The organism is Nonomuraea sp. NPDC005692 (genome assembly GCF_040631115.1).
Taxonomy (GTDB): domain Bacteria; phylum Actinomycetota; class Actinomycetes; order Streptosporangiales; family Streptosporangiaceae; genus Nonomuraea.
Genome location: NZ_JBEXYU010000006.1, coordinates 336,508 through 443,447 on the forward strand (window position 1 = coordinate 336,508; position 106,940 = coordinate 443,447).

The 106,940-nt window shown below is 71.0% G+C and carries 100 protein-coding genes, 1 tRNA gene and 2 riboswitches (1 of these 103 running past the window's edge); of the genes, 56 read left to right on the top strand and 45 right to left on the bottom strand.

Annotated features, from left to right (window positions below):
* Together ABZ459_RS16735 and ABZ459_RS16740 are read left to right on the top strand one after the other, a co-directional pair.
* Positions 1-284 carry the 3' portion of a toxin glutamine deamidase domain-containing protein gene (locus ABZ459_RS16735; RefSeq protein ID WP_357971120.1) on the top strand. It extends 1,384 nt beyond the left edge of the window, so 284 of the gene's 1,668 nt are visible here — the last part of the coding sequence; the start codon falls outside the window, past its left edge; the stop codon is at positions 282-284.
* Complete coding sequence (locus tag ABZ459_RS16740; RefSeq protein ID WP_357971121.1) at positions 281-550, top strand: hypothetical protein; 270 nt, start codon at positions 281-283, stop codon at positions 548-550. The genes ABZ459_RS16735 and ABZ459_RS16740 overlap by 4 nt, the downstream gene beginning before the upstream one ends.
* A gap of 213 nt (positions 551-763) precedes the next feature.
* Here ABZ459_RS16740 and ABZ459_RS16745 read toward each other — a convergent pair whose 3' ends face one another.
* The 6 genes from ABZ459_RS16745 to bcp all read right to left on the bottom strand — a co-directional run bounded on the left by ABZ459_RS16745 (position 764) and on the right by bcp (position 6,837).
* Positions 764-3,253, bottom strand: a complete 2,490-nt coding sequence (locus ABZ459_RS16745; RefSeq protein WP_357971122.1) for an FtsX-like permease family protein — start codon at positions 3,251-3,253, stop codon at positions 764-766.
* 1 nt (position 3,254) lies between these two features.
* Positions 3,255-4,007 (bottom strand): ABC transporter ATP-binding protein, encoded by a 753-nt coding sequence (locus ABZ459_RS16750; RefSeq protein WP_352350142.1) that lies wholly within the window; start codon positions 4,005-4,007, stop codon positions 3,255-3,257.
* Positions 4,008-4,114: 107 nt separating this feature from the next.
* Complete coding sequence (locus ABZ459_RS16755) at positions 4,115-4,765, bottom strand: response regulator transcription factor (RefSeq protein WP_357971214.1); 651 nt, start codon at positions 4,763-4,765, stop codon at positions 4,115-4,117.
* A complete protein-coding gene (locus ABZ459_RS16760; RefSeq protein ID WP_357971123.1) occupies positions 4,765-5,934 on the bottom strand; it encodes a histidine kinase in 1,170 nt (389 codons plus the stop codon). Before ABZ459_RS16760 ends, ABZ459_RS16755 begins: the two co-directional genes overlap by 1 nt.
* A gap of 243 nt (positions 5,935-6,177) precedes the next feature.
* Positions 6,178-6,260 (bottom strand) — tRNA-Leu (locus ABZ459_RS16765).
* 103 nt (positions 6,261-6,363) lie between these two features.
* Positions 6,364-6,837 (bottom strand): thioredoxin-dependent thiol peroxidase, encoded by a 474-nt coding sequence (gene bcp, locus ABZ459_RS16770; RefSeq protein WP_357971124.1) that lies wholly within the window; start codon positions 6,835-6,837, stop codon positions 6,364-6,366.
* A 151-nt stretch (positions 6,838-6,988) separates the two neighbouring features.
* On the opposite strand from bcp, the gene ABZ459_RS16775 reads away from it, so the two are divergent.
* Positions 6,989-7,321 (top strand): DUF3618 domain-containing protein, encoded by a 333-nt coding sequence (locus ABZ459_RS16775; protein WP_357971125.1) that lies wholly within the window; start codon positions 6,989-6,991, stop codon positions 7,319-7,321.
* A 19-nt stretch (positions 7,322-7,340) separates the two neighbouring features.
* Here ABZ459_RS16775 and ABZ459_RS16780 read toward each other — a convergent pair whose 3' ends face one another.
* The gene (locus ABZ459_RS16780; protein ID WP_357971126.1) at positions 7,341-8,534 is read right to left on the bottom strand and encodes an amino acid deaminase/aldolase; all 1,194 of its coding nucleotides are present in this window, start codon (positions 8,532-8,534) and stop codon (positions 7,341-7,343) included.
* Between the two features lie 184 nt (positions 8,535-8,718).
* On the opposite strand from ABZ459_RS16780, the gene ABZ459_RS16785 reads away from it, so the two are divergent.
* Together ABZ459_RS16785 and ABZ459_RS16790 are read left to right on the top strand one after the other, a co-directional pair.
* The gene (locus ABZ459_RS16785) at positions 8,719-9,300 is read left to right on the top strand and encodes a DUF6286 domain-containing protein (protein ID WP_357971127.1); all 582 of its coding nucleotides are present in this window, start codon (positions 8,719-8,721) and stop codon (positions 9,298-9,300) included.
* Complete coding sequence (locus ABZ459_RS16790) at positions 9,300-9,812, top strand: hypothetical protein (RefSeq protein WP_357971128.1); 513 nt, start codon at positions 9,300-9,302, stop codon at positions 9,810-9,812. The genes ABZ459_RS16785 and ABZ459_RS16790 overlap by 1 nt, the downstream gene beginning before the upstream one ends.
* Before the next feature lie 378 nt (positions 9,813-10,190).
* Here the strand turns inward: ABZ459_RS16790 and ABZ459_RS16795 are convergent, their stop codons facing one another.
* The 11 genes from ABZ459_RS16795 to ABZ459_RS16845 form a co-directional block, all read right to left on the bottom strand.
* The gene (locus tag ABZ459_RS16795; RefSeq protein WP_357971129.1) at positions 10,191-10,448 is read right to left on the bottom strand and encodes a Txe/YoeB family addiction module toxin; all 258 of its coding nucleotides are present in this window, start codon (positions 10,446-10,448) and stop codon (positions 10,191-10,193) included.
* Positions 10,445-10,705, bottom strand: coding sequence for a type II toxin-antitoxin system prevent-host-death family antitoxin (locus tag ABZ459_RS16800; protein ID WP_357971130.1), 261 nt, complete (start codon positions 10,703-10,705; stop codon positions 10,445-10,447). Before ABZ459_RS16800 ends, ABZ459_RS16795 begins: the two co-directional genes overlap by 4 nt.
* Positions 10,706-10,754: 49 nt before the next feature.
* Positions 10,755-12,131, bottom strand: a complete 1,377-nt coding sequence (locus tag ABZ459_RS16805) for an L-serine ammonia-lyase (RefSeq protein WP_357971131.1) — start codon at positions 12,129-12,131, stop codon at positions 10,755-10,757.
* Between the two features lie 59 nt (positions 12,132-12,190).
* On the bottom strand, positions 12,191-12,580 hold the full coding sequence (gene gcvH, locus ABZ459_RS16810; protein WP_357971132.1) for a glycine cleavage system protein GcvH: 390 nt from the start codon (positions 12,578-12,580) through the stop codon (positions 12,191-12,193).
* Complete coding sequence (gene gcvT / locus ABZ459_RS16815) at positions 12,577-13,662, bottom strand: glycine cleavage system aminomethyltransferase GcvT (protein WP_357971133.1); 1,086 nt, start codon at positions 13,660-13,662, stop codon at positions 12,577-12,579. Before gcvT ends, gcvH begins: the two co-directional genes overlap by 4 nt.
* A 34-nt stretch (positions 13,663-13,696) precedes the next feature.
* Positions 13,697-13,796, bottom strand: a riboswitch (glycine riboswitch).
* Positions 13,797-13,816: 20 nt separating this feature from the next.
* Positions 13,817-13,914: riboswitch (glycine riboswitch) on the bottom strand.
* Positions 13,915-14,176: 262 nt separating this feature from the next.
* Positions 14,177-15,550, bottom strand: coding sequence for a M28 family peptidase (locus ABZ459_RS16820; protein WP_357971215.1), 1,374 nt, complete (start codon positions 15,548-15,550; stop codon positions 14,177-14,179).
* Between the two features lie 71 nt (positions 15,551-15,621).
* On the bottom strand, positions 15,622-17,916 hold the full coding sequence (locus ABZ459_RS16825) for a M4 family metallopeptidase (RefSeq protein ID WP_357971134.1): 2,295 nt from the start codon (positions 17,914-17,916) through the stop codon (positions 15,622-15,624).
* 222 nt (positions 17,917-18,138) lie between these two features.
* Positions 18,139-18,828: a gamma-glutamyl-gamma-aminobutyrate hydrolase family protein gene (locus tag ABZ459_RS16830; RefSeq protein WP_357971135.1), complete on the bottom strand. Its 690-nt coding sequence runs from the start codon at positions 18,826-18,828 to the stop codon at positions 18,139-18,141.
* Entirely contained in the window at positions 18,825-19,589 is a 765-nt protein-coding gene (locus tag ABZ459_RS16835; protein WP_357971136.1) for a 3-oxoacyl-ACP reductase, read from the bottom strand. The genes ABZ459_RS16830 and ABZ459_RS16835 overlap by 4 nt, the downstream gene beginning before the upstream one ends.
* Before the next feature lie 5 nt (positions 19,590-19,594).
* Positions 19,595-20,938 carry an aldehyde dehydrogenase family protein gene (locus ABZ459_RS16840; protein ID WP_357971137.1) on the bottom strand — a complete coding sequence of 448 codons (1,344 nt, stop codon included), beginning with the start codon at positions 20,936-20,938 and terminating at the stop codon, positions 19,595-19,597.
* An 8-nt stretch (positions 20,939-20,946) separates the two neighbouring features.
* Positions 20,947-22,317 carry a glutamine synthetase family protein gene (locus tag ABZ459_RS16845; protein ID WP_357971138.1) on the bottom strand — a complete coding sequence of 457 codons (1,371 nt, stop codon included), beginning with the start codon at positions 22,315-22,317 and terminating at the stop codon, positions 20,947-20,949.
* Between the two features lie 124 nt (positions 22,318-22,441).
* On the opposite strand from ABZ459_RS16845, the gene ABZ459_RS16850 reads away from it, so the two are divergent.
* A complete protein-coding gene (locus ABZ459_RS16850) occupies positions 22,442-23,146 on the top strand; it encodes an FCD domain-containing protein (RefSeq protein ID WP_357971139.1) in 705 nt (234 codons plus the stop codon).
* Between the two features lie 14 nt (positions 23,147-23,160).
* Here the strand turns inward: ABZ459_RS16850 and ABZ459_RS16855 are convergent, their stop codons facing one another.
* The gene (locus tag ABZ459_RS16855) at positions 23,161-24,984 is read right to left on the bottom strand and encodes a DUF2264 domain-containing protein (RefSeq protein ID WP_357971140.1); all 1,824 of its coding nucleotides are present in this window, start codon (positions 24,982-24,984) and stop codon (positions 23,161-23,163) included.
* A gap of 124 nt (positions 24,985-25,108) precedes the next feature.
* Between ABZ459_RS16855 and ABZ459_RS16860 the strand changes: the two genes are divergently transcribed.
* The 9 genes from ABZ459_RS16860 to ABZ459_RS16900 all read left to right on the top strand — a co-directional run bounded on the left by ABZ459_RS16860 (position 25,109) and on the right by ABZ459_RS16900 (position 34,802).
* Positions 25,109-26,146: a substrate-binding domain-containing protein gene (locus tag ABZ459_RS16860; protein ID WP_357971141.1), complete on the top strand. Its 1,038-nt coding sequence runs from the start codon at positions 25,109-25,111 to the stop codon at positions 26,144-26,146.
* 107 nt (positions 26,147-26,253) lie between these two features.
* Positions 26,254-27,561, top strand: a complete 1,308-nt coding sequence (locus tag ABZ459_RS16865) for an extracellular solute-binding protein (RefSeq protein ID WP_357971142.1) — start codon at positions 26,254-26,256, stop codon at positions 27,559-27,561.
* Between the two features lie 54 nt (positions 27,562-27,615).
* Positions 27,616-28,512 (top strand): sugar ABC transporter permease, encoded by an 897-nt coding sequence (locus ABZ459_RS16870; RefSeq protein ID WP_352324984.1) that lies wholly within the window; start codon positions 27,616-27,618, stop codon positions 28,510-28,512.
* 5 nt (positions 28,513-28,517) lie between these two features.
* Complete coding sequence (locus tag ABZ459_RS16875) at positions 28,518-29,342, top strand: carbohydrate ABC transporter permease (RefSeq protein WP_357971216.1); 825 nt, start codon at positions 28,518-28,520, stop codon at positions 29,340-29,342.
* Positions 29,339-30,340 carry a hydroxyacid dehydrogenase gene (locus tag ABZ459_RS16880; RefSeq protein ID WP_357971143.1) on the top strand — a complete coding sequence of 334 codons (1,002 nt, stop codon included), beginning with the start codon at positions 29,339-29,341 and terminating at the stop codon, positions 30,338-30,340. The genes ABZ459_RS16875 and ABZ459_RS16880 overlap by 4 nt, the downstream gene beginning before the upstream one ends.
* Positions 30,341-30,400: 60 nt before the next feature.
* A complete protein-coding gene (locus ABZ459_RS16885) occupies positions 30,401-32,482 on the top strand; it encodes a right-handed parallel beta-helix repeat-containing protein (protein WP_357971144.1) in 2,082 nt (693 codons plus the stop codon).
* A gap of 4 nt (positions 32,483-32,486) precedes the next feature.
* The gene (locus ABZ459_RS16890) at positions 32,487-33,257 is read left to right on the top strand and encodes a hypothetical protein (protein ID WP_357971145.1); all 771 of its coding nucleotides are present in this window, start codon (positions 32,487-32,489) and stop codon (positions 33,255-33,257) included.
* Between the two features lie 58 nt (positions 33,258-33,315).
* Positions 33,316-34,074: a hypothetical protein gene (locus ABZ459_RS16895; protein WP_357971146.1), complete on the top strand. Its 759-nt coding sequence runs from the start codon at positions 33,316-33,318 to the stop codon at positions 34,072-34,074.
* 35 nt (positions 34,075-34,109) lie between these two features.
* Positions 34,110-34,802: a hypothetical protein gene (locus tag ABZ459_RS16900; protein WP_357971147.1), complete on the top strand. Its 693-nt coding sequence runs from the start codon at positions 34,110-34,112 to the stop codon at positions 34,800-34,802.
* Here the strand turns inward: ABZ459_RS16900 and ABZ459_RS16905 are convergent.
* Together ABZ459_RS16905 and ABZ459_RS16910 are read right to left on the bottom strand one after the other, a co-directional pair.
* Positions 34,769-35,566: an SGNH/GDSL hydrolase family protein gene (locus tag ABZ459_RS16905; protein WP_357971148.1), complete on the bottom strand. Its 798-nt coding sequence runs from the start codon at positions 35,564-35,566 to the stop codon at positions 34,769-34,771. The two genes, ABZ459_RS16900 and ABZ459_RS16905, sit on opposite strands and share 34 nt — an antisense overlap.
* Positions 35,563-36,138: a PadR family transcriptional regulator gene (locus ABZ459_RS16910; protein WP_357971149.1), complete on the bottom strand. Its 576-nt coding sequence runs from the start codon at positions 36,136-36,138 to the stop codon at positions 35,563-35,565. Before ABZ459_RS16910 ends, ABZ459_RS16905 begins: the two co-directional genes overlap by 4 nt.
* Before the next feature lie 225 nt (positions 36,139-36,363).
* On the opposite strand from ABZ459_RS16910, the gene ABZ459_RS16915 reads away from it, so the two are divergent.
* The 3 genes from ABZ459_RS16915 to ABZ459_RS16925 all read left to right on the top strand — a co-directional run bounded on the left by ABZ459_RS16915 (position 36,364) and on the right by ABZ459_RS16925 (position 40,866).
* Positions 36,364-38,070 carry an ABC transporter ATP-binding protein gene (locus tag ABZ459_RS16915; RefSeq protein WP_357971150.1) on the top strand — a complete coding sequence of 569 codons (1,707 nt, stop codon included), beginning with the start codon at positions 36,364-36,366 and terminating at the stop codon, positions 38,068-38,070.
* A gap of 244 nt (positions 38,071-38,314) precedes the next feature.
* Positions 38,315-39,964: a urocanate hydratase gene (gene hutU, locus ABZ459_RS16920; protein WP_357971151.1), complete on the top strand. Its 1,650-nt coding sequence runs from the start codon at positions 38,315-38,317 to the stop codon at positions 39,962-39,964.
* Between the two features lie 68 nt (positions 39,965-40,032).
* Positions 40,033-40,866: a MurR/RpiR family transcriptional regulator gene (locus ABZ459_RS16925; RefSeq protein WP_357971152.1), complete on the top strand. Its 834-nt coding sequence runs from the start codon at positions 40,033-40,035 to the stop codon at positions 40,864-40,866.
* On the opposite strand, the gene ABZ459_RS16930 is transcribed toward ABZ459_RS16925, so the two are convergent.
* Genes ABZ459_RS16930 through ABZ459_RS16940 form a run of 3 tightly spaced genes read right to left on the bottom strand, consistent with a single transcriptional unit; the run spans position 40,846 to position 43,087 of the window.
* Positions 40,846-41,595, bottom strand: coding sequence for an ABC transporter permease (locus ABZ459_RS16930; RefSeq protein ID WP_357971153.1), 750 nt, complete (start codon positions 41,593-41,595; stop codon positions 40,846-40,848). The two genes, ABZ459_RS16925 and ABZ459_RS16930, sit on opposite strands and share 21 nt — an antisense overlap.
* Positions 41,592-42,545: an ATP-binding cassette domain-containing protein gene (locus tag ABZ459_RS16935; protein WP_357971154.1), complete on the bottom strand. Its 954-nt coding sequence runs from the start codon at positions 42,543-42,545 to the stop codon at positions 41,592-41,594. The genes ABZ459_RS16930 and ABZ459_RS16935 overlap by 4 nt, the downstream gene beginning before the upstream one ends.
* Before the next feature lie 8 nt (positions 42,546-42,553).
* On the bottom strand, positions 42,554-43,087 hold the full coding sequence (locus ABZ459_RS16940; protein WP_357971155.1) for a PadR family transcriptional regulator: 534 nt from the start codon (positions 43,085-43,087) through the stop codon (positions 42,554-42,556).
* Positions 43,088-43,142: 55 nt separating this feature from the next.
* On the opposite strand from ABZ459_RS16940, the gene ABZ459_RS16945 reads away from it, so the two are divergent.
* The 5 genes from ABZ459_RS16945 to ABZ459_RS16965 all read left to right on the top strand — a co-directional run bounded on the left by ABZ459_RS16945 (position 43,143) and on the right by ABZ459_RS16965 (position 48,535).
* Entirely contained in the window at positions 43,143-43,829 is a 687-nt protein-coding gene (locus ABZ459_RS16945; protein WP_357971156.1) for an SDR family oxidoreductase, read from the top strand.
* Between the two features lie 33 nt (positions 43,830-43,862).
* Complete coding sequence (locus tag ABZ459_RS16950) at positions 43,863-45,032, top strand: allantoate amidohydrolase (protein WP_357971157.1); 1,170 nt, start codon at positions 43,863-43,865, stop codon at positions 45,030-45,032.
* Positions 45,023-46,345: a formimidoylglutamate deiminase gene (locus ABZ459_RS16955; RefSeq protein WP_357971158.1), complete on the top strand. Its 1,323-nt coding sequence runs from the start codon at positions 45,023-45,025 to the stop codon at positions 46,343-46,345. The genes ABZ459_RS16950 and ABZ459_RS16955 overlap by 10 nt, the downstream gene beginning before the upstream one ends.
* The gene (gene hutI / locus ABZ459_RS16960; RefSeq protein ID WP_357971159.1) at positions 46,342-47,487 is read left to right on the top strand and encodes an imidazolonepropionase; all 1,146 of its coding nucleotides are present in this window, start codon (positions 46,342-46,344) and stop codon (positions 47,485-47,487) included. The genes ABZ459_RS16955 and hutI overlap by 4 nt, the downstream gene beginning before the upstream one ends.
* A gap of 106 nt (positions 47,488-47,593) precedes the next feature.
* Complete coding sequence (locus tag ABZ459_RS16965; protein ID WP_357971160.1) at positions 47,594-48,535, top strand: sigma-70 family RNA polymerase sigma factor; 942 nt, start codon at positions 47,594-47,596, stop codon at positions 48,533-48,535.
* A gap of 73 nt (positions 48,536-48,608) precedes the next feature.
* Here ABZ459_RS16965 and ABZ459_RS16970 read toward each other — a convergent pair whose 3' ends face one another.
* Positions 48,609-49,175: a TetR/AcrR family transcriptional regulator gene (locus ABZ459_RS16970; RefSeq protein ID WP_357971161.1), complete on the bottom strand. Its 567-nt coding sequence runs from the start codon at positions 49,173-49,175 to the stop codon at positions 48,609-48,611.
* A 79-nt stretch (positions 49,176-49,254) separates the two neighbouring features.
* Between ABZ459_RS16970 and ABZ459_RS16975 the strand changes: the two genes are divergently transcribed.
* Both ABZ459_RS16975 and ABZ459_RS16980 read left to right on the top strand, forming a co-directional pair.
* Positions 49,255-50,058: an alpha/beta hydrolase gene (locus ABZ459_RS16975; RefSeq protein ID WP_357971162.1), complete on the top strand. Its 804-nt coding sequence runs from the start codon at positions 49,255-49,257 to the stop codon at positions 50,056-50,058.
* Positions 50,059-50,068: 10 nt separating this feature from the next.
* Positions 50,069-50,833, top strand: coding sequence for an MOSC domain-containing protein (locus ABZ459_RS16980; protein WP_357971163.1), 765 nt, complete (start codon positions 50,069-50,071; stop codon positions 50,831-50,833).
* On the opposite strand, the gene ABZ459_RS16985 is transcribed toward ABZ459_RS16980, so the two are convergent.
* On the bottom strand, positions 50,817-51,737 hold the full coding sequence (locus ABZ459_RS16985; RefSeq protein ID WP_357971164.1) for an iron-siderophore ABC transporter substrate-binding protein: 921 nt from the start codon (positions 51,735-51,737) through the stop codon (positions 50,817-50,819). The genes ABZ459_RS16980 and ABZ459_RS16985 overlap by 17 nt on opposite strands.
* A 192-nt stretch (positions 51,738-51,929) precedes the next feature.
* Here ABZ459_RS16985 and ABZ459_RS16990 point away from each other — a divergent pair, with 192 nt between their 5' ends.
* The 7 genes from ABZ459_RS16990 to ABZ459_RS17020 all read left to right on the top strand — a co-directional run bounded on the left by ABZ459_RS16990 (position 51,930) and on the right by ABZ459_RS17020 (position 60,257).
* On the top strand, positions 51,930-53,246 hold the full coding sequence (locus ABZ459_RS16990; protein WP_357971165.1) for an ammonium transporter: 1,317 nt from the start codon (positions 51,930-51,932) through the stop codon (positions 53,244-53,246).
* Positions 53,243-53,581 carry a P-II family nitrogen regulator gene (locus ABZ459_RS16995; RefSeq protein ID WP_352321406.1) on the top strand — a complete coding sequence of 113 codons (339 nt, stop codon included), beginning with the start codon at positions 53,243-53,245 and terminating at the stop codon, positions 53,579-53,581. Before ABZ459_RS16990 ends, ABZ459_RS16995 begins: the two co-directional genes overlap by 4 nt.
* Positions 53,578-55,803 (top strand): [protein-PII] uridylyltransferase, encoded by a 2,226-nt coding sequence (locus ABZ459_RS17000; RefSeq protein ID WP_357971166.1) that lies wholly within the window; start codon positions 53,578-53,580, stop codon positions 55,801-55,803. Before ABZ459_RS16995 ends, ABZ459_RS17000 begins: the two co-directional genes overlap by 4 nt.
* 224 nt (positions 55,804-56,027) lie before the next feature.
* Positions 56,028-58,865 carry a nitrate- and nitrite sensing domain-containing protein gene (locus tag ABZ459_RS17005; protein ID WP_357971167.1) on the top strand — a complete coding sequence of 946 codons (2,838 nt, stop codon included), beginning with the start codon at positions 56,028-56,030 and terminating at the stop codon, positions 58,863-58,865.
* 21 nt (positions 58,866-58,886) lie between these two features.
* Complete coding sequence (locus ABZ459_RS17010; RefSeq protein WP_357971168.1) at positions 58,887-59,309, top strand: roadblock/LC7 domain-containing protein; 423 nt, start codon at positions 58,887-58,889, stop codon at positions 59,307-59,309.
* A 26-nt stretch (positions 59,310-59,335) separates the two neighbouring features.
* A complete protein-coding gene (locus ABZ459_RS17015) occupies positions 59,336-59,698 on the top strand; it encodes a DUF742 domain-containing protein (RefSeq protein ID WP_125631446.1) in 363 nt (120 codons plus the stop codon).
* Complete coding sequence (locus tag ABZ459_RS17020; protein ID WP_352321413.1) at positions 59,679-60,257, top strand: ATP/GTP-binding protein; 579 nt, start codon at positions 59,679-59,681, stop codon at positions 60,255-60,257. Before ABZ459_RS17015 ends, ABZ459_RS17020 begins: the two co-directional genes overlap by 20 nt.
* On the opposite strand, the gene ABZ459_RS17025 is transcribed toward ABZ459_RS17020, so the two are convergent.
* Complete coding sequence (locus ABZ459_RS17025; RefSeq protein WP_357971169.1) at positions 60,254-60,655, bottom strand: hemerythrin domain-containing protein; 402 nt, start codon at positions 60,653-60,655, stop codon at positions 60,254-60,256. The genes ABZ459_RS17020 and ABZ459_RS17025 overlap by 4 nt on opposite strands.
* A 74-nt stretch (positions 60,656-60,729) precedes the next feature.
* Here ABZ459_RS17025 and ABZ459_RS17030 point away from each other — a divergent pair, with 74 nt between their 5' ends.
* Complete coding sequence (locus ABZ459_RS17030; protein WP_357971170.1) at positions 60,730-61,182, top strand: MarR family winged helix-turn-helix transcriptional regulator; 453 nt, start codon at positions 60,730-60,732, stop codon at positions 61,180-61,182.
* Here the strand turns inward: ABZ459_RS17030 and ABZ459_RS17035 are convergent.
* Complete coding sequence (locus ABZ459_RS17035) at positions 61,171-61,938, bottom strand: TetR/AcrR family transcriptional regulator C-terminal domain-containing protein (RefSeq protein WP_357971171.1); 768 nt, start codon at positions 61,936-61,938, stop codon at positions 61,171-61,173. The two genes, ABZ459_RS17030 and ABZ459_RS17035, sit on opposite strands and share 12 nt — an antisense overlap.
* 80 nt (positions 61,939-62,018) lie before the next feature.
* Between ABZ459_RS17035 and ABZ459_RS17040 the strand changes: the two genes are divergently transcribed.
* Together ABZ459_RS17040 and ABZ459_RS17045 are read left to right on the top strand one after the other, a co-directional pair.
* Positions 62,019-62,957, top strand: coding sequence for an ATP-binding cassette domain-containing protein (locus ABZ459_RS17040; RefSeq protein WP_357971172.1), 939 nt, complete (start codon positions 62,019-62,021; stop codon positions 62,955-62,957).
* On the top strand, positions 62,954-63,742 hold the full coding sequence (locus tag ABZ459_RS17045; RefSeq protein WP_357971173.1) for an ABC transporter permease: 789 nt from the start codon (positions 62,954-62,956) through the stop codon (positions 63,740-63,742). The genes ABZ459_RS17040 and ABZ459_RS17045 overlap by 4 nt, the downstream gene beginning before the upstream one ends.
* Before the next feature lie 7 nt (positions 63,743-63,749).
* Here ABZ459_RS17045 and betA read toward each other — a convergent pair whose 3' ends face one another.
* The 5 genes from betA to ABZ459_RS17070 all read right to left on the bottom strand — a co-directional run bounded on the left by betA (position 63,750) and on the right by ABZ459_RS17070 (position 70,243).
* Positions 63,750-65,396, bottom strand: coding sequence for a choline dehydrogenase (gene betA, locus ABZ459_RS17050; protein ID WP_357971174.1), 1,647 nt, complete (start codon positions 65,394-65,396; stop codon positions 63,750-63,752).
* The gene (locus tag ABZ459_RS17055; RefSeq protein ID WP_357971175.1) at positions 65,372-66,307 is read right to left on the bottom strand and encodes an ABC transporter substrate-binding protein; all 936 of its coding nucleotides are present in this window, start codon (positions 66,305-66,307) and stop codon (positions 65,372-65,374) included. Before ABZ459_RS17055 ends, betA begins: the two co-directional genes overlap by 25 nt.
* Positions 66,308-66,378: 71 nt before the next feature.
* A complete protein-coding gene (locus ABZ459_RS17060; RefSeq protein WP_357971176.1) occupies positions 66,379-67,356 on the bottom strand; it encodes an ABC transporter substrate-binding protein in 978 nt (325 codons plus the stop codon).
* Entirely contained in the window at positions 67,353-69,266 is a 1,914-nt protein-coding gene (locus tag ABZ459_RS17065; protein ID WP_357971177.1) for an ABC transporter permease subunit, read from the bottom strand. Before ABZ459_RS17065 ends, ABZ459_RS17060 begins: the two co-directional genes overlap by 4 nt.
* Positions 69,263-70,243, bottom strand: a complete 981-nt coding sequence (locus ABZ459_RS17070) for a glycine betaine/L-proline ABC transporter ATP-binding protein (RefSeq protein ID WP_357971178.1) — start codon at positions 70,241-70,243, stop codon at positions 69,263-69,265. The genes ABZ459_RS17065 and ABZ459_RS17070 overlap by 4 nt, the downstream gene beginning before the upstream one ends.
* 415 nt (positions 70,244-70,658) lie before the next feature.
* On the opposite strand from ABZ459_RS17070, the gene ABZ459_RS17075 reads away from it, so the two are divergent.
* From ABZ459_RS17075 to ABZ459_RS17090, 4 genes are all read left to right on the top strand, one after another.
* Positions 70,659-73,373, top strand: a complete 2,715-nt coding sequence (locus ABZ459_RS17075; protein WP_357971179.1) for a nitrate- and nitrite sensing domain-containing protein — start codon at positions 70,659-70,661, stop codon at positions 73,371-73,373.
* Positions 73,373-73,795: a roadblock/LC7 domain-containing protein gene (locus ABZ459_RS17080; RefSeq protein WP_357971180.1), complete on the top strand. Its 423-nt coding sequence runs from the start codon at positions 73,373-73,375 to the stop codon at positions 73,793-73,795. The genes ABZ459_RS17075 and ABZ459_RS17080 overlap by 1 nt, the downstream gene beginning before the upstream one ends.
* Before the next feature lie 66 nt (positions 73,796-73,861).
* Entirely contained in the window at positions 73,862-74,176 is a 315-nt protein-coding gene (locus ABZ459_RS17085; protein ID WP_357971217.1) for a DUF742 domain-containing protein, read from the top strand.
* The gene (locus ABZ459_RS17090) at positions 74,157-74,726 is read left to right on the top strand and encodes an ATP/GTP-binding protein (protein ID WP_357971181.1); all 570 of its coding nucleotides are present in this window, start codon (positions 74,157-74,159) and stop codon (positions 74,724-74,726) included. Before ABZ459_RS17085 ends, ABZ459_RS17090 begins: the two co-directional genes overlap by 20 nt.
* Here the strand turns inward: ABZ459_RS17090 and ABZ459_RS17095 are convergent.
* Both ABZ459_RS17095 and ABZ459_RS17100 read right to left on the bottom strand, forming a co-directional pair.
* A complete protein-coding gene (locus tag ABZ459_RS17095; RefSeq protein ID WP_357971182.1) occupies positions 74,720-75,679 on the bottom strand; it encodes an SIS domain-containing protein in 960 nt (319 codons plus the stop codon). The genes ABZ459_RS17090 and ABZ459_RS17095 overlap by 7 nt on opposite strands.
* Positions 75,676-76,785 carry a hypothetical protein gene (locus tag ABZ459_RS17100; RefSeq protein ID WP_357971183.1) on the bottom strand — a complete coding sequence of 370 codons (1,110 nt, stop codon included), beginning with the start codon at positions 76,783-76,785 and terminating at the stop codon, positions 75,676-75,678. The genes ABZ459_RS17095 and ABZ459_RS17100 overlap by 4 nt, the downstream gene beginning before the upstream one ends.
* 545 nt (positions 76,786-77,330) lie before the next feature.
* On the opposite strand from ABZ459_RS17100, the gene ABZ459_RS17105 reads away from it, so the two are divergent.
* From ABZ459_RS17105 to ABZ459_RS17120, 4 genes are read left to right on the top strand one after another with little or no spacing between them, the layout of a single operon-like run.
* Complete coding sequence (locus ABZ459_RS17105) at positions 77,331-78,452, top strand: spermidine/putrescine ABC transporter substrate-binding protein (protein WP_357971184.1); 1,122 nt, start codon at positions 77,331-77,333, stop codon at positions 78,450-78,452.
* 11 nt (positions 78,453-78,463) lie between these two features.
* On the top strand, positions 78,464-79,318 hold the full coding sequence (locus ABZ459_RS17110; RefSeq protein WP_357971185.1) for an ABC transporter permease: 855 nt from the start codon (positions 78,464-78,466) through the stop codon (positions 79,316-79,318).
* Positions 79,311-80,117 carry an ABC transporter permease gene (locus tag ABZ459_RS17115; RefSeq protein WP_357971186.1) on the top strand — a complete coding sequence of 269 codons (807 nt, stop codon included), beginning with the start codon at positions 79,311-79,313 and terminating at the stop codon, positions 80,115-80,117. Before ABZ459_RS17110 ends, ABZ459_RS17115 begins: the two co-directional genes overlap by 8 nt.
* Positions 80,104-81,153, top strand: a complete 1,050-nt coding sequence (locus tag ABZ459_RS17120; protein WP_357971187.1) for an ABC transporter ATP-binding protein — start codon at positions 80,104-80,106, stop codon at positions 81,151-81,153. The genes ABZ459_RS17115 and ABZ459_RS17120 overlap by 14 nt, the downstream gene beginning before the upstream one ends.
* Here the strand turns inward: ABZ459_RS17120 and ABZ459_RS17125 are convergent.
* A complete protein-coding gene (locus ABZ459_RS17125) occupies positions 81,147-81,752 on the bottom strand; it encodes a TetR family transcriptional regulator (protein ID WP_352321451.1) in 606 nt (201 codons plus the stop codon). The two genes, ABZ459_RS17120 and ABZ459_RS17125, sit on opposite strands and share 7 nt — an antisense overlap.
* Positions 81,753-81,901: 149 nt before the next feature.
* On the opposite strand from ABZ459_RS17125, the gene ABZ459_RS17130 reads away from it, so the two are divergent.
* The 6 genes from ABZ459_RS17130 to ABZ459_RS17155 all read left to right on the top strand — a co-directional run bounded on the left by ABZ459_RS17130 (position 81,902) and on the right by ABZ459_RS17155 (position 89,485).
* A complete protein-coding gene (locus tag ABZ459_RS17130) occupies positions 81,902-83,152 on the top strand; it encodes a glycosyltransferase (protein ID WP_357971188.1) in 1,251 nt (416 codons plus the stop codon).
* Positions 83,153-83,170: 18 nt separating this feature from the next.
* Entirely contained in the window at positions 83,171-84,568 is a 1,398-nt protein-coding gene (locus ABZ459_RS17135) for an aminobutyraldehyde dehydrogenase (protein WP_357971189.1), read from the top strand.
* 251 nt (positions 84,569-84,819) lie between these two features.
* A complete protein-coding gene (locus ABZ459_RS17140; RefSeq protein WP_357971190.1) occupies positions 84,820-88,083 on the top strand; it encodes a nitrate- and nitrite sensing domain-containing protein in 3,264 nt (1,087 codons plus the stop codon).
* Positions 88,084-88,088: 5 nt separating this feature from the next.
* On the top strand, positions 88,089-88,502 hold the full coding sequence (locus ABZ459_RS17145) for a roadblock/LC7 domain-containing protein (protein WP_201760494.1): 414 nt from the start codon (positions 88,089-88,091) through the stop codon (positions 88,500-88,502).
* A gap of 19 nt (positions 88,503-88,521) precedes the next feature.
* Positions 88,522-88,926: a DUF742 domain-containing protein gene (locus tag ABZ459_RS17150; RefSeq protein WP_055507219.1), complete on the top strand. Its 405-nt coding sequence runs from the start codon at positions 88,522-88,524 to the stop codon at positions 88,924-88,926.
* A gap of 7 nt (positions 88,927-88,933) precedes the next feature.
* The gene (locus ABZ459_RS17155; protein ID WP_357971218.1) at positions 88,934-89,485 is read left to right on the top strand and encodes an ATP/GTP-binding protein; all 552 of its coding nucleotides are present in this window, start codon (positions 88,934-88,936) and stop codon (positions 89,483-89,485) included.
* 117 nt (positions 89,486-89,602) lie between these two features.
* On the opposite strand, the gene ABZ459_RS17160 is transcribed toward ABZ459_RS17155, so the two are convergent.
* Entirely contained in the window at positions 89,603-90,376 is a 774-nt protein-coding gene (locus tag ABZ459_RS17160; RefSeq protein ID WP_357971191.1) for an ABC transporter ATP-binding protein, read from the bottom strand.
* A gap of 105 nt (positions 90,377-90,481) precedes the next feature.
* Positions 90,482-91,774 (bottom strand): flavin-dependent oxidoreductase, encoded by a 1,293-nt coding sequence (locus tag ABZ459_RS17165; RefSeq protein ID WP_357971192.1) that lies wholly within the window; start codon positions 91,772-91,774, stop codon positions 90,482-90,484.
* A gap of 82 nt (positions 91,775-91,856) precedes the next feature.
* Here ABZ459_RS17165 and ABZ459_RS17170 point away from each other — a divergent pair, with 82 nt between their 5' ends.
* Positions 91,857-92,291 carry a pyridoxamine 5'-phosphate oxidase family protein gene (locus ABZ459_RS17170; RefSeq protein WP_357971193.1) on the top strand — a complete coding sequence of 145 codons (435 nt, stop codon included), beginning with the start codon at positions 91,857-91,859 and terminating at the stop codon, positions 92,289-92,291.
* Here ABZ459_RS17170 and ABZ459_RS17175 read toward each other — a convergent pair.
* The 3 genes from ABZ459_RS17175 to ABZ459_RS17185 are packed head-to-tail and all read right to left on the bottom strand — an operon-like array spanning position 92,278 to position 94,795.
* A complete protein-coding gene (locus ABZ459_RS17175; RefSeq protein WP_357971194.1) occupies positions 92,278-93,108 on the bottom strand; it encodes an ABC transporter permease subunit in 831 nt (276 codons plus the stop codon). The genes ABZ459_RS17170 and ABZ459_RS17175 overlap by 14 nt on opposite strands.
* The gene (locus ABZ459_RS17180; protein WP_357971195.1) at positions 93,105-93,923 is read right to left on the bottom strand and encodes an ABC transporter permease subunit; all 819 of its coding nucleotides are present in this window, start codon (positions 93,921-93,923) and stop codon (positions 93,105-93,107) included. The genes ABZ459_RS17175 and ABZ459_RS17180 overlap by 4 nt, the downstream gene beginning before the upstream one ends.
* Positions 93,920-94,795, bottom strand: a complete 876-nt coding sequence (locus ABZ459_RS17185) for an ABC transporter substrate-binding protein (RefSeq protein ID WP_357971196.1) — start codon at positions 94,793-94,795, stop codon at positions 93,920-93,922. The genes ABZ459_RS17180 and ABZ459_RS17185 overlap by 4 nt, the downstream gene beginning before the upstream one ends.
* 780 nt (positions 94,796-95,575) lie before the next feature.
* Here ABZ459_RS17185 and ABZ459_RS17190 point away from each other — a divergent pair.
* From ABZ459_RS17190 to ABZ459_RS17205, 4 genes are all read left to right on the top strand, one after another.
* On the top strand, positions 95,576-98,377 hold the full coding sequence (locus tag ABZ459_RS17190; RefSeq protein ID WP_357971197.1) for a nitrate- and nitrite sensing domain-containing protein: 2,802 nt from the start codon (positions 95,576-95,578) through the stop codon (positions 98,375-98,377).
* Complete coding sequence (locus tag ABZ459_RS17195) at positions 98,374-98,796, top strand: roadblock/LC7 domain-containing protein (protein ID WP_020546542.1); 423 nt, start codon at positions 98,374-98,376, stop codon at positions 98,794-98,796. The genes ABZ459_RS17190 and ABZ459_RS17195 overlap by 4 nt, the downstream gene beginning before the upstream one ends.
* A 71-nt stretch (positions 98,797-98,867) precedes the next feature.
* Entirely contained in the window at positions 98,868-99,215 is a 348-nt protein-coding gene (locus tag ABZ459_RS17200; protein ID WP_125632598.1) for a DUF742 domain-containing protein, read from the top strand.
* Between the two features lie 7 nt (positions 99,216-99,222).
* Entirely contained in the window at positions 99,223-99,789 is a 567-nt protein-coding gene (locus tag ABZ459_RS17205) for an ATP/GTP-binding protein (protein ID WP_357971198.1), read from the top strand.
* A 25-nt stretch (positions 99,790-99,814) separates the two neighbouring features.
* On the opposite strand, the gene ABZ459_RS17210 is transcribed toward ABZ459_RS17205, so the two are convergent.
* From ABZ459_RS17210 to ABZ459_RS17225, 4 genes are read right to left on the bottom strand one after another with little or no spacing between them, the layout of a single operon-like run.
* Positions 99,815-100,819 carry a methyltransferase gene (locus tag ABZ459_RS17210; RefSeq protein ID WP_357971199.1) on the bottom strand — a complete coding sequence of 335 codons (1,005 nt, stop codon included), beginning with the start codon at positions 100,817-100,819 and terminating at the stop codon, positions 99,815-99,817.
* Positions 100,820-100,835: 16 nt separating this feature from the next.
* Positions 100,836-101,627: an ABC transporter permease subunit gene (locus tag ABZ459_RS17215; RefSeq protein ID WP_357971200.1), complete on the bottom strand. Its 792-nt coding sequence runs from the start codon at positions 101,625-101,627 to the stop codon at positions 100,836-100,838.
* Positions 101,624-102,400, bottom strand: a complete 777-nt coding sequence (locus ABZ459_RS17220; protein WP_357971201.1) for an ABC transporter permease — start codon at positions 102,398-102,400, stop codon at positions 101,624-101,626. The genes ABZ459_RS17215 and ABZ459_RS17220 overlap by 4 nt, the downstream gene beginning before the upstream one ends.
* Positions 102,400-103,386, bottom strand: coding sequence for an ABC transporter substrate-binding protein (locus ABZ459_RS17225; protein WP_357971202.1), 987 nt, complete (start codon positions 103,384-103,386; stop codon positions 102,400-102,402). Before ABZ459_RS17225 ends, ABZ459_RS17220 begins: the two co-directional genes overlap by 1 nt.
* A gap of 391 nt (positions 103,387-103,777) precedes the next feature.
* Here ABZ459_RS17225 and ABZ459_RS17230 point away from each other — a divergent pair, with 391 nt between their 5' ends.
* Together ABZ459_RS17230 and ABZ459_RS17235 are read left to right on the top strand one after the other, a co-directional pair.
* Positions 103,778-106,663 (top strand): nitrate- and nitrite sensing domain-containing protein, encoded by a 2,886-nt coding sequence (locus ABZ459_RS17230; protein WP_357971203.1) that lies wholly within the window; start codon positions 103,778-103,780, stop codon positions 106,661-106,663.
* Positions 106,660-106,940, top strand: a 281-nt coding sequence (locus ABZ459_RS17235; RefSeq protein ID WP_357971204.1) for a roadblock/LC7 domain-containing protein, incomplete at its 3' end; no start/stop codon positions are given. The genes ABZ459_RS17230 and ABZ459_RS17235, both read left to right, overlap by 4 nt.

Consider the following 106,940-nt stretch of genomic DNA (forward strand, 5'->3'; position numbering starts at 1 on the left):
CCCGGATCGAGCGGTGGACCGGCCGGCGGTTCCAGTACGCGGGCCAGGGGCGGCACGCCTACCCCATGATCGCCCGGCGGCTGCTGGAGGCCGGGCACGGCGCGAGCGCGGTCATCGTGGTGCGCTGGCCGGGCGGCGGGTCGCACGTCTGGAACGCGGTCAACTCCGGCAGCGAGGTGATCTGGATCGACGCCCAGCGCGGGCACATGTCGGTCGAGCCGCCGTACGCGACGGTGACGGGGGTGTTCTGCATGATCCTCGACCGGCAGGGGCGGCCGCGATGAACATGGACCAGGCCAGGGCGCTGGCGGAGGAGTACGTCAACGGGACGCGCCCGCCGGACGAGCCGCTGTCGGTGGGCCTGTACGGCTTCCACGACGGGTACGTCGCCTGGATCCGGGAGCTCGACCCCGACGACCCCACCACCCTGCCGGACACGGTAGGCGGGGCGTGCATCGTGATCGACAAGGCGTCCGGGGAGGTCGTCGTCCGGCCTCTGCTGGATCCGGAGACCGTCGCCGAGCTGTGGCCCGGCCGCACCCCGCGCTGACCGCGTGACGCACGGGAGGCCGGGCGCCGCCCCCATAGGGCGCCCGACCTGTCGTCACGTGCGTGGCCGCGCCCCCATAGGGCGTCCGACCTGGTGGCACGTGCGTGGCCGCGCGGCCTCGGCGTCCCCCACGACACCCGTCCCATGAGACCGCGCACCCCCTGCGCGTACCCTCTATCCTGATTTTTCGCTTTTATTCGCTTTTGCCATGGATCACCCCGTAGCCAACGAACCGACGATCGACGCCCTGGCCGCCCGCCGGGCCGGCACCACGGCGGCCAGCACGCCCGCCAGCCCCGAGAGCACCACGAACAGCGCGATCTGCCCGAGCGGCGCGGAGAAGACCGCCCCGGGCAACATCGCCCGTACCGCGGCCCAGCCGAACACGCCGCCGAGCACCACGCCGACCAGCGCCCCGACCAGGCCGAGCAGCAGCGCCTCGACCGAGAGCATCCGCCGCAGCTGCGGACGGGTCAGCCCGAGCGCCCGCAGCAGCGCCGACTCCCTGGTGCGTTCGTGCACCGACAACGACAGGGTGTTGGCGATGCCGAGCAGCGAGATCAGGATCGCCAGCCCGAGCAGCCCGGTCACGATCATGAGCAGCATGTCCAGGGTCTCGTCGAACTGCCCGCGTACCTCGGTCGAACTGGCCATCTGGACGGTGGGATGGGCCGCGATCGCGGCCCTGACCACCTGACGGGCCTGGTCGGTCGCGACGCCGTCGCGGATGTTGATCATCACGCGGGAGTCGGGCACCCGGTCGTAGTAGGTGTCGAACGGCCGCTCGGCGACGGTGAGCGGGGGCAGGGTGGAGTTCGTCCCGGCGAGGACGGCGACGACCTTCAGCGGCACGGACCCGGCCAGCTCGGTCTTGACCGTGACAGTGTCGCCGACCTTGACGCCCAGGGCGGAGGCCGCGTAGTCGAGCAGCGCGACCTGCCCGGCCGACAGGCCCGCCATCGAGCCGGACAGCACCTCGGGGGCGACGGTCCCGTGGTAGGTGCCGATGTCGAAGCGCCGGTCGCCCACCTTGCCCGGGGTCTCGCGGATCTGCAGCACCGAGGCCAGCTCGGGACGGCCGCGCAGCTTCTCGGCCACCGACCTGGGCACCCCGCTGTCCTGCACCTGGCCGGCCAGCATGTAGTCGACGGGGAACTGCTCGTCGAGCTTGTTCCACACGGTCAGCCGGGTGGAGGCGCTGAGCACCGAGATCAGCGTCATCAGCGTGACGCCGATGGTGAGCGCGACCGTGGTGGTCGCGGCGCGCCGGGGGTTGCGGGCCGAGTTGTCCAGCGCCAGGCGTCCTGGCACGCCGAACAGCTTGGCCGGGATCCAGCCCACCACCGCGCTCAGGGGCCTGACCAGCACCGGCCCGAGGATCAGCACGGCCAGGAAGACCAGCGCGCCGCCGGCCATCACGACGAACAGCGTGCTCGTCTCGCCCGCCGGCAGCCCCGCCACGCCGAACGCGGTCATGCCCGCCCCGGCCAGCAGGAACAGCCCCGCGAACACCGAGCGCAGCAGGCCGGTGCGGAAGTCCTGCTCCTCCGGCTGGGCGCGCAGCGCCGCGACCGGCGGCACGCGGGTGGCCGCCCGCGCGGGCAGCAGGGCCGCGAACAGGGTGACCACCAGGCCGACGGCCAGGCCGATCCCGATGGTGGCCGGCGTCAGCGCGACCGCCGCGTCCGTGGGCATGGGGGCGTCGAACGCGGCCAGCAGCGTCAGCGCGAGCACGGCCAGCCCGTACCCGGTGAGCAGGCCGAGCGCGGAGGCGAGCAGCCCGACCGCGAACGACTCCAGCACGATCGAGCCGAACACCTGCCCGCGGGTCGCGCCGATGCAGCGCAGCAGCGCCATCTCCCGGGTGCGCTGCGCGACCAGGATGGTGAAGGTGTTGTAGATGACCAGCGCGGCCACCATCATCGCCACCGCCCCGAACAGCAGCAGGCCGATGGTCAGCGTGCGCATCGACAGCCCGGCCGAGGCCGCCAGGTCGTCGGCCAGCTCCGTGCCGGACTTGACCTCGTAGGCGTCGCCGAGCGCCGCGGCCACGGCCTGCTTCAGCCCGGGGGCCGAGCCGGCGACGTCGATCTCGCGGTAACCCTTGGCGCCGGTCATGCGCTGCGCGGTGGCCGCGGTGAAGCCGACCGCGCCGGTGAAGGACAGCTCCTGGTCCACCCCGGGATCGAGCAGGCCGACCAGCCGGAACTGGTGGCGGGCCTGCTTGCGGTCGAGCACGGTGATCGTGTCGCCGAGCCGCAGGCCCTGCGACTTCGCGGTGTTCTTGTCCAGCACGGCCGCCTGGTCGTCGGTGCCCGGGCCGGTGCCCGCGACGATCGAGGTGCGGTCCAGCGGGCCGGGGACGATGGACAGGGCCGTGGTCGGGCTGCTGCCGACCGCCCTGCCGTCCTTGCCGAGCAGCGGCGCGGGGTCGCGGATCAGGCCCTGCGCCTCGGTCACGCCGGTGAGGGCGCGCACCCGTTCCAGGGCCTTCTCCGGCAGCACGCCGTCGCGCTCCTTGGGCAGGACGGCCACGTCCACCTTGTCGGCGTCGGCGGTGACGCGCTGGGAGAAGCCCGCCTGGATGGTGTCGTTCAGCACGAACGTGCCCGCGATGAAGCCCACCCCCAGCGTGATCGCCAGCGAGGTGAGCAGCAGCCTGAGCTTGTGCGCGCGCAGTCCGGCCAGCGCCGTCTTCAGCACCTCAGCCCTCCAGCTTCACGAGCGTGTCCAGGACGGCCTGCGGCGACGGCGAGGTGATCTCGGTGACCAGCTCGCCGTCGCGCAGGAACACCACCCGGTCGGCGTAGGCCGCCGCGACCGGGTCGTGGGTGACCATGACGATGGTCTGGCCGAGCTCGCGGACCGAGGTGCGCAGGAAGGACAGGATCTCCGAGCCGCTGCGCGAGTCCAGGTTGCCCGTGGGCTCGTCGGCGAAGATCACCTGCGGCTTGCTGATCAGGGCCCTGGCCACGGCCACGCGCTGCTGCTGGCCGCCGGACAGCTCGGTCGGCCGGTGCCCGAGCCGGTTCCGCAGCCCGACGGTGTCGATGACCCGGGCGAACAGCTCCTCGTCCGCCTGCCGGGCGGCGATGTCCAGGGGCAGCCTGATGTTCTGCTCGGCGGTGAGCGTGGGCAGCAGGTTGAACGCCTGGAAGATGAAGCCGATCCGCTCCCGGCGCAGCAGCGTGAGCTGCCGGTCGGCCAGACCGGTCAGCTCGACGTCGCCGATGTGCACCGTGCCCGAGGTGGCGGTGTCCAGGCCGGCCAGGCAGTGCATGAGCGTCGACTTCCCGGAGCCGGACGGGCCCATGATCGCCGTGAAGGCGCCGGTGGCGAAGGCCACGTCCACGCCGCGAAGGGCGTGGACCTGGGCGTCGCCCTGGCCGTACACCTTGGTCAGTGCCTTGGCCACCACCGCGGGCGGTGCCGCGCGCCAGGACTCGGTGAGGGTCACTTTCACTCCTTGTCGCAATTTCTCGTCGCGACCAACGTTAGGAGTGGAAATTTCAGGAATTGTGGGCCCTGAGGAGGGACTTCGTGTAGGACCTCAGACGACCCCCGTCAGCCTTTCGGCCGATGCGAGGGCACGACGAGCCCCGCCTCGTACGCGTACACGACCACCTGGGCCCGGTCCCGCAGCCCCAGCTTGGCCAGCACCCGGCCGAGATGCGTCTTCACCGTGGCCTCGGCGACCTCCAGGCGGCCCGCGATCTCCATGTTCGACAGGCCGCGGGCCACCATGAGCAGCACCTCCCGCTCGCGCGGGGTCAGCTCGGTCGCCGCCGGCAGCTCCTCCACCGGCAACTGGGCGGCGAAGCGGTCCAGCATGCGGCGCAGCGTGCGCGGCGCGACCACGGCGTCGCCCGCGTGCACCTGCCTGATGGCGTTGACCAGGTCGGCGGGCGGCACGTCCTTCAGCAGGAACCCGGCCGCGCCCGCCTTGATCGCGGCCAGGGCGTACTCGTCGAGGTCGAACGTGGTCAGGATCAGCACCTTCGGCCCGTCGATGTGCCTGGTCGCCTCGACGCCGTCCATGCGCGGCATGCGGACGTCCATGAGCACGACGTCCACCTCGACGCGGTCCAGCAGCTCCAGGGCCGTGACGCCGTCGGCGGCCTCGGCCACCACGTCGATGTCGGGCTGGGCGCCGAGCACCATCTTGAACCCGGCCCGCAGCAGCTCCTGGTCGTCGACCAGCATCACCCTGATCATCATGCCGCCCTGGCCGCCGGGAGGCGGGCCAGCACCTCGAAGCCGCCGCCGGTCAGGGGACCGGCCGAGACCGCGCCGCCGTACATGCCGACGCGTTCGCGCATGCCGATCAGGCCGTGCCCGTCCGGGCTGCGCGGCGCGGCGGCGCCCCGGCCGTCGTCGGTCACCCGGACGACCAGCTCGGGCCCGCCGTAGTCGATCTCGACCCGCGCCTGGACGTGCGGGCCGCCGTGCTTGAGCGCGTTCGTCAGCGCCTCCTGGACGATGCGGTAGACGGCGAGCTGCTGCCCTTCGGGAAGGTCGCCCGGCACGCCGCCGATGCGCAGGCTGGCGGGCACGCCGGCGCCGCGTACCAGCTCTTCGAGCTGGCCCAGGCCGGGCTGCGGGGTGTAGTCGGTGCCGTCGTCCTCGTTCTCGCGCAGCACGCCGACCATCCGGCGCATCTCGGCCAGGGCCGCCCGCCCGGTCTTGGAGATGTTCCGTACGGCCAGCCGGGCCTGCTCTGGGTCGCTGTCGAGGGCGAAGCCCGCGCCGTCGGCCTGCACCACCATCACACTGACATTGTGCGCCACCACGTCGTGCAGCTCCCTGGCGATCCTGGCGCGCTCGGCCGCCGCGGCCATCCTGGCCTGCTGGTCGCGTTCGCGCTCGGCCCGCTCGGCGCGTTCCTCCAGCCCTTCGAGGTAGCGCCGGCGGGTGTTGGCGTACAGGCCGGCGAGCCAGATGGTGACGACGAAGATCGAGCCGCTGAAGAACATGCCGAAGGTGGCGACGGACCAGTTCACCAGTGCCAGGAACATCCCCAGCTCGGCCACCAGCCCGGCGGCCAGCGCCCACCGGAACGCGCACTCGGAGGCGACCGTCCACAGCGCCACCATGACCGCGAGGTTGGCGGGCAGCGGGTCGACGTGGGCCAGCCACTGCCCGAAGGAGGCCAGCGAGATCACCGCGTACGCCGCCAGCGGCCTGCGCCGCCACAGCAGCGGCGCTATCAGCAGCACCGAGAGCGCGATGTAGCCCGCCACGCCCAGGTACCGGCTGCCCCCCGCCGGGGTGAGCGAGGCGTAGGGGATCGCCAGAAGCAAGCTGAAGACGGCGAGGGGGGCGACCCGCAGGACGCTCACCAGCCCGCCGTGGCGCCTCGACCACGCCCGTACCCTGCCGAACACATCATCACGATATGTAAGCCACGCCGGGGATTTGTCCGCCTAGAGGGGGAAGTCCGCGTACGACCCAGGTCTTACATGGGTCTTACAAGGGACCAGGCATGGTGGTACATGGGAGCGCCCCTCGCGGGCGAGTAAAGGGAGATCGTGATGGCGGATCATGATCGAGACGCGGGTCGCGCGGTGAAGAGGAAGCACCGCGCGACCCGGCCTCCCGGACGGCGCGACCCTCGCAGCCGCTGCGTGTGCGGGCGGGGGGACTCGAACCCCCACAGTGTCTCCACCAACAGGACCTAAACCTGCCGCGTATGCCATTTCGCCACGCCCGCGATCCCGCCGAGGCGGGCTGGGAACAGCTTAGCGCTCCGGCCGTGGCCGGGCAGCCTTCCGCGACGACCGCGGGCCCCCTGTCGGCGGGCCCGCGAGCCGGGGTCAGGCCAGGCCGAGCTTCTTCTTGAGCGAGGCCACGTGGCCGGTGGCCTTCACGTTGTAGAGCGCCTGCTCGATCTTGCCGTCGGCGTCGATGACGAACGTCGAGCGGATCACGCCGATCATCTCCTTGCCGTAGAGCTTCTTCGGGCCGTACGCGCCGTACGCCTGGTGGACGGCGAGCTCCGGGTCCGACAACAAGGGGAAGGTCAGGGCGTCGCGGGCGACGAACTTGGCCAGCTTCTCCGGCTTGTCCTTCGACACGCCGAGGACGACGAAACCCTCATCGGTCAGCTGGCCGAGGTTGTCGCGGAAGTCGCAGGCCTGTTTGGTGCAGCCGGGCGTCATGGCGGCGGGGTAGAAATAGAGGATCACCCTCTTGCCGCGAAGGCTGTCGAGGGCGACGGTGCCGCCGTCGGCGGTGGGTAGCGTGAACTCGGGCGCGGCGTCGCCGGGCGCGAGCTTGGTCTCTGTCATGGGCCCTCCTGAGTTCCTCCGGCAAACCTACCGGCCCGGCCGCTGTGCCGTACGGCACGCCGACCTGACAGACTGATCACGACCAGAACGGACGGAGCTCGCGACGGACTACGTAGCGGGCGCGACCACGCGTACGGTCGAAAGGAGAGCCATGGCTGACACCGATCCCGACGAGTTGGAGCGGCGGATCGCACGCACGCGCGCGGAGTTGGCGCAGACGGTCGACGCCATCGCCGACCGGGTGAGCCCCAAGCGGGTCGCCGAGCGTACGGTCGCCGATGTCAGGAGCCGGGCGGGCCACTTCGTGGCGTCCGTGGGGGACGCCCTCGGGGTGACCGCCCGCCCGGTCGACTACGGCGACAAGCCCGAAGGGGTGTGGGAGGACGAGCAGCCCAACCTGGCGCCGGTGCTCATCGGCGTCGGCGCGGTGCTGGTCGTCGGCGCCGCGATCGTGCTGTTCCGGCGCAGGCGCCGCCGGCGCTGAGCGCGTGCCGGGGCCGGGGTCAGAGGAACGTCCTGCCCTCGCCCCGGTACGTCGGCACCGACTCGGCCAGGGTGTCGCCGTCCACGAGGTGCAGGGTGTCGAAGCGCTCGCACATCTCGCCCGCCTTGGCGTGCCTGAACCACACCCGGTCACCGACCCTCAGCTCCTGGGCCGCCTGGCCCAGCAGCGGGGTCTGCACCTCGCCCGCGCCCTCGTCCTGCGCGTACCGCAGGCCGGCGGGCAGGTACGGCTGCGGCAGCCGGCTCGGCCCGGGAGGGCCGGAGGCCAGGTAGCCGCCGCCCAGCACCGTCACCGTGTCCGGCCCGGGACGGCGGACGACCGGCAGCGCGAACAGGGCCGCCGGACGCCCGGTGAAACGCCGGTAGAAGTCGAACAGCCGCGGGTGGAAGAAGCCCGATCCGGCGGCGACCTCCGTGATCGCCTTCTCCCTGACGGTCGTCTCGATCGAGCCGGTGCCGCCGCCGTTGACGAACTCCAGGTCGGCGACCTGGCGCACGGCGTTCACGACGCGGCCGCGGCGGACGACCAGCTCGCGGGCCGAGCGGGCCTGCATGACCCGGACGACCCGGGCGAAGGCGGCGTTGCCCGGCGGATCGTCGCCGACCCCGGCGATCTGCGCCTCGTAGGCCATGAGCCCCACCAGGCGCAGCCCCGGACGCTTGGCGATGGCCGTGGCCAGGTCGGCGGCCTCATGGGGCTCGCGCACGGGGGAGCGGAGTGCGCCGGCCCGGAACTTGCCGCCGAGGGTGACGTAGCCGGCGTCCAGGTCGAGGGAGAGCCGCAGCTCGGCCCTGGGATGCACGCCTGACACGGCCTTCTCGACGAAGTCCAGCTGCTCGCGGGAGTCGACGGTGATCGCGATCTCGGCGGCGGCCCGCGGGTCGGCGGCCAGGGCGGCGAGCGCGTGCCGGTCGGCCGTGGGGTAGGCGACCAGGATGTCGGTGAAGCCCTGACCGGCCAGCCACAGGGCCTCGGGGAGGGTGAAGGCCATGACGCCGCGGAAGCCGTCCATGGCCAGGATGCGTTCGAGCACCGCGCGGCTGCGCACGGACTTGCTCGCCACCCGGATCGGCTTGCCGGCGGCGCGGCGTACCAGGTCGGCCGCGTTGGCCCGCATGGCCGCCAGGTCGAGGATCGCGAAGGGCGGTTCGAGCGCGGCGGTGGCGCGGTCGTAGCGCCGGCGGTCATCCATGTCAGCAGGGTAACGGCATATCGGGTGAATGAATATGAGTGGGGTTCATATTCATTCCTGGAGCCGGGAGAGGTTCACTTTCCTTGGTGCGGCCGTAATGATCGGGCAAATGGGCGGCGAGGGCGCGGTCGCGGCCCCTCCGGATCCATGTACGTCTGTCGTTGTGATGACCACGCTTCAGCAGATGGTGCCCGCAGCCATCACCGCCCAGCACCACACCGGGCTGCGCAGGGCGAGAAGGGCGCTCAGACCGGCGCGTGCGCTGCCCGGCGCCCTCGTCGCGCTCGTCCTGGCCGCCGTGCTCGGCGCGACGACCGCCGAGGTGGTGACGTCGCTGCTCGGCAAGCCGCTGGGCTGGGTCCCGGTGAACGAGGCGATCGAGCTGGCCGGCGCGCGGACGTGGCCGCAGGTCTCCTCGGCCGCGCTGCTCACCGCCGGGGCCGGGCTGCTGATGCTGCTGCTCGCGCTCGTGCCGGGACGGTCCAGGACGGTCCCGGTCGAGACGTCCGACCCGCTGATCGTCATCGGCATCACCCGCGCCGGGCTGCGCCGCACCCTGCGCGCGGCCGCCCAGAAGGTGAACGGCGTGGACCGCGCCCGGGTACGGCTGCGCCGGCGCACCATCGAGGTCACCGTCGTGACCGGGCCGGAGAGCTCGGGCGCGATGCTCCGGCAGGTCGGCACGGCGGTCGGCGACCGGCTGGCCGGCGTCGGCACGCTCGGCACCGGCGAGGTCGTCGTCCGGCTGCGCAGGAAGGGCGTGTGATGCGGCAGTACACGGGCAACCGCGTCGGCCTGGCCCTGGTCGGCCTCGCCCTGCTCGGCGCGGGCGGCTACGGCTGGCTGCGCGGCCAGGGCCTGCTCTTCGACCTGCCGCGCAACGCCAAGGTGCTGCCCGCCGAGATCGCCCGCACGATGGCCGCGGACCCCTGGACGTTGTGGCTGCTGGCCTTCGCCATGCTGATCCTGGCCATGCTCGCCGTGCGCTGGCTGCTGCTGAGCCTGGGCTGGGGCCGCCGGGGCGCGGCCAGCGGCACCGGCACGGCCATGCTGTGCGTGGGCCTCAAGGGCGTGGACGGCCTGGGCCGGGCGGGCGTACGGGTCGCCGACAACGGCCTGCGCGTCGCCCTGACCTGCCCCTCCGACGCGGACGTCGGCGCGGTGGTGACCAAGCTCGACCAGGACATCGTCGGCCGCATCCGCCGTGAGGTGCGCGACGACGAGACGCCTGCGGTCGTCCGCGTCCACGTCCGCCGCCAACCGGCCGAGCGCCGCTGACCAGTCAACCGGCTGCTCGTAGCTGAAGGAAGAAGGCGCGACTCGGCGCCTTCGCCGTCGAATCCGATCGGGAGGTCGTCATTCACCGCATCATCGGCGCGTTCGCCGCCGCAACCCTCGCTCTCGCCCTGACCGCACCCGCCGCCCACGCGGAGACGGGCGACGGCTTTCCGCTGATCCCCTGCAGGATCGGGGAAGACGGCCAGATGCAATGCGTCGGGGATCACCTGCCCGGCCTGCTGGCCCACGCGCTCAGCCCCGCGGTCGGCCTGATCTGCGTGAACAGCCACACCACCACGGTCATCTGCCGCTCGTCCGCCTGACACCCGGCCCGCCCTGCCCCTCCTGCGCGGAGGGGCCGGGCGGGCCGCCGCGTCTCTACTCGTAGTGGTAGCGAGCCTGCAGGACGACGATCTCGTCGTGTACGACCAGGTACACCAGGCGATGCTCGTCGGTGATGCGCCGGGACCAGGCGCCTGCCAACGCGTACTTGAGGGGCTCGGGCTTGCCGATGCCCTCGTAAGGATCGCGCAGGACATCCTCGACAAGCCGGTTGATGCGCTTGAGTACCTGCCGGTCGGCCGTCTGCCAGTGGACGTAGTCCTCCCAGCCCTGGCTGGTGAACGCCACCTTCACTGAGCAGCCTCGTCGCCCAGCAGTTCGTGCCGCTCATGACGCCCTTGGATCGCTTCCTGATAGGACTCGATCAGTCGGCGGGCGTTGGCCGGGGCACGTAGCAGATAGGCCGTCTCCTGCAGTGCTTCGTACTCCTCTGCGGCCACCAGGTAGGCGCTGCCGCTCTTGGACACGATCTCCACAGCGGTGCGGTCGTCGTTGACTTCTTCGATGAGCGGGAACAGGCGACGGCGAGCTTCGCTGGCGGTGATGGACATGAGCGCCTCCTCCGAGTGGTACAACTCTACGGTACCACTCGGAGGCGGGTCAGCACTCGATGACGTTGACGGCCAGGCCGCCGCGGGAGGTCTCCTTGTACTTGTCGAGCATGTCGCGGCCGGTGTCGCGCATGGTCTTGATGGCCTTGTCCAGCGCCACGTAGTGGCGGCCGTCGCCGCGCAGGGCGATCCTGGCGGCCGTGATGGCCTTGTTGGAGGCCACCGCGTTGCGCTCGATGCACGGGATCTGCACCAGGCCGCCGATCGGGTCGCAGGTCAGCCCCAGGTTGTGCTCGATGCCGATCTCGGCGGCGTTCTCCACCTGCTCGGGGGTGCCGCCCATGACCTCGGTCAGCCCGGCCGAGGCCATCGAGCAGGCCGAGCCCACCTCGCCCTGGCAGCCGACCTCGGCGCCGGAGATCGAGGCGTTCTCCTTGAACAGCACGCCGATCGCGGCCGCCGTGAGCAGGAAGCGCACCACGCCGTCGTCGTCGGCGCGCGGGACGAACCTGGTGTAGTACGTCAGCACGGCCGGGATGATGCCCGCGGCGCCGTTGGTGGGGGCGGTGACGATGCGGCCGCCGGCGGCGTTCTCCTCGTTGACGGCCAGGGCGAACAGCGCCACCCAGTCCATCGCCTGCAGCGGGTCCTTCTCGGCCGACTCGGCCTGCAGCCGCCGGTGGAGCTGGTTGGCCCGGCGCTTGACCTTCAGCCCGCCGGGCAGCACGCCCTCCTTGGAGATGCCCCGCTGCACGCACTCCGACATCACGCGCCACAGGTTGAGGATGCCCGCGCGGATCTCCTCCTCGGTGCGCCCGAACGCCTTCTCGTTCTCCAGCATCAGGGCGGAGATCGACAGGCCGGTGTTCGAGCAGTGCTTGAGCAGCTCGTCGCCCGAGGCGAACGGGTAGGGCAGGACGGTGTCGTCGGGCTTGATGCGGTCGGCGCCGGTGGCCTTCTCGTCCACGACGAAGCCGCCGCCGACGGAGAAGTAGACCTTCTCGCGCACGGTCTCGCCCTGCTCGTCACGGGCGGTGAAGCGCATGCCGTTGGGGTGCTCGGGCAGGGAGATCTTGCGCTCGAAGACGAGGTCCTGGCCCACGACGAAGGGGATCTCGTGCTCGCCGTAGAGGTTGACCGTGCCCGAGGCGCGCATCTCGGCCAGGCGGGCGTCGACGGAGTCGACGTCGACCAGCTCCGGCTTCTCACCGGACAGGCCGAGCAGCACCGCCTTGTCGCTGCCGTGGCCCTTGCCGGTCAGGCCGAGCGAGCCGTACAGGATGACCTCGACGCGGGCCACGCGGGGGAGCAGGCCGTCGTCGTGCAGCCCGCGGGCGAACTTGTGCGCGGCGGCCATCGGGCCGCCCGTGTGGGAGCTGGACGGTCCGATGCCGATCTTGAAGAGGTCGAAGACGCTGATCGCCATTGATGGGCGCCCTTCAGTTCAGGAAGTGCCGGGGCCCGTCGCGGGCCCCGGCGTTGGTGTCAGGACTCGCCTGAGGTGAGCGCCGTGTACTCCTCGGCGGACAGCAGGTCCTCCGCGTCGCCCTCCATGCGGACGCGGAACATCCAGCCGTCGCCGTACGGGTCGCTGTTGGCCAGCGACGGGTCGTCGGCCACGGCCGCGTTCACCTCGACGATCTCGCCGCCGACGGGGGCGTAGATCTCGCTCACCGACTTGGTGGACTCCACCTCGCCGACCGAGTCACCCGCCTCGACGGTCGAACCGACCTCGGGGAGCTGCACGAAGACGACGTCACCAAGAGCCTCGGCGGCGAAGGCCGTGATGCCGACGGTCACGGTGATGCCGTCGTCCACGCCCGACACCCACTCGTGCTCCTTGGTGTAGTTCAGGTCGTCAGGGATGTTGCTCACTTGTTCCTCCTGTAGAAGGGCAGCTCGACCAGGTCCATAGGTTCATGGCTGCCCCGGATGTCCACGGCCAGACCTGTGTCGGCCCCGGCGTCCACGTAGGCCATCGCGATGGGCTTGCCCAGGGTCTGGGAGGGCGCACCGCTGGTGACCTCGCCGACGACGGCGCCGTCGCGGGTGACCGGGTAGCCGTGACGTGGCACCCGGCGGCCCTGGGCGACCAGGCCGACGAGGCGGCGGCGGGGCTGGTCGTCCTTGACCGCCTCCAGTGCCGCCCTGCCGACGAAGTCACCGGGCTTGTCGAATTTCACCACTCTGCCCAGCCCCGCGTCGAACGGGGTCAGGTCGGAGCTCAGCTCGTTGCCGTAGAGCGGCATGCCAGCCTCCAGCCTGAGGGTGTCGCGGCTGGACAGACCGGCGGCCCTGAGCCCGTGCGACTCGCCCGCCGCCTCCAGGGCGCGCCAGAGCGGCACGGCGTCCTGGTTGGCGACGAACAGCTCGAAGCCGTCCTCGCCGGTGTAGCCGGTGCGGGCGATGAGCGCCTGGCGGCCGTCGACCACGCCGGGCAGGCCCGCGTAGTACTTGAGACCGTCGAGGTCGGCGTCGGTGAGCGTGGCCAGGATCTCCTGGGCCTTCGGGCCCTGGATCGCGATGAGGGCGTACTGCTGGGAGCGGTCGTCGACCGCCGTGTCATACGACTTAGTACGATTTTTCAGCTCATCAGCGACTTTGTCGGAGTTCGAGGCGTTGGCCACCACCATGAACTCCTCGTCCGCCAGCCGGTAGACGATCAGGTCGTCGAGCACCCCGCCGCGCTCGTCCACGATCATCGTGTACCTGGCCCGGCCGGGCGCGAGCGCCGACAGGTGGCCGACCAGGGCGTAGTCGAGGGCCTCTCCGGCCTGCGGACCGGTCAGGAAGATCTCGCCCATGTGCGAGAGGTCGAACAGCCCGGCCGCCTCGCGGACGGCTTTGTGCTCCGCCGACTCGCTGCCGTACCGGAGCGGCATCAGCCATCCGGCGAAGTCGGTCAGCGTGGCGCCTAGGGCCTCGTGGACGTCTCGTAGCGGCGTAGGTCGGGACATTTGTCGCACCTCAGGACAGGATTGGATGCCAGCATCCTCCCCCTCTGTCATGGATGCCTGAGAGCTTCGCCCGAGTTTTACCGGACTTTCACCTTCGGCGAGGCCCCGAGGGCCTGCTTTCCAGAGGTCACCTCCCCGTAAGAACGCCTTACAGGGCTGCCGCGCGGTCCTTTGCCTTGAGAGGTTCGCGGGGAGGGCTTGCTCCTTCAGGGACCCTGACCGGCTGTCAGGGTGCTCTCCCGCACGGTTTCGCCGGTGATGTCCGTCAGCCTAGTGCCGTCATGGGGGTGTTGTCGCGCTTCGCCCCCTGCCTTCCGCAGCATCCGCGACATCCCGCACGCAGCGAAAAGCGGCCGCGGCCCCGGAGAGGCGGGGTCGCGGCCGCGTTGGTGGCCGCGCGCGAGCCGGTCATGGCAGGTCAGCTCGCACGCGGCAGCTCGGGGCGGGCCGGTGGCGACCGGCCCGCGCGTAGATCAGGCCCTGTGGATCAGGCTCTAAAGGTCAGGCCCGAGGATCAGGCCCGCGCCCAGAGGGCGGGCACGTTCGGCGGCTCCCAGCCCGGCAGGCTGGTGTGCGCCTGGAGGCAGCGGTAGCTGACCCCCTGGTAGGTGACGACGTCTCCGGCCGTGTACGACTTGTAGGCCGTCCAGGTGGTGCCCTGGCCGTCCCCTCCGACGGTCAGGGTGAAGGACGCGGAGTGGTCCGCCGTCGCCCCGTCGCCGTTGATCCCTATGGTGTACGTCCCCGCCGCGGCGCCGCTGGTGGTGGCGATCGTGACGGTGGACGACTGACCGGCCTGCACCGTGGACGGGCTGAAGGAGACGGTGACCCCGCTCGGCACGTTCCCGGCGGAGAGCGCGACGCTCTGCGCCTGGCCGGACGTGACCTGGGTACTGACCGCCGCGGTAGCCGACTGACCGGCCTGGACCGATGCCGACGACGGGGTCACCGAGATCGAGTAGTCGTTCTCCGTGGGCGTGCTGGTGCCCACGGCGAGCTTCCATATGGCGTACGCGATGGCGTCGGAGTTGCGGTCGAGCGCCGTGGTGTTGATGGCGCTCGGGTAGCTGTCGCAGGCGCTGTGGTAGCAGCGGTCGAACGGCTGCCCGGCCGAGCCGCCCCACTTGGCGGCCTGGGCCGAGCTCTTGACCGCCCCGGCCCCCGTGGCCAGGCCGCCGACCCGGACGCCCGCGCTCTTGAACGAGGCGTGGTCGCTGCGGCCGTCGCCCTCCCTGTCGCCCTCGGTCTGCAGGCCGATGGTGGCGAAGTAGTCGTTGAAGGTCCGCTGGATCGCCGCGTCGTCGTCGTAGACGAAGTAGCCGGCGTTGGTCGAGGCGATCATGTCGAAGTTCAGGTACACCTCGACGCCGCTCGCGCCGCCGTTCTGCACGTAGTACCTGGACCCGACCATGCCCGCCTCTTCGGCGCCCCACCAGCCGAACCGCACGTGCTTGGTGAGGGTGGGCCTGCGGGCGGCGAGGGTGAGGGCGTTCTCCAGGAGCGCGGCCGAGCCGGAACCGTTGTCGTTGATCCCGGGGCCGGCCGCGACGCTGTCGAGGTGGGCGCCGAGCATCACGGTCTGGTTGGCCGGGCCGCCCGGCCAGTCGGCGATCAGGTTGCTGCCGCCGCTGAAGCTCTGCACGCGGGTGGTGAAGCCGGCCGCGTCGAGCTTGCCCTTGATGTAGTTCATCGAGGCGGTGAAGCCCGGCCTGCCCGAGGCGCGGTTGCCGCCGTTGCTCGTGGCGATGGACTGCAACTGGCTCAGATGCGCCGTCACGTTCGCGACGGGGATGTCGGGCGCGGGGTCGGCGGCGGCGCCGGCCGGTCCGGCCGGCGTGGTGAGGGTCAGGGCCAACGCGGCGGTGGCCGCGGCGCCCAGCCTGAGCATGGCGTTCACGATCTGTGGCTCCTCAAGGGGGTTGGGCGGCCACCCCGGCGTGGCCGCCCAGGTATTGCGACTTAGACCGGCTGCCAGAGGGCAGGGGTGTTGGGCGGCTCCCAGCCCGGCAGGCTCGTGTGAGACTGCAGGCAGCGGTAGCTGGTGCCCTGGTAGGTGACGGTCTGTCCGGCTGTGTAGGCCGTGTACGTCTGCCACGTGGTGCCCTGGCCGCCGCCCACCGTCAGGCTGAAGGAGGCCGAGTGGTCGGCGCTCGCGCCGTCGGCGTTCAGGCTGATCGTGTACGTGCTGGGCGTCACGCCGCTCGTGGTCGCGAACGTCACCGTGGACGACTGCCCGGCGGTGATCGTGGACGGGCTGAAGCTGACCGTCACGCCCGCGGGCACGTTGCTCGCCGACAGGGCGATGCTCTGCGCCTGACCGGCGGTGACCTGCGTGCTGACCGTGGCGGTGGCCGACTGACCGGCCTGCACCGAGGCCGACGACGGGGTCACGCCGAAGGAGTAGTCGTTCGGCGAGCTCTGCCCGATCTGCAGGTTGTAGGTGGCCTGCCGGTCGACGTCGGCGCCGTCGGCCGTGATCGCGATCGAGTGGTTGCCCTGCGGGCTGCCCGCCGAGGTGGTGATCGTCAGCGTGGAGCTCTGCCCCGCGGTGATGGTGGCCGGGCTGAACGAGGCGGTCACGCCGGTCGGCAGGGTGCCGGTCCGCAGGGTGATCGACTGCGCCGAACCGCCGGTCACGGTGGTGCTGACCGTGGTCGTGGTGCTCTGGCCCGGAGTGACGCTGCCGGAGGCGGGGTTCAGGTTGACCGAGAAGTCGTTGCTGCCCTGGGTGCAGCTCGGCTCGCCGGACTGGGCCCGTACGCTGACGCCGTCCCAGGCGTTCTTGACCACGTTGAACTCGGTGCAGCTGCCCGGGTACAGGGTCTTGGCGGCCTGGAGGGTGGCGACCCTGGCCTTGGCGTGCGTCCACGGCTGGGTCTTCGTGTTCAGCGCGGACATGAACACCTCACCGGCCTTGCGGATGCCGATGCCGGTGATCGCGGCGCCGTTGTCGCAGCGCGTGCTCGCGGGCTTGCCCGAGGGGTTGGTGCCCTCGGCCACGAGGTAGAACCAGTGGTTCTGCGGGCCGGCCGCCGCGTGCACCTCGGTGTTCGGGATGGAGGCGCTGTAGCAGTTCGGGTGGCTGAGGGCCGACGGGTTGTACATGTTGCGGATCGGCCCGGACCCGGAGAGGTTGACCTCTTCGCCGACCAGGTAGTCCGGCGGGTCGTTCGGGTTGTTGGCGTACGCCTCGGTGAGCGCGCCGAAGATGTCGCCGGTGGACTCGTTCATGCCGCCGGCCTCGTTGCCGCTGCCCGAGCCGCCGCTGGTGAACTGGAAGATGCCGTGGCCGAACTCGTGGCCGACCACGTCCATCGACGTGAGCTGCTGGGAGTTGGCGGAGTTGTGGCCGAAGGAGCCGTACTGGCCGTTCCAGTAGGCGTTGACGTCGGCCAGGCCGACGCGGGCCGGGTAGCCGCCGCCCTGGCCGTTGATGCCGCTGCGGCCGAGCCAGGCGCTCAGCATGTCCCATTCCCGCTGCGCGGCGTAGAGCGCGTCGACGCAGGCGGTCTCCAGGTTCGTGCCCGAGCCGTTGCCCCAGGTGTCGGTGGTCTTCGTGTACGGCGAGCCGTTCTGGCCGCCGCACTGGACACCGCTCCTGCGGGGGTCGCGCATCGTGTACGAGGGGCTGGTGTCGATGGTGACGGTGCCGACGTAGTAGCTGTTGCCGGTGCCGTCGCGCACCTCGTCCCACTCGTCGATGACCTTGCCGGTGAGGGCGTCCACGTACACGTGGAGCTTGGTCTCGTGACCGGTGGCGTTGGCGCCGGTGACCAGGACCTCGTAGGCCAGCCGCGGGGTCTTCGTGGCGGCGTGCACGGACAGCACGGGCGTGGCGACGGTCTCGACCCTGGCCACCTTGGCCCTGGCCGTCACGGCGGCCTGGGCCGCGGTCACCTTCGCCTTCGTGCCGATCCCGATCTTCGTGCGCTGCCCGGTGGCGACCGTGTCGACCACCGCGCCGGAGGCGTCCGTGGCGACGACCACGTCGCCGCCGTAGACGGGCAGGCCCGCGTGGTTACGGGCGTAGGTCAGGTACTGCAGGCCGCGGACGCCTTCGACAGTCGACGTCAGCGTGAACGTGTCCTGCTCGGATGCCAGCAATGCCGCCGAGTCGGCCAGGATCGCGTTGTGTGCGGTGGCGATCGCGTTCCTGCGCTCGTCGGGGCTGGGAGGATCGGCCACCTGCGACGCTTGGGCTGTGGCGCTCGTGGCGCCCACCAGCGAGCTGGTGGTCAGGGCTAGCGCGAGCATTGCGGCAGCCCCCAACCTGAGTTTGGGGTTCACTCTCTGGCTCCTCAGGGGGGTGTGGAGTGGAAGAGCCCCGGCCGGCTGGGGATGAACACAGGGTGACACCGGGATGGCGCGACCCGGTACCCAACAAGTTTCCTATAACGTGGTGGTATGGCCCTCTGAACTGGGATTTCACGCGATTTCAGCGCGCAGAAAAGGTAAAGAAGCTTTCCAGTAACGGTCTCAGCAGGCCGCCGTGAACGCCTCGAAGAGCGCCGGCCCGTCGCCCGCCTCCGGGTGCCACTGGACCGCCACCGCGAACCCGCCGGAGTCGAGCTCCACCGCCTCGATCGTCCCGTCGTCGGCCGTGGCGGTGACCGTGAGGCCGGGGGCGAGCCGGTCGACGGCCTGGTGGTGGTAGTGCGGGACCGCCACCGGTTGCGTGCCGAGCGCCTCGGCCAGGCGGCTGCCGGGGACGGGCGTGACCGGCAGGTGGCCGAACTCGCCGGGCGCGGGGGAGTGGCCGGTGTGCCCGGTCACGTCCGGCAGGTGCTGGTGCAGGGTGCCGCCGAGCAGCACGTTGAGCACCTGCAGCCCCCGGCAGATGCCCAGGAACGGCAGCCCGGCCGCCAGGGCCGCCGCCAGCAGGGCGAACTCGGCCTCGTCCCGGAACTCCCGGACGTAGCCGGTGCGCTCGTGCGCCGTCCGGCCGTACCTGGCCGGGTCGACGTCGCCGCCGCCGGCCAGGACGAGACCGTCGAGCCGCCCCACGACCTGGGCGGGATCGCCGGCCGGCGGCAGCAGCACGGGCTGCCCGCCGGCCTGGACGATCTTCTCGACGTACATGTACGGCAGCAGCGCGACGGGCAGGTCCCAGACGGTGAACCGGGCGGGCTCGACGTACGTCGTGACACCGATGACCGGACGGGTCACAGCGGCGTCACGTACGCGCCGGAGATGCCGCCGTCCACCAGGAACTCGGCCCCCGTGATGAAGGAGGCGTCGTCACTGGCCAGGAACGCCACGGCGGCGGCGATCTCCGACGCCTCGGCGAAGCGGCCCACCGGAATGTGCACCAGACGCCGCTGGGCCCGCTCGGGGTCCTTGGCGAACAGCTCCTGCAGCAGCGGCGTGTTCACCGGCCCCGGGCACAGCGCGTTGACCCGGATGCCCTCGCGGGCGAACTGCACGCCCAGCTCGCGCGACATCGCCAGCACGCCGCCCTTGGAGGCCGTGTACGAGATCTGCGACGTGGCCGACCCCATCACCGCCACGAACGACGCCGTGTTGATGATCGACCCCTTGCCCTGCCGCCGCATGTACGGGATGGCGTGCTTGCAGCACAGGTACACGCTGGTCAGGTTCACCTCCTGGACGCGGCGCCAGGCGTCGAGGCCGGTCTCCAGGATCGAGTCGTCGTCGGGCGGCGAGATGCCGGCGTTGTTGAAGGCGATGTCCACGCTGCCGTAGGTCTCGTGGGCCGTGGCGAACATCCGGACGACGTCGTCCTCGCTGGTCACGTCGGCCTTGACGAAGAGGCCGCCGACCTCGGCCGCGGCCTTGGCCCCGGCGTCCTCGTCGATGTCGACGCAGACGACCTTCGCGCCCTCCTGCGCGAACCTGCGCGCCGTGGCCAGCCCGATGCCGCTGCCCGCGCCGGTGATGACGGCCACGCGGTCCTGCAATCGCTGCACTGTACTTACTCCCAGGATATGAAGACGTTCTTGGTCTCGGTGAAGGCCGTCAGGGCGTCCGGGCCCAGCTCCCGGCCGAGGCCGGACTGCTTGAAGCCGCCGAACGGGGTCCAGTAGCGCACCGAGGAGTGCGAGTTCACCGACAGGGCGCCCGACTCCACCGCGCGGGCCACCCGCAGCGCCCGCCCGACGTCGCGCGTCCAGATGGACCCGCTCAGCCCGTACGGGGTGTCGTTGGCGATGCGCACGGCCTCGGCCTCGTCGGTGAACGGCACCACCGACACGACCGGGCCGAAGATCTCCTCGGTGAAGGCGCGGTCGGTGACCTTCGAGGTGAGCACGGTCGGCGGGAACCAGTAGCCCTTGCCCTGGGGGCAGTCGCCCTGGAGGTAGGGCGTGCCCTCGACGAAGCCGCGGACGCGGTCCAGGTGCTCGGCGCTGATCAGCGGGCCCATCTCGGTGGACTCGTCGAGGGGGTCGCCGACCTTGACGCCGCGCACCGCCGCCGACAGGCGCTCCAGGAACTCGTCGTACACCTCGGCCTGGACGAGGATGCGGGAGCGGGCGCAGCAGTCCTGGCCGGAGTTGTCGAACACCGCATAAGGGGCGGTTTTTGCCGCTTTTTCGAGGTCCGAGTCGGCGAAGACGATGTTCGCGGACTTGCCGCCCAGCTCCAGCGTCACCCGCTTGACCTGCGCCGCCGCCTTCGCGGCGATCTCCTTGCCCACCTCGGTCGAGCCGGTGAACACGATCTTGGCCACGCCGGGATGCTCGACCAGCCGGGCCCCCGCGACCTCCCCTGCCCCGGGCAGCACCTGGAGCACCCCCTCGGGGAGGCCCGCCGCCAGGGCCAGCTCGGCCAGCCTCAGCGCCGTGAGCGGAGTCCATTCCGCCGGCTTGACGATCACCGTGTTGCCCGCCGCCAGCGCCGGGGCGACGCCCCACGACATGATCAGCATCGGGAAGTTCCACGGCACGATGACGCCCACCACGCCCAGCGGCTCCTGGAACGTGATGTCCACGCCGCCGGGCACCGGGATCTGCTTGCCGTGGTTGCGCTCGGGGGCGGCGGCGTAGAAGTGCAGCACGTCGCGGACGGCCCCGGCCGCCCAGCGCGCGTTGCCGATCGGATGCCCGGCGTTGTCCAGCTCCAGCCGGGCCAGCTCCTCGCCGTGGGCGTCCACCAGGTCGGCGAAGCGGCGCAGCAGTCGGGCCCGGTCGCCCGGCGCCACCTCCCGCCAGCTCCGGTACGCCTTCGCGGCCCGCTCCACCGCCCGGTCGACCTCGGCCGCGTCGGCCATCTCGACCTCGGCGACGACCTCTTCCGTCGCCGGATTAACGATCCTCATGCCTACCGTCACATTCGCTCGAAACCACGGAACAGCTCCCAGTCCGTCACCGCCGCGTCGAAGGCGGCCAGCTCCACGCGCGCGTTGTTCGCGTAGTGCTCGACCACGTCGTCGCCGAACGACTCCCTGGCCAGCTTCGACCCCTCGAACAGAGCGAGCGCGTCCCGGAGCGTGTGGGGCACGGTCTCGGCGCCGGAGTCGTAGGCGTTGCCTCCGAAGGCGTCCTCCAGCGGCAGCTCCCGGTCGATGCCGTCCAGCCCGGCCGCGATCAGCGCCGACACCGCCAGGTACGGGTTGACGTCCCCGCCCGGCACCCGGTTCTCCACCCGCAGCGAGGGCCCGTGGCCCACCAGCCGCAGGGAGCAGGTGCGGTTGTCGACGCCCCACTTGACGGCGGTGGGCGCGAAGCTGCCGGGCACGTAACGCTTGTAGGAGTTGACGTTGGGCGCGTACAGCAAAGTGAGCTCGCGCATGCGGGCGAGCTGCCCGGCGATGAACCGCGCGCCGAGCGGCGAGAGCCCGTACGGCCCCTCGCCCGCCATCACCAGGCCGCCGTCGAGGCCGCGCAGCGAGATGTGGATGTGGCAGGAGTTGCCCTCGCGCTGGTTCGGCTTGGCCATGAAGGTGATCGAGCGGCCCTCCTGGGCGGCGATCTCCTTGGCGCCGTTCTTGTAGATCGAGTGGTTGTCGCAGGTGCGCAGGGCCTCGTCGTAGCGGAAGGCGATCTCGTGCTGGCCGAGGTTGCACTCGCCCTTGGCGGACTCGACGTACATGCCGGCGCCCTCCATGTCGCGCCTGATGCGCCGGAGCAGCGGCTCGACGCGGGCGGTGCCGAGGAGGGAGTAGTCGACGTTGTAGAGGTTGGCGGGGGTCAGGTCGCGGTAGGCGCGCCGCCAGGCGTCCTCGTAGCTGTCGTCGTAGACGACGAACTCCAGCTCGGTGCCCACGTACGCGGCCAGGCCCCGGTCGGCCAGGCGGGCGAGCTGGCGGCGCAGGATCTGCCGCGGCGAGGCGGTGACCTCGCCGCCCTCCTCCCAGGCCAGGTCGGCCATGACCAGGGCGGTGCCGTCCTGCCAGGGGACCCGGCGCAGGGTGGACAGGTCGGGCTTCATCGCGAAGTCGCCGTAGCCCCGGTCCCAGGAGGACATGTCGTAGCCGGCGACGGTGTTCATGTCCACGTCGACCGCGAGCAGGTAGTTGCACCCCTCGGAGCCGTGGTGCAGCACCTCGTCCAGGAAGTAGCGGGCGGAGAGCCGTTTGCCCTGCAACCTGCCCTGCATGTCGGCGACGGCGAGCAGCACCGTGTCGATCCGGCCGGACGCGACCTCGCCCCGCAGTTCCTCGACGGACAGGAATCCGTTGCCCGCTGGTTCGCTCACCCTAGGTCGCTCCGATCTGCTCTGAAGCGCTTTCCCGTTGATTGGGCTAGTCTCAGACCATTGATGTGCATGCCGGGATCGCTTGTCAAGACCTGAGGACACCTTGGACGATTCGGCGCGTTTGATGACAGTGCTGCGGCCGGTGAAGGCGGGAAACGCCTTCGAGGAGACCGTGGAACGGCTGCTCCAGGCGATCAAACTGGGCGTGGTGGCGTACGGCGACAAGCTGCCGCCCGAGCGCGAGCTCGCCGTGCGGCTGGGCATCAGCAGGGTCACCCTGCGCGAGGCGATCCGCGCCCTTCAGGACGCGGGCTACCTCGACGTGCGGCGCGGCCGGTACGGCGGCGCGTTCGTCACCTATGTCCCGCCGCGGCCCGACGCGGGCGACCTGCGGCAGGCGGTGGCCGACATGGGCATGGCCGAGCTGTCGGACGCGCTGACGTTCCGGCTGGCGGTCGAGTGCGGGGCGGCGCAGGTGCTGGCCGCGGCCGACCTGGCCCCCGGTCAGCGGGAGGTGCTGCTGCGCCGGCTGGCCGAGCTGGACGCGGCGCCCCTGGAGGACTACCGGCGCCTCGACACGGCCTTCCACTTGTCGATCGCCGAGCTGACCGGCTCGACGCTGCTCGCGGCGACGTGCGCAGACGCCCGCTCCCGGGTGAGCGACCTGCTGAACGCGATCCCGATGCTCCAGGTGAACATCGAGCACGCGGCCGCCCAGCACCGGGCCATCGTGGACGCCATCCTGGCCGGCGACCCGGACGCGGCGCGCCGGGCGATGGCCGAGCACCTGGAGGGCACGGCGGCCCTCCTGCGCGCCTTCCTGGCCTGAGCCTGGGCGGGCCTTCAGGCCGCGGCGCCGCCCGGGGCGCGGACCTGGAAGGTGTGGCGGGTGCCGTCGGGCCAGGTCAGCGTGATGTCGTCAGCCGTCACCGCCGCCGTCGGCACCGTCAGCGTGATGTCGTCAGCCGTCACCGCCGCCGTCGGCACCGTCAGCGTGATGTCATCGGCCGCCACCGCCGCCGTCGGCACCTCGGCGGGGTCGCCGCCCAGGACGGCCGCGCTGACCGCCCAGCCGTCCGCCGCCACCCCCTCCAGCACGGGCACGGCCGCCGGAGCTCCGAAGGCGCTGCCCTCGGGGTCGCCGGCGATGTACGCCCGGCTGTAGCCGCGCACCGCGACCAGCTCGGAGACCAGCCCGTCGCCGTCCCGGACCCGAGCGCCGGGCCCGCCGGCCGGGTCCGCGGCCGCGACGAGCGCCCAGCCGCTCTGCCGGACCGCCGAGCCGGGCGCGACCCGATGGACGCGCACCTCGACGGCCCCCCTGATCACGCTCAGGCTCTCCACGCCGGCGCTCGCCGACGCCGCCCACGCCAGGTCGCCCGCCGAGCCCGCCCCCCGAGGGGTGATCGTGCCGCGCCCGGCGACCGTGCCGTCCGGGCCGACCACGCCGAAGTGGTTGTCGGGGACGCCCATGGTCGGCGCCGTGCGGGTGGAGTAGGCGTAGCGGTCGTACAGGGGGTCGCCGGGGTGGTGCTGGCTGCCGTGGTTGAGCAGGCGGGCGACGTCGCCGGTGTGCTGGACGACCAGTCCGGGGCCGGGCAGCGCGGCGAGCCCGGTGGGGCCGGGCTCCTCGGGCGCCGTCCACACCGGGTGGCCGGCCGGCAGCAGCAGCCCGAGGAACGCCTTCGACGCCCAGTACGGCGACGCCGAGCCGGAGTAGGACTGCAGCGAGGGCTCGTGGGGGCCGTGCCAGCCCAGCGTGAGCAGCCCCTCGGGGGAGAGCGCGCCCTCGTCGAGGAAACGGCGCAGGACGCCGGAGGCGATGCGGCGGGTCTGGCCGGGGGACAGCGGGGTGGCCTCCAGCAGGGCTCCGGCGAAGAGCGAGGTCGCCGAGGCGAAGCGGTAGGTGAGGGAGCGGCCCTGGTAGAGCATGCGGCCGTCCTGGTCGAAGGTGAGCGCGTAGCTCTCCAGGAAGCGGCGCAGGCGGGGCCCGGGGGAGCCCTGGCCCGACAGGTGGGCCAGCAGGGCCGGGTAGAGGTGCATGGCCCAGCTGTTGTAGTGGTCGAAGGAGCGGTTGTCGCCGTCGGCGTACCAGCCGTCGCCGGCGTACCAGGGCTCGATGCGGGCCAGGCCGCGCGCCACCGCCGCGCCGGCCTCCCCGGCGTGCAGGCCGACGGCCGACAGGAAGCCGCCCACCATGGCGGGGAACAGCCACCAGTTGTTGTCCACCGGCTCGTGGCGCAGGGCCGCGGCCAGGTAGGCGGCGACGCGTTCGCGGGTGGCGGGGGACAGGCGGTCCCACAGGCTCTCGCGGGTCAGCCAGAGTGACAGGGCGATCGAGGCCGCCTCGACCATGGGCTGGGTGCGGTCCTCGATCGGCTGCCAGACGCCGGGGCCGGACTCCAGGCCGCGCGCGTACGGGGCCAGCAGCTCCTCGGGGCCGCCGCCGGCCACGCGGAAGGCGGCCAGCAGGAAGGTGCGCGCGTACCCCTCCAGGCCGTCGCAGCGCGACCAGCTCTCGCGCCCCGGCAACGTGATCACGGCGCCGTCCGGGGAGCGGTACGGTTCCACCGCGGCCAGCAGCCCGTCGGCCACCGCCTCCCAATGGGCGCGGGTCCAGCCGGTGTACGGGCTGAGCGTTCGATCCTCCGGGGGAAGCGGGAACATGCGGCACTCCAAAGGGACGTCCGGTCTCGGGCGGGACCTTAGCATCCTGATCGAACGAAAGCATCCGTTCAAAAACGAAAGCACTTCCCGCTAGGATCGTAGGGTCGAGTCAGAAGGAGTCGCGGTGTTCGCCGAACAACGTCATGAACTGATCCTGCGCGAGGTGCGCGAGCGCGGTTCCGTACGCCTGGCCGAGCTGGTCGACCGGCTCAACGTCTCGATGGTCACCCTGCGCAGGGACGTCGAGCACCTGGCCGGCCAGGGCCTGGTCAACCGCGTGCACGGCGGCATCACCCGGCCCGAGTCCGTGCCCGCCCCCACCAGGGAGCGCTCCCTGACCCTCGGCATGCTGGTGCCCTCGGCCACCTACTACTACCCGGCGGTCATCAGGGGCGCCCGTGAGCAGGCCGAACGGCTGGGCGCGCGGCTCGTCCTCGGCGTCTCGCGCTACGACGACGAGGAGGACCGCACCCAGGTCAGGCAGCTCGTGGACGGCGGCATCGAGGGCCTCCTGCTCACCCCGAGCAGGCAGCCGGACGCCTCGCACGAGGGCTGGCTGGCCGAGCTGGGCGTGCCGGCGGTGCTCGTCGAGCGGCGGGCCGAGCTGGGCGGGCCCGCCTCGCTGCTGGACGCGGCGGCCTCCCACCACGCCCACGGCGCCTTCCTCGGCGCGCGGCACCTGGCCGAGCTCGGGCACCGGCGCCTGGCCATGGTCTCGCGGGACAGCCCGACGGCCCCCCGGGTGCGGCACGGGTTCCTCGCCGCCGTCCGCGACCTGGGGCTGGCCGAGCCCGTCCACCTCGACGTCGCGCAGGAGGGGCCCTCGCGCGAGCAGGTGGCCGGCGTGGTCGCGGCGATCAGGGGCGGTGTCACGGCCATGCTCGTGCACAACGACGAGGACGCGTTGCTGCTGGTCCAGCACCTGCGGGCGGCCGGGGTGCGCATTCCCGAAGAGGTGTCGCTGGTCGCCTACGATGACGAGGTGGCGGCGCTCAGCGACCCCCCGCTCACGGCCGTCGCGCCCCCCAAGGCCGCGGTCGGCCGCTGTGCCGTCGACCTGCTGGTGAGCCGGATCCAGGAGGGCCCGCGGCGCCCTGCCCAGCACGTGGCGCTGCTGCCCGAGCTGAGGGTCCGGGAATCCACGGTCGCGCCGCGTCCGTGAAGTTACGCATCCATTTCGTTATTGATCGATTTGTGGCCTCTCTCTAGACAACCGATCGAGTATGAGCGAATGATGCCTTATCGATCGAAAGCGATGAGGAGCCATCGATGGGACGCAAGAGCGCCGGCATTGCCGGACTGCTGGCCGGTATGAGCCTGCTCGCCGCCGCGTGCGGCAGCACGGAGCCGGCGCAGCCCGCGGGTGAGGCGGGCAAGCCCGCCCAGGTGACGTTCTGGGGCTGGGCGAAGGGCACCCAGCAGGTCGTGGACGCCTTCAACAAGTCACACAAGGACGTCCAGATCAAGTACGAGGAGATCCCCTCGGGCAACGCGGGCGGCTACGCCAAGTTCTCCAACGCCGTCAAGGCCGGCAACGCCCCCGACGTCATGTCCGTGGAGTACCCGCAGCTCCCCGACTTCGTGAACCAGGGCGCCCTCCAGGACATCTCGGCCGACGTGGCCGACGTCAAGTCCAAGTACCCGGCCGAGGTCTTCAGCCTGGTCGAGCTGGGCGGCAAGGCGTGGGCGCTGCCCATGGACGCCGCGCCGCAGGTGTTCTTCTACCGCAAGGACCTGTTCGAGAAGAACAAGATCGAGGTCCCCAAGACCTGGGACGACTTCCGCGCCGCCGCCGAGAAGGTCAAGAAGGCCGACGGCAAGTCCCGCATCGCGACCTTCTTCCCCGACGACCCGAGCGTGCTGGCCGCGCTGTCGTGGCAGGCGGGCGGCAAGTGGTTCGGCACCGAGGGCGACGCCTGGAAGGTGACGATCAACGACGAGCCCAGCAAGAAGGTCGCCGAGTACTGGCAGGGCCTGGTCAAGGACGACCTGCTCAAGGTCCAGCCGTCCTTCAGCCAGGAGTGGAACGCCGCCTTCGAGGACGACACCCTCTGGGGCTACGTCGGCGCCAACTGGGGCGCGGGCGTCATGAAGGGCAACCACGCCGGCCAGTCCGGCAAGTGGGCCATCGCGCCGATCCCGAACTGGGGCACCCCGGCCAGCGGCATGCTCGGCGGCACCACGTTCGGCGTGAGCAAGGGGTCGAAGAACGCCAAGGCCGCCGTCGAGGTCGTCAAGTGGCTGACCGGCTCGGAGGAGGCGTGGACCGCCCGCCTGTCCTCGGGCACCTCCAGCGGCTTCCCGGCCATCGCCGACCTCGTGCCGGTCGCGGCCAAGAGCTTCGACGCCTCCTTCTACGGCGGCCAGGACATCTACGCGCTGTTCTCGGAGTCGTACAAGACGGTCCAGCCCGGCTGGACGTGGGGCCCGAGCATGGTGCAGACGCTGACCACGTTCAAGGACGCGCTCGGCAAGGTGTCCAGCGGCGAGACCACCATCCCCGGCGTGCTGGACACCGCTCAGACGGCCACCGTCGGCGAGATCAAGAGCCGCGGCCTCAACGTCGCCCAGCAGTAGCACGACGCGCGCGGCGGAGCGCCGGCTCCGCCGCGACCCACCGAAAGGCAGCTTGTGACTCCTCCAGTAGGAAGCGGTCGCGGCGGCGAGGGGTGGCGGCGGCGGGGGGCGATCCTGCTGTTCGTCGGGCCGTTCTTCGCCCTGTTCGCGGCCGTGATCGTGGCCCCGCTGGCCTACGCGGTCTACCTCAGCCTGTTCAGCGAGAAGTCGTCGGGGCTCGGCTTCGGCGGCGCGGAGACCGTGTTCGTCGGGCTCGGCAACTACCTGGACACGCTGAAGGACTCCGCCTTCACCGACGGTTTCCTGGTCATCCTCGGCTACTGCGTGCTGTACATCCCGCTGATGATCGGCGGCGCGCTCACGCTGGCGCTGCTGCTGGACTCCGGGCTGGCCAGGCTGGGCAAGTTCTTCCAGCTCGCGCTGTTCATGCCGCACATCGTGCCGGGCGTGATCGCCGGGCTGATCTGGCTCTACCTGTACCTGCCCGGCATCAGCCCCATCGTGGACCTGCTCGGCGACGTCGACTTCCTCGGCGGCGACCACGTGCTCGGCTCGGTGGTCAACATCGCGCTGTGGGAGTGGGTGGGCTACAACATGATCATCTACTTCGCGGCGCTCCAGGCCATCCCGGCCGAGGTCGTCGAGGCGGCCAGGATGGACGGCGCGGGCCCGCTGCGCGTCGCCCTCCAGGTCAAGGTGCCGCTGATCCGCGGCGCCGTGGTCACCACCGTGCTGTTCACGATCATCGGCTCGCTGCAGCTGTTCACCGAGCCGATGGTGCTCGACAACGTCAGCGACGGCGTGGTCAGCACCTGGACGCCCAACATGTACGCCTACAACGAGGCGTTCGGCAACAACGACTACGGCCAGGCCGGCGCGGCCTCCATCCTGCTCGCGCTGCTCGCCGCCGTGCTGTCCTACGCCGTCACGAAGTGGGGGAACCGCCGGTGAAGTGGATGTCCCGCGCCACGGTCAACGTGCTGCTGATCATCTCCGCGCTCTACACGCTGCTGCCGCTGACGTGGCTGCTGTTCGCCTCCACCAAGTCGCTGTCCGACCTGTACTCGACGCCCGGCTTCTCCTTCGCCGGCTTCAACCTGTTCGAGAACATCAGGGCGGTCGCGCGGGAGGGCGACGGCGTCTTCTTCCGCTGGTACCTCAACAGCGTCCTGTACGCCGGCGTCGGCGCGGCGGTCAGCTCGTTCGTCACCGTGATGTGCGGCTACGCCTTCGACAAGTACTCCTGGTTCGCCAAGGAGAAGATGTTCGGGCTGGTGCTGCTCGGCGTGCTGGTGCCGACCACCGCCACCGCCGTGCCGCTCTACCTGCTGGCCTCCAAGGTCGGCGTGGTGAACACGTTCTGGTCGGTGTTCGTGCCGGTGCTGGTCCATCCGTTCGGCGTCTACCTGGCGCGGGTGCTCTCGTCCGGGTACGTGCCCGGCGAGGTGCTGGAGGCGGCCAGGTCCGACGGCGCCGGCGAGCTGCGCACGTTCGTGTCCGTGGCGCTGCCCATGCTGCTGCCCGCGTACGTGACGATCTTCCTGTTCCAGTTCACCGCTATCTGGAACAACTTCTTCCTGCCCCTGGTCATGCTGAGCGACCAGCAGCTCTACCCGCTCAGCCTCGGCCTGTACGGCTGGGAGAAACAGGGCAACGCCTTCCCCGAGTTCCACAGCCTCGTGATCACCGGGTCGCTGCTGTCCGTGGTGCCCCTGCTGCTGGTGTTCGTGTCCCTGCAGCGGTTCTGGAAGGCCGGGATGACGGCGGGCAGCGTCAAGTGAACGAGCTCTCGGGGGAGAACATGAACAAGCCGGTGACGGTCGTCGCCATGGCCGCGGGGGTCGCCGAGCGCATGCTCACCGGCGAGGTGCGGGCCCGGCTGGCCCGGGTGGCCGACGTCCGGGCCGAGGTCGCCGCGTTCGACGGCGCCGACCTGTCGCAGGCCGAGGTGCTGTTCACCTCGTGGGGGTGCCCGCCGGTGACCGCCGAGGTGCTGGCCCGCGCCCCCCGGCTGCGGGCGATCGTGCACGCGGCCGGCTCGGTCAAGCACCACGTCACCGACGCCTGCTGGGAGCGCGGCATCGTGGTCTCCTCGGCCGCCTCGGCCAACGCCGAGCCGGTGGCCGAGTTCACGCTCGCGGCGATCCTGTTCGCGAACAAGCGGGTGATCGACATCGCCCGCGCCTACCGGGCGCGGCGGGCCAACGACGACTGGGACGCCCGCTTCCCCGGCTTCGGCAACTACCGGCGGGTGGTCGGCATCGTGGGGGCCTCCAGGATCGGGCGGCGGGTGATCGAGCTGCTGCGGCCGTTCGACTTCGAGGTGCTGGTCAGCGATCCGTACCTGGCGGAGGACCTGGGGGCGCGCCGGGTCGGGCTGGACGAGCTGGTCGCCCGCTCCGACGTGGTCAGCCTGCACGCGCCCGACCTGCCCGAGACCCGCCACCTGATCGACGCGGGCCGGCTGGCCGCCATGCGCGACGGCGCCACGCTGATCAACACGGCCAGGGCCGCCCTGGTCGACCAGGACGCGCTCGTCGCCGAGCTGACCTCGGGACGGCTGTACGCGGTGCTCGACCACACCGAGCCGGAGTTCCTGCCCGCCGAGTCCCCCCTCTACGACCTGCCGAACGCGCTCGTCACGCCGCACGTCGCCGGCTCGCTGGGCGGCGAGCTGGCCAGGATGGCCGACCTCGCGCTCGACGAGCTGGCCCGGCACGCCCGGGGGCTGCCCTTCGAGCACGGGATCGAGCCCGCCACGCTGTCCCGGTCCGCCTGAACCCCTCTGAACCGCTCTGAACTGCTCAGAGTTCGCCTGAAACACCCCCGGAGAGGAAACATGCGCCTTCAGTTAGTCGCGGCCCTGGTCGTGGCGGCCGGACTGGTCGCCACCCCCGCGGAAGCGGCCGCCGCCAGGAACTTCTTCGTCGACTGCCAGGCGCCGGACGGCGGCTCGGGGCGCAACGCCGCCGGGCCGCTGAACAGCCTGGACGCCGTCAACGCCGTCACCTTCCGCGAGAAGGACACGATCAGGTTCAGGGCGGGGACCGTCTGCGCCGGGCGGCTCGAACCCGTCGGTTCCGGCACGGCCGCGCACCCCGTCGTCTTCACCTCCTACGGCGAGGGCCCCAAGCCGATCATCCAGGGCGACGGCGGCGAATGGGCCGTCCACCTGGTGGACAACAGTTACGTGACGCTGGAGAAGCTGCACATCACCAACCCGGCGGCCACCACGGCCAAGCGGACCGGCGTGCAGTACAACTCCACGACCCCCGAGCCGAAGGCCGGGCTGGTCCTGCGGGACCTGGAGATCTCCGACGTCGCCGGCTGGGGCAACAAGACCGGGGCGAACGGGTCCTGGTTCTCCTACTCGGCGGGCATCAGCATCCAGGCACTGCCCGAGGGCAAGGTCGGCTACCTGGACGGCATCACGATCACCGGCAACTACGTGCACGACACGGGCGGCGGCGGCATCAAGATCAGCCGTAAGGGCACCGACTACCACCGGAACGTGCTCATCGCCCGCAACACCATCCGCGCGGTCGGCGGCGACGGCATCGTGGTGCACGCCTCGGACCGGCCGCTGGTGGAGCAGAACCTGTTCGACGAGGGCGGCGCCGGGAAATACCCGTACGTAGACGGAAATTTCGCGGGAATGTGGCCGATCAACTCTGTTGACCCGGTGTTTCAGTTCAACGAGGTGACCCGGCAGCGGCCCACCATCTTCGACTCCACCGCCTGGGACTGCGACGGCGGCATCAAGGGCTCGTGCGTCTACCAGTACAACTACTCGCACGACAACGCCGGCGGCTTCTACCTCGGCTGCCAGAGCTGCACCGAGTTCCCCAACTACAAGGCCACCGCCATCCTGCGGTTCAACATCGCCCAGGACGACTGCCGCATCGCGGGCAACGCCTCCGGCGACAACACGAGCCCGCTGTGGCTGTACAACAACACGTTCTTCTGCCCGTCGCAGAAGCTCGACGTGGCCGTGCCCACCGGGAACTCGAAGATCGTCAACAACATCTTCCACGCGCCGTCCGGCACGCTGCCCTCGGCCCCCGGCATCGGCTACGACTCCAACGTCTACCACGGCGGCGTGGCCGTACCGGCGGCCGACGCCCGCGCGGTGACGGCCGACCCCGGGCTCGCCGCCCCCGGCACCGCCGACGGCGCCGCCGACGTGGACGGCTACAAGCTGCTCGAAGGCTCGCCCGCGCTCGCGTCCGGCGCGGTCGTGGACGGCCTCGGCGACCGCGACTACTTCGGCAACCAGGTCGCCGGCACGGTCTCGCGCGGGGCCTACAACGGGCCCGCCACCGCGCCGGTCGTGTCCGGCTCGATCGAGGAGGCGTACAACAACGTCGCGGTCAGCTCCGACCTCAACCCGAACGTCGGCGGCTTCTCCACCAGCGGCCGCAGCTACTCCGGCCAGGCGCTGGAGAAGGCGGGCCTGACGCCGGGCCGGACGGTGAACGTGCTCGGCGCCGACTTCGTCTGGCACCCGCGCCCGTACGGCACGACGGACAACGTCAAGGCCGCCGGGCAGACGGTCGCGCTGTCCGGGCAGGGCGCCAGGCTGGTCCTGCTCGGAGCAGGCGGGCTGAAGGCCCGCGAGGGCGTGTTCAAGGTCACCTACACCGACGGGACGACCGAGGACAGGACCGTCAGGTTCGGCGACCAGTGGGACGCGACCGCGCCCGCCGGGGGCGTGCTCGTGGCCCGCGCCGAGTACCACAACATGACCCAGACCAGCTACAAGAACCCGGCCACCGGGCAGACGCGCGAGTCGGGCGTGTCGGTGTTCGGCTATGCGGTGCCGCTCGACGCGTCCAGGACGGTCGCCACGGTGACCTTCCCGGCGGGCAGCCCGCTGGCGAACGCGGGGTTCCACGTCTTCGACATGAAGATCGCGAGCTGACGCCATGACGAGCACCCCGGCTCCCGGCCGGCCGCGCCGGGCGTCCGGCCCTCGTCCGGGGTTCCCGGCGCGCGGGCGGGTCCTGTGGGCGGCTCTCGCCCTGGCCGGGGTGCTCGTCGTCGGCATCGCGGTGCTGGGGAGGGAGGCCGGGGGCGGCGTACCCGCGCGGGCGGCGTCCGCGGGCGTGGCGGAGGTGCTCGGGATGCGTCCCGGGGACACGGTCGTCACGTTCGAGGGGGAGCCGGTGAGCGGGGCCGAGGTGCTCAGGGCGGCCGAGACCGTGCGCGCCGAGGTGATCTCCGAGTTCGCCGCCCAGGGGCTCGGCCCGGGTTTCTGGGACCGTCCCCGCGACGGCGTCACCCCGGCGCGGCGGCTCAGGGAGCGGGCGGTGCGGGCCGCCGTGCTGGACAAGGCGCGGCGGATCTGGGCCCGCGAGGCGGGCCTGCTCGCCGACGTCAGCGAGCAGGGATTTCAGCGCGAGCTGGCCGCCGAGAACGCCCGGCGCGCGCAGGCCGCGCGCTCCGGCCGCCCGATCCCGGGCGTGCCCTCCTACGACCAGTACACCTACGCGCAGGTGCGGGCCGCCGAGCTGGACTCGGCGCTCGGCAAGCTGCACGCGGCCACCCTCGACCTGTCCGAACGCCGCCTGCGCGACCGGTACGCCAGCACCGCGGCCCCCGGCGCGCCCCCTTTCGACCAGGTACGCGACAACCTCAGGCGGCAGCTCGTCATCGAGGGCTACGAACGGGCCCTCCAGGCGAGAGCCGCCTCATGAGCGCTCCCACGGCGGACATACAAGGCTGTTCCGGCTCGTACCATCGACTTCTAAGGTCATGGGGAACTGGTTCCAGAGCAACATCGTCACCACGGGACGGCTGCCGCTGTTCTGTTACTTCGTCACGCTCATCGTGGCGTTCATCGCCACCCGCATCAACGTCCGCCTGATCAGGGCCAAGGTCGGCTGGTTCCGCAACGTGAACGTGGGCGAGATGCACATCCACCACGTCGTGTTCGGCGTCGTGCTCATGCTCATCGGAGGCGTGACCGGGCTCATCGTCAACGGCGCCACGCAGGCCGGGCAGGTGGTCGCCGCCTGCGTGTTCGGCGTCGGCTCCGCCCTCGTGCTGGACGAGTTCGCGCTGATCCTGCACCTGCACGACGTCTACTGGGAGGAGGAGGGGCGCACCTCGGTGGACGCGGTCTTCATCGCCGTCGCCGTGACCGGCCTGCTCCTCATCGGCCTGCGCCCTCTGACCTGGGACTACGGCACGCCCGTCAACCCGGCGGCGCTGATCGTGGCCAACCTCGCGCTGGCGGTGATCACGCTGCTCAAGGGCAAGATCTGGACCGGGATGGCGGGGCTGTTCCTGCCCTTACTGCTCCTGGTGGGCGCCGTGCGCCTGGCCCGGCCCGGCTCGCCGTGGGCCCGCTGGTTCTTCCGCGGCGGACGCTCGCCCCGCAAGCTGGCCACCGCCGTCCACCGTGAGGAACGCTGGCGGCGGCCGGTCATCAGGGCCAAGATCGCGTTCCAGGAGTTCCTGTCGGGGCGGCACGACCTGCCCTCCAGCCGGCGTGGCCGTCGGCATACTTGACCCATGACACCGCTCGCGCCCCCCGCCGCGCTCTGATGCGCTTACCGCCGTTCCCCGAGCGCCTGCTGCGGGCCCTGTCGCCGGCCGGCGAGCGGCACGGGCTGCTGCTGGCCGGCGGTCACGCGCTGCGGGTCCACGGCTTCACCGACCGCCTGGTCGACGGCCTCGACCTGGTGACCGCCGCCGAACGGCCGCTGCCGTCCGCCGCGGGCGACGTCGTGGCCGCGTTGCGTGCCGGCGGGCTGGTCGCGGAGGTGGCCGAGAGCACCGCGTGGGCGGTCCGCCTGACCGTCACGGACCCGTCCACCGGGCACGACGCCGAGATCGCCCTGACCCGCGAGGCGCTGCGCGAGCCCCCGGTCGTGTGCGACGGCCTGCCGGTGGCGGCCCCGGCGGACGTGATCGGGCTGCGGGTGCGCGACCTGCACGAGAGAGGGCTGCCCGCCGACGTCGCCGACGCGGCCTCGGCGGCGCACGCGTTCTCCTTCCGCGACCTCGAACGCCTCGCCGCCGTCCACCTCGACGACTTCTCGCCGCAGGAACTGCTCATGCGGCTGGAGTTCGTCGAGCTGATGAGCGACGAACGCTTCGAGGCCCACGGCCTGGACGAACGGCACATCGAGGACATCCGCGCCTTCGCCCGGGAATGGACCGAGGACATCAAGCTGCGCAGGGCCGACGACGGCGACGCCGACTACGACGACCCCGACCTGCCCGAGGTCGACTGATCCGGCACCGGCGCGAGCACCGGGCGCTTGCACACCCGGCCGTCGCCCGACGAGCGGCCCCGCAGGCGCCGGGCGATCCACGGGCCGGCGAACGAGCCCAGCCAGCGTGCCTCCGCCGCCGCCGTACGCAGGCGGCCGGGCGGTGGCAGCACGGGGAGCGGCAGGTTCCAGCTGTCGTCGCTGCCGGGCAGCTCCAGCGCGTACGCCACCGACGCGGCGAACCTGGCGTGCCCCGCCGGGCTGGCGTGCAGCCGGTCGGGGCTCCACAACCGCGCGTCCGTCACCGCCGTGTCGGGGAAGGTGTCCACCAGCGTCACGCCGTGCCGGGCGGCGGCCTCGCGGACGCGGGCGTTGAGGTCGAGCACGCGCGGCAGCAGCGGCCTGGCCAGCGGCGCGATCCTGCCGATGTCGGGGAACGTGACCGTCACCACCCGCGCGCCCGCTCCGGTCAGCGCCGCGAACATGTGCTCCAGGTCGGCCGCGACGGCGGCGGCGTCGAACCCGGGACGGATGATGTCGTTCATGCCCGCCATGACCGTGGCCAGGTCGGGACGGAGCTCCAGCGCGACGGGAAGCTGCTCGGCGCGGATCTGGGCGGCCACCCGGCCGCGCACCGCGAGGTTGGCGTAGAGCAGGCCGGGATTGCCGCCGGCCAGGTGCTCGGCGAGCCGGTCGGCCCAGCCGCGGTGGCCGAGGACGTCGTCGCCGTCGCCGAGGCCCTCGGTCTGGCTGTCGCCGAGCGCGACGTAACGGGTGTAGGTCACGGGTTCTCCTCAGGGGTACGGGCGGCGCGCTCGCCGAGCGTCCGGGCGGTGCTCAGGCACCAGTCGCGCATCTCCCGCTCCAGGCGGCAGCCCGCCAGGCAGGACAGGTACGGGCCGACCCGCTCGCCCTCGCGCAGGAACGACTCCTCGTCACGGTCGCCGCGCAGGCGCAGCAGGGTCTTCTCGAAGAACGCGAGCTTGGCGGCGGCCTCCCCGGCGCGGTCGAGGAGCTGGGCGATCAGCGGCGCCGGGTCGAGCCGGTCGGCGGCGTGGACCTTGACGGCCAGGTCGTCGCGGAGCAGCAACGGTTTGGCCGGGGCCGCGACGAAGGCGGCCAGCTCGTCCAGACCGGCCGCGGTGACCGAGAACAGCCGTTTGTTCGGACGGCCGCGCTGGACCACCTCCCGGCCGGTGACCAGGCCGTCGGCCTCCAGCCTGGTCAGCTCGGCGTAGAGCTGCTGGGGGGCGGCGTACCAGAAGTTGGAGACGCCCACGTCGAAGATCTTGGTGAGCTGGTAGCCGCTGTACTCGCCGTCGAGCAGCGCCGCCAGCACGGCATGCCGCAACGCCATCAGCGATGCTCAAGAACATGACTACTCATGGACATGACTATAGGGCCGCCGCCGATCCCGGTGCCAGAGGGGGGCGATCGCCCGTGCGCCTCCTCCCCAAGGAGGAGGCGTCAACGAAAGTTGACATACTTTGGTCGTCAATCTAAGTTGACCCTGGCGTGGCGGTGCGGATCGCGCTGCGCCGTTCGTTGGGAAATTTCGAGAAATGTCGTGAGGGGAGTTGGGGTGCTCAAAGAGCTGCTGGCCTACATCCGGCCGCACCGGAAAATCCTGATCGCGGGCGGTCTGCTCGGGTTGATCGGCTCGGTGGCGGGGCTCGCGATGCCCCTGCTGGCCAAGTACGTCGTGGACGCCTTCGGCGAGGACCAGTCGCTGGCCGCGCCGCTGTTAGGGCTGACCGTGGCGGTGCTCGTCGGAGCCGTCGTCTCGGCCGGGGGCAACTACCTGATGGAACGCACCGGCGAGGGCGTCGTCCTGGGCGCCCGGCGCAGGCTCGTCGACCGGATGCTCCGGCTCAGGGTCGCCGACGTCGACCGGCTCAAGCCCGGCGACCTGATGTCGCGGGTGACGAGCGACACGACGCTGCTGCGCGCGGTGCTGACCAACGGGATCGTGGAGTCGGTCAGCGCGGTCTTCATGCTGGTCGGCGCGATCGTCATGATGGCCACCATGGACGGCGTGCTGCTGCTGGTCACGCTGCTCGTGGTGGTGGTGATCGGCGGCCTGGTCGCGCTCATCATGCCGCGGATCCAGCGGGCGCAGACGCAGGCCCAGGAGGCCGTCGGCGAGATGGGAGCCGTGCTGGACCGGGCGCTGCAGGCGTACCGGACGGTCAAGGCCAGCGGCGCGGAGGAGCGGGAGATCGCGGTCGTGGGGGAGGCGGCCGAGCGCGCCCGCGACCGCGGGCTGCAGGTGGCCGGCTGGACGTCGCTGGCCGGCGTGGCCACCTGGATGGCCGTGCAGATCGCCTTCCTGTGCGTGCTGGCCGTCGGCGGGTCGCGGGTCGCGTCGGGCGTGCTGGAGGTCTCGTCCCTGATCGCGTTCCTGCTCTACCTGTTCTACCTGGTGCCGCCGATCGGGCAGCTCGTCCAGGGTGCCGTCCAGCTCCAGAACGGGCTGGCCGCGATGCGGCGCATCAAGGAGATCGAGGACCTGCCCGGCGAGCCGGTCAGCGCCGCCGTCCCGGCCGGGAGCACGCCGGTGGGCCTGCGGTTCGAGGACGTCGTCTTCCGGTACGGCGACGACCGTCCCGCCGTGCACGACGGCGTCACCTTCGAGGTGCCCGCGGGCGGGCTCACGGCGTTGGTCGGGCCGTCGGGCGCGGGCAAGTCCACGGTGTTCGCCCTGCTCGAACGCTTCTACGAGCACCAGGACGGCCTGATCTCCATCGGCGGCCGGGACATCCGTGACTGGCCGCTCGGCGAGCTTCGGGGCGCGCTCGGCTACGTCGAGCAGGACGCCCCCGTCCTGGCCGGCACGCTGCGCGAGAACCTGCTCTTCGCCGCCCAGGACGCCACCGAGGACGAGCTGCGCCGCGCCGTCACCCGCACCCGGCTCGACGACCTGGTCGCCCGGCTGCCCGAAGGGCTCGACACGGCGGTGGGTCACCGCGGGGTGTTGTTGTCCGGCGGCGAGCGGCAGCGGGTCGCCATCGCCAGGGCGCTGCTGCGCAGGCCCAGGCTGCTGCTGCTCGACGAGGCCACGTCCCAGCTCGACGCGGTCAACGAGCTGCGGCTGCGCGAGGTCATCGCCGAGGTGGCGGCCGAGACGACGGTACTGGTCATCGCCCACCGGCTGTCCACCGTGACGAACGCCGACCGGATCGTGGTGATGGAGGCGGGCGGCGTACGGGCGGTCGGCACCCACGCCGAACTCGTCGCGGGCGACGACCTCTACCGCGAACTGGCCGCCACCCAGTTCCTGGTGAGCTGAAGGCCGCAAAGTGGTCCGCTGGGCGTTTCGGGACCGTAGGCGCAGGCTTCGCCTGTTGCCTACGGTGGTCCGCTGGGCGTTCTGGGACCGTAGGCGCAGGCTTCGCCTGCTGCCTGCGGTGGACCGCTGGGCGTTTTGGGACCGTAGGCGCAGGCTTCGCCTGCTGCCTGCGGTGGACCGCTGGACGCGGTCCACCGTAGTCTTCGGGTGACAAAGGTGAATGTGTTCATTCAGGAGGGTCACCATGAGCCGCAGCGTGCGCGCACCGCGAGGCACTACGATCACCGCGAAGGGGTGGCCGCAGGAGGCGGCGCTCCGCATGCTCCAGAACAACCTGGACCCCGAGGTCGCCGAGCACCCCGAGCAGCTGGTCGTCTACGGCGGCTCCGGCAGGGCCGCCCGCGACTGGCCCTCCTTCGACGCCATGGTCAGGACCCTGACCACCCTGGAGGGCGACGAGACGCTGCTGGTCCAGTCGGGCCGCCCGGTGGGCGTCTTCCGCACCCACGAATGGGCCCCCCGGGTGCTCATCGCCAACTCCAACCTGGTCCCCGACTGGGCCAACTGGGAGGAGTTCCGCCGCCTGGAGGCGGCCGGCCTCACCATGTACGGCCAGATGACCGCCGGTTCGTGGATCTACATCGGCACCCAGGGCATCCTCCAGGGCACCTATGAGACGTTCGCCGCGGTCGCCGCGAAGCGGTTCGGCGGCACGCTGGCCGGCACGATCACCCTCACGGCCGGCCTCGGCGGCATGGGCGGAGCCCAGCCGCTGGCCGTCACCATGAACGGCGGCGTCGCGATCTGCATCGACTGCGACCCCCGCTCGGTCACCCGCCGCATCGAGCACCGCTACCTCGACGTGCAGGCGGCCTCCCTGGAGGAGGCGCTGCGGCTGGCCTACGAGGCACGCGACGCGCGCCGCCCGCTGTCCATCGGCGTCGTGGCCAACGCCGCCGAGGCCCTGCCCGAGCTGCTGGCCGCGGGCGCCGAGATCGACATCGTCACCGACCAGACCTCCGCGCACGACCCGCTGATGTACCTGCCGGTCGGCGTCGCCTTCGAGGACATGGGCGCCGAACGCGACAAGGACCCGGCCGGCTTCACCGAGCGCGCGCGCACGTCGATGGCCCGGCACGTCGAGGCCATGGTCGGCTTCAAGGACGCCGGGTCCGAGGTGTTCGACTACGGCAACTCCATCCGCGGGGAGGCCCAGCTCGCCGGGTACACGCGGGCCTTCGACTTCCCCGGGTTCGTGCCGGCGTACATCAGGCCGCTGTTCTGCGAGGGCAAGGGGCCGTTCCGGTGGGCCGCGCTGAGCGGCGACCCGGCCGACATCGCCGCGACCGACCGCGCGATCCTGGAGCTGTTCCCCGACAACGAGCCGCTGGCCAGGTGGATCGCGCAGGCCGGCGAGAAGGTGCACTTCCAGGGGCTGCCCGCGCGCATCTGCTGGCTCGGCTACGGCGAGCGCAACGTCGCGGGCGAGCGGTTCAACGACATGGTGGCCTCCGGCGAGCTCCAGGCGCCGATCGTGATCGGCCGTGACCACCTGGACAGCGGGTCGGTGGCCTCGCCGTACCGGGAGACCGAGGCCATGGCCGACGGCTCGGACGCCATCGCCGACTGGCCGCTGCTCAACGCCATGCTCAACACCGCCTCCGGCGCGGCCTGGGTGTCCATCCACCACGGCGGCGGCGTGGGGATCGGCCGGTCCATCCACGCCGGGCAGGTCACGGTCGCCGACGGCACCGCGCTGGCCGGGGAGAAGCTCAACCGCGTCCTCACCAACGACCCCGGCACGGGCGTGATGCGGCACGTCGACGCGGGTTACGAGGAGGCCGCCGAGGTGGCCGAGGCCCGTGGCGTGCGCATCCCCATGCGCGAGTCCTGACCCCGCCGTCGCCGTCCCCCGCCCGGCGCGGGGGATGAGAATGCCGGTGGAGGAGTGTTGGAGGTGGCGTGGCTGACGGATATCACGGTGGACTCGGCGTGCTGCTCGACGGCCGGAGGTTGTCGCCGGTGCAGCGCAGGATCGCCCACTACCTGGGCGAGCACCTCGACGAGGCGATCTTCCTGTCCAGCGTCGAGCTGGCCGAGCGGGCCGGGGTCAGCCAGCCGTCGGTGACCAGGTTCGCCATGGTGCTCGGCTTCGCCGGCTATCCCGAGCTGCGCCAGGCGCTGCGCCCGCTGGTGCTCGGCGGCGGCGTGGTCGCGCCCCAGGAGAGCCTGCTGCGCAACGCGATCGACAGCGAGATCCGCAACCTCGCCGTCGTCCGCGAGCGGCTGGCCGCCCTCCCGCTCAAGGAGCTGGGCGAGCAGCTCGCCGCCACCGAGCCGCTGCCGGTGCTGGGCCTGCGGGTCTCCTGCGGCCTGGCCACCACCTTCGCCTACTACGCCAGGCGCATCCATCCCGACGTACGCCTGCTCACCCATGGCGGCTCCGAGCTGGTCGAGGGGCTGCACGCGGCGCGGCGGGCGGGCGCGGAGTGGGTGGTGGCGGTGGTGCTCCCGCGTTATCCGGCCGAGGTCGTGCAGGCGCTGGAGTACGCCGGGAAGCTCGGCCTGCGCGTCGCCGCCATCACCGACAAAGCGGACTTCCCGGCCGAGGTCGTGCTCGACGGCCCGGTCGGGGACCGCCTGGTGTTCGACTCCCACGCGGCCCCCCTTGCCCTCGCCATGGCCCTGGTCGAGGCCATGGCCGACGCCGCCCCGCTGCGTACCAGGGCCAGGCTGGAGGAGTACGAGCGGATGACCGACGAGGCCGGCACGTTCCTACCCGGCGATCCTGCGTAGCGACCGCATCGACCAGATCGTTGTGAGCACCGCGAGCACGATGAACAGCGCGAACGCGATCGGGATCGACGGGTCGCCGAGCCGCCCGGCGAACAGCGCCCGCCCGGCCTCGACCGCGTGGTAGAGCGGGTTGACCGGCGCGATCGCCCGCATCCAGCCGGGCGCGAACGCGATCGGGATGAACAGCCCGGCCAGCAGCATGATCGGCAACATGAACAGGTTGAGCGTCTGCGACATGCCGTTCTCGTCGCGCACGGTCAGCGCCAGCCCCTGTGACAGCCCGGAGGCGAACAGCCCGGTGGCCGCCATGAGCGCCAGCACCAGCACCAGCTCGACGCCGCCGATGCGCACGCCCATGGCCACGGCCACGACCAGCACCAGGACCGCCTGGCACACCAGCACGACCATGTCCTTGGCCACCCGCCCGAGCACGATGGCCGGCCGCCAGGCGGGGCTGACGGCGTACCGTTCGAGCGAGCCGTTGCGCAGCTCGGCGATCAGGCCGAACCCGGAGAACAGCGAGCCGAACACGGCGATCATCATCATCGACGCGGGCGTGAACATGCGCAGGGCGTCGACCGTGCTGCGGCCCGGCGTCAGGTCCTTGAGCAGCGGCGCGAACATCAGCAGGTAGAGCACCGGCTGCAGGATGCCGAACAGCGGCCAGACCGGGTTGCTGAAGGACTTCTTCAGCTCGTAGCCGGTGAACAGGGCGATGTGGCGGATCATGCGGCGGCTCCGGTGTCGCGCAGGGACCGGCCGGTCTTGGCCAGGAAGACGTCGTCGAGCGTGGAGCGGTCGAGCGCGATCGAGCGCAGGCCGATGCCCTGCTCCTCGAGGACGCGCAGCAGCGCGGGCAGCGTGTGCTCGCCGTCGTCGACGTAGACGCGCAGGGCGTCCTCGTCCAGGCGGACCTCGCGGGCCAGGGGCCTGAGCGCCTCGGCGGCCCGCTCGGGCTCGGCCAGCCGCAGCGTGACGACGTCGCCGGAGACCTCGCGCTTGAGCTCGCCGGGCGTGCCCTCGGCGACGATGCGTCCGTGGTCGACGATCACCAGCCGGTCGCAGAGCGCGTCGGCCTCGTCGAGGTAGTGGGTGCTGAGCAGCACGCTCGTGCCGGCCTCGCGGAGCTGCCTGATGCGGTCCCAGAGGTTCGCGCGGTTCTGCGGGTCGAGGCCGGTGGTGGGCTCGTCGAGGAAGAGCAGCGGCGGGGCGTGCACCAGCCCCAGCGCGATGGCCACCCGCCGCTTCTGGCCGCCGGAGAGCGTACGGCCGGGCCGGTCGGCCATGTCGGCGAGGTCGAAGCGGTCGAGCACGTCGGCCGTCGCCTGCTTCGGGTCGGCCACGCCGTGGATCTTCGCGGCCATCATGATCTGGGCGCGGGCGCTCGTGGTGTCCTCCACGCCGCCCGCCTGGCTGACGTAGCCGAGCCGGCGGCGCACGGCCTGGGGCTCCTTGCGCAGGTCGTGGCCGGCGACGACGGCGGTGCCGGAGTCGGGCGTGATCAGCGTGGCCAGCATGCGGATCGTCGTGGTCTTGCCGGCGCCGTTGGGGCCGAGCACGCCGAAGATCTCGCCCTTCTCCACGTCGAGGTCGATGCCGCGCACGGCCTCGACGGTCTGCGAGCCCTTGCGGCTCCTGGTGGTGAACGTCTTGCGTAACTCACGTGCCTCAATGATCATTTTTCTCCTCAGGGCAGTTCGTCCTTCTCGACCCGGCCGATCGCGCCTTCGACCCAGTCGAGCTGGGCTTGGAGCATGGCCTGGGTCAGGCGGAGGTTCTCGTCGAGGTGCCGGGGCTCGCCGTAGCGCTGCTTGGTGCCGTAGGCGTGGTCGATGGTCTCGATGTTCAGTCGCAGTTGCCGGATCCTGCCATGCAGGGCGTCGAGAATCTCCTGTTTCTCCAGCCGGTTCATGAACGTCAGCGCGACCTGGAAGGGGTCGACGACGGGTCTCACCTCGGACCAGCCGTGCATGAGCAGCCGGTGGAACTCGTAGCGGCCGGCCTCGGTCAGCTCGTAGACGACCTTGCCGCCCTTGCCGGCCTCGACGACCATGAGCAGCCCCTCGTCGGCCATCTTGCCCAGGCCGTGGTAGATCGACCCGAAGGCGACGTTGGCCCAGGTGTCGGCGCCCATCATCTCCAGCCGGCGGCGTACGCCGTAGCCGTTCATGGGGCCGTCGAGCAGGGAACCGAGGATCAGGATGCGCGTGGACGCCGACATGTGCTCAAGTTTGTACTCAAATTTGAATGCTCGTCAAGGTCATAAACTCGGCCCCATGACTGAACGACCGACTGCGCTGGTCACCGGCGCTTCCCGCGGTGTGGGCGAGGCCGTGGCGCGGGCGCTGGGCCCCACGCATCACGTCATCCTCGGCGGCAGGGACGAGTCCGCGCTCGCCAAGTTGGCGGGCGAGCTGCCCGACGCGCGGCCCTGGCCCGTCGAGCTGACCCGGCTCACCGAGGCCGACGTCAGCGGCGTCGAACGGCTCGACGTGCTCGTGCACAGCGCCGGGATCGCGCTGCTCGGCCGGATCGCCGACCAGCCCGTCGGCAACTGGCGCACGACCATGGAGCTCAACGTCGTCGCGGTCGCCGAGCTGACCCGGCTGCTGCTGCCCGCGCTGCGCCACGCCCGGGGGCACGTCGTCTGCGTGAACTCCGGCGCGGGGCAGCGGGCCAACCCCGATTGGGCCTCGTACGCGGCCAGCAAGTTCGCCCTGCGCGCCTTCGCCGACGCGCTGCGCCTGGAGGAGCCCGAGCTGCGGGTCACCACCGTCTACCCGGGCCGGGTGGCCACCGACATGCAGCGCGGCGTACGCGAGCAGGAGGGCGGCGCGTACGAACCGGACAAGTACCTCACCCCGGAGAGCGTCGCGCGGGCCGTGCTCGCCACGATCAACGCCGGACCCGACGCCCACCTCACCGAACTGACCATCAGACCGAGCGCGGGCCCGGCCAGCTGACAATTGAATGGATCCATTCACTACAGTGGACCCATGCTTGAACCACTCGCGCACATAGGACGAGATCCCCGCTCCGGCGGATACGTGAGAGACGCCTGGTCGGCCGCCGACATGGAGCTACGCGGGTGGTTCGCGGGCGAGGCCGCGCGCCGCGGGCTCGACCTGCGGGAAGACCGCAACGGCAACCTCTGGGCCTGGTGGGGCGACCCGTCGCGCCGGCCCGGCGTGGTCACCGGCAGCCACCTCGACTCCGTGCGCCACGGCGGCGCCTACGACGGCCCGCTCGGCGTGGTGTCCGCCTTCGCCGCCGTCGACCTGCTGCGCGAACGGCAGGTCACGCCGGGCCGGCCGATCGGCGTCGCCTGCTTCACCGACGAGGAGGGGGCCAGGTTCGGCGTGCCGTGCATGGGCTCCCGGCTGCTCACCGGCGCGCTCACGCCGGAACGCGCGCTCGCGCTCACCGACGACGAGGGCGACACGCTGGCCGACGTCATGGCGCGGGCCGGCCGCAAGCCGGAGACCGTGGGCCCCGACGCCGAGACCCTGGCCACCGTCGGCACGTTCGTCGAGCTCCACGTCGAGCAGGGCCGCGGCCTGGTGCACGAGGGCCGCCCGGTGGGCGTGGCCAGCGCCATCTGGCCGCACGGCCGGTGGCGGTTCGACTTCCACGGCAGGGCCGACCACGCGGGCACCACCCGGCTGGCCGACCGCGACGACCCGATGCTGCCCTTCGCCCGCCTGGTGCTGGCCGCCCGCGAGGCGGCCGAGCGGCACGACGTGGTGGCCACGGTCGGCAAGACCCGCGTCTCGCCCGGCAACGCCAACGCCGTCCCCGGTCTGGTCACGGCCTGGCTGGACGCCCGAGGCCCGGCGGAGCCCGCGGTCCGCGCCCTGGTCGGGGAGCTCTCCGCGGCGGCCGGCGCGGACGTGCGCGAGGAGTCGTGGACCCCCGAGGTCGCCTTCGGCGCGGCGCTGAGGGACCGGCTGGCCCGCGTGGCGGGCGGCGACACGCCCGCGCCGATCCTGCCGACCGGAGCGGGCCACGACGCCGGAATCCTGGCCACGGCGGGCGTCCCGAGCGCGATGTTGTTCGTACGCAACCCCACCGGCGTGTCCCATTCCCCCGAGGAGCACGCCGACCAGGCAGACTGCCATGCGGGAGTGGTGGCACTCGCGGACGTGCTGGAGGATCTGTGTCGCTGACCTACTGGTGCGAGCAGGCCTGGTTGCCCGACGGGGTCGCCCACGGCGTCCTCATCGAGGTCGAGGGCGCCCGGATCGCCCGGATCGGGCGGGGCGAGCCCGGCTCGGCCGAGCGGCTGTCCGGCCTGACCATCCCCGGCCTGGCCAACGCCCATTCCCACGCCTTCCACCGGGCCCTGCGCGGCGCCACCCAGCGCGGCAAGGGCGACTTCTGGACCTGGCGCGACCAGATGTACGAGGTCGCGGGCAAGCTCGACCCCGACACCTACTTCCAGCTCGCCAGGGCCGTCTACGCCGAGATGGCGCTGGCCGGGGTGACCTGCGTGGGCGAGTTCCACTACCTGCACCACGGCCCCGGCGGCCGCCCGTACGAGGACCGGAACGTGATGAGCCACGCGCTCGTCCAGGCCGCGCGCGAGGCCGGGCTGCGCATCACGCTGCTCGACACCTGCTACCTGTCCGGCGGCATCGGCGTGCCGCTGTCGGGCACCCAGCTGCGCTTCAGCGACGGCAGCGCCGACGGCTGGGCGGCCAGGGCCGACGAGCTGGCCGCCGCCTACGAGGGGCAGCACGACGTGGAGATCGGGGCCGCCGTCCACTCCGTGCGCGCGGTGCCGCCCGACCAGATGCCGGTGGTGGCCGAGTTCTCCCACCGGCACGGCGCCCCGCTGCACGCGCACGTCTCCGAGCAGCGCGCCGAGAACGCCGCCTGCGCCGAGACGTACGCCGCCACGCCGGTCCAGATCCTGCACGAGCGCGGCGTGCTGGGGCCGCGCTCGACCGCGGTGCACGCCACCCATCTGACCGACTCCGACGTGGAGCTGCTCGGCCAGTCGGGCACGTACATCTGCATGTGCCCCACCACCGAGCGCGACCTCGCCGACGGCGTCGGCCCGGCCAGGGCGGCGGCCGACCGCGGCACCCCGATCACGCTGGGCTCCGACGGCCACGCCGTGATCGACCTGTTCGAGGAGGCCCGCGCGGTCGAGCTCGACGAGCGGCTGACCAGCGAGCGGCGCGGCCACTGGAGCGCCGCCGACCTGCTCACCGCCGCCACCGGCGCCGGGCACACCTCGCTCGGCTTCGCCGACGCCGGCCGGCTCATCCCCGGGGCGTGGGCCGACCTGGTGTCGGTCCGCCTCGACTCGGTGCGCACGGCGGGCATCGGCGGGCTGGAGGCCGTGGTGTTCGCGGCCACGGCCTCCGACGTGCACTCGGTGGTCTCCGGCGGCCGCCGGGTGGTCGCGCAGGGCCGTCACGAGCTGGGCGACGTCGGGCACATGCTCTCCGAGGCGATAGGAAAGGTGCGATGACCACCACGCTGATCGACGGGATCGGGCTGCTCTACACCGGCGACCCCGAGCGCGAGGAGATCACCGACGCGGCGCTGGTCGTCGAGGACGGCCTGGTGGCCTGGGTCGGCCCCGCCGCCCAGGCGCCGGCCGCCGACGAGCGCCTGCACGCCGGTGGCCGGGCCGTGCTGCCCGGGTTCGTGGACAGCCACGCCCACCTGGTGTTCGCCGGCGACCGTACGGCCGAGTTCCAGGCCCGCATGTCGGGGCAGCCGTACACCGGCGGGGGCATCAGGACGACCGTCGCCGCCACCCGCGCGGCGAGCGACGCCGACCTGGCCACGCACGCCCGCGCCCTGGTGGAGGAGATGCTCGCGCAGGGCACCACCACCGTGGAGATCAAGAGCGGCTACGGGCTCTCCGCCGAGCACGAGCGCCGCTCGCTGGAGATCGCCACCACCCTCACCGACGAGACGACCTACCTGGGCGCGCACGTCGTCCCCGAGGGCGCCGACGCCGACGACTACGTCCGGCTGGTGACGGGCGAGATGCTCGACGCCTGCGCCCCCTACGCCAAATGGGTCGACGTCTTCTGCGAGCGCGGTGCGTTCGACGGCGACCAGACCAGGGAGATCCTGAACGCCGGGATCAAGGCCGGGCTCCAGCCCCGGGTGCACGCCAACCAGCTCACCGAGGGGCCCGGCGTGCGCATCGCCTGCGAGCTGGGCGCGGCCTCGGCCGACCACTGCACCCACCTGTCGGCGGCCGACGTCGACGCCCTCGCATCGAGCGGGACGGTGGCGACGCTGCTGCCGGGGGCCGAGTTCTCCACGCGCTCGCCCTATCCCGACGCCCGGCGGCTCCTCGACGCGGGCGTCACGGTCGCGCTGGCCACCGACTGCAACCCGGGCTCGTCGTTCACCTCGTCCATGCCGTTCTGCGTGGCGCTGGCGGTGCGCGAGATGGGGATGACGCCGCTGGAGGCGGTGCGCGCGGCCACGTACGGCGGGGCCCGCGCGCTGCGCCGCACGGACGTAGGGTGGCTGCGGCAGGGGGCCAGGGCGGACCTGGTCGTGCTCGACGCCCCCTCCTATGTCCACCTGGCGTACCGACCCGGTGTTCCCCTTGTCCACCAGGTGTTTCAGGCCGGTCTCCTCCTTTAGGAGGACGTCCAAGACCCTCCCTCTGACGTAGCTGTTTAGGGAATCTTTGCTTCCGGCCGGACGTTGGCCGGATATAGGACGCAGCTGCGGAACGAGGTGCCAGGGGATGGCAAGGCCTACGGGGAGTCGCACGCAGGAGCAGCACGTCGCTGATCGCGACCTGCTGGGGACGTATCTGGCCGAGATCGGCCGGGTCCCGCTGCTCACGGCGGAGGAAGAGGTGGAGCTCGCCAAGCGGATCGAGGCGGGCCTGTTCGCCGAGCAGCTCCTTGACAGCGGAGGCTCCGAGCCGCGCATCGGGGACGCGGCCGACGAGGAGCTGGAGCGCCTGGCCGTCTCCGGCCAGCGCGCGAAGGACGAGTTCATCCAGGCCAACCTGCGCCTGGTGGTGGCGGTGGCCCGGAAGTACTCGGGCCGGGGGATGCCGCTCATCGACCTGGTCCAGGAGGGGAACCTGGGCCTGGTTCGAGCGGTCGAGAAGTTCGACTACCGCCGGGGGTACAAGTTCTCCACCTACGCGACATGGTGGATCAGGCAGTCGGTCGGACGGGCCATCCACGAGCAGGCCCGTCCGGTCCGGCTGCCGACGCACGCCGGCGAGCAGATGACCCGGCTGATGCGGGTGCGCCGCGACCTGCTGGCCGAGTTCGACGCCGAGCCGACCGACGGCGACCTCGCCGAGATCCTCGACCTGCCGATCGAGCGGGTGCGCGAGCTGCGCCGCTGGGCCTCCGACCCGGTGTCGCTGCAGCTCGGCGTGGGTGACGAGGACGAGACCGAGCTCGGTGACATGATCGCCGACGAGACGTGGGCCGATCCCGAGCAGCAGGCCATCGACATCCTCGAGCGCGAGCGGCTCGACCAGTGGCTCACCGGCCTGGAGGGCGACACCAGCGAGATGCTGCGCTGGCGCTACGGGCTGGTCGACGGGCGCGAGCACACGCTGACCGAGGTGGGGGAGCGCTACGGCATCGGCCGCGACCGCGCCCGCCGCATCGAGCGCGACGCCCTGGCCCGGCTGCGCCGCATGGCCAACGCCGCCGCCTGACCTTTCTCCACTTCTTCGGCCCCGCCGCCCGGCCTTCCGGGCGGCGGCGCCGTTTCCGGGCTCTGAGGGCCTTCTACGGCCTGAGGACGCGGCGCAGGAACTCCTCCACGGCGGCCTCGGCCGTCTCCGTGTCGCCGCCCCTGGCGACCAGCAGGGCGCTCTCGTTGACGGCGGCCAGCAGCATGTGGGCGTGCAGGTCGACGTAGTCGTCGGGGACCGCGCCGGTCGCCTGGAGGGCCGCCTTCAGCATGCCGAAGGAGTACCGCTCCTCCATCGCCCGCCAGCTCTCCCACCCCAGCACCGCGGGCGCGTCGATGAGCACGATGCGCCGGATCACCGGATCGCCCGCCAGTCTGACCCAGGCCAGCGCGCCCGCCAGCAGCGCCGCCGCCGGGTCGGCGATGCCGCGCACCGCCTTGGCGATCTTGACGCCGATGGCCGACTCCGTGGCCTCCAGCACCGCCTCGAACAGCGCGTCCTTGCCCGCGTAGTGGTGGTACAGGGCCCCGCGGCTCAGCCCCGACTCCTGGAGCACGGTCTCGATCGACGTGTCGTCGTAGCCCCGCTCGGCGAACAGCCGCGTGGCGATGGCCAGGACCTTGTCGCGGGTGGCCGCGCCGCGCTCCGCCTTGAGGTTCATGCCCTCACTCTAGACAAACCGACCAACGGTCGGTAATTTTCTAGACCGACAGTCGGTCTGTAATCGAGAGGGAGTCGGCATGGACGGCATCAACTACGTGGACGTGGGCCAGGGCCCGGTGACCCTGTTCGTGCACGGCGTGGGCACCAGCTCGTACCTGTGGCGCAACGTCATCGCCGAGCTGCGCGACGAGCGCCGCTGCGTGGCCCTGGACCTGCCCGCGCACGGCGGCAGCGAGCCGCGCGAAGACCTGTCCATCCCCGCGCTGGCCGAGGCCGTGGAGGAGCTGTGCGCAGGGCTCGGCCTGGCCGAGGTGGACCTCGTGGCCAACGACACCGGCGGCGCCGTCGCCCAGGTCTTCGCGGTACGCCACCCCGGACGGCTGCGCTCGCTCACCCTCACCAACTGCGACGTGCACACCAACACCCCGCCGGAGGCGTTCAAGGACACCGTGGAGCTGGCCGCGAGGGGCGAGCTGGCCGGGCTGGTGGCCGCCGTGCTGGACCACCCGGAGCTGCTGGCCGGGACCGCCCTGGGCGCCGGCTACGAGCACATCGACGACCCCGCCGAGCTGGTGGACGCCTACCTGCGCCCGATCCTGGCCAAGCCGGGCGGCGGCCGCGCCTTCGAACGCCTGCTGGCCTCGATCGACGCCGCGGACATGGTCGCCATCGAGCCGCAGCTCACCGTGCTCACCGTGCCGACGCTGGTCGTGTGGGGCACCGGCGACGTGTTCTTCGACGTGAGCTGGGCCCGCTGGCTGCGCGACACGATCCCCGGCGTGCGGGAGGTCGTCGAGATCGAGGGCGGGCGGCTGTTCTTCCCCGACGAGCGGGCCGCCGAGCTGGTCCCCCACCTGCGCCGTTTCTGGGGCCGGCCCTAAGCTCTCGATCATGTATGTCGAGACGTTGCGCCGCTATCCGGTGAAGTCGATGCTGGGCGAGGAGATCGCCGAGAGCGAGGTGACCGAGCGCGGCCTGGCCGGCGACCGGGCCCGGGCGGTGCTCGACGTCGCCACGGGGAAGATCGCCAGCGCCAAGAACCCGCGGCTCTGGCGCGACCTGCTGACCCTCGAAGGCGCCGCCGTGCCGGGCGATGAGGAGCTGTCGAAGCTGCTCGGCCGCGAGGTGCGGCTGATCGACGTGCCGCCGGAGGGGGCCGAGCTGGAGCGGTCGGTGCCCGAGCGGGTGCTGGCCGAGGGCATCGAGGCGGAGGTGCCGTACACGGTGGGCACGCTCGGCGGGGCCTCGCCGGAGGGAACCTTCTTCGACTTCGCGCCCCTGCACCTGATCTCCACCTCGACGATCGACCGCATCGGCGAGCTCAGCCCGCGCGGGCACGTCGAAGCCCTCCGCTACCGGCCCAACCTGATCATCAGGACGGAGGCGGCGGGCTTCGCCGAGAACGACTGGGTGGGGCGCGAGCTGCACGTCGGGGACGAGGTCGTGCTCCAGGTCATCGTGGCCAGCCCGCGCTGCGCGGTGCCGACGCTCGCCCACGGCACGCTCGGCCGCGACACCGAGGCGCTGCGCGTGGTGGCCCGGCACAACAGGGTCCAGGTGCTGGAGGCCGGGCTCCAGGCGTGTGCGGGCGTCTACGCGCGGGTGTTGCGCCCCGGCCGGATCGCCCAGGGCGACCGGGTCAGGCCAGCGGGCTGAGGTACTTCTCCAGGTCGTCGAGGATCTTGCCGGCGGCGGTGACGCCGATGCCGGTCATCCAGATCTCGTCGTCGACGTCGTGGGCGTGGCCGGCCTTCACCGCGGCCAGGTTCTTCCACAGCGGGCCGCCGGTCACCGTGGCCTGCGACTTGGCGGCGGCCTCGCCGTAGGCGCTGTAGAAGACGGCGTCGCCGTCGGCCTTGGCGATGTTCTCCTGGCTCAGCTTGCCGAAGCGCTTGTCGTCCTGGTCGGCCAGGCGCTGGGCCTCGGGCCGCTGGACGCCGGCGTCGGCGACCACGATGCCGCTGAACGACTCGGGGCCGTACATGCGGATCTCGGTGGGCATGAAGCGCACGATGCTCACCGAGAGCTTCGAGAACTTCCCGCCGAGCGCCTCGGCCCGCTGCTCGTACGCCGACAGCAGCCCGGACGCCTGCTCCTTCTTGCCCAGGGCCTCGGCGTCCAGCAGGAAGTTCTCCTTCCAGGTGATGCCCACCTTCTCGGTGAACACGGTCGGCGCGATCTTGCTGAGCTTGTCGTAGAAGGCGGCCTGGCGGAACTTCGAGCCGAGGATGAGGTCCGGCTTGAGCGCCATGATCGCCTCGATGTTGGGCTGCTGGAGCGTGCCGACCGGCTTGGTGGCCGACAACGCCGAGCCGAGGTACTCCGGCCAGGTCTGGTTCTCGCCCGCCTGGGCCGCGCCGACGGGGGCCATGCCGAGGGAGACCATCGTGTCCAGCTTGTCGGTGTCGAGCACGACGACCCGCTTGGGGGTCATCGGCACCTTGGTCTCGCCCATGGCGTGCTTGACGGTCCGGGTGGGGCCGGCGTCCTCCGTGCCGGTCGAGGTGCCGCAGGCGGCCAGGGCGAGGACGGGGAGCAGGGCCAGAAGCCGGAGACGCATGAGGGATTCCTTGATCTATTAGGTTAGGCAACCCTAAGTATCTCATGGCCGGATCGGCGCGTGTGAAGGGGCCGAAACCTACCCGAAACACCGTGCCGGCGAGATTCACCGGCGCGAAACACTGCAGGTCGAGCCACGAAACCCCGGCCGAACACGCTGTGGCAACACGTCACACGTAAGGAGGGTCGCGTCGTGAAGATCGATAGCGGCACCACAGCCTGGATGCTCGCGGCCACCGCGCTGGTGTTGCTGATGACTCCGGGTCTCGCGTTCTTCTACGGGGGCATGACCAGGGCCAAGAGCGTCCTGAACATGATGATGATGTCCTTCGGCGCCATCATCACGGTCACCGTGGCCTGGGTGCTGTTCGGGCACTCGCTCGCCTTCACCGACAACGGCAGCTCGCTGCTGAACAACGTCGTCGGCGGCTTCGACGCCCTGGGCCTGCAGAGCCTGGTGGAGACGGCCACCAAGGACGACGGCACCGGCATGCCGAGCCTGGTCTTCTCGGCCTTCCAGCTGACGTTCGCCATCATCACCGTCGCCCTGATCAGCGGCGCGATCGCCGACCGGGCGAAGTTCGGCGCGTGGATCCTGTTCAGCGTGGTCTGGGCCACCGTCGTCTACTTCCCGGTCGCCCACTGGGTGTGGGGCACCGGCTGGCTCAACACCATGGGCATCGAGGACTTCGCCGGCGGCACCGTCGTCCACATCAACGCCGGCGCCGCGGCGCTGGCCCTGGCCCTCGTGCTCGGCAAGCGCCAGGGCTGGCGCAAGGAGCCGATGCGGCCGCACAACCTCACGCTGGTCCTGCTCGGCGCGGGCCTGCTGTGGTTCGGCTGGTTCGGCTTCAACGCCGGCTCGGAGCTGGCCGTGGACGGCACCGCCGGGCTGGCGTTCATGAACACCCAGATCGCCACGGCGGTCGCCGCGGGGGCCTGGCTCGTCGTGGAGAAGATGCGCGACGGCCACGCCACCAGCCTCGGCGTCGCCTCCGGCGCGGTCGCCGGCCTGGTCGCCATCACGCCGGCCTGCGGCTTCGTGGACCCGTGGGCCGCGATGGTCATCGGCCTGGCCGCCGGGGCCGTCTGCGCCTACGCCGTGGGCCTGAAGTACCGGCTGGGCTTCGACGACTCGCTCGACGTGGTCGGCGTGCACCTGGTCGGCGGCGTCATCGGCGCCGTCTCGCTCGGCTTCCTGGCCGCCTATCCCTTCCTCGACCAGCAGAGCAAGGGCCTGTTCTACGGCGGCGGCCTCGGTCAGCTCGGGCTGCAGGTGCTCGGCCCGGTCGCCGTCGGCGGCTACTCGTTCGCCGCCACCTGGATCGTCGGCAAGCTCATCGACAGGACCATGGGCTTCCGCATCTCCGCCGAGGACGAGCTCACCGGCATCGACGTCACCACGCACGCCGAGACCGGGTACGACCTCGGCACGGTCTACGCCTCCGGCGTGACCACCCCGAACGGTCCGCTCACCCCGGCTCCGGCTCCCAAGAAGGTGGAGGCATGAGGCTCATCACCGCGATCATCAAGCCGTTCAAGCTCGACGACGTCAAGGCGGCGCTGGAGCAGTTCGGCATCAAGGGCATGACGGTCAGCGAGGCCAGCGGCTACGGCCGCCAGCGCGGCCACACCGAGGTCTACCGCGGCGCCGAGTACCAGGTGGACCTGGTGCCGAAGGTGCGCCTGGAGGTGCTGACCGAGGAGGACGACGCCGAGGACGTCATCGACGTCATCGTCAAGGCGGCGCACACCGGCAAGATCGGCGACGGCAAGGTCTGGTCCGTGCCCGTCGACACGGCCGTGCGCGTACGCACCGGAGAGCGAGGGCCGGAGGCCCTGTGAGAGGAGAGGCGCGCTCGTACGCCGCGGCCCGCAAGGAGCGGACCGCGGACACCGACCGCTGGCTCAAGGACCTCTTCAGGACGGCGAGCGACGGCGACCAGGTCTCCCTGGTCGCCGTCGGCAGCCTCGGCCGCGGCGAGCCGGCCCCCGGCAGCGACCTGGACCTGGTCCTGCTGCACGACGGGCGGGCCGACGTGGCGCGGATCGCCGAGCGCATCTGGTACCCCATCTGGGACTCCAGCGTCGGCCTCGACCACTCCGTGCGGACCGTGACGGAGGCCGTGGCCGTGGCCAGGCAGGACCTCAAGGCCGTGCTCGGCCTCATCCAGGCCAGGCACGTCGCCGGCGACCCCGAGCTGACCAGGAGGGCCAGGGAGGCGGTGCTGGCCGAGTGGCGGGCCGACTCGCGGCGCAGGCTGGGCGAGCTGCGCGCGTCGGCCGACCAGCGGGCGCAGGTCAGCGGCGAGCTGGCCTTCCTCCTCGAACCCGACCTCAAGGACGGCCGCGGCGGGCTGCGCGACGTCCAGGCGATGCAGGCCGTGGCGGCGGCGTGGGTCGCCTCGGCGCCGGGACCGCGGGCGCGCGAGGCCCACGAGTTCATCCTCGACGTGCGGCACGCGCTGCACGTCGTCACCGCGCGCGGCGCCGACCGGCTGGTGCTCCAGGAGCAGGACGCGGTGGCCGGGCTGCTCGGCCTGCTGGACGCCGAGGCCCTCATGCGCCGGCTCGCCGAGGCGGGCCGGACCGTCTCCCACGCCTTCGACGCCACCTGGCGCACCGTTGACAGGCTGCTGTCAGGGCCGGTCCCGCGAGGGCGTCGCCCGCTGGCCGACGGCGTGGTCGAGCACGGCGGCGAGGTGGTGCTGGCCAGGGGCGCCGACCCGCGCAAGGACCCCGTCCTGGTGCTGCGCGCCGCCGCCGCGGCGGCCGACTCGGGGCTGCCGCTGGCGCCCGCCACGGTGTCCGTCCTGGCTGCTCAGTCGGCTTCGATGCCGGTGCCGTGGCCCGAGGAGGCGCGCGACGCGCTGGTGTCGATCCTCGGCGCGGGACGGGCCGCCGTGCCGGTGTGGGAGGAGCTCGACCAGGCGGGCGTCATTGTCAAGCTGCTTCCTGACTGGGAACGCGTACGGCACCGTCCGCAGCGCAACCCCATCCACCGCTTCACCGTCGACCGGCACCTGATCGAGGCCGCCGCGAACGCCGCCGGCCACGCCCGCGAGGTCTCCCGTCCCGACCTGCTGCTGATCGGCGCGCTCCTGCACGACATCGGCAAGGGCTGGCCGGGCGACCACTCGGCGACGGGTGAGGTCGTGGTCCGCGACATCGCCCGGCGCATGGGGCTGCCCGCCCGTGACGTCGAGACGCTGGCCACCGTCGTACGCCACCACCTGCTGCTGCCCGAGACCGCCACCCGCAGGGACCTCGACGACCCGGTCACGATCGAGAAGGTCGCCGCCACGGTCGGCTCCCGCGAGGTGCTCGACCTGCTGGCCGCGCTGGCCGTCGCCGACGGCAACGCGACCGGGCCGGCCGCCTGGAACGCCTGGAAGGCCGGGCTGGTCGCCGACCTCGTCCGCCGCGTCAGGTCCGTGTTGTCGGGCTCGCCGCCGCCCAGGGCGCCCTCGATCCCGCCCGAGCAGGCGGCGCTGGCCCGGCACGGCGGCGGCGCGGTCCGCGTCAACGGCGGGGCGGTCACCGTCGTCGCGCCCGACCGGGCCGGGCTGTTGTGGAGCGCCGCCGGGGTACTGGCCGCCCACCGGATGGTCGTGCGCTCGGCGTCGGCCGCCTCGGCGGGCGGCACGGCGGTCATCGAGTTCGCCGTCGTGCCCGAGTACGGCTCGCCGCCCGACCCCGCCACCCTGGAGGCCGACCTTCGTCTCGTCCTTGCCGGCCGTCTTGACATCGAGCAGCGGCTGGCCCGCCGGAGCCGGTCCGTGCGGCCGCCGCGGGTACCTGTGGCTCCACCTCGGGTGACACTGGTCGACGACGCCTCCGCGACGGCCACCGTGGTGGAAGTCAGGGCCCATGACAGGCCGGGGCTCCTGTGGCGCATCGGACGGGCGTTCGGTGAGTGCGGTCTTGACGTGAGGGCCGCCCGCGTGGAGACTCTCGGCGCGGAGGCGGTGGACGTCTTCTATGTCGTGGACCGCGCCGGTCGCCCCCTCAGCGACAGCGCGCAGCGAGTTCAAGTCCGCGATCAGGTGCTGGCCGCACTGCGATAACCAACAGTGAACAACTGTCGGTCACATATGTAACGATTGTGTCCGAAATGCCTGTTAAGTCGGATGCTGCGGATACCTTGTGGACGGCTTGAACACCCGTCGTTGAACGGGACGATTGAGGGGTAGCGAAAGCAGTGATCACGGGGAACTCCGACAGCGGCCATGCCGCGAGGCGGGACCGCGGGAAGCGGTCGCTGCCTCGCATCGGCCTGCGGAACTGGCGCGTGAGATGGCGTCTGACGGCGCTCATCCTCGTGCCCACCATCGCCGGCGTCGTGCTCGGGGGAGCACGTGTGGTCGGCTCGGTCCAGAGCATCGGCGACTACGACCGCACGGCCACCGCGGCCGAGCAGGCCGGCCGGATCCGGGACCTGGTCCAGGCACTCGGTCTGGAGCGTGACACGGGGGGCTGGATCGGCGCCTATCCCAAGTTGCGCAAGTCCAAGGCCGGCGAGCTCGGCGAGTACAAGGCCGCGGTCGACAAGCTGGTCACCAGCGTCCGCGCGGACCTCGACACCATGGACGAGTCCTACGGCGAACGCGTCGTCAAGGCCGCCGGCCAGGCCAAGTACGACCTCAACCGGCTGGCCAAGATCCGCGCCGAGGGCCAGGCCGACACCATCCGGTACGACTTCCTGACCGACACCCTGCTCAAGCTGCACGACGAGCTCTCGCTGCTGTCGGACGACTCCCAGATCATCGGCCACTTCCGCGCCCTGAGCGCGCTCGCGCAGGCCAAGGAGGAGATGTCCCGCCAGCGCGTGCAGCTGCTGAAGAACTCCTACAACGTCGAGCGCGTCGACGCCAAGGAGGTCGAGCGGTTCATCGCCTCCAACGCCCGTGAGCAGAGCGACATCACCACCGTGGGCGCCGAGGCCGGCGTCGAGATCGGCCTGCAGCTGTCCAAGCTGCTGACCGGCAAGAACGAGTACGTCAACGTCCAGCTCACCAAGGCCCGCGCGGTCACCCTGGCCAGCGGCCGGGCGCCGGGCGTGCGGATCGCCGACAACCTGATCTCCTCCCGGTCCAACGCCCGCGAGCAGTGGTTCAACGACAACAAGGTCGCGATCGGCGTCCTGCACGAGATCGAGAAGGACCTCGCCGACAAGGTGAACCTGCGCAGCCAGGAGCTGCGCGAGTCCGAGATCCGCAACGCCATCATCGCCGGCGTGCTGATCCTGGCGCTGCTGCTGATCGTGCTGCTGCTCACCGTGGCCATCGCCCGTTCGATGGTCGGCCCGCTGCGCCGGCTGCGCACGGAGGCCCTGGAGATCGCCGGCTTCCGGCTCCCCGACGTGGTCCGCCAGCTCCGCGTCTCGGGCGAGGCCAGCACCGAGGTGCGCCCGATCGAGGTCGAGGGCCAGGACGAGATCGGCGAGGTCGCGCGGGCCTTCGACCAGGTCCACCGCCAGGCCGTGCGCCTGGCCGGCGAGGAGGCCGAGCTCCGCAGCAACATCAGCTCGATGTTCGTCAACCTCTCGCGCCGCACCCAGACGCTGGTCGAGCGGCAGATCTCGCTGATCGACGGCCTGGAGAAGGGCGAGCAGGACGGCGGCCGGCTGGCCGACCTGTTCAAGCTCGACCACCTGGCCACCCGCATGCGCCGCAACTCCGAGAACCTGCTGGTCCTCGCCGGCCACGAGGCCACCCGCCGGCGCAGCCAGCCGGCCAAGCTGGTCGACGTCGTGCGCGCCGCGCTGTCGGAGGTCGAGGGTTACGAGCGCGTCCAGGTCAAGGTCCACCGGGCCACGTCCGTGCAGGGCAGCGCCGCCAACGACCTCGTCCACCTGGTGGCCGAGCTGGTCGAGAACGCCATCCAGTTCTCCCCGAGCAACTCCCAGGTCCTGGTCTCCAGCAGCCTCATCGAGGGCGGCGGCGCGCTGCTGTCGGTGAGCGACTCCGGCATCAGCATGACCGAGGAGGAGCTGGCCGAGGCCAACCGCCGCCTGGCCGAGCCGCCGGTCGTGGACGTGTCGGTCTCCCGCCGCATGGGCCTGTTCGTGGTCGGCCGGCTGGCGCTGCGCCACGGCATCCGGGTGCAGCTGCGCAAGGGCGAGGGCGCCGGCCTGATCGCCATGGTGCTGCTGCCGCCCACGCTGATCGCCGACAACATGCAGCAGCCGCTGCCGCAACGCCCGGCGTTCGGCGGCGGCACCGTGCCGCCGCCGACGCCGAACGGCTCGTTCCGGTCGTTCGGCAGCTTCGACTCGGTCGAGGCGAACGGGGCCAGGCCGGCTCCGGGCGACCCGGCCAGGTTCGGCACCGGACCCTCGGCGCCCTCGGCGCCCTCGGGTGCCTTCGACAGCGCCCCCGCCGGGCCGCCGTCCTTCGACAACCCGCCACCGCCACCGCCACCGCCGGCGCCCAGGCACGGGCTCGGGGCGTTCAACTCCGACCCGGGCCGTCCGGTCAACGGTTTCACGGCCGACACCGACGGCGGTTCCTACCGGCGGCAGCCGTCCTCGTTCGACTCCGGGGGCTACCCGTCGCTGTCGTCGGGCACCGGCTCGTTCCCGTCGTACCCGGCGAGCGGCGGGACGTTCCCGACGCCGCCGCCGTACGCGACGAACTACGGGACGAACGACGTACGCCGTCCCGATCCGGCGCCCTCGGTGGACGTCTCGCCGATGGAGCCGGAGCAGGAGGAGTTTCTGCCGATCTTCGCGTCGGTGGAGTCCGCGTGGTTCCGCAGGCCGCCGGGGGAGTCGGCGCCCGAGGCGCCCTCGTCCGGTGAGAACGGCGGTGAGGCGAGGCCCGCGCAAGCCGTACCCTCTGGGGAGGAAGCGTGGCAGACGGCCGCGGACGCCGGTTGGCGTGCGGCGGCCAAAGCCAGCGAGCCCAGCCTCGGCGGCGTGACCGCCGCGGGGCTCCCCAAGCGCACCCCCAAGGCCAATCTGGTCCCCGGCACGGCCAGCCAGCCCGCTCAGCAGCAGGCTCAGCAGTCGCCGCCGCCGGCGCCACCGGTCTCAGCAGACCGGATGCGCAGCCGCATGGCCAGCTACCAGAAGGGTGTGCAACGGGGCCGCCAGGAAGTACGTGGACAGGAGGAACAGAGTGAGTAAGCGTCCCGCTGGGGAGGATGCGTGACAACGCTGAGCCATGAGGCCAACCGCTTCGACTGGCTGATCACCGACTTCGTGCGCAACACTCCGGGGGTCGCGCACGCCGTGGTCGTCTCGGCGGACGGCCTGTGCCTGGCCGCCTCCGAGGGTTTCCCGCCGGACCGGGCCGACCAGCTCGCGGCGGTCTCCGCCGGTCTGCTGAGCCTGACGGTGGGCGCGTCCAGGGTGTTCGAGGGTGGCGCGGTGTCGCAGACCGTCGTCGAGATGCAGCGCGGGCTGCTCCTGGTCATGGCGATCAGCGACGGCTCCGTGCTCACGGTGCTGGCGGGTCCTGATTGTGACATGGGGCTGGTGGCGTACCAGATGACGCTGCTGGTAGACAGAGCGGGACAGGCGCTCACGCCGGCCCTGCGCGCGGAGCTCCAGGCCGCCAGGACCCGGTGATGTGATGGAACTGATGGGAGAGGGCCGTGTACGGCAGTGACGGGACCGGGGACGACGAGCCCCTGTTCCGTCCTTACGCGGTGACCGGCGGCCGTTCCGAGCCGCGGTATCACCTCGCGATGGAGACGCTGATCTCGTCGATGTCGATCCCGGACGACGAGATGGCCATGCTCACCCCCGAGCAGGAGGCCATCATGCAGCTCTGCAGGACGTTCCGGTCGGTCGCCGAGATCTCGGCCCTGCTCCGCGTCCCGCTGGGCGTGGCGAGGGTGCTTGTGGCGGACATGTCAGACGAAGGTCTCGTCCGCCTGCACCAGCCGCGCCTCAGCCAGGGACAGCCAGACCTCAACATGCTCGAAAGGGTGCTCAGTGGACTTCGCAGGCTCTAGCCCCGGGCTCACTTCGACGAAGATCGTCGTCGCTGGTGGGTTCGGCGTCGGCAAGACGACGTTCGTGGGGGCGGTGTCCGAGATCCTCCCGCTCACCACGGAAGCGGTGATGACCGACGCGTCCGCGGGCATCGACGACCTCGGGTTGACGCCGAACAAGCAGACCACGACCGTCGCCATGGACTTCGGCCGGCTCTCGCTCGACCGCGACCTGATCCTGTACCTGTTCGGCACGCCCGGACAGCACCGGTTCTGGTTCATGTGGGACGACCTGGTCCGCGGCGCCATCGGCGCGGTCGTGCTGCTCGACACCCGCCGCCTGGCCGACAGCTTCCCCGCGATCGACTACTTCGAAGAGGCCAAGCTGCCGTTCGTGGTGGGCATCAACGGCTGGGACGGGCAGTTCCCGCACACCGACGACGAGGTGCGCGAGGCGCTCGCGCTGGGCTCGCACGTGCCGATCGTGCGCACCGACGCGCGCAACCGCGAGTCGGTCAAGACGACGCTGATCTCGCTGGTCGAGCACGTCGTACGGCTGCGCGCGGCCCCCGTCCGCTAGCCGCCGACCGCCCACGGGACGCTCTCCAGCGAGTTGAGCACGGGCACCAGCGCCCGCTCCTCATAGTCGAAGTGGCTCTCCAGCTCGGCGGCGACGCGTTCGATCGTCGCCGGGTCGCTCGCCGCGCGCAGCTCCTCGACCAGCGCCGCGATCACCTCGTGCTCGCGGCGCAGCCGGTCGAGCGCCTCCTTCAGCTCCGGGCGCGTGCCCTCCAGGTACGGGAACGCCACCCGGTCCTCGCCGGAGTGGTGGAAGCTCAGCGCGTCGCAGAAGGTCAGGCAGTGTGCCCGCAGGTCGTCGGTGACCGCCCCGCCGGCGCGCAGTGCCGCCAGCTCGCCCCTGAACCAGTCGTGCACCTTGACCAGCTCGTCCCCGAAGGCCCGCACCCGCTCGTCCATGTCACTATCCTTTGCCCAGACGACGACAAATTAGCTTTGTGAACAAAGCTAATTTAGACAGCAAGGTATTGGCGATGTCAACCGACGGCTTGAGCGTGGACGAAGGCATCAGGACGCTGCTGCTCCTGATGCCGCGCATGGTGGGCCGGGCCAAGCGGCTCAAGGTGCCCGAGGCGCTGCAGTCGTTGTCGCTGGCTCCCCGGCACCTGTCGTTGCTGGCCTACCTGCTGTTCGACGGCCCGACGACGGTCAACGAGCTGGCCGGGCGCCTGGAGGTGGCGCCGGCCACGGTGAGCCTGATGGTGGGCGAGCTGAGCAGGAAGGGCGTGCTGGAACGTCGCGAGGACGACGCCGACCGGCGCCGCACGATCGTCAGCATCGCCCCGGCCCACCAGGAGGCGATCACCGAATGGCTCGGCTACGGCGCCACGGCCTGGCGGGCCGCGCTCGCTCCGCTGACGCCGCAGGAGCGGCAGACGTTCGTGCGCACCCTGCTGGCCTACGAGCAGGCGCTGTCAGCCCGCTGACCGGCTGTTGACCAGCACCTCGACGCCGTCGAGCACGCGCTGGAGGCCGAACTCGAAGGCGTGCTCCGGGCTGTAGGCGGCCTGCAGCGCCTCCCCGGCGGCCTGGCCGACGCGCGAGGCCGTGGGGAACATGGCGGGGTCGGAGATCCGGCTGAGGAAGGGCGCGTGCGCGGCCCACCACTGCATGTCCGTCATGCCGGTCAGGCTCTCGGCCTGGGCCGCCTCCACCGCGCCCCTGGCGGTGCCGTGCACGAAGCCGGTGACCAGCGTGATCACCGAGTCCATCTCCAGGTCGGTCAGGCCGATGCCGTCGACGGCGCGCAGCTCGTAGTCGTACTTGGCGGTGACGTTGGGGCCGAGGACCGGGCGGCTCGACGCCACCTGGAGCAGCCATGGGTGGCGCAGGTAGAGGGCGAAGTTCTCGCGGGCGATCAGCTCCAGCCGGGCCCGCCAGCCGCCCGGCACGTCCTCGGGGCGGGCGGTCTCGCCGTAGACGGTGTCGAGCATGACGTCGAGCAGCTCGGGTTTGCCCGGCACGTACGTGTAGAGCGACATCGTGCCCACGCCCAGCTTCTCCGCCACCCGGCGCATGGACAGCGCCGCCAGCCCCTCGGCGTCGGCCACGTCGATGGCGGCGCGGACGACGCGCTCGACGCTCAGCTCCGGCTTGCCCTTGCGGCTGGCCCGTTCGCTCGTCCGCCACAGCAGCGCGAGGCTGCGGGCCGGGTCGCCTTTACCCGGGTACTCAACAGTCACCCTCGTACGGTACACCGTACGGTTGCACGCGTCGATCGTATGTTGTACGGTACACCGTACGATTCGACAGGGAGGTGGCCATGTCCGCAGTGCTCGCCCAGGGCCTGCGCAAGACGTACGGCTCCAAGACGGCGCTGGACGGCATCGATCTCGACGTGCCCGCGGGCACCGTCTACGGCCTGCTCGGGCCCAACGGCGCCGGGAAGACCACCGCCGTCCGCATCCTCACCACGCTCCTCCGTCCCTCGGCCGGCCGGGCGGAGGTGGCCGGGTTCGACGTGACGGCCGAGCCCCGCCGGGTCCGCGCCGCCATCGGCCTGGTCGGCCAGCAGACGGCCGTGGACGAGATCCTGACCGGCAGGCAGAACCTGGAGCTGTTCGGCCGCCTCTACCACCTGAGCGCGTCGGCCGCCCGCGCCCGGGCCGCCGAGCTGCTGGAGCGCTTCGGCCTGACCGGGCACGACGGCCCGGCCAAGGAGCTGTCCGGCGGCCTGCGCCGCCGGCTCGACCTGGCCGCGAGCATGATCCTGGCGCCGCCCGTGCTCTTCCTCGACGAGCCCACCACCGGTCTCGACCCGCGCAGCCGCGCCGGGATCTGGAACGCGGTGCGCGAGCTGGTCGCGGGCGGCACGACCGTGCTGCTGACCACCCAGTACCTGGAGGAGGCCGACCAGCTCGCCGACCGCGTCGCGGTGATCGACTCCGGCCGGCTGGTGGCCGAGGGCACGCCGGAGGAGCTGAAGTCCAAGCTCGGCGGCGACCGGCTCGACGTGGTGATCAACGACCCGGCGCGGCTCGACGAGGCGGCAGCGATCCTCTCGGGGGCGTCGGCGGGCCCCGCCGAGATCGACCGGGACACCCGGCACGTCAGCGCCCCGGTGGCCGACCGCGTGAGCGCGCTCACCCGGGTCCTGCCCGCGCTCTCGGCGGCCGGCATCGAGGCCGCGGACGTCGCGCTGCGCCGTCCGACCCTCGACGAGGTCTTCCTGAACCTGACGACCGCGGGAGGCGATCGATGACCGCACTCAGATGGGCGCTGGCCGACGGCTGGACCGTCACCCGCCGCGACCTGATCCACTGGGCCAACCAGCCCATGACGGTGGTCTTCGGGGTGCTCTTCCCCGTGGTGATCACCCTGGCCTTCGGCTACCTGTTCGGCGGCGCGGTCGAGGTGCCCGCGGGGGCCGACTACTTCGCCTTCCTGATGCCCGGCATGTACGGCATGACGATGCTCTTCGGCCTGAGCTCCACCATGATCGCCGTGTCCTCGGACGTCTCCAAGGGCGTCACGGACCGTTTCCGGTCGATGCCCATGGCGCCCTCGGCCGTGCTGATCGGGCGGGCCGTGGCCGACCTGCTCAACTCGGTCCTGATCCTGGGCGGGCTGCTGCTGTGCGGCCTGGCGGTGGGCTGGCGGCCCGCGTCGGCCGGGGGCGCGCTGGGTGCGATCGGCCTGCTGCTGCTCCTGCGCTTCGCCCTGCTGTGGGCGGGCATGTACCTCGGCCTGCTCACCCGCGAGCCGGGCGCGGTGGTCGCGATCCAGACGCTGGAGTTCCCGATCGGGTTCCTGTCCAACGCCTTCGTCGCGCCCGGCACCATGCCCGGCTGGCTGGGCGCGATCTCGGAGTGGAACCCGCTCTCCTCCACGGTCGCCGCCGCCAGGCAGCTGTTCGGCAACCCGGGCTGGGGCGGCGACTCGTGGGTGGCCCAGCACGCCGTGCCGATGGCGGTGCTGTGGCCGGTGGCGATCACCGTCGTCTTCTTCGTGCTGTCCGTCCGCCTGTACCAGCGCCTGGACCGGTGAGACCGGCTCAGGCGTGGCGGTGGAAGGCCGTGGTGTCGGGGGCGAGGGGGGTGTTGCCGAGGATCAGGTCGGCGGACTTCTCGGCGAGCATCATGACCGGGGCGTAGATGTTGCCGTTGGTGACGTACGGCATGGCGGAGGCGTCCACGACGCGCAGGCCGTCCAGGCCGTGCACGCGCATGGTGCCGGGGTCGACCACGGCCAGGTCGTCCACGCCCATCTTGCAGGTGCACGACGGGTGCAGGGCGGTCTCGCCGTCCTTGGCCACCCAGGCCAGGATCTCCTCGTCGGTCCGTACGTCCGGGCCGGGGGAGATCTCGCCGCCGTCCAGGCCGGCCCAGGCGGGCTGGGACAGAATGGCGCGGGCGTGCCTGACGGCCTCCACCCACTCGCGGCGGTCCTGCTCGGTCGAGAGGTAGTTGAAGCGCAGCGCGGGCTTGTCGCGCGGGTCGGCCGACCGGATCCGCACCGAGCCGCGGGCGTCGGAGTACATCGGGCCGATGTGCACCTGGTAGCCGTGGCCGCCGGCCGGGGCCGAGCCGTCGTAGCGCACGGCGATCGGCAGGAAGTGGAACATCAGGTTCGGGTACGCGACGTCGTCGTTCGAGCGGATGAACCCGCCCGCCTCGAAGTGGTTCGTGGCGCCGGGGCCGCGCCGCAGGAACAGCCAGTCGGCGCCGATGAACGGCCGCCGCCACATCGCCAGCGACGGCTGCTGCGAGACCGGTTGCGTGCAGGCGTGCTGGACGTAGACCTCCAGGTGGTCCTGGAGGTTCTCGCCGACGCCCGGCAGGTCGTGGACCACCTGGACACCCACGGACTCCAGGAGCGCCTTCGGCCCGACCCCGGAGAGCTGGAGGAGCTGCGGGGTGTTGATCGCCCCGCCGCACAGCACGACCTCGCGCGCCTCGATGCGCTCGCCGCCGCACTGGACGCCCACCGCCCGCGTCCCCTCGAAGAGCACCTTCTCCACGTGGGCCCGCGTCCTGACCGTGAGGTTGGGACGGCGGCGCACCGGATGCAGGTAGGCGCGGGCCGCGCTGAGCCGGCGGCCCCGGTGGACGTTGCGGTCGAAGGCGGCGAAGCCTTCCTGGCGGTAGCCGTTCACGTCGTCGGTGAGCGGATGGCCGGCCTGCTGGACGGCCTCGAAGAACGCCTCGAACAGCGGGCCGCGGGCCGGGCCGCGCTCCAGCTTCAGCGGGCCGTCGCCGCCCCGGAAGGGCGAGCCGGGGTCGGCCAGGCAGTTCTCCATGCGCCTGAAGTAGGGCAGGCAGTGGGCGTAGTCCCAGCTCTCCATGCCGGGATCGGCGGCCCAGCGCTCGTAGTCGAGCGGGTTGCCGCGCTGGAAGATCATCCCGTTGATGCTGCTGGAGCCGCCCAGGACCTTGCCGCGCGCGTGGTAGATGCGCCGGCCGTTCATGTGCGGCTCCGGCTCGGACTCGTACTTCCAGTCGTAGAACCGGCTGCCGATGGGGAACATCAGCGCGGCCGGCATGTGGATGAAGACGTCCCAGAGGTAGTCCGGCCGGCCCGCCTCCAGCACCAGCACGGACACCGACGGGTCGGCGCTCAGCCGGTTGGCCAGGGCGCAGCCGGCCGAGCCGCCGCCCACGATGACGAAGTCGAAGCTCAACGCGGGATCCAGTCCTTCCACACGATCTTGTTCTCCTCCACCCACTGCCGGGCGGCCTGCTCGGCGGACTTCTTCCCGTTGATCATCTCGGCGGCCACGGCGTTCTGGTGGTCGTTGGTCCAGGTGAAGTTGCGCACCAGCTCGTACGCCTTCCCGCCGCGCTCGGCGAACCGCCTGCTGACGATCTTGTCCAGCAGGTACGGCGGGTAGTCGCAGGCGACCTTGGCGGGCACGTCGTCGCACCCGACCGCGTACGGGGGCAGGTTGACCTTGACCAGTTTGACCTTGGTGAACAGCCATTGCGGCTCGTAGAAATACATGAGCAGGGGCGTGCGAGTGCGGGCCGCCGACTGGGCGGCCTTGATCAGCGCGTCCTCGCTGCCGGAGTAGACGACCTTGTAATCGAGGCCGAGGTTCTTGATGAGAACCTCGTCGTTGGTGACGAATGTCGGGTCCCCGTCGAGCACCTGACCCAAATTCCCGGTTTTGGAGGTCCGGAATAGGTGCGCGTACTTGTTCAGGTTCCGGTAGTCGGTTATGTCGGGATATTTCTTGGCCATCCACTCGGGGACGTACCAACCGATCACGCCTTTGTTACCGGTGAGGCCGGCCGACAGCGCCACCTTCTTCTGCTCGATGTACTCCTTCTTCAGGTCGTTGTGTCCCCAGTTCTCGACGATCACGTCGACCTTGCCGGATTCGAAATCGCGCCAGGAATCGCTCTCGTTGTTCTTGCGCGTGTTGACCTTGTAGCCCAGCTCGTGTTCGAGCAGGTAGGCCAGCACGGCGGCCTGGGCCTCGTACCCGACCCAGGCGTGCACGTCGATGTTGACCGTGCCCTTGGCCGCGACCCCGGTCTCGGGGGCGCCGCCGGAGCAGGACGTCAGGAGCAGGGCCGCGAGCAGCGGCCCGGCCAGCTTCTTGGTTCGCATGAGAGGTCTCCGCGACCGCGTCTTCGCCGGCCCAGCCGGCGGGCGGCCGGCGAAGACGCGGTCAAGAGGGGTCACTTGGGGAGCCAGGCCTGCCACTTGGCGGTGTTGGCCTCGACCCACTTCTTGGCGGCCTGCTCGCCGGTCAGGCCGTTGTTGGTCATGTCGTTGGCGACCGCGTTCTGGTCCTCGTTGGTCCAGCTGAAGTTCTTGACCAGCTCGTACGCCTTGCCGCCGGTGTCGGCGAACTTCTTGCTGACGATCTTGTCGAGATCGAGCTCGGCGTAGTCGCAGGCGACCTTCTTGGCGTCGGCGTCGCAGCCCTCGGTGTACGGGGGGAGGTTCACCCGGGTCAGCTCGACCTTGTCGAACAGCCAGTGGGGCGTCCAGAAGTAGAACAGCAGCGCCTTCTTCTGCGCCTGCGCCTGCTCGGCCGCCTTGAGCAGGGCCGCCTCGCTGCCGCCGGTCACCACCTTGAAGTTCAGCTTCAGGTTCTTGACCAGGGCCTCGTCGTTGGTGACGTAGCTGGGGTCGCCGTCGAGGAGCTGGCCCTTGCCGCCGGACTCCGACGTCTTGAACAGGTCGGCGTACTTGTTCAGGTTCTTGTAGTCGGTGATGTCCGGGTACTTGTCGGCCATCCACTTGGGCACGTACCAGCCGATGACGCCCTTGTTGCCGGTGGAGCCCGCCGCGAGCGCGACCTTCTTCTCGTCGATGAACTTCTTCTTCAGGTCCGGATGACCCCAGTTCTCGATGATGACGTCCACGTCGCCCGTCTCGAAGCCCTCCCAGGCGACCTGCTCCTTGATCTCGGGCAGTTGCACGTCGTACTTGAGCTCGTTCTTGAGCAGGTAGGCGACGACGTTCGCGCTGGCCTCGTAGCCGACCCACGGGTTGATCGCGATCTTGACGGTGCCCGTCGTCGCCGCGCCGGAGGCGGCGCCGGCCGACGGGGCGGCGGAGCTGGGGGAGGTCTCCACCTTGGCGCCACCGCCGCAACCCACGGCGGTGAGGCCGACAACGAGCAGGCCTGCGAGCAGGCGAATCTTCATGTGCGCTTCCTCTTTCGGGGGGAAGGGCGCCTGTCGGCGCCCTGCGTGATGCGGTCGAGCATGACTCCGAGCAGGACGGTCGCGATGCCCGCCACGAAGCCCATGCCGAAATCCGTGCGCTGGGAGAAGCCGACGACCACGTCGTAGCCGAGCGCGCCCGCCCCGACCAGGCCGCCGACGACGACCATGGCCAGCGTCATCACGATGCCCTGGTTGGCGGCGAGCAGGATGGCCCGCCGCGCCATCGGGAGCTGCACCTTCCACAGGAGCTGGCCCGGGGTCGAGCCGGCCGACGCGGCCGCCTCGACGACCGTGCCGGGCACCCCTCTGATGCCGTCCTCGACCAGGCGCACCACGGGCGGCACCGCGTAGATGACCGAGGCGAAGATCGCGGTGAACCGGGTCGTCTCGAACAGGGCCAGCGCCGGCAGCAGGTAGACGAACGCGGGCATGGTCTGGGCGGCGTCCAGCAGCGGGCGCTGGACGGCCGAGTAACGCGGCGAGCGGGCCGCGGCCACCCCCAGCACCAGGCCGACGACCAGGGTGACGAGCACCGCCACCGCGACCGTGGTCATCGTCTGCATGGCGTGCTCCCACACGCCGAGCAGCGCGATCGCCAGCAGGCAGCCGAGCGCGGTCAGCGCCGGGCGTACCCCGCTCACCCGCCAGGCCAGGGCCAGCACCGCGAGGGCGACCAGCCACCACGGGGCGGAGGTGAGCAGGCCCTCCAGCGGGTTGAGCAGGAAGGCCGAGGTCAGATCCTTGACGAACGTCGTGACCGGGTACCAGGTCGTCTCCGCCCAGCGGACGGCGTCGTTCACCGCGCCGGCGAAGGTGACCGTCAGGCCGTCGGGCCAGCCGGCCGGCAGCGCGAGCCCGGCCGCCACTCCCGCGCCCGCCAGCGCCGCCGCGACCACCAGGTCCGGCCGGCCGAGCGCCGCGTGTGCCTCGCGGCGGGCCACCGACATGAGCATGCGGTCGAGCACGACGGCCATGACCACGATGGCCAGGCCCGCCGGGAGCATGATGCCGACCTGGGCCCGCGACAGGCCGCGGATGATGTCGCCGCCGAGGCCGGGGGCCGAGATCAGGTTGGCGATCACGACCATGGACAGCGCCATCATGATGGTCTGGTTCACCGCCAGCGCCATCGTCGGGCGGGCCAGCGGCAGGTGCACCTTGAACAGCGTCTGACGGCGGGTCGCGCCGAGCGACGCCGACGCCTCGACCGCCGTGGCGGAGACCCCCTCGACGGCCAGCGCCGTGATCCGGATCGCGGGCGGGATCGAGTAGATCATCGTCGCGATCGCCCCGGCCGGGGCGCCGATGTGGAAGAACAGCACGAGCGGCGCCAGGTAGGCGAACGTCGGCATGATCTGCATGACGTCGAGCACCGGCGTCAGCACCCGGCGCACCCGTGCCGACAGCCCGGCCCAGACGCCGAGCGGCACGCCGACCGCCAGCGACAGCAGCACCGAGGCCGCGACCAGCGCCAGCGTGTCCACGCTCGACTGCCACAGGCCGAGCACCCCGAACGCGCCCACGCCCGCCGCCGCGAGCAGCGCGATGCGCCAGCCGCCCGCGAGCCAGGCCAGCGCGGCCAGGACGCCGATGAGACCGGGCCAGTTCAGCGCGGTGAGCACGGCCTGGAAGAAGGTGTAGACGCCGTCGACGAACAGCCGGACGTAGTTGAGGAAGTACAGGAAGAGCGGGCTCTCGTTGCGGTGGTCGTCGATCCATTCACGCAGCTCGGTGACCGCCAGGAACTGCGGCGCCTCCTTGTCGTGCGGCAACGTGCCGGTGCCGCGGAAGACCAGGTACGCCACGGCGAACAGGATTGCGACCCCGGCGGGACCGGCCCATCTGGGGATCTTGAGCCTGGTGGGGGCGCTGACCGCGGTGGTGCTCACGCGCCTGCCCTTACCGCGGCGTCCGCGCCGGCGAGGAAGGACAGCAGGTCCACGCGGTCCACGACGCCGGTCAGCTCGTCGCCGTCCATCACCCGGATCGGGCGGGAGGAGGCCGAGGCCGCGGCGATGGCGTCCTTGACCAGGGTGGTGGCGGGGAGCTGGGGGCCGTCCAGCGGCTCGCCGGGCTCGGGCGCGCGGCGGATCCAGCGCAGCGTCAGCACATGGCTGCGCGGCACGTCGCGGACGAAGTCGGCCACGTAGTCGTCGGCCGGCGCGCCCACCAGCTCCTCGGCCGTGCCGAGCTGCACGATCGAGCCGGCCCGCATGATGGCGATGCGCTCGCCCAGCTTGAGCGCCTCGGACAGGTCGTGGGTGATGAACACCATCGTCTTGCCGACCTCGCGGTGGAGCCGGATCACCTCGGTCTGCATGTCGCGCCGGATCAGCGGGTCGAGCGCGCTGAACGGCTCGTCGAACAGCATGACCTGGGGATCGACGGCCAGCGCGCGGGCCAGGCCGACGCGTTGCTGCATGCCGCCGGAGAGCTGGTCGGGGTAGGAGCCGGCGTACTCGTCGAGGCCGACGAGGGTGAGGATCTCGGCGGCCCGCGCGTGCCTTTCGGCCCTGGGGGTGCCCTGGATCTCCAGGCCGTAGGCGACGTTGTCGATGACCTTGCGGTGCGGCAGCAGGCCGAAGTGCTGGAAGACCATGCTGACCCGGTGGCGGCGCAGCTCGCGCAGCTTGGCGGGGGAGGCGCGGCCGACGTCCTCGCCGCCGATGCTGATGCGGCCGGCGGTGGGCTCGACGAGCCTGGTCAGGCAGCGTACGAGGGTGGACTTGCCGCTTCCCGACAGGCCCATGACGACGAAGACCTCGCCGGGGCGCACCTCGAAGCTCACGTCACGGACGGCGGCGGTGCAACCGGTCTTCTCTCGCAGAGCGGCGGGGTCGAGGTGTCTGTCCTCGCTGTCCAGCACCTTTTGCGCCCTGGATCCGAAGATCTTCCAAAGCCCTTCGACGCTGATAGCCGCGCTGTCGGGAGAATCCCGCACCCTCGCCTCCTCGATTGCCGGGGCTCAACATATGCGGTGAATAACGCAAATCTCAACGCTGTGACCTGGGAGAGACCTGGCTGCTCCTCCCGTGTTATGCGCCTGGAACGCGCTAAACGCCCATACCCGGACATATGAAGGTATAGGGGGTTATTTCTGGTTGGACAGACGGCGAGATGGGGCTCCAGCTTTCGTCCCACTGGGCACAGAAGTTGAATTTCGCACCGATATGTGCGGGTGGCCACCTCCGCTTAGGATGTGTTCCAATTACCCGCACTTGCTGATTTCTCTCAAGGGCCACAGCCCTGACAAATACGCCGATTCGGGCGAGGTGCGTTCGGTGACAACACAGCTGGGCGAGCGACAGGCCGTCGAAGGCAACTGGCGCCTGCGCAATTGGCGCGTACGTGCGCGCCTGGTCGCCCTCATCCTGGTGCCGACCGCCGCCGCCGTGCTGCTGGGCGGCGTCCAGGTGCTGTCCTCGACGGGCGCCGCCGCCGACTACGACCGGACGAACCGATTAGCCGTGCTGTCGGAGCAGGTGGGCGACCTGACCCACCAGCTCGCCGGTGAGCGGGCCAAGACCGCCTGGTACATCGCCAGGAACCGGCCCATGACCGGGCTCGGCGGCGTCCGGTCCCAGATGGACCAGGTGGACGTCGCCATCAGGGAGGTACGCGGCACCGCCCAGCAGATCCTGGCCGACGTCGAGGGCCGTACCGCCGACCAGATCGAGAACATGCTCAGCCGCCTGGACGACCTGACCTCGCTGCGCGAGCAGGCGATGGACGCCGACCTGCTGCCCGGCCCCGCGGTCGACCTCTACACCACGGTGATCGGCGAACTTCTCTCCATCCACACCGAACTGATCAAGGGCAGCTCCGACGACGAGCTGTTCCGCCAGACCCGCATGCTGGACGGCCTGGCCAGGGCGAAGGAGAGCGTCTCCTACCAGCAGGCGCTGCTCACCACCGTCCTCGTCGAGGGCGCCTTCGGCCAGGACCAGCTCAAACGTTTCCTCGGTGAGCTGTCCGCCGAGACCGCCGACCGCAGGGGTTTCGCTTCCGAGGCAACCGCCGACGAGCGCCGCTTCTTCGACGAGACCGTCAACGGCCGCAGCGCCGACCGCATGTTGTTCCTGCGCGAGCTGGTGCTCATCAGGGCCTCGGCCTCGCTGCCGCTGCGCGGGCTGGACCTGGCCAAGCGCGACGACGCCAAGGAGTGGTTCGACGCCTCCAACGTCGTCGTGGACTCCATGCGCAAGGTCGAGCAGCGCCAGGCCGCCGGGATCGTGGCGCGCAGCGGCACGCTCAGCGCCGAGGAGCAACGGCGGGCGCTGGTCATCGCGGGTGCGGTGCTCGCGCTGCTCGTCGCCGTCCTGCTGATCACCACCGGCGTGGCCCGGTCGCTGGTCCGGCCGCTGCGCAGGCTGCGCGGCGAGGCGCTGGAGATCGCCGGGCGCCGCCTGCCGGACTTCGTCCAGCACCTGCGCGAGTCGCGCGACGGCGCGGTCGACGCCGAGGTGCCGCCCATCGGCATCTTCTCCAAGGACGAGGTCGGCGAGGTCGCCCGCGCCTTCGACGAGGTGCACCGCGAGGCCGTCCGGCTGGCCGGCGACGAGGCGCGGCTGCGCTCCAACGTCAACGCCATGTTCGTGAACCTGTCGCGGCGCAGCCAGACCCTGGTCGAACGGCAGCTCACCCTGATCGAGCGCCTGGAGCGCGGCGAGCGCGACGACGAGCGCCTCGGCGACCTGTTCAAGCTCGACCACCTGGCCACCCGCATGCGCCGCAACAGCGAGAACCTGCTGGTGCTGGCCGGTCAGGAGGCCGCGCGCAAGTGGAGCGAGCCGGTCGAGCTCATGGACATCGTGCGCGCGGCGCTCGGCGAGGTCGAGAGCTACGACCGGGTCAGCGTCCAGGCGCAGTCGGACGTCGCCATCGCCGGGCAGGCCGTCACCGACGTGGTGCACCTGCTGGCCGAGCTGGTCGAGAACTCGGTCTCGTTCTCCTCCAAGGACACCAAGGTGATCATCTCCAGCAGCCGCATCGACGGCGGCGGGCTGATGGTCTCGGTGACCGACAACGGCATCGGCATGACCCCCGAGGAGCTGGCCGAGGCCAACTGGCGGCTGGCCAACCCGCCGGTCGTGGACGTGTCCGTGTCGCGGCGGATGGGCCTGTTCGTGGTCGGGCGGCTCGCGCTGCGGCACAGCATCAAGGTGCAGCTCCGCCGCCAGGACATCGGCGGGCTGACCGCGATGGTGCTGATCCCGGAGATGCTGCTCGCCGCCGTCCCCGGCTCGATGGCCGGGCACCTGCACGGCTCGATGGCCGCGGCCGCGCACACCCCGGCCATGACCGCCATGGGCCGCCCGGACCAGGCCCGCGCCGAGTCCTTCCCGAACGCCGAGCCCTTCCGAAGCGCCGAGCCCTTCCGAAGTGCCGACACCTTCCAGAGCGCCGAGCCCTTCCACAGCGCCGAGCCCTTCCACAGTGCCGAGCCCTTCCAGGGCGCCGAGCCGTACGCGCCGCCCACGGCACCGATGCCCGCCTACGGGCACCCGTCGTTCGACCCCATGCCGTCCGCGTCCGAGTCGTCCTGGTTCACCTCGTCCTCCTCGCAGTCGGTCGAGCAGCCGCAGCCGCAGCCGTCCGCGTCCGGCGCGTCGTACCCGTCGTTCGCCACGGGGCCCGAGCCGGCCGGGGCCGAGCCGGCGGCCGGGAACGAGTTCCTGCCGATCTTCGCCTCGGTCGAGGAGAGCAGCTGGTTCAGCAAGGCCGCGCCGACCGCCGACCGGCGGGACCCGGCCTGGTCATCGCCCGCCGACCAGGGCTGGCAGGCGGCGAACACGACCGCCGAGCCCGCCAGAGGCGGCACCACGAACTCCGGCCTGCCCAAGCGCACGCCGCGAGCGAATCTGGTGCCGGGTACCGCGGTTCCCCAGCCGCCGCCCGCGCCGGTTCCGCCGCCGTCCCCCGACCGGCTGCGCAGCCGGCTGGCCAGCTACCAGCAGGGCGTGCGCAAGGGCCGAGCCGAGCTAGAGGAGGACTGATGAAGGAACTGAGCCAGGGGGCCAGGGACATCAACTGGCTGGTGAGCGCGTTCGTCGAGGAGGTGCCCGGCGTGGCCCACGCCGTGGTCGTCTCCGCCGACGGCCTGCCGATGGCCTTCTCCCGCGGCTTCCCCAAGGACCGCGCCGACCAGCTCGCCGCCATCGCGGCCGGGCTGGTCAGCCTCACGCAGGGGTCGGCGCGGGTCTTCGAGGGCGGCGGCGTCACGCAGACCCTGGTGGAGATGGAACGCGGGCTGATGCTGGTGATGTCGATCAGCGACGGTTCGTGTCTGGCGGTGCTGGCCGCGCCGGACTGTGACATGGGCCTGGTGGCGTACCAGATGACGATTCTGGTGGAACGCACGGGGCAGGTGCTGACCCCTGCCGTACGGGCAGAGTTGTCATCCGCGCGCCCCTGGTGATGGGAGTGGACGTTGGCATCGTGGCATGACGGGGAGCCGGAGCCCCAGCGCAGCTCGCTGGTGCGCATGTACGCCGTCACCGGCGGCAGGACGGCGCCGCGCACCGGCCTGGCCATGGAGGCGCTGGTCTCGTCGGCGACCTCGGCCCGGCTCGGCATGACCTATACCCGCGAGTACCGCGCGATCAGCGAGCTGTGCCGCCAGGTGCGCTCGGTGGCCGAGATCTCCGCGCTGCTGGCCGTGCCGCTCGGCGTCGCGCGGGTGCTGGTCGCCGACATGGAGGGCGACGGGCTGGTCAAGGTCTACCAGCCGCAGCTGGAGGCCGGGCTGCCGGACCGCAGGCTGCTCGAAAGGGTCCTGAGTGGACTTCGCCGGCTCTAGCCCAGCGCTCACCTCGACGAAGATCGTCGTGGCGGGCGGGTTCGGCGTGGGGAAGACCACGTTCGTCGGCGCGGTGTCGGAGATCGTGCCGCTGACGACCGAGGCGGTGATGACGGACGCCTCGGCCGGCATCGACGACCTCGCGCACACGCCGGGCAAGTCCACCACCACGGTCGCGATGGACTTCGGCCGCGTCTCCCTCGAACGCGACCTGATCCTCTATCTCTTCGGCACGCCGGGCCAGCACCGGTTCTGGTTCATGTGGGACGACCTGGTGCGCGGCGCCATCGGCGCGGTCGTCCTGGTCGACACCCGCCGCCTGGCCGACAGCTTCCCCGCCGTCGACTACTTCGAGGAGGCCGGGCTGCCGTTCGTCGTCGGCCTGAACGGCTGGGACGGACGGTTCCCGCACATGGAGAGCGAGGTGCGCGAGGCGCTCACGCTCTCACCGCAGGTGCCCATCGTGCGCACGGACGCGCGTGCCCGCCAGTCGGTCAAGAACACCCTGATCACCCTGGTCGAGCACGTGATCGGCGCCCGCCCCTACTGAGCGTTCCACCAGTACGCGGCCACCAGCTCGGCCACCAGCGTCTCGGTGAGCAGTGCCACGTCGGGGTCGTCGTCGTGCGCGTAGCGGATCGCCGCCGCGGCGTCCTTCACCTCGCCGCCCACGGAGATCACCGTGGAGCCGCGCTCGCGCACCCAGTCCATGGCCTGCTCGTCGTAGCGGGAGCCGGGGAAGAGCAGCGCCCGGTAGTCGAGGGTCTTGGTGAGGTAGACGTCCACGTGCGACCAGTCGCCCGCTTCGCAGGCGTCGGCCGCGCGGCGCGGGCCCTCGCGGAACATCAGCGCCGACTGCTCGGCCGACGACAGCCGCTCGACGGGGGCGATCGTGTGGACGCCGTCGGGCCCGTCCAGGAGCTCCATGGTCAGCGGGAGCCATTCGTCCCGGCGGTCCAGGAGGTCGCGGGTGGCCTCGGCGGCCCGGGTGAGCAGCGCGGGCAGGTCGCCTCCCGCGCCGGTGAGCCGGGCTTCGAGCGCCAGCAGCAGCGCCAGCGTGTGCTGGAACGTCCGGCAGGCCACGCCGCCGCGCTCCTCGCCCGCGCCCATGGGGACGACCAGGTCGGCCGCCTCGGTGACGGGCGAGCCGGGCACGTTGGTGATCGCGGCCACGTACGACGGGCCCCCGGCGTAGCGGGCGAGGGCGTCGAGGGTCTCGCGGCTGCCGCCGGTGGCCGAGATCGGCACGACCAGCGTGTCCGGCCCGGCCGGGTAGGTCGCCGCGGCCGAGGCGTAGTCGGCGTAGGCGTCCACGCCGGCCGCGCGCAGGCGCAGGGCCGCCACCCCGGCGGCGTACCGGGAGCTGCCCATGCCGAGGAACAGCACCCGGCGCACGCCCTCGGGCAGCCCGGCGAAGGGATCGGCGGCGCGCAGCCCGTCGGCGAGGGCGGCCAGGGCGGCGGGCTTGGCCTCCAGGTCGGCCAGGTAGAGCTCGGGATTCACGGCAGGTTCTCCTCGGGGTACCAGGTGCGCAGCACGCCCATGGGGGCGTAGCGCCAGCGGGGCAGGTGGCGGGCGGCGTAGATCAGCTCGCGGCACTCCTGCTCGACCTCGAACGGGCGGATCAGGGTCTCGTCCAGCAGGTCGGACCGGCCGAGGCCGGACAGGCGGCCGCGGTAGGCGTCCAGCAGGCCGGTGCGGGCCCGCGCCGCCCAGGCCGCGGCGTGGGCGGGCGGGGTGCCCCGGCGCTTGACGGCGACCTGGGCCACGTGCTCCAGGCTCGTGGTGAGCTGGGCGACGTCCCTGGCGGCCGGCTGGCGCACGACGGTGTCGGCCACGGTCGGGTTGCCGTCGAAGTCGATCACGGCGTACCCGTCGCGCCACCGCAGGACCTGGCCCACGTGCAGGTCGCCGTGGATCCTGATCACCGGGCCCGCGAAGCCCGCGCGCAGCGGCTCCAGCTCGCCGGCCAGGGCGCCGGCCCGCGCGGCCAGCCACTCGCCGTCCTCGCCGCCGGTGAGGGCCAGCGCCTCGGCCAGCGCGTCCGCGGCCCGCGCCGCCGGGTCGGCCTGCCGCGCGGACGAGCCGCCGGGCAGCGTGGACAGCGCGACGTGCAGGTCGGCGGCCAGCCGGCCGAGCTCGCCGGCGAACTCCGTGCCGCCCGACTCGGCCTCGTCCACGCACCACTCCCAGCCGTCGCGCGCCTCGGGCAGGTAGCCCGTCACCAGCGCGAGCAGCTCCTCGCCGGTGTCCGACGCGCGGGTCAGGGCCAGGTACGGGGGCGCGGTGCCGGTGAAGCCGACCTCGACGAGGTGGGCGAAGATCTCGGGCGTCGGGTGGGGGAGCGGGACCGGCGGGGCCAGCCACTTCACCACCATCCGCTCGTCCACCACGACCGAGTGGTTGGTCTGGTCGACGTGCGGCCCGAACCCGCGCTCGGCGGCCGTCGCCGCGAGGACGGGAAGGTCATGGAACCGGCGGACGGCGAACGGGTGCGGCGGGTCGTGCGCCAGCGCCCGCAGCAGGCTCGTGGACAGGCCGTGATCCCGGTCGGAGACGGGCTCCGCCGCGAGGGCGGCGAGCCGGGGCGCAATTGAATCCCAGTTCAACAGATTGACCATGGTTCCCGATCGACGTGTGGAAGGAAGTCTCGCTCATGTTGATTACCGCTGCAACTTCGCCCTCTTCGGGGCCCGTCATCGCATTAGGGAAAAAGCGCCTGCGCCGGTCAGGAGGGTACGGTCACGCCCCCGGTGCTCGCTCCGGGCCGCCCCTGTCTCCGTGCGCGAGCACGGTCCGCGCGGTGTCACCGCGAGCGATGACCCGCTCTGGGCGGATCCGGATCGTTCGCCCGTTCGCTGAGCACCCGCCAGGGATTGCGCGCTCCCGAGCCGATAGATTACGGCTGGGAGAGATGGCGCGAAGAGCGCGGCCCAAAGGCGGTCCGTACGCGAGGTGAGAGGTCCCTCACGGACCGGGATGAGGCGACTCCGTTATTGAATCTCGATTCAACACTCTGATCAAACTTCCTGGTAGCAATGTCGGGAAAAGTCTTGCTCATGTTGATTTCTGCTGCAACACTCCTGCTCTGGTCTGCCGTGTCCAGTAAGGTCGCGCGACCCCTCAATCCTCAGCACCAGAAGGAGTAGCGGCCGTGTCCCGTAACCGGTTCACCCGTCGTCTTCCGGCCGCCGTGGCGGTGGCCGGCCTCGCGCTAGCCGTCGCGGCGTGCGGCGGTGGGTCGTCGAGCAGCTCAGACGGCACGACCGCGGCAAAGGCCGAACAGCTCCAGCCCAACGCCGACCTGACCAAGCAGTCGCTCCAGGTGACCGTCTGGCCGGGGTACACCCCGGAGGAGCTGCCCGAGAAGGTCAAGCAGCAGCTCAAGGTCAAGGAGATGGGGATCACCAACCACGACACCAACGAGCTGGCGATGGCCAAGCTGACCGCCTCCGGCGACAGCGGCATCGACGTGGCGTTCGTGTCCGGCCAGTACGCCCAGGCGCTCAACGCCCAGGGCCTGCTGGAGCCCATCCACGCCGAGCTGATCCCCAACCTGGCCAATCTCTACCCCGAGGCCACCCAGCTCTCCTACGACAAGGGCAACAAGTACTCGGTGCCCTACACCTGGGGCACCACCGGCATCTGCTACCGCAGCGACCTGGTGAAGACGCCGCCGACCAGCTGGAACGACATCCTCAAGCCCGCCTCCTGGGCCGAGAAGAAGGTCACCATGATGACCACCGAGCGCTGGCTGGTCCTGCCCGCGCTCAAGGCGCTCGGCTACTCGGTCAACACCGAGAAGGACGAGGAGATCGCCAAGGCCAAGGAGCTCCTGGTCTCGCAGAAGCCGCACCTGCTGCGCTACGACGACACCACCTTCGGCGACCGGCTGAAGTCCGGCGAGGCCATCATGGTCGAGGCGTGGGACGGCTGGTGCCCGACCACGGACGAGAAGCAGAACATCAAGTTCGTGGTGCCGAAGGAGGGCAGCGACCTCTGGGTGGACACCATGGTGATCATGAAGTCCTCCAAGAACAAGGAGGCGGCCCACGCCTTCATCAACATGATCCTCGACCCGGAGATCCACCGCTGGGCGGCCGAGAACATCAACTACAAGGTCCCCAACAAGGCCGCCATGGACAAGGTGACCATCCCCAAGGGCTCGCTGCTGGACATCAAGCCGGCGGAACTGCTCAACGGTGAGTCGATCATCGACCTGGGGCAGGCGTCGACCAAGTTCAGCCGCCTGTCGCAGGAAGTCACGGCCGGATAGTCGTTGGTGCAGTGAGATCCGAGGTCAAGGCCCGGCCGGTGTCCCGTACGCGGGGTCGCCGGCTGGGCGCGTTCGTTTTCCTGTCGCCAGGTCTGACGTACCTGGTCGTGCTCCTCCTCGTGCCGCTGGCGCTGGTGCTCAGCTACACCGTCTTCCAGCGGGGGCGCTTCGGGGGCATCGTCTACGAGTTCACGCTGGAGAACTTCCAGCGTCTGTTCGACTCCCTCTACCTGAACGTCGTCGGCGACTCGCTGAAGATGGCGACGATCGCCACGCTGATCGCGTTGCTGCTCGGCTACCCGACGGCGTACCTGATCGCCCAGCTCCCGTCGAAGTGGAAGACGATCGCCCTGGTGGCGATCGTGCTGCCCTTCTGGACGAACTTCATCATCCGCGTCTACGCCTGGATCATCATGCTCAGCAGCCAGGGACTGCTCAGCAACCTGCTGGGCAAGGAAATGGAGCTGCTGTACACCCAGGGCGCGATCGTCACCGGGCTGCTCTACTCGTACCTGCCGCTCATGGTGCTGCCGTTGTTCTCCTCGATCGAGAAGCTCGACCCGCAGTTGCGCGAGGCGTCGGCGAACCTCGGGGCCTCGGCGTTCACCACGTTCCGGAAGGTGACGCTGCCGCTCACCCTGCCCGGCGCGCTGACCGGGGCGATGTTCGTGTTCGTGCCGAGCTTCGGCAACTTCGTCATCCCCGAGATGCTCGGCGGCAACAAGTCCATCATGGTGGGGAACCTGATCCGCAACCAGTTCCTGGTCGCGCGCGACTGGCCGTTCGGCTCGGCGCTGGTGCTGGCGCTGATCGCGGTGCTGATCCTGCTGCTGCTGGTGCAGGCGTGGGCGGCCCGCCGTGCGTAGACCCAAGCTGCTGTACGTGCCCTTCTGGGCGACCTACGCCTTCCTGTACGTGCCGATCATCGTCCTGGTCGTCATGTCCTTCAACTCCGGCAAGTCGGCCTACACCTACGAGGGCTTCAGCCTCAAGTGGTACGGCGAGCTGGCCGCCGACGAGAAGATCCGGGAGGGCCTGGTCAACACGCTGATCGTGGCCCTCGGCTCGACGGCGATCGCCACCGTGCTGGGCACGCTGCTGGCCGTCGGCCTGGCCCGGTACACCAAGTCGAAGCTCCTCGACGCGATCTCGCTCATGCCGGCCGTGCTGCCCGACCTGGTGCTCGGGATCGGGCTGCTGGTCCTGTACGCCCTGATCAACACCTTCCTGGCCCAGTGGGACGCCCAGTTCGCGCTCGGCCTGCCCACGGTGACCATCGCGCACGCCGTGTTCTCGATGGCGTTCGTCGCGGCGGTGGTGCGCACCCGGCTCACCAACGCCGACACCTCGCTTGAGGAGGCCTCGCGTGACCTGGGGGCCGGGCCGGTGGTCACGTTCATGAAGGTCACGCTGCCGCAGCTGGTGCCCGGGATCGTCGCCGGGGCGCTGCTGGCGTTCACGCTGTCGCTGGACGAGTTCGTGATCGCCTTCTTCACGATCGGCAACGCCGAGCCGACGCTGCCGATCGTCATCTACTCAATGGTTCGTTTCGGGGTGACCCCGAAGATCAACGCGCTGGCCGCGATCCTGCTCCTCGTGAGCTTCACGGCGGTGATCGCCGGGCAGCGGATGACCAAGATCGGGAAATCACGTGCTCAGGATTGACGGGGTCACCCGCAGGTTCGGTGACGTCACCGCGCTCGACGGCGTCTCGCTGGAGATCGAGCAGGGCGAGTTCTTCGCCCTGCTCGGGCCCTCCGGCTGCGGCAAGACCACGCTGCTGCGCATCATCGCCGGGTTCGAGTCGCCGGACGCCGGCACGGTCACGCTCGACGGCGAGGACCTGCTGTCCAAGCAGCCCAACCGGCGGCCGATCAGCCTCATGTTCCAGTCGTACGCGCTGTTCCCGCACATGACCGTGGCCAAGAACGTGGCCTACGGCCTGGAGCGGGAGAAGCTGCCCCGGCAGGAGATCAAGCAGCGGGTCGGCGAGGTGCTGGAGACCGTGGGCCTGTCGGCGCACGCCTCCCGCAAGCCCGCGCAGCTGTCCGGCGGCCAGCGGCAGCGGGTCGCGCTGGCCCGTTCCATCGTCAAGCGGCCGCGGCTGCTGCTGCTCGACGAGCCGCTGTCGGCCCTGGACAAGAAGGTCCGCGCGGACATGCAGCTGGAGCTCAAGCGGCTGCAGAGCGAGGTCGGCATCACCTTCGTGGTCGTCACGCACGACCAGGAGGAGGCCATGTCGCTGGCCGACCGCATCGCGGTCTTCGACAGCGGCAGCGTGCGCCAGGTGGACGCCCCCGTGGCCCTGTACGAGCGCCCGCGCTCGCCGTTCGTGGCCGACTTCGTCGGGGCGAACAACCTCTTCGAGGGCGTCTGCACCGGCCTGGACGGGATCAAGAGCGAGGAGTTCGGCATGCTGGCCGGCACGCCGCTCGAAGACCTGGCCGCCGACTCCAAGGCGCTGCTCGCGGTGCGGCCCGAGAAGATCGAGCTGGCCGACGAGAGCGCGGCGAGGGGCCTGAAGGGCAGCGTCCTGGACGTGAGCTTCTACGGCGGCGTCTCGCACATCTCGGTGGACGTGCCGGGACGGGCCAAGCCCGTGCTCGCCGCGGTGCAGGGGGCGAGCACGGTGCAGCCGGGCGCCAAGGTGAAGGTGCGCTGGGAGGCCCAGGACGCCGTCATCATGGCGGTCGATCAATGAGCCAGGTCGTTGCCCGTCGCCGCCCGCGCGTACGACAGGATCAGCTCGGCCGCCTCGTCGGGGCCGATCAGCGGGTGCCTGGCGGTGATGCGGTAGCCGTAGGCGTCCTCCAGGGCCACCAGGTTGCGCGCGATGGTCACGGAGTCGGCCGTCAGCCGGAAGACCCCGAGCGCGGCCCCGGTGTCCAGGATCGCCTGGTACATCGACACCTGGCGGTCGTACAGCGAGGTGAGCAGCACGCCGTAGACCCGGTTGCGGCCCGCGGCGCCGCCCAGCTCGTTGAGCAGGCGGACGTCGGGGTCGAGCGGCCCGGTCGGCAACCCCGACCGGATCGTGACGACCAGCTTCTCGACCGGGTCGGTGAAGTCGGCCAGGCGGCGCATGCGCAGCTCGTAGAACCGCTCCATGCCCGCGTGCTGCGCCTCGACCAGCAGTTCGCCCAGGTCGGGGTAGTGGTAGAGCACGGCTCCGGAGGTCAGACCGGCCTCCTCGGCGACGTGCGAGAGCTGTACACCGTCGATGCCATGGCGGATGATGGCCCGGCGCGCGGCCTCGATCAAGTCGATGCGCCGGTCACTACGGCTTTTGCGCTGGGCCACGACCACCACCCCCCGTGCGTTTGGTCACCATTCAGATCGGCCGTGACCATAGTGCACTTAACTTGCGCTTCACGCTAGATGAGTATTTGAATTCCTCTTCAATTTGACGAGTTCCCCCGGAGTTCACGATGTCCCTCACCATCCTGTTCATGCCAGAGAGCGCGTACGGCCCCACGAACAACTGCATCGGCGTCGGCGACATTCTCCGCCGTCGCGGGCACCGCGTCGTCTTCGCCGCGGAGTCGTCCTGGAAGGGCAAGCTCGAAGCGCTCGGTTTCGAGGAGGACCTCGTCGACCTGGCCCCGCCGCCCGAGAACGCCGAGGAGCAGGACGCCGGCCAGTTCTGGAAGGACTTCATCCGCGAGACCGCGCCGGAGTACCGCAAGAGCACGCTGGAGCAGCTCGACACCGTCACCAAGCCCATCTGGGACTCCCTCATCGACGGCGCCAAGTACTGCGAGCCGCAGCTCAAGGCCATCATCGAGCGCGTGAACCCGGACGTGATCGTCGAGGACAACGTGATCACGTTCCCGGCGCTGCTCACGGCGGGCAAGAAGTTCGTCCGGATCGTCTCCTGCAACCCGCTGGAGGTGCGCGGCGAGAACGTCGCGCCGGTCTTCTCCGGCCTGCCCGCGGGCGACCGCTCCGACTGGGCCGCCTTCCGCGCCGAGTACGAGCGCACCCACCGCGAGATCTGGACCGCCTTCAACGAGTGGTGCGTCGAGCAGGGCACCGCCCCGCTGCCCGACCTGGACTTCATCCACGAGGGCGACCTGAACCTCTACGTCTTCCCCGAGATCCTCGACTACACCGACGCCCGCCCGCTCGGCCCGAGCTGGCACCGGCTCGACTCCTCGGTGCGCGAGACCGACGAGGACTTCACGCTGCCCTTCGAGCGCAACGACGGCTCGCTGATCTACTTCTCGCTCGGCTCGCTCGGCTCCTCCGACGTGGAGCTGATGCAGCGCGTGATCGACATCCTGGCCGGCACGCGGCACCAGTACATCGTCTCCAAGGGCCCGCTGCACGAGGAGATCAAGCTCGCCGACAACATGTACGGCGCCGAGTTCCTGCCGCAGACGAAGATCATCCCCCTGTGCGACCTGGTCATCACGCACGGCGGCAACAACACCACCACCGAGGCGGCGCACTTCGGCAAGCCGATGATCGTGCTGCCGCTGTTCTGGGACCAGTACGACAACGCCCAGCGGGTGGATGAACTGGGCTACGGTGTCAGGCTTTCGACCTACACCTTCACCGACGAGGAGCTGACCGGCGCGGTGGAGCGCCTGCTCGGCGACACCGAGATGCGCGCGAGGCTCGCCGCGGCGGGCGAGGAGATCCGCCGCCGCGACGGCCTGCGCAAGGCCGCCGACCTGATCGAACAGCTCGGCCAGTAGGGATTTCGAGGACTTTCCATGCGTGAACTGATCAACCCCGCCACCGGCCTCCCGTGCGCCGAGATCCCGGACACACCGGTGGCGGACGTGGCGGCGGCCGTCCGGACCGCCCGGGGCGCGTTCGAGGAGTGGGCGCAGACCACCCCCGCCGAGCGCCAGCGGCTGCTGCTGCGCCTGGCCGACCTGGTGGAGGCCGACGCCGAGGAGCTGACCCGGCTGGAGGTGGAGGAGACCGGCAAGCCGGCGGCCGTGTTCAGGGACGGCGAGCTGCCCTTCGCCGTCGACAACCTGCGCTTCTTCGCCGGCGCCGCCCGCTCGCTCGAAGGGTCGGGCGCCGGGGTGTTCAGCGCCGGTTACACCTCGGTGCTGCTGCGCCGTCCGGTCGGGGTGGTGGGGTCGATCGCGCCGTGGAACTTCCCGTTCGTCATGGCGGTGTGGAAGGTCGGCCCGGCCGTGGCCGCCGGGAACGCCGTGGTCATCAAGCCGGCGCCGCAGACGCCGCGCACGACGCTGCGCCTGGCCGAGCTGTTCGCCGAGGCGGGCGCGCCCGAAGGGCTGGTCCAGGCGGTCACCGGCGACGCCGAGGTGGGCCAGGCGCTGGTCACCGACCCGGGCGTGGACATGGTCAGCGTCACCGGCTCGACCGGCACCGGCCGGGCGGTCATGACCGGCGCGGCGGCCACGCTCAAGCGGGTGCACCTCGAACTCGGCGGCAAGGCGCCCGCCCTGGTCTTCCAGGACGCCGACCTGGCCGAGATGGCCCGCGGCGTGGCCATGGGCGCCACGTACAACACCGGCCAGGACTGCACCGCGGCCACCCGCGTCTACGTCGCGCGCGAGATCTACGACGACGCCGTGGAGGCCATCCGGGCGACTCTCGCCGGGATCACCGTGGGCGACCCCTGGGACCCGGCGACGGACATCGGCCCGCTGATCTCGGCCGCCCACCGCGAGCGCGTGCACGGCTTCGTGTCGCGCTCGGGCGGTCGGATCGTGCACGGCGGCGCGCCCGTCGAGGGGCCCGGGTTCTACTACCCGCCGACGCTTGTGACCGATGTCGCACAGGACAGCGAGATCGTCCAAGGTGAACTTTTCGGACCGGTCCTTGTGGCGCTGCCGTTCGACGGCGAGGACGAGGCCGTCCGGCTGGCCAACGACACCCCATACGGGCTCGCCTCGTCGGTGTGGTCGCGCGACGTCGCGCGGGCCATGCGCGTGTCCCACCGGCTCGACGTGGGCGTGACCTGGGTGAACGATCATCTGCCGATCGCCAGCGAGGCTCCGCACGGCGGCGTGAAGGGCAGCGGGTTCGGCAAGGACATGAGCCAGGAGGCGGTGCAGGAGTATTCGGTGACACGTCACCTGATGGTCAAGCACGCGGCACCCGTGGAGCGGGATTCGTTCCGGCCCGCCTGAAAACGTGTACGGCGATATGACGCCCAAAGTGTCGCTTTGGGTGCATTTAGTGGGAAATGTACGGTTGGCCGTCTGGTACGGACTGTGTTCCAATTACCCAGCCGGACAGAATCCCATGCGCCACACGCGTGTCTGATTTCTTTCGAGCACGTACCGGCGAGAGGTAGCGAGAGTCAGTGAGGACGGAAAACCCCAGGCACACGAGGTCAGGGGAGTACACAGGCGGAAGGTTCCGGCTGGGGAACTGGCGTGTGCGCTCGAGGTTGATCGCGCTGATCCTCATCCCCACCATCGTGGGCGTGCTCCTCGCGGGCGTGCAGCTCGCCAACGCCATCGGGACGAGCTCCGAGTACCGCCGGCTGACCCAGGTCGCCGAGCTGGTGCAGCGCATCGGCGGGCTCAACCACGAGCTGGCCAAGGAGCGCACGCTCACCGCGTGGTACGTCACCGACCAGTCGAAGGCGGGGCGGTTCGTCCAGCTCAAGACCCAGCGCGCGGCCGTCGACGCGGCCAAGAAGAAGGTGCTGGCCTCGGCGAACGCCATCGACGCCGCGCACTCGGCCCGTATCCGCGACGGTGTGGACAACATGCGCCGGTGGCTCACCGGCCTCGACAGCCTCCGCACGTCGATGGTGGCCGAGGGCGTGCCCCCGCGAGCCGCGATCACCACGTACACCACGATGATCGGCGTCTTCTCCGCGATCCAGGGCGACCTGGGCGACGGCGTGAACGACGACGACCTCCAGGGTGACGTGGCCGCCCTCGGCTCGCTGCAGCGGGTCAAGGAAGAAGTCTCCAGGCAGCAGGCCATTCTCATGATCGCGCTCATTGAGCGTGAGCTGGACTACGACGACCTGTCGGAGTTCCTCGGCTCGTGGAGCCGCCAGCAGGCCGAGCTGACCGCCTTCGAGCGGGAGGCCGCCCCGGCGGACCTGCGGGCGTACCAGAAGGGCATGCGCGGCCCGGACATCGACCGCGCCGACGCCATGCGGCAGCGCGCCCTGGCCCAGGTCCGCGAGTACAACCGGATCCGGGACCTCGACGTCACCTCCGCCCGCGACCTGAGCCGCTGGTACGACAGCACCACCCTGGCCGGCAACACCATGCGCAAGGTCGAGGACGCGCTGGCCACCAAGATCGTGACCAGGGCCCGCGAGCTGAGCGACACCGAGCAGCGCAACGCGATCATCAGCGGCGCGACCATCCTTGTCCTGCTGCTGCTCGTCCTGATCATCACCACCCGGGTGGCCGGTTCGCTGGTCCGCCCGCTGCGCCGGCTGCGCGCCGAGGCGCTCCAGGTGGCCACCACCCGGCTGCCGGAGACCGTCCGCATCCTGCGCGAGTCCGGCGAGGGCGCGCAGGTGCCCGAAGTGCCCTCGGTCGGCGTCAACACCCGTGACGAGATCGGTGAAGTGGCGCGGGCCTTCGACGAGGTCCACCGCGAGGCGCTCCGGCTGGCCGGCGACGAGGCCAAGCTGCGCGCCAACGTCAACGCCATGTTCGTCAACCTCTCCCGCCGCAGCCAGACGCTGGTCGAACGGCAGCTCCAGCTCATCGAGGGCCTGGAGCAGGGCGAGGAGGACGAGCAGCGGCTCGCGAACCTCTTCCGCCTCGACCACCTGGCCACCCGCATGCGCCGCAACAGCGAGAACCTCCTGGTCCTCGCCGGCCAGGAGGCCGCGCGCAAGTGGAGCGAGCCGGTGCCGCTGGTCGACATCGCCCGCGCCTCGCTGTCCGAGGTCGAGAACTACGAGCGGGTCCAGATCAAGATCCCGTCCGGCACGCTGATCGTCGGCCCGGCCGTCACCGACGCCGTCCACCTGCTTGCCGAGCTGATCGAGAACGCGATCTCCTTCTCGCCGCGCGAGAGCAAGGTCGAGGTCTCCAGCGTGGCCGCCGACGGCGGCGTCATGATCTCCATCAACGACCTGGGCATCGGCATGAGCCCAGAGGAGCTCGCCGAGGCCAACTGGCGCCTGGCCAACCCGCCCGTCGTGGACGTCGGCGTCTCCCGCCGCATGGGCCTGTTCGTGGTCGGCCGCCTGGCGCTGCGCCACGGCATCCGCGTCCAGCTCAGCATGCGGGAGACCGGCGGCCTGAGCGCGCTGGTGATGATGCCTGACATGCTCATCAGCGGCGGCGCCGGCATGCCGCAGCAGCCCGGCAGCCAGTACGAGGCGTTCACCACGTTCGACCCGAGCCAGTTCGGCGTCGCCCCGCCGCCTGCCGAGGCGAGCCAGAACGGCGCCCCCGTCTCCGCGCCGGACGCGGCCGACCGGGTGCTGGACACGCAGTGGCCGGGCTCGCTGCCCGCGCCGGGCACCGGCAACTGGCCGTCCTTCGCCGACGAGTCGGCCCAGGAGGAGACCCGCTGGGGATCCTTCGGCGAGGAGCCGGGCCGGGACGAGCCGCGCTGGCCGTCGTTCGCCGAGGAGCCCAAGCCGTCCTTCGGCGAGGAGCCGAAGCCCTTCTTCGCCGACGAGCCCAAGCCGTTCTTCGGCGAGGAGCCGAAGCCGTCCTTCGGCGACGCGCCCAAGCCCTTCTTCGCCGATGAGCCGCCCGCGGCCCAGCCCGAGCCGCAGCCGCAGGCCCAGTCCCCGTGGGGCGAGCAGCGCTGGCCCTCCTTCGCCGAGCAGCCGCCGCCGCTGCAGGACGACGAGCCCCGCTGGCCGTCCTTCGCCACCGAGCCGCCGCAGAGCGGGACGGAGGAGCCCCGCTGGTCCTCCTTCGGCTCGCCGTCCTTCGGCGACACCTCGCTCGGCCAGTCGGCCTTCGGCGACGAGCCGCCGCGACGGTCCCTGTTCGAGTCGGTCGACCGGCCGGGCCCCTCGGCGTTCGGCGAGGAGCCCTACCGGGCGGCGTTCGGCGACCTTCCGGGGTTCGGCGCGGAGGAGCCCAAGCCCGCCGACCAGTTCGAGCAGAGCCGTCCGGGCGCCTACGGCCCGTTCGGCCAGGGCGACTACTCCTCCCAGGACCTGACCGGCCCGCTCCCCGTGGTGCGCACCTCGCCCCTGGAGGAGCAGAGCGAGGAGTTCCTGCCGATCTTCTCGTCCGTCGGCTCGGACTGGTTCCGCAGGCCCGACCCCGAGCAGCTGCGCCAGCTGGAGCAGGAGCCCGAGCACGAGATCACCGCCGTGCACCCGGCCGTGCCCGCCGAGCCTCCGGCGGCCGCGCCGCCCGCCGCCCCGGCGGTGGGCCGGTCCGGGCTGCCGCAGCGCAAGCCCGGCCAGTCGGGCGCCGGCGCGTCGTGGTCCTCGCCCGCCGACTCCGGTTTCCAGGCGGCCCAGGCCGCCGCGCAGCCCGCCCAGGCCGGCACGACGTCCTCGGGCCTGCCGCGCCGGGTGCCGAAGGCCAACCTCGTGCCCGGTACGGCCAGTCTCGCCGAGCCGCAGCCCACGTCACCGCCGCCGCAGATCTCGCCCGAGCGGTTGCGCAGCAGGCTCTCCAGCTTCCAGCAGGGAGTGCGGCAAGGCCGCGCGTTCACCCGCGGCGAAGAGAATGAGGAGGACAAATGAGAGAGATGAGCCAGGGAGCGCGTGGCATCAGCTGGCTGATCACCGACTTCGTGAACAACGTGCCGGGCGTCGCGCACACCGTCGTGGTGTCGTCCGACGGCCTGCCGCTGGCCTTCTCGGAGGGTTTCCCCAAGGACCGGGCCGACCAGCTCGCCGCGGTCGCCTCGGGCGTGATCAGTTTGACGCAGGGCGCCGCGCGGGTCTTCGAGGGCGGCATGGTGACCCAGACCGTCATCGAGATGCAGCGCGGGCTGTTGATGATCATGTCCATCAGCGACGGGTCCTGTCTGGCCGTCCTGGCGGCTCCCGACTGTGACATGGGCCTCGTGGCGTACCAGATGACGCTGCTGGTCGAGCGGGCCGGTCAGGTGCTCACCCCGGCCGTACGCGCTGAGCTGCAAGCGGCCCGCCCCCGCTAGCGGGCGGTGACAGGAGATCATGGTGTCAGGTCAGGGTTGGGCTGGTGATAGCACTCCGCCGCATCCGGCGGCCCCTCGTCCGCAGAAGCCGAGCTCCCTGGTACGGCCTTATGCCGTGACCGGGGGGCGCACCGCGCCGCGGATGAAGTTCGCCATGGAGGCTTTGGTGTCCTCCGTGACGTCGGAATACCAAGACATTTCCCTACTGAGTCCGGAGTATCAGGCGATCATTCAGCTGACCCGGAACGTCCGGTCGGTTGCCGAGATCTCCGCCCTTTTACGCCAGCCCCTTGGTGTGGTCCGGGTGCTGATCGCCGACATGGCGTCGGAGGGCCTGATCCGCGTGCACCAGCCTGCGCTGGACGCGGGAAAGCCGGACCTCAACTTGCTCGAAAGGGTGCTCAGTGGACTTCGCAGGCTCTAGCCCCGGTCTGACCTCGACGAAGATCGTCGTGGCCGGGGGCTTCGGCGTGGGGAAGACGACGTTCGTGGGAGCGGTCTCGGAGATCCTGCCGCTCACCACGGAAGCGGTCATGACGGACGCCTCGGCCCACGTCGACGACGTCTCGCTCACGCCGAACAAGACGACCACCACCGTGGCGATGGACTTCGGACGTGTGTCGCTGGATCGCGACCTGATCCTCTACCTGTTCGGCACCCCCGGACAGCACCGGTTCTGGTTCATGTGGGACGACCTCGTGCGCGGCGCGATCGGCGCCGTCGTCCTGGTGGACACGCGCCGTCTCGCGGACAGCTTCCCCGCCATCGACTACTTCGAAGAGGCCAAGCTGCCCTTCGTGATCGGCATCAACGGCTGGGACGGCCAGTTCGCCCACGCGGAGGACGAGATCCGCGAGGCCCTGTCCGTCGGCGGTCACATCCCGATCGTCCGCCTCGACGCCCGCCAGCGCGACATGGTGAAATCCACCCTGATCACGCTGGTGGAGCACGCGCTCACCCGCCACTCCCACACGCCGGTATAGCCGGACGCGCACCGGGCGCGCGCATCCCGATCCGCGCGCGCCCGTCGACGTGACGGCGGCCGCGAGGGCGACATCGCCCTGCCCGTGGCCCGCGGCTGAGGCCGGCCCGCCCGCGCGTCAGACGGTGGCGGCGTGGCCGCGCACCAGACGGCCGACCTCGGCGCGAAGGTGCACGAAGTCGGGGTGCTCGCGGGTGGTGATCTGGTCGCGCGGCTCGGGCAGGTCGACCTTGAGGTCGCCGACCACGTGTGCGGGCGCCTTCGACAACACCACGACGCGGTCGCCGACGTAGACGCTCTCGTCGATGTCGTGGGTGATGAGCACGATCGTCATCTGGTGGTGGCCGCGCACCTTGAGCACGAGGTCTTCCAGGTCTTCGCGGGTCTGGGCGTCGACCGAGCCGAACGGCTCGTCCATGAGCATGAGCGAGGGCCGGTAGGCCAGCGCCCGCGCGATCGCCACCCGCTGCTGCATGCCGCCCGAGAGCTGAAACGGGTACTTCTTCTCGGCGCCCTGGAGCCCGACCGACTCCAGCGCCTCCTGGGCGGCCTCGCGGCGCTGCTGCTTGTCCATGCCCCTGCGGCGCAGCGGCAGGGCCACGTTGTCGGCCACCGACATCCACGGGAACAGCGAACGGCTGTAGTCCTGGAAGACCACCGCCAGGTTGTCGGGGGTCTGCCGCACCAGCTCGCCCTCGACCCTCACCTCACCGCCCGTCGGCCTGATCAGCCCGGCGATGGATCGCAGCAGGGTCGACTTCCCGGCCCCCGACGGCCCGACGATGCACAGCAGCTCGCCCGCGGCGACGCTCAGGTTCAGCCCTTCGATGGCGTGGTGAGCGTTGGGGCCACCGCCGCCGTACACGTGGGAGAGGTTCTCTATCTCGAGCATGGATGTCCTAGGGGGCGAGGCCGCGAGCGGAGGACCGACTCGGGAAGCCGGAAATGTCGGTATGGCTCTACGGTGTCGGATCTTACCCTTGAGTCTTCACGGCTGTCATGGGATGCGTACGCTCCACGACTCCCGCTCGTTCAGCGCCCGGACGTCGGCGTCGGAGATGCGCCGCTGCGCCCCGGCCATGGCGGCCAGCTCGGCCTCCGTCAGCACGTCGGCGATGTCGGCGAACCCGTCGGGCGCGCGCTCGGTCACCAGCCCGATCGTATCCTCGATGGGCAGCGCCCGATGCGCCACCACTAGCGCCGACGTGGGCGGACGCCGTTCCTCCTCGTACGCCTTGAGCGCCGTGACCGGGTCGCCGGACGTCGCCAGGCACCGGGCCAGCACCCGCGCGTCGAGCACCGCCTGCGAGCCGCCGTTCGAGCCGATCGGGTACATCGGGTGCGCGGCGTCGCCCAGCAACGTCACCCGGCCCTCTCCCCAGACGGGCAGCGGGTCCCGGTCCACCATCGGGTACTCCAGGATGCGCGGGGAGGCCGCGAGCAACCCCTGGACGTCGGCCGGCCGGTACCGCCAGTCCGCGAAGTGCGCGGCCACCTCCTCCAGCCGGCCCGCGCGCGACCAGTCGGCCTCCGCGGCGACGCCCGGCTCGGCCACCTTGACCTCGGCCACCCAGTTGACCAGCCGGGGGTTCCTGGCCGAGACGTGGTAGGTGACGAACTTCCCGGCCCGGTTGGAGCCGCCCACCAGCACGGTGGCGCCGTCCAGGATGGGGTCGGCCTCGGCCACCCCGCGCCACATCCTGATGCCCGACCACAGCAGCGGGTCGCCCGACGGGTGCAGCAGCGCCCGTACCGTGGACTGCACGCCGTCCGCGCCGACGAGCACGTCAACCCGTTCCTCCACGAGCTCGCCGCCCTGCCGGAGCCGGACGAGGACCTCCTCGCCGTCCTGTTCGAAGCCCTCCAGGCGGACGCCCGTCCGCACCGGGCCGGCCCGCTCCTCGACCGCGGCCAGCAGCGCCATCTGCAGCTCGCCCCGGTGGATGCTGTACTGCGGCCAGCGGTAGCCGGCCGAGCGCCCGCGCGGCAGCGCCAGGATCACGTTGCCGTGCCGGTCGGCGAAGGTCATGAAGGTCGTCTCCACGCCCAGCGCGGCCAGCTCGCCGGCCAGCCCCAGCTCGGTCAGCTCCCGTACGGCGTGCGGTTGCAGGTTGATCCCGACGCCGAGCGGCCTCAGCGTGGCGGCCGCCTCCACGACCACGCACTCCAGCCCGGCCGCCGCCAGGCTGAGCGCGGTGGTGAGCCCGCCGATCCCGGCGCCCACGACCATCGTCCTCACGTCGCCCCCAGTGGTCTCGATCCGGTCCCACGTGTCCCTGACGGGGAACATGACGATAAGTTTCTCGCCCTTTGCAGGCCGAAGACCAGACTTATCCCACTAACCTCGTTCCTATCTGGGTGTGAGGTGTGTGATGCGCGGATTCAGTGACGGGGAGTTCGCCTACCTGCTCGAGCACGACCTGGCGCGGCTCGCCACGGCGGGGCCCGGGGGAACGCCGCACGTCGTGCCCGTGCGCATCCATCTCCAGCCGGACCGCGGCATGATCGCGGTCGGCTCCCGCCTGCTGCCCGGCGGCGTGCGTCCGCGGCGGTACCGCCGTGACGTCAGGGACAACCCCGAGGTGTCGCTCGTCGTGGACGACTTCACCGAGGACGGGCCGCGCGGCGTCCTCGTCCAGGGGGTCGGGCGGGTCCATGCCAAGGGCGGCGAACGGCTGAAACCCGGGTACGAGCCCGTATGGGTGGAGATCATGCCGCTGGCCGTCGCGTCGTGGGGCATCGACTCGGGCGCCTACGAACCGCCGCGCAGCCGCCCGGTCGCCGCCGGCACGTTCACTGCTCCGTGAGCCGCTGCGCGCCGAGATGCCAGGCCAGCACCCGCCGCTCGGCCACCAGGAACAGCTCGTTGAGCAGGTAGCCCAGCACGCCCAGCAGCACGATCCCGGCCCACATCGCGGGCAGGTCGAACGTGGAGTACGCGGTGGTGAGCTGGAACCCGATGCCGTTGGAGGCCCCCGGCAGCAGCTCGGCGAAGACCATGACGATCAGCGACAACGACAGCGACAGCCGCAGCCCGGCGAACATCTTCGGCAGCGCCGACGGCAGGACGACCCGCAGCAGGCGTTCGGTCCTCGACAGCCGGAACACCCGCCCGGTGTCCAGGTGCAGCGGATCGACCGCCCGCGCGCCGTCGGCGGTGTTGAGCAGCACCGGCCACACGACGCTGAACATGATGAACGCCAGCTGCATGCGCAGCCCGAAGCCGAACACCACCAGGAACACGGTGACCAGCGCGGGCGGCGGGATCGCGCGCAGGAACTGCAGGACGCCGTCGAGATAGTCGTAGACCCGCGCCGACAGCCCGAACGCCAGCCCGAGCACCACCCCGGCCACCACACCGCCCGCGAACCCGCCCGCCATCCGACCCAGGCTCGGCAGGACGTCGTCCACCGCCGCGCCGGTCAGGAACAGGCTGCCGGGCGGGCCGGAGAACCACATCTGGTGCATCCGGGCCACGATCGTCGTCGGCGGCGGGAAGAACGAGCTGCCCGCCAGCCGCGTGCCCGCCTCCCAGGCCAGGACCAGCACGACCAGCACGGCCACCCGGAACGCCGTGCCGCGCGTGCGGTCGCGCGCCGACGGCCCGCGCCCGGCCCCGGTCACGACCCCTCCGTCAGCCGGGCGTGGTGCCAGCGGAAGGCGCGCTGCTCGGCCGCCACCAGCAGCGCGTTGACCAGCACGCCGAACAGCCCCACCCAGAACACCCCGGCCAGGATGTCGGTCATCCTGGCCGGCACCGCGATCCCGGCGAAGAAGATGAACACGCCGATGCCCTCCCCGCGCCCGGCCACGATCTCGGTGCTGACGGTCAGGATGAGCGCCACGGACGCCGCCAGCCGCACGCCCGTGGTGATGAACGGCGCCGCCGACGGCAGGCTGACGCGCAGCAGCACCGACAGCGGGCCGAAGCCGTAGGAGCGCAGGGTCTCCTTGGCGACGGGGTCGACGCCGCGCAGGCCGTACATGGTGTTGTAGAGGATGGGCCACACGGCGGCGTAGAGCACGAGCGTGACGCGGAGTTGCAGGCCGGTGCCGATCACGAGGGCGACCAGCGGGATCAGCGCCACCGACGGGATCGGCCGCAGTAACTCCACCACCGAGCGGGTGGCCGCGTCGATCACCGGCACGCTGCCGAGCAGCAGGCCGAGCGGCACCGCCACCAGCACCGCGAGGCCGAGCCCGAGGGCCCAGGCCAGCAGGCTGGTGCGGGCGTGGGTCAGGAAGGCGGGATCGGCGAGCAGCGCCACGCCGCGCCCGACGATCCGCGTGGCCGGCGGCAGCACCTCGGCGTCCACCAGCCCCGACCGGCTCAGCAGCTCGACGAGGACGGCGAAGCCGGCCGCCCCCGCCGCCCGGCGCGACCACCGCGTGGCGGCGCCGGCCGGACGGCGGACGACGCCCGTGGCAGTGCTGCTCACCCCGACGTCGTCGGCGACATCAACGTCTTGACGTCGATCTCCTTGCCCAGCCACTTGGCCTCCCACATCCAGTCGGCCACCCGCTGCAGCCGCACCGGGTTGTCGGAGCTGGAGAAGTAGGGGAAGGTGACCGTCGCCGCCGTGGACGCGTCGATCTGCGTGAAGTTCGGCAGCACCTTGGCCACCACCTCACGGTTGTTCTCCATCAGCTTGGCCGCGTTGTGGATGGCCCGCTGGAAGGCCGCCGCCGTCTTCGGGTTCTTGTCGTACCAGTCCTGGGTGCTGATGTATCCCGAGATCGGGAACTCCGCCGCCGGCCCGGAGGCCGGGTCGAGGATCTTGCGCGCGCCCATCGACGAGGTCGCCGCGGTGACCTGCGGCTCGCCCAGGTAGGCGGCGTCGATCTGGCCGCTCTTCCACGAGGCCATGATGTTCTGGAACGTCACGGGGACGTACTTGATCGTGCCGGGGTCGATGTTGTTGGCCTTGAGCACCTGGGTGAGTGCGAGCTCCTGGAAGTTGTGCAGGACGTTGACGTTGATCGTCTTGCCCGCGAGGTCCTTCGGCGTCTTGATGGGGGAGTTGGGCAGCGCCATGATGCTGAGCGAGTCGGGGGCGGCCCGCGAGCCCTCGGCGAGCACGTGGATCTTGATCGCCCCCTTGTCGTGCGCCTGGAACATCGACACGTAGTTGCCGAACATGGCGTCGATCTCGCCGTTGACCAGCATGGGGATCGCCTCGGGGGCGGCCTGGACGACCTGCGGGGTGACGTCCAGCCCTTCCTGCTCGAAGAGCTTCTGGTCGATGGCGACGTAGATGGCGGCACTGTCGATGGCGGGCAGGGTGGCGATCTTGAGCTTCGTCTTCTCCAAGGCGCCGCCGCCGCCGTTCGCGGAGGCGGAGGGTGGTGCGCTGGCGGTGGTTGAGCCGCCGGTGCTGCACGCTACGGCGCCTAAAGTCACAGCGAACCCGATGATGGCGGCCTTGGCGGAGCGGCCAAGCCTCATGTCAGGGACTCCCTTCAAGACGTGGAGCCGGGGGGACCGGGTGGCTGAACTGCCCCCGGGGCTGAGTGCCTGACGAACAAGCAGGAAACGACCGTAGCACCACATTGGCAGTCATTATCAAGAAAATGACTCTTGTGGTTGCAATGTCCGTTTGCCGCTCTATCGTAAATAGAGGCGTGAGATGTCTTTGTCCGTTTTGGGAAAGAGGGTGGCGACCGGGGCATCTGTTACTGGTGGGACTAGCTGACCTGGATCGTTCCGCGGGCGGAAGGGGGCTTGCGGAACACGTTTCGGCTGCCCGTTTTTGCAGGTAAACGGCGGTCTACCAATTTTGTCACAATTTTTGGACAATCCGGGATATATGCCTCAGAGGAGCACTATAGGTGGTTGGTCCTGACCGGCACCTGTGCTCAAATGGCCCTCATCTCGATTGTACATATTGCCCCACGTGCATTTACCTGCATGGTCTTCGAGAATTCCCCTCCGGGGCGAGAGGTTGCGAGGCAAGTGAGAACGCAGAGCGCTGAAGCTTCCGCTGACCGCGAGCCGCACGGGCACCAGAAGCGACGGCTGCCCAAACCTGCTTCTAACAGGTTCGGATTGGGCAATTGGCACGTACGATCGCGCCTCGTTGCGTTGATCGTCGTGCCCACGGCTGTCGCGGTGGGTCTGGGCGGGCTGAACGTGATCACCTCCCTCAGGGACGCCAACACCTACCAGACACTCAGAGAGGTGGCCGAGCTCAGCGAGCAGCTCGGCGCCGTCACGCACGAACTGGCCTTCGAACGGGACGAGACCGCTCTCTACATCGCCCAAGGCCGTCCGGAGAGCCGCGCGGCCCAGCTCCGCACCACCTACAGCGGGGTCGACAACCTCATCGACGAGGCCAAGGTGCGGGCCGGCGCCCTCACCGACACCCACGCCGACTCCGTACGCCCGGTGCTGCGCCGCCTGGAGGAGATCCAGACCCTGCGCGACACCGCCGTCAAGGGCAAGATCCAGCCCCTGCCGATGATCCAGAAGTACTCCCAGATCATCGCCACCCTCCTGCAGTTCCACGACCAGGTGGGACAGGTCGCGGTGGACGACGACATCTCCCACAGCGCCAGCTCCATGGCGGCCATCGCGCGCGCGAAGGAGCAGGCGTCCAAACAGCGCGGCATCCTGGCCAGCGCCCTGGACAAGAAGAGCTTCGACAGCGGCGAGCTCGACGCGCTCTCCGACGCCAAGGCGCGCGAGGAGAGCGAGGAGACCCTGTTCGCCACCCTCGCCAGCCTCGACCAGCTGGAGCTCTACCGCGACACCGTGGTGGGCAGGGACGTCGACCAGACCGACCTGTTCCGGCTGCGCGCCATGGCCCAGTCCGTCGAGGCCAAACCCCTGAGCATCGGCGTACGTCCGGACAAGGACGTCGGCACCTGGTTCGACGTCAGCACGGGCAAGATCGACGCCCTGCGCAGCGTGGAGAAGTCGCTGGCCTCCTCGGTCATCCTGCGGGCCCGTGCCCTGGAGGAGGCGGCCAACCGGTCGGCGCTGATCTCCGGCGTGCTCATCATGATCCTGCTGATCGTGGTGCTGATCATCATCACCTTCATCGCCCGCTCGCTCATCAGGCCGCTGCGCAGGCTGCGCGGCGAGGCCCTGGACATCGCCGGCAAACGCCTGCCGGAGACCGTGCGGCAGCTCCGCGAGGCGGGGGACGGCAAGGTCGGGCCCGTCCCGCCGATCGGGGTGGACACCCACGACGAGATCGGCGAGGTGGCCCGCGCCTTCGACGAGGTCCACCGCGAGGCGGTGCGGCTGGCCGGTGAGGAGGCGCGGCTGCGCTCGAACGTCAACGCGATGTTCGTGAACCTGTCGCGGCGCAGTCAGACGCTGGTGGAGCGGCAGATCACCCTGATCGACGGTCTGGAGCAGGGTGAGCAGGACGAGCAGCGGCTCGGCAACCTGTTCAAGCTGGACCATCTGGCCACGCGTATGCGGCGCAACAGTGAGAACCTGCTGGTGCTGGCCGGTCAGGATCCGCCGCGGCGCTGGAGCCAGCCGGTCAAGATGGTCGACGTCGCCCGCGCCTCCCTGTCGGAGGTCGAGAGCTACGAGCGCGTCGTGCTCCAGGTGCCCGACGGCGTGTCGGTGGCCGGCCAGGCCGTCAACGACGTCATCCACCTGCTGGCCGAGCTGGTGGAGAACGCGCTGTCGTTCTCGCCGCGCGAGACCAGGGTGGCGGTGTCGGGCAGCAGGATCGACGGCGGCGGCGTGATGTTGTCGATCACCGACTCCGGCATCGGCATGACCCCCGAGGAGCTGGCCCAGGCCAATGACCGCCTCACCGACTCGCCCAGCGTCGACGTGTCGGTCTCGCGGCGGATGGGCCTGTTCGTGGTCGCCAGGCTGGCCCACCGGCACGGCATCAGGGTGCAGCTGCGCCCGCACAGCTCGGGCGGGCTGACCGCCATGGTGCTCGTCCCGGAGAACATGCTCGGCACGCAGCCGCCCGGGTTCGGGGGCATGCAGCCGGCGGCGGCCGAGAGCACGTCCGGCAGCGAGCCGTACGTGGGGCCGCACGCGGCGCCCCCGGCCACCGACTGGCCGCCGGTCTCGGCTCCTCCCGAGGCCGACTGGCCCGCCGCCGCCTCCGCCGGGGCCGACTGGCCGCCCGCGCCGCCCGCGCCGGGAGCCGACTGGCCGCAGGCGCCGCTCACGCCGGCGGCCGACTGGCCGCAGGCGCCGCCGGCCGCCGGACAGGACTGGCCGCGGCCCACCTACCAGATGGGCCCCGCGCACCCGTCGTACCCGTCGAACCCGGAGGCGGGGGGCAACTGGCCGCAGTGGCCGTCCGACGGCTGGCCCTCCGACCCGCACGGCGGCGGCTTCGACAGCCACGACATCTGGTCGCCGCCGCGCAACAACGGCGATCGCGGGCTGCCCAAGCGTCCAGCGGCCGAGCCGCCGCCCCCCTGGAAGCAGGACGGCCTCCAGCGCCGGCGGCCCGACTTCCCCGAGACCGAGTCGGCGGCCACCGGCCCGATCCCGCCCGTGCCGCCCGCCTCCGCCGGGGACGACTACCTGCCGATCTTCGCCGCCGTCGAGTCGGCCTGGTTCGGGCGTAACGAGGGCGGCTGGGGCTCGACGAAGGCCGACGCCGGCTGGAGCGCGGCCGAGGCGGTGGCCGAACCGGCCCGCGACGGCACGACCGCGGCCGGCCTGCCCAAACGGGTGCCCAAGGCGAACCTGGTGCCGGGCTCGGCCGACACCGCCGCCTCGCCCAAGGGCGTGTCCCCGATGCCCTCGGTCTCGCCGGACCGGGTGCGGAACAGGTTGTCCAGCTTCCAGCAGGGCTTCCGGGCGGCCCGCGACGACATCACCGAGGGCAAGGCGTTCCAGCCGGGCCCTCGCGGCTCCTACAACGGTGAACCCCACAACAGTGAAAGAGAGGAGGGCGCATGAACGACCTGAGCCACGCGGCGCGCGGAGTCGACTGGTTGATCACCGACTTCGTCAGCACGGTCCCCGGTGTGGCACATGCGGTGGTCGTCTCGTCCGACGGGTTGCCGCTTGCGGCCTCGTCGGGTTTTCCGGCTGACCGGGCTGACCAGCTGGCTGCGATCGCGTCGGGACTGGTGAGCCTGACGCAGGGTGCGGCCAGGGTGTTCGAGGGTGGTGCGGTCAACCAGACGATCGTGGAGATGCAGCGGGGGCTGATGCTGATCATGTCGATCAGCGACGGCTCGTGTCTGGCGGTCCTGGCGGCTCCGGACTGTGACATGGGGCTGGTGGCGTACCAGATGACCTTGATGGTGGATCGCGCCGGTCAGGTGCTGACCCCGGCGGTGCGGGCCGAGCTGCGCGCCAGCCAGACCAGGTGATGTAGGTGACGGACCAGAGATGGAACAGCGGCGGCTGGGCGCCTCCGCCCAAGCCACAGCCCCAGTCGCAGCTGCAGCCCGACCCCGCCTCACCCGTCCGCCCGTACGCGGTGACGGGTGGGCGGACGGCGCCCAGGGTCAAGCTGGCGATGGAGGCCCTGGTGTCGTCGGCGACCGCCGAGCACCGGGAGTTCTCCCACATCACGCCGGAGTACCAGGCGATCAGCCAGCTGTGCAGGCAGGTCCGGTCCGTGGCCGAGGTGTCGGCGCTGCTGCGGATCCCGCTGGGCGTGGTGCGTGTTCTGATCGCCGACATGGCGGCCGAGGGCCTGGTCCGCGTGCATCAGCCACAGCTGGACGCCGGCAGGCCGGACGTTAATCTGCTCGAAAGGGTGCTCAGTGGACTTCGCAGGCTCTAGCCCCGGCTTGACTTCAACGAAGATCGTGGTGGCCGGCGGTTTCGGGGTGGGCAAGACGACGTTCGTCGGCGCGGTCTCGGAGATCATGCCGTTGACCACCGAGGCGGTGATGACCGACGCCTCCGCGGGGATCGACGACCTGGGCATGACGCCGCTGAAGTCGACGACGACCGTCGCGATGGACTTCGGCCGCGTCTCGCTCGACCGTGACCTGATCCTCTATCTGTTCGGCACGCCGGGCCAGCACCGGTTCTGGTTCATGTGGGACGACCTGGTGCGCGGCGCGATCGGCGCGGTCGTGCTGGTGGACACCCGCCGCCTGGCCGACAGCTTTCCCGCGCTCGACTACTTCGAGGAGGCGCAACTGCCGTTCGTGGTGGGCGTCAACGGCTGGGACGGCCAGTACCCGCACAGCGACGCCGAGGTCCGCGACGCCCTCACGCTGGCCCCCCACATCCCGCTCGTCCGGCTGGACGCGCGCTCCAAGGACTCGGTCAAGAGCGCGCTGATCCACCTGGTCGAGCACGCCCTGTCGATCAGGATGGCGGTGCCGGGCTGGAGCGGCGGCAGCTGATCCGGCACGCCGCCGCCCCTCGCGCTCAGCGGGGCCGGGCCTCGATGAGGCTGGCTCCCGCGCCCAGCTCGACGACCTCGGCCAGGCGCAGGTCCGCCCGGTCGAGCAGTGCCGTGTACTGCTCCCGGCTGCGCTCGGCGCCGCCGTCGAAGATCGCCAGCATCCGCATGTCGATGTCCTTGCCCAGGTGCGGCGCCTCGTCGTCGGGCAGCACCACCTCCAGCACCAGGACGCGGCCGCCGGGGTTCATCGCCCGGCGGACGTTGCGCAGGATGGTGACCGCGTCCTCGTCGTCCCAGTTGTGCAGGACGCTGGCCAGCAGGTAGACGTCGCCGCCGGCCGGGACCTCGGTGAAGAAGTCGCCGGTGACGACCTCGCTCCGCGCACCCAGCCCCTCGGCGGCCAGCAGCTCCCTGGCCCGGTCCGCCACGTGCTCCAGGTCGAACAGGATGCCGCGCATGTCCGGGTTGGCGTGCAGGACCGTGGCCAGGATGTGGCCCTTGCCGCCGGCCACGTCCACCATGGTCGCGGTGGCCGGGAAGTCGTACCGCTTGGCCAGGCCCTCGGTGAAGGGGATCGCGCGGGCGGTCATGTAGTCGTCGAACAGCTTGCCCGCTCCCGGGTTGGCCGCCAGGTACTCGTACAGGTGGCCGTAGCGGGCGGCGAAGGCCGAGCCGCCGTCGCGGACGGTCGCGGGCAGGTTGCCCATGGCGTGCCAGAAGCCCTCCTCGCCGAGCATCCGGATCGACGAGCGCACCGAGTCGGGCACGTCCGACCGCAGCGCCGTGCCGCGCTCGGTCAGGTCGTAGATGTCCGGCCCGGCGCCGCGGACGACGCCCATCCCGGCCAGCTCGCGCAGCACGCGGCGCAGCCTGGGGGCGTCGGCCTCGCAGCGGGCGGCCAGGTCGGTGGTGCTGAGCGGACCGTGGGCGAGATGGTCGGCCAGGCCGAGCTCCGCCATGGTCAGCAGAGCGGCGAAGCGCGAGATGTCGGCCACGGCCCCCCAAAGGAGGTCATCCGAGTGGGGCATGGGGTCCTTCCAGAAGTCAGACGTTGCGGTTGGCCTGCCGGTGCCACACCAGCAGGCGGCGCTCGGCCAGCACGAACAGCGAGTTCACCAGGTAGCCGAGGATGCCGAGCAGGGCGATCGCGGCCCACACGCCGGGCCCGTCGAAGCTGCGCTGGGCCTGCAGGAGCTGGTAGCCGATGCCGTCCGTGCTGCCGAACAGCTCCGAGATCACCATGAGGATCAGCGCCAGCGACAGGCTCAGCCGCAGCCCGGCGAAGATCTTCGGCGAGGCGGCGGGGAGCACGACCACGCGCAGGCGCTGCGCCTTGGACAGGCCGAACACGGTGGCGGTCTCGGTGTAGGTGCGGTCCACGGCCCGGACGCCCTCGATCGTGTTGAGCAGCACCGGCCAGATCACGCCGAACACGATCGTGGCGAGCTGCATGCTGAGCTGCGCGTACTCGGTGCGCGCGAACAGCGCGACGAACAGCGGCAGCAGCAGCGGCGGCGGGATCGCCCGGCCGAACTCGAACAGCGCGTCCACGTAGTCGGTGGCCGCCTTGGAACGGCCGAGCGCCACGCCGAGCAGCACCCCGAGCAGCGAGGCCAGGATCCAGCCGCTGAACATGCGGCCGAGGCTGGGCAGGATGTTGCCGATCGCCTCTTCGGTGAGGAAGAGATGGGAGACGGGCCCGGAGAACCACATCTGGTACATGCTGGTGACGATGGTGAGCGGCGGCGGGAAGTCGCTGTCGTCGATGAGCCGCCCGAGCAGCTCCCAGACGACCAGCACGACCGGCACCACCCACAGCCTCGACAGCCGCCTCACGATTCCGACGCTCCCATCCGGACGCGGTGCCAGCGGAACAGCCGCCGCTCGCCGGCCAGCAGGACGAGGTTCGCGAACACCCCGAACGCCCCGGCCCAGAACGTCGCCGCCATGATCAGGTCCATCCGGTTGCCGCTGCCCGCCTGGATCGTGTAGACGCCGATCCCGGCCGTGCCGCCGGCCAGCAGCTCGGCGCTCACAGCGAGCACGAGCGCGATGCCGGCCGCGATCCTGACGCCGGTCGCGACGAAGGGCGCGGCGCTCGGCAGACTGACCCGGGCCAGCACGGCCAGGCGGCCGAAGCCGAAGCTGCGCAGCGACTCCTTGGCCAGCGGGTCCACGTCCTGCATGCCGTACAGGGTGTTGATCAGGATCGGCCACATGGACGCGTACACGATGACCGAGACCTTCATCAGGCCGTCCACCGGGATCAGCAGGATCGCCAGCGGGATGATCGCCACCGAGGGGATCGGGCGCATGAACTCCAGCAGCGGCCGGATCGCCCGCTCCACCGGCGGCACCGCCCCCAGCAGCACGCCCAGCGGCACGGCCACGACGATGGCGGCGAGCAGGCCGAGCGCCCAGTTGGTGAGGGTGGTGACCAGGCCGTCCACGAACACCGGGTCGGCGAGCAGGCGCACGGCTTCGTACAGGATGACGGAGGGCGCCGGGAAGATCACGCCGTCGCTCAGCGCGAAGCGGATGACCAGCTCACCGGCGATGAGGAACCCCGCGGCGCCGGCGGCGCCGCGGAGCAGACGCGCGGTGTTCATCAGCTGGCAGGGGCGGCGATGACCGACTTCACGTCGACCGGGCTGGTGAGGTACTTGTACTCCAGCATCAGGTCGGCGACCTTCTGCAGCCGGTTCTCGTTCAGCTCGCTCGGGTACGTGCCGAGCGTGATCACCGAGGCCGTCTTGGCGTCGATCTTGGTGTACTTCGGCAGCGTCTCCTCGATGACCTTGCGGTCACTGGAGGCGAGCTGCTGCGCCTTGGCGATGGCCCGCTGGAAGGCGGCCAGCGTCTTCGGGTACTTCTGCACCCAGTCCTCGGTGGCCATCCAGCCGGCGATGGGGAAGTCCTCCGTCTGGCCGGTCATGGTGTCGGCGAGCTTGCGGAAGCCGAAGGCGCTCTGGTTGGCGGTGATGAAGGGCTCGGTCATCCAGCCCGCGTCCGCCTGCCCGGTGTTGATCGCGTTGCCCTGTTCCGGGAACGGCTTCTCCATGAACTTGACGTCGGTCTCGGCCAGACCGGCGACCTTGAGCTGCGTCTCCACGGCCAGGGTGGCGATGTTCTTGACGTTGTTGACGTAGACCGTCTTGCCCTTCAGGTCCGCCACCGTCTTGATGGGGGAGTCCTTGGGCACCATGATGTTGAACGTGTTCGGCGCGGCCTGGTACATGTCCGCGACCAGCTTGATCTTCTTGCCCTTGCTCACCGCGAGGAAGGTCGAGACGTAGTTGGTCTGGGAGATGTCGAGCGCGCCGCTCTCGATCTGCGGCAACGCCGCCGCGCCGCCGGTGATGGTGACCGGCTCGACGGTCAGTCCCTCTTCCTTGAAGAAGCCCTTCTCGTTGGCAAGATAGACCGACACAACGTCGGGCACGGGGAGGGCGCCGACCTTGATGGTGGTCTTCTCCAGGCCCTTGCTGTTGGCCGAGCTCTTCGCGGTCTCGCCGCCGCCTCCGCCGCAGCCGGCAAGGGTGAGCGCCAGAGCCACGCCGACGACAATGGCGTGACCGCGCATAGTGCGTGTCATGGGGGGGTTCTCCTACCAGGGGGAAGTTCCGGAGATCGGCACGGGATGCCGGGCGTGAAGCGTACCGGAGCCGTCTTCGGATCTACAGCGCTATGCCGCGTATATGTAGGTTTATCGCGAAAATATGACAAATCAGCGTTATAGATGTAAATCTAGAGATTAAGTACGTTTAGTGGTGATTTGTCCGTATTGGGACGGTGGTTGCGCTCCGTGTGCGGTGGCATGCGACGTGAAGGGAGTGCGATGTGGAACGGTTGAAAACCACCGAAACGTTGGCCTAAGTATGAGGTTTGTGCTCAAATTGGGCCTCGAACTTGCCTGCGATCACTCGTCCGCGTGACGAAGCCGCTGATTCCCCCCTGAAGCAGGCCATGGCGAGAGGTTGCCACCAGTGAGGACAACAACGACCGGCTCCGGTCGTGGCAGGGCTCCGGACGCCCCGGAAAAGGCCGCGGACGGCGAGGTGCAGCAGGCCCACGCGCCCAAGGCGGGCAGCCCGTTCGCCCTGCGCAACTGGCGCGTGCGTACCCGCCTCATCGCCCTCATCGCCATTCCCACGCTCGTAGCCGTCGTCCTCGGCGCCCTGCGGGTCACGACGTCGATCAGCAGCGCCCAGCAGTACCAGGACATCAGCAGCGTGGGGACCCTGGTCGCACAGCTCGGCGAGCTCTCCCGCGACCTCGGGCTCGAACGCGACCTGGCCACCCGCCACGTCGCCACCAACCGCGGATCCTCCGACGAGCAGCGGTTGAAGAGCCAGCACGAGATCGTCGACAAGCGCATCGCCGGCACCCTGGAGGCGGGCAAGAAGTCCGAAACGGCGCTGTCCGACCTCGGCAGGAAGTCCCTCGACCACATCCGGATCCGGCTCGGCCAGATCCCCACGATGCGCAAGGCCGTCGCCGAGACCAAGCTCGGCCCGCTGCCCACCAGCGAGAAGTACTCCGAGGTCATCGCCGAGCTGCTGCAGCTCTACGACGAGCTCGGCCAGGGCTCCACGGACGAGGAGATCATCGCCACCAGCGCGGCCCTGCGCGCCGTCGCCCGCGCCGAGGAGGAGGCCTCCAAGCAGCGCGGCCTGCTGACCAGCGCCCTGATCAGAGGCTCGTTCGAGGAGCCGGAGTACAACGCCTTCCTCGACGCCCGCTCCCGCCGCAGCAGCGAGCGCGACTCCTTCCGCGCCGTCGCCACGCCCGCGCAGCGCCAGTTCTACGACAACACCGTCGCCAGCCTGAAGATCGGCCGCGCCGAGTTCTACGCCAGCCGCGCGGTGCTGCTGCACAACGCCAACCAGTCACTGCGCCGGCTCGACACCTCGACCAGGGACGACACCGACCAGTGGTTCCAGTCCATCACGGAGACCGTCGAGCGCCTGCACACCGTGCAGAAGTCGCTGTCGGAGCAGATCGCCACCCGAAGCGCCGACATCGCCAGCAGCGACCGGCAGCTCGCCGCGATCAACATCGGCGTCGTGGTGGGTCTGCTCGTCCTGGTGCTCGCGATCACCGCCCTGATGGCCGGCTCGCTGGTACGCCCGCTGCGCCGCCTGCGCTCGGACGCCCTGAAGATCGCCGGCCAGACGCTGCCCGACCTGGTCAGGCAGCTGCGCAACACCGACGTCAGCCCGGAACAGCTCCAGGTCCCGCCGATCGAGGTCAACTCCAAGGACGAGATCGGTGAAGTCGCCCGCGCCTTCGACGAGGTCCACCGCGAAGCCGTCCGGCTGGCCGGTGAGGAGTCCAGGCTCCGCTCGAACGTCAACGCGATGTTCGTGAACCTGTCGCGGCGCAGTCAGACGCTGGTGGAGCGGCAGATCACCCTGATCGACGGTCTGGAGCAGGGCGAGCAGGACGAGCAGCGGCTCGGCAACCTGTTCAAGCTGGACCATCTGGCCACGCGTATGCGGCGCAACAGTGAGAACCTGCTGGTGCTGGCCGGTCAGGACCCGCCGCGGCGCTGGAGCCAGCCGGTCAAGCTGGTCGACGTCGCCCGCGCCTCCCTGTCGGAGGTCGAGAACTACGAGCGCGTCGTCCTGGAGGTCCCCGAGGGCGTCTCCATCGCCGGCCAGGCCGTCAACGACGTCATCCACCTGCTGGCCGAGCTCATCGAGAACGCGCTGTCGTTCTCCCCGCGCGAGACCCGCGTCCCCGTCTCCGGCAGCAGGATCGACGGCGGCGGGATCATGCTCTCCATCAGCGACTCCGGCATCGGCATGACCGGCGACGAACTGGTCCAGGCCAACGAGCGCCTGACCGACGCCCCCACCGTGGACGTGTCGGTCTCCCGCCGCATGGGCCTGTTCGTGGTCGCCAGGCTGGCCCACCGGCACGGCATCAGGGTGCAGCTGCGCCCGCACGGCTCCGGCGGCCTGACCGCCATGGTCCTCATCCCTGAGACGCTGCTCGGCGCGCAGCCCGTCGCGGTCGCCGGCGCGGGCGGCAACACCGCCGCCACGACCTCCCGCGAGGACGCCTTCGCCGCCTCCCAGCCCGCCGCCGGGGCCCAGCAGTGGCCCAGCGCGTCGGGCTTCGGGCTCGCCCCCGGGCACCCGTCCTACCCGTCGTACCCGTCCGAGCCGGCCGGCGGGTCGTGGCCGTCGGTGCCGAGCTCGCTGCCGTCCTCGATGTCGTCCTCCATGCCGTCCGCGATGCCGCAGTGGCCCTCGACGGAGTCGACGAACACCGGCTCCGACTGGCTGCCGGACTCGTCGTCCGACGTCTGGGTGTCCTCGCGCGGGCCGGTCACCGGGGAGCACGCGCCGCCGCAGCGCGGCCTGCCCCCCGAGGAGCCCCGCCCCTGGTCGGCTCCGCCGCAGGAGACGCCGTCCGCGTCCCCGTACGACTACCCCGAGACCGAGTCGGCGGCGACCGGCCCGATCCCCGTCGTCAAGCCCGCCTCCGGCGGGGACGAGTATCTGCCGATATTCGCCGCGGTGGAGTCGGCCTGGTTCGACCAAGGCGAGCCGAGCGCCACCTGGGGCTCGGCCAAGGCCGACGCCGGCTGGAACGCGGCGGCGTCCGTGGTGGAGCCCGTACGCGACGGCTCGACGGCGGCCGGGCTGCCCAAGCGGGTGCCCAAGGCCAACCTGGTGCCCGGATCGGCGGACACGGCGTCCGCGCCCAAGGGCGTGGCTCCCATGCCGTCGGTCTCGCCGGACCGGGTGCGCAGCAGGTTGTCGAGCTTCCAGCAGGGTTTCCGAGCAGCGCGTGACGACATCAGCGAGGGCAGGACATACCAATCCGGTCCTAGGAACGACAGTAGGGAGGAGGGCGCGTGAATGACCTGAGCCACGCGGCACGCGGAGTCGACTGGTTGATCACCGACTTCGTCAGTACCGTCCCGGGGGTCGCGCACGCGGTGGTCGTGTCATCCGACGGGTTGCCGCTCGCGGCGTCGTCGGGTTTTCCGGCTGACCGGGCTGATCAGCTGGCTGCCATCGCGTCGGGACTGGTGAGTCTCACGCAGGGTGCGGCCAGGGTGTTCGAGGGTGGTGCGGTCAACCAGACGATCGTGGAGATGCAGCGGGGGCTGATGCTGATCATGTCGATCAGCGA

What these genes read in the sequence shown, in the direction of transcription:
- ABZ459_RS16885 (WP_357971144.1), top strand. Translation starts at nt 30,401, where the DNA reads ATGCGCCTTCAGTTAGTCGCGGCCCTGGTCGTGGCGGCCGGACTGGTC.
- ABZ459_RS17030 (WP_357971170.1), top strand. Translation starts at nt 60,730, where the DNA reads ATGTCAACCGACGGCTTGAGCGTGGACGAAGGCATCAGGACGCTGCTG.
- ABZ459_RS16975 (WP_357971162.1), top strand. Translation starts at nt 49,255, where the DNA reads ATGGACGGCATCAACTACGTGGACGTGGGCCAGGGCCCGGTGACCCTG.
- ABZ459_RS17045 (WP_357971173.1), top strand. Translation starts at nt 62,954, where the DNA reads ATGACCGCACTCAGATGGGCGCTGGCCGACGGCTGGACCGTCACCCGC.
- ABZ459_RS17145 (WP_201760494.1), top strand. Translation starts at nt 88,089, where the DNA reads ATGAGCCAGGGAGCGCGTGGCATCAGCTGGCTGATCACCGACTTCGTG.
- ABZ459_RS17195 (WP_020546542.1), top strand. Translation starts at nt 98,374, where the DNA reads ATGAACGACCTGAGCCACGCGGCGCGCGGAGTCGACTGGTTGATCACC.
- ABZ459_RS17150 (WP_055507219.1), top strand. Translation starts at nt 88,522, where the DNA reads ATGGTGTCAGGTCAGGGTTGGGCTGGTGATAGCACTCCGCCGCATCCG.
- ABZ459_RS16970 (WP_357971161.1), bottom strand. Translation starts at nt 49,175, where the DNA reads ATGAACCTCAAGGCGGAGCGCGGCGCGGCCACCCGCGACAAGGTCCTG.
- ABZ459_RS16785 (WP_357971127.1), top strand. Translation starts at nt 8,719, where the DNA reads ATGGTGCCCGCAGCCATCACCGCCCAGCACCACACCGGGCTGCGCAGG.
- hutI (WP_357971159.1), top strand. Translation starts at nt 46,342, where the DNA reads ATGACCACCACGCTGATCGACGGGATCGGGCTGCTCTACACCGGCGAC.
- ABZ459_RS17170 (WP_357971193.1), top strand. Translation starts at nt 91,857, where the DNA reads ATGCGCGGATTCAGTGACGGGGAGTTCGCCTACCTGCTCGAGCACGAC.
- ABZ459_RS16985 (WP_357971164.1), bottom strand. Translation starts at nt 51,737, where the DNA reads ATGCGTCTCCGGCTTCTGGCCCTGCTCCCCGTCCTCGCCCTGGCCGCC.
- ABZ459_RS16780 (WP_357971126.1), bottom strand. Translation starts at nt 8,534, where the DNA reads ATGGATGACCGCCGGCGCTACGACCGCGCCACCGCCGCGCTCGAACCG.
- ABZ459_RS16855 (WP_357971140.1), bottom strand. Translation starts at nt 24,984, where the DNA reads ATGTTCCCGCTTCCCCCGGAGGATCGAACGCTCAGCCCGTACACCGGC.
- ABZ459_RS16790 (WP_357971128.1), top strand. Translation starts at nt 9,300, where the DNA reads ATGCGGCAGTACACGGGCAACCGCGTCGGCCTGGCCCTGGTCGGCCTC.
- ABZ459_RS16875 (WP_357971216.1), top strand. Translation starts at nt 28,518, where the DNA reads ATGTCCCGCGCCACGGTCAACGTGCTGCTGATCATCTCCGCGCTCTAC.
- ABZ459_RS16950 (WP_357971157.1), top strand. Translation starts at nt 43,863, where the DNA reads ATGCTTGAACCACTCGCGCACATAGGACGAGATCCCCGCTCCGGCGGA.
- ABZ459_RS17130 (WP_357971188.1), top strand. Translation starts at nt 81,902, where the DNA reads ATGCCAGAGAGCGCGTACGGCCCCACGAACAACTGCATCGGCGTCGGC.
- ABZ459_RS16850 (WP_357971139.1), top strand. Translation starts at nt 22,442, where the DNA reads ATGACAGTGCTGCGGCCGGTGAAGGCGGGAAACGCCTTCGAGGAGACC.
- ABZ459_RS16935 (WP_357971154.1), bottom strand. Translation starts at nt 42,545, where the DNA reads ATGATCATTGAGGCACGTGAGTTACGCAAGACGTTCACCACCAGGAGC.
- ABZ459_RS16800 (WP_357971130.1), bottom strand. Translation starts at nt 10,705, where the DNA reads ATGTCCATCACCGCCAGCGAAGCTCGCCGTCGCCTGTTCCCGCTCATC.
- ABZ459_RS16895 (WP_357971146.1), top strand. Translation starts at nt 33,316, where the DNA reads ATGGGGAACTGGTTCCAGAGCAACATCGTCACCACGGGACGGCTGCCG.
- ABZ459_RS17040 (WP_357971172.1), top strand. Translation starts at nt 62,019, where the DNA reads ATGTCCGCAGTGCTCGCCCAGGGCCTGCGCAAGACGTACGGCTCCAAG.
- ABZ459_RS17025 (WP_357971169.1), bottom strand. Translation starts at nt 60,655, where the DNA reads ATGGACGAGCGGGTGCGGGCCTTCGGGGACGAGCTGGTCAAGGTGCAC.
- bcp (WP_357971124.1), bottom strand. Translation starts at nt 6,837, where the DNA reads ATGACAGAGACCAAGCTCGCGCCCGGCGACGCCGCGCCCGAGTTCACG.
- ABZ459_RS16825 (WP_357971134.1), bottom strand. Translation starts at nt 17,916, where the DNA reads ATGCTCGCGCTAGCCCTGACCACCAGCTCGCTGGTGGGCGCCACGAGC.
- ABZ459_RS16945 (WP_357971156.1), top strand. Translation starts at nt 43,143, where the DNA reads ATGACTGAACGACCGACTGCGCTGGTCACCGGCGCTTCCCGCGGTGTG.
- ABZ459_RS17210 (WP_357971199.1), bottom strand. Translation starts at nt 100,819, where the DNA reads ATGCCCCACTCGGATGACCTCCTTTGGGGGGCCGTGGCCGACATCTCG.
- ABZ459_RS16865 (WP_357971142.1), top strand. Translation starts at nt 26,254, where the DNA reads ATGGGACGCAAGAGCGCCGGCATTGCCGGACTGCTGGCCGGTATGAGC.
- ABZ459_RS16740 (WP_357971121.1), top strand. Translation starts at nt 281, where the DNA reads ATGAACATGGACCAGGCCAGGGCGCTGGCGGAGGAGTACGTCAACGGG.
- ABZ459_RS16840 (WP_357971137.1), bottom strand. Translation starts at nt 20,938, where the DNA reads ATGAGGATCGTTAATCCGGCGACGGAAGAGGTCGTCGCCGAGGTCGAG.
- gcvT (WP_357971133.1), bottom strand. Translation starts at nt 13,662, where the DNA reads ATGTCCCGACCTACGCCGCTACGAGACGTCCACGAGGCCCTAGGCGCC.
- ABZ459_RS16775 (WP_357971125.1), top strand. Translation starts at nt 6,989, where the DNA reads ATGGCTGACACCGATCCCGACGAGTTGGAGCGGCGGATCGCACGCACG.
- ABZ459_RS16805 (WP_357971131.1), bottom strand. Translation starts at nt 12,131, where the DNA reads ATGGCGATCAGCGTCTTCGACCTCTTCAAGATCGGCATCGGACCGTCC.
- ABZ459_RS16940 (WP_357971155.1), bottom strand. Translation starts at nt 43,087, where the DNA reads ATGTCGGCGTCCACGCGCATCCTGATCCTCGGTTCCCTGCTCGACGGC.
- ABZ459_RS16995 (WP_352321406.1), top strand. Translation starts at nt 53,243, where the DNA reads ATGAGGCTCATCACCGCGATCATCAAGCCGTTCAAGCTCGACGACGTC.
- ABZ459_RS16755 (WP_357971214.1), bottom strand. Translation starts at nt 4,765, where the DNA reads ATGATCAGGGTGATGCTGGTCGACGACCAGGAGCTGCTGCGGGCCGGG.
- ABZ459_RS17165 (WP_357971192.1), bottom strand. Translation starts at nt 91,774, where the DNA reads ATGTTCCCCGTCAGGGACACGTGGGACCGGATCGAGACCACTGGGGGC.
- ABZ459_RS17225 (WP_357971202.1), bottom strand. Translation starts at nt 103,386, where the DNA reads ATGACACGCACTATGCGCGGTCACGCCATTGTCGTCGGCGTGGCTCTG.
- ABZ459_RS16820 (WP_357971215.1), bottom strand. Translation starts at nt 15,550, where the DNA reads ATGCTCAGGCTGGGCGCCGCGGCCACCGCCGCGTTGGCCCTGACCCTC.
- ABZ459_RS16965 (WP_357971160.1), top strand. Translation starts at nt 47,594, where the DNA reads ATGGCAAGGCCTACGGGGAGTCGCACGCAGGAGCAGCACGTCGCTGAT.
- ABZ459_RS16900 (WP_357971147.1), top strand. Translation starts at nt 34,110, where the DNA reads ATGCGCTTACCGCCGTTCCCCGAGCGCCTGCTGCGGGCCCTGTCGCCG.
- ABZ459_RS16980 (WP_357971163.1), top strand. Translation starts at nt 50,069, where the DNA reads ATGTATGTCGAGACGTTGCGCCGCTATCCGGTGAAGTCGATGCTGGGC.
- ABZ459_RS17080 (WP_357971180.1), top strand. Translation starts at nt 73,373, where the DNA reads ATGAAGGAACTGAGCCAGGGGGCCAGGGACATCAACTGGCTGGTGAGC.
- ABZ459_RS17135 (WP_357971189.1), top strand. Translation starts at nt 83,171, where the DNA reads ATGCGTGAACTGATCAACCCCGCCACCGGCCTCCCGTGCGCCGAGATC.
- ABZ459_RS17060 (WP_357971176.1), bottom strand. Translation starts at nt 67,356, where the DNA reads ATGAAGATTCGCCTGCTCGCAGGCCTGCTCGTTGTCGGCCTCACCGCC.
- ABZ459_RS16930 (WP_357971153.1), bottom strand. Translation starts at nt 41,595, where the DNA reads ATGATCCGCCACATCGCCCTGTTCACCGGCTACGAGCTGAAGAAGTCC.
- ABZ459_RS17160 (WP_357971191.1), bottom strand. Translation starts at nt 90,376, where the DNA reads ATGCTCGAGATAGAGAACCTCTCCCACGTGTACGGCGGCGGTGGCCCC.
- ABZ459_RS17055 (WP_357971175.1), bottom strand. Translation starts at nt 66,307, where the DNA reads ATGCGAACCAAGAAGCTGGCCGGGCCGCTGCTCGCGGCCCTGCTCCTG.
- ABZ459_RS16910 (WP_357971149.1), bottom strand. Translation starts at nt 36,138, where the DNA reads ATGGCGTTGCGGCATGCCGTGCTGGCGGCGCTGCTCGACGGCGAGTAC.
- hutU (WP_357971151.1), top strand. Translation starts at nt 38,315, where the DNA reads ATGAGCCGCAGCGTGCGCGCACCGCGAGGCACTACGATCACCGCGAAG.
- ABZ459_RS17085 (WP_357971217.1), top strand. Translation starts at nt 73,862, where the DNA reads ATGTACGCCGTCACCGGCGGCAGGACGGCGCCGCGCACCGGCCTGGCC.
- ABZ459_RS17220 (WP_357971201.1), bottom strand. Translation starts at nt 102,400, where the DNA reads ATGAACACCGCGCGTCTGCTCCGCGGCGCCGCCGGCGCCGCGGGGTTC.
- ABZ459_RS16890 (WP_357971145.1), top strand. Translation starts at nt 32,487, where the DNA reads ATGACGAGCACCCCGGCTCCCGGCCGGCCGCGCCGGGCGTCCGGCCCT.